Annotated in this window: 103 protein-coding genes, 10 pseudogenes and 1 riboswitch (1 of these 114 only partly in view); of the genes and pseudogenes, 53 read left to right on the top strand and 60 right to left on the bottom strand. The window is 70.5% G+C overall.

Going from position 1 to position 111,582, the window contains the following annotated elements; translation table 11 throughout:
- Nucleotides 1–445: 445 nt before the first annotated feature.
- The 5 genes and pseudogenes from ABZV38_RS04020 to ABZV38_RS04040 all read right to left on the bottom strand — a co-directional run.
- Nucleotides 446–838: pseudogene (locus ABZV38_RS04020) on the bottom strand (DNA-3-methyladenine glycosylase); the annotation flags it as partial.
- Nucleotides 839–927: 89 nt separating this feature from the next.
- On the bottom strand, nt 928–1,290 hold the full coding sequence (locus tag ABZV38_RS04025) for a hypothetical protein (protein ID WP_356324291.1): 363 nt from the start codon (nt 1,288–1,290) through the stop codon (nt 928–930).
- 263 nt (nt 1,291–1,553) lie between these two features.
- Nucleotides 1,554–1,754: a hypothetical protein gene (locus tag ABZV38_RS04030; RefSeq protein WP_356324293.1), complete on the bottom strand. Its 201-nt coding sequence runs from the start codon at nt 1,752–1,754 to the stop codon at nt 1,554–1,556.
- Nucleotides 1,755–1,914: 160 nt separating this feature from the next.
- Nucleotides 1,915–2,526, bottom strand: a complete 612-nt coding sequence (locus tag ABZV38_RS04035) for a DNA-3-methyladenine glycosylase (protein ID WP_356324296.1) — start codon at nt 2,524–2,526, stop codon at nt 1,915–1,917.
- A gap of 17 nt (nt 2,527–2,543) precedes the next feature.
- Nucleotides 2,544–2,798 (bottom strand): annotated as a pseudogene (locus ABZV38_RS04040) (DNA-3-methyladenine glycosylase); the annotation flags it as partial.
- A gap of 73 nt (nt 2,799–2,871) precedes the next feature.
- Here ABZV38_RS04040 and ABZV38_RS04045 point away from each other — a divergent pair.
- The 3 genes from ABZV38_RS04045 (at nt 2,872) to ABZV38_RS04055 (ending at nt 4,891) form a co-directional block, all read left to right on the top strand.
- Entirely contained in the window at nt 2,872–3,654 is a 783-nt protein-coding gene (locus ABZV38_RS04045) for a sporulation protein (protein WP_356324298.1), read from the top strand.
- Nucleotides 3,655–3,697: 43 nt separating this feature from the next.
- Entirely contained in the window at nt 3,698–4,228 is a 531-nt protein-coding gene (locus ABZV38_RS04050) for a YbhB/YbcL family Raf kinase inhibitor-like protein (protein WP_356324300.1), read from the top strand.
- A gap of 156 nt (nt 4,229–4,384) precedes the next feature.
- Nucleotides 4,385–4,891 carry an HNH endonuclease gene (locus tag ABZV38_RS04055; RefSeq protein ID WP_356324301.1) on the top strand — a complete coding sequence of 169 codons (507 nt, stop codon included), beginning with the start codon at nt 4,385–4,387 and terminating at the stop codon, nt 4,889–4,891.
- Nucleotides 4,892–5,058: 167 nt separating this feature from the next.
- On the opposite strand, the gene ABZV38_RS04060 is transcribed toward ABZV38_RS04055, so the two are convergent.
- From ABZV38_RS04060 to ABZV38_RS04070, 3 genes are all read right to left on the bottom strand, one after another.
- Complete coding sequence (locus ABZV38_RS04060) at nt 5,059–5,997, bottom strand: SPFH domain-containing protein (RefSeq protein WP_356324304.1); 939 nt, start codon at nt 5,995–5,997, stop codon at nt 5,059–5,061.
- Nucleotides 5,998–6,123: 126 nt separating this feature from the next.
- The gene (locus tag ABZV38_RS04065; protein ID WP_030974434.1) at nt 6,124–6,552 is read right to left on the bottom strand and encodes an NfeD family protein; all 429 of its coding nucleotides are present in this window, start codon (nt 6,550–6,552) and stop codon (nt 6,124–6,126) included.
- Nucleotides 6,553–6,606: 54 nt separating this feature from the next.
- A complete protein-coding gene (locus ABZV38_RS04070) occupies nt 6,607–7,404 on the bottom strand; it encodes an ABC transporter ATP-binding protein (protein ID WP_356324306.1) in 798 nt (265 codons plus the stop codon).
- Nucleotides 7,405–7,527: 123 nt separating this feature from the next.
- On the opposite strand from ABZV38_RS04070, the gene ABZV38_RS04075 reads away from it, so the two are divergent.
- Entirely contained in the window at nt 7,528–8,310 is a 783-nt protein-coding gene (locus tag ABZV38_RS04075) for a hypothetical protein (protein ID WP_356324308.1), read from the top strand.
- Nucleotides 8,311–8,484: 174 nt separating this feature from the next.
- Here ABZV38_RS04075 and ABZV38_RS04080 read toward each other — a convergent pair whose 3' ends face one another.
- The 3 genes from ABZV38_RS04080 to ABZV38_RS04090 all read right to left on the bottom strand — a co-directional run bounded on the left by ABZV38_RS04080 (nt 8,485) and on the right by ABZV38_RS04090 (nt 10,669).
- On the bottom strand, nt 8,485–8,739 hold the full coding sequence (locus ABZV38_RS04080; RefSeq protein WP_356324310.1) for a chaplin family protein: 255 nt from the start codon (nt 8,737–8,739) through the stop codon (nt 8,485–8,487).
- 147 nt (nt 8,740–8,886) lie between these two features.
- A complete protein-coding gene (locus ABZV38_RS04085; protein ID WP_356324312.1) occupies nt 8,887–9,531 on the bottom strand; it encodes a response regulator transcription factor in 645 nt (214 codons plus the stop codon).
- Nucleotides 9,524–10,669, bottom strand: coding sequence for a GAF domain-containing sensor histidine kinase (locus tag ABZV38_RS04090; protein ID WP_356324315.1), 1,146 nt, complete (start codon nt 10,667–10,669; stop codon nt 9,524–9,526). The genes ABZV38_RS04085 and ABZV38_RS04090 overlap by 8 nt, the downstream gene beginning before the upstream one ends.
- Nucleotides 10,670–10,873: 204 nt before the next feature.
- On the opposite strand from ABZV38_RS04090, the pseudogene ABZV38_RS04095 reads away from it, so the two are divergent.
- The 3 genes and pseudogenes from ABZV38_RS04095 (at nt 10,874) to ABZV38_RS04105 (ending at nt 13,719) form a co-directional block, all read left to right on the top strand.
- Nucleotides 10,874–11,586, top strand: a pseudogene (locus ABZV38_RS04095) (SDR family NAD(P)-dependent oxidoreductase).
- Nucleotides 11,583–12,683, top strand: coding sequence for an S-adenosylmethionine:tRNA ribosyltransferase-isomerase (locus tag ABZV38_RS04100; protein ID WP_356324317.1), 1,101 nt, complete (start codon nt 11,583–11,585; stop codon nt 12,681–12,683). The pseudogene ABZV38_RS04095 and the gene ABZV38_RS04100 overlap by 4 nt, the downstream one beginning before the upstream one ends.
- 286 nt (nt 12,684–12,969) lie before the next feature.
- Nucleotides 12,970–13,719, top strand: a complete 750-nt coding sequence (locus tag ABZV38_RS04105) for a transglycosylase SLT domain-containing protein (protein ID WP_356324319.1) — start codon at nt 12,970–12,972, stop codon at nt 13,717–13,719.
- 96 nt (nt 13,720–13,815) lie between these two features.
- Here the strand turns inward: ABZV38_RS04105 and ABZV38_RS04110 are convergent, their stop codons facing one another.
- Entirely contained in the window at nt 13,816–16,389 is a 2,574-nt protein-coding gene (locus tag ABZV38_RS04110; RefSeq protein ID WP_356324321.1) for an FHA domain-containing protein, read from the bottom strand.
- Nucleotides 16,390–16,633: 244 nt separating this feature from the next.
- On the opposite strand from ABZV38_RS04110, the gene ABZV38_RS04115 reads away from it, so the two are divergent.
- Nucleotides 16,634–18,283 carry a streptophobe family protein gene (locus tag ABZV38_RS04115; RefSeq protein ID WP_356324323.1) on the top strand — a complete coding sequence of 550 codons (1,650 nt, stop codon included), beginning with the start codon at nt 16,634–16,636 and terminating at the stop codon, nt 18,281–18,283.
- Between the two features lie 165 nt (nt 18,284–18,448).
- Complete coding sequence (serB, locus tag ABZV38_RS04120) at nt 18,449–19,726, top strand: phosphoserine phosphatase SerB (protein WP_356324325.1); 1,278 nt, start codon at nt 18,449–18,451, stop codon at nt 19,724–19,726.
- A gap of 92 nt (nt 19,727–19,818) precedes the next feature.
- Here serB and ABZV38_RS04125 read toward each other — a convergent pair whose 3' ends face one another.
- The 4 genes from ABZV38_RS04125 to ABZV38_RS04140 form a co-directional block, all read right to left on the bottom strand.
- Nucleotides 19,819–20,337 carry a histidine phosphatase family protein gene (locus ABZV38_RS04125; RefSeq protein ID WP_356324326.1) on the bottom strand — a complete coding sequence of 173 codons (519 nt, stop codon included), beginning with the start codon at nt 20,335–20,337 and terminating at the stop codon, nt 19,819–19,821.
- Between the two features lie 75 nt (nt 20,338–20,412).
- Nucleotides 20,413–20,619 carry a hypothetical protein gene (locus tag ABZV38_RS04130; protein WP_356324328.1) on the bottom strand — a complete coding sequence of 69 codons (207 nt, stop codon included), beginning with the start codon at nt 20,617–20,619 and terminating at the stop codon, nt 20,413–20,415.
- 205 nt (nt 20,620–20,824) lie between these two features.
- The gene (locus ABZV38_RS04135) at nt 20,825–20,941 is read right to left on the bottom strand and encodes an SGM_5486 family transporter-associated protein (protein ID WP_356324330.1); all 117 of its coding nucleotides are present in this window, start codon (nt 20,939–20,941) and stop codon (nt 20,825–20,827) included.
- A 17-nt stretch (nt 20,942–20,958) separates the two neighbouring features.
- Nucleotides 20,959–22,260, bottom strand: coding sequence for an MFS transporter (locus ABZV38_RS04140; protein WP_356324332.1), 1,302 nt, complete (start codon nt 22,258–22,260; stop codon nt 20,959–20,961).
- Nucleotides 22,261–22,381: 121 nt separating this feature from the next.
- On the opposite strand from ABZV38_RS04140, the gene ABZV38_RS04145 reads away from it, so the two are divergent.
- Nucleotides 22,382–23,056 (top strand): FCD domain-containing protein, encoded by a 675-nt coding sequence (locus ABZV38_RS04145; RefSeq protein ID WP_356324334.1) that lies wholly within the window; start codon nt 22,382–22,384, stop codon nt 23,054–23,056.
- 53 nt (nt 23,057–23,109) lie between these two features.
- Here the strand turns inward: ABZV38_RS04145 and ABZV38_RS04150 are convergent, their stop codons facing one another.
- From ABZV38_RS04150 to ABZV38_RS04190, 9 genes are all read right to left on the bottom strand, one after another.
- On the bottom strand, nt 23,110–23,472 hold the full coding sequence (locus ABZV38_RS04150) for a hypothetical protein (protein WP_356324337.1): 363 nt from the start codon (nt 23,470–23,472) through the stop codon (nt 23,110–23,112).
- Nucleotides 23,473–23,642: 170 nt separating this feature from the next.
- Complete coding sequence (gene fabI, locus ABZV38_RS04155; RefSeq protein WP_352264687.1) at nt 23,643–24,410, bottom strand: enoyl-ACP reductase FabI; 768 nt, start codon at nt 24,408–24,410, stop codon at nt 23,643–23,645.
- Between the two features lie 5 nt (nt 24,411–24,415).
- A complete protein-coding gene (fabG, locus tag ABZV38_RS04160; protein WP_356324339.1) occupies nt 24,416–25,135 on the bottom strand; it encodes a 3-oxoacyl-[acyl-carrier-protein] reductase in 720 nt (239 codons plus the stop codon).
- Nucleotides 25,136–25,267: 132 nt separating this feature from the next.
- Nucleotides 25,268–25,654, bottom strand: coding sequence for a type II toxin-antitoxin system VapC family toxin (locus ABZV38_RS04165; protein WP_356324643.1), 387 nt, complete (start codon nt 25,652–25,654; stop codon nt 25,268–25,270).
- Between the two features lie 5 nt (nt 25,655–25,659).
- Entirely contained in the window at nt 25,660–25,947 is a 288-nt protein-coding gene (locus ABZV38_RS04170) for a hypothetical protein (RefSeq protein WP_356324341.1), read from the bottom strand.
- Nucleotides 25,948–26,025: 78 nt separating this feature from the next.
- Complete coding sequence (locus tag ABZV38_RS04175) at nt 26,026–27,237, bottom strand: restriction endonuclease (protein ID WP_356324343.1); 1,212 nt, start codon at nt 27,235–27,237, stop codon at nt 26,026–26,028.
- Nucleotides 27,234–29,423, bottom strand: coding sequence for an AAA family ATPase (locus ABZV38_RS04180; RefSeq protein WP_356324346.1), 2,190 nt, complete (start codon nt 29,421–29,423; stop codon nt 27,234–27,236). The genes ABZV38_RS04175 and ABZV38_RS04180 overlap by 4 nt, the downstream gene beginning before the upstream one ends.
- A 44-nt stretch (nt 29,424–29,467) precedes the next feature.
- Nucleotides 29,468–30,361, bottom strand: a complete 894-nt coding sequence (locus ABZV38_RS04185) for a hypothetical protein (protein ID WP_356324348.1) — start codon at nt 30,359–30,361, stop codon at nt 29,468–29,470.
- A gap of 500 nt (nt 30,362–30,861) precedes the next feature.
- On the bottom strand, nt 30,862–31,239 hold the full coding sequence (locus ABZV38_RS04190) for an ATP-binding protein (RefSeq protein ID WP_356324350.1): 378 nt from the start codon (nt 31,237–31,239) through the stop codon (nt 30,862–30,864).
- A gap of 379 nt (nt 31,240–31,618) precedes the next feature.
- Between ABZV38_RS04190 and ABZV38_RS04195 the strand changes: the two genes are divergently transcribed.
- The 3 genes from ABZV38_RS04195 to tyrS are packed head-to-tail and all read left to right on the top strand — an operon-like array spanning nt 31,619 to nt 35,853.
- Nucleotides 31,619–33,142 carry a TldD/PmbA family protein gene (locus ABZV38_RS04195; RefSeq protein WP_356324352.1) on the top strand — a complete coding sequence of 508 codons (1,524 nt, stop codon included), beginning with the start codon at nt 31,619–31,621 and terminating at the stop codon, nt 33,140–33,142.
- Nucleotides 33,139–34,533 carry a metallopeptidase TldD-related protein gene (locus ABZV38_RS04200; RefSeq protein WP_356324355.1) on the top strand — a complete coding sequence of 465 codons (1,395 nt, stop codon included), beginning with the start codon at nt 33,139–33,141 and terminating at the stop codon, nt 34,531–34,533. The genes ABZV38_RS04195 and ABZV38_RS04200 overlap by 4 nt, the downstream gene beginning before the upstream one ends.
- Nucleotides 34,534–34,584: 51 nt before the next feature.
- Nucleotides 34,585–35,853, top strand: a complete 1,269-nt coding sequence (gene tyrS, locus ABZV38_RS04205; RefSeq protein ID WP_356324357.1) for a tyrosine--tRNA ligase — start codon at nt 34,585–34,587, stop codon at nt 35,851–35,853.
- An 87-nt stretch (nt 35,854–35,940) separates the two neighbouring features.
- Here tyrS and ABZV38_RS04210 read toward each other — a convergent pair whose 3' ends face one another.
- On the bottom strand, nt 35,941–36,219 hold the full coding sequence (locus ABZV38_RS04210) for a GlsB/YeaQ/YmgE family stress response membrane protein (RefSeq protein WP_356324359.1): 279 nt from the start codon (nt 36,217–36,219) through the stop codon (nt 35,941–35,943).
- A 202-nt stretch (nt 36,220–36,421) separates the two neighbouring features.
- Here ABZV38_RS04210 and ABZV38_RS04215 point away from each other — a divergent pair, with 202 nt between their 5' ends.
- On the top strand, nt 36,422–36,784 hold the full coding sequence (locus ABZV38_RS04215; protein ID WP_356324362.1) for a DUF3099 domain-containing protein: 363 nt from the start codon (nt 36,422–36,424) through the stop codon (nt 36,782–36,784).
- Between the two features lie 286 nt (nt 36,785–37,070).
- On the top strand, nt 37,071–37,274 hold the full coding sequence (locus ABZV38_RS04220) for a hypothetical protein (protein ID WP_356324645.1): 204 nt from the start codon (nt 37,071–37,073) through the stop codon (nt 37,272–37,274).
- Between the two features lie 24 nt (nt 37,275–37,298).
- On the opposite strand, the gene moaA is transcribed toward ABZV38_RS04220, so the two are convergent.
- From moaA to ABZV38_RS04235, 3 genes are all read right to left on the bottom strand, one after another.
- A complete protein-coding gene (gene moaA, locus ABZV38_RS04225; RefSeq protein WP_356324364.1) occupies nt 37,299–38,288 on the bottom strand; it encodes a GTP 3',8-cyclase MoaA in 990 nt (329 codons plus the stop codon).
- A 182-nt stretch (nt 38,289–38,470) separates the two neighbouring features.
- Nucleotides 38,471–40,111, bottom strand: a complete 1,641-nt coding sequence (locus tag ABZV38_RS04230) for a cation acetate symporter (protein ID WP_356324366.1) — start codon at nt 40,109–40,111, stop codon at nt 38,471–38,473.
- Nucleotides 40,108–40,473: a DUF485 domain-containing protein gene (locus ABZV38_RS04235; RefSeq protein ID WP_356324368.1), complete on the bottom strand. Its 366-nt coding sequence runs from the start codon at nt 40,471–40,473 to the stop codon at nt 40,108–40,110. The genes ABZV38_RS04230 and ABZV38_RS04235 overlap by 4 nt, the downstream gene beginning before the upstream one ends.
- 287 nt (nt 40,474–40,760) lie before the next feature.
- Here ABZV38_RS04235 and ABZV38_RS04240 point away from each other — a divergent pair, with 287 nt between their 5' ends.
- Together ABZV38_RS04240 and ABZV38_RS04245 are read left to right on the top strand one after the other, a co-directional pair.
- Nucleotides 40,761–42,296 (top strand): S8 family serine peptidase, encoded by a 1,536-nt coding sequence (locus ABZV38_RS04240; RefSeq protein ID WP_356324371.1) that lies wholly within the window; start codon nt 40,761–40,763, stop codon nt 42,294–42,296.
- An 87-nt stretch (nt 42,297–42,383) separates the two neighbouring features.
- A complete protein-coding gene (locus ABZV38_RS04245) occupies nt 42,384–43,835 on the top strand; it encodes a CoA transferase (protein WP_356324373.1) in 1,452 nt (483 codons plus the stop codon).
- Here ABZV38_RS04245 and ABZV38_RS04250 read toward each other — a convergent pair.
- The 3 genes from ABZV38_RS04250 to ABZV38_RS04260 are packed head-to-tail and all read right to left on the bottom strand — an operon-like array spanning nt 43,825 to nt 46,478.
- Complete coding sequence (locus ABZV38_RS04250; RefSeq protein ID WP_356324375.1) at nt 43,825–44,868, bottom strand: zinc-dependent alcohol dehydrogenase family protein; 1,044 nt, start codon at nt 44,866–44,868, stop codon at nt 43,825–43,827. The genes ABZV38_RS04245 and ABZV38_RS04250 overlap by 11 nt on opposite strands.
- 21 nt (nt 44,869–44,889) lie before the next feature.
- Complete coding sequence (locus ABZV38_RS04255) at nt 44,890–45,579, bottom strand: lysoplasmalogenase (RefSeq protein ID WP_356324377.1); 690 nt, start codon at nt 45,577–45,579, stop codon at nt 44,890–44,892.
- Nucleotides 45,576–46,478 (bottom strand): sterol desaturase family protein, encoded by a 903-nt coding sequence (locus tag ABZV38_RS04260; protein WP_356324379.1) that lies wholly within the window; start codon nt 46,476–46,478, stop codon nt 45,576–45,578. The genes ABZV38_RS04255 and ABZV38_RS04260 overlap by 4 nt, the downstream gene beginning before the upstream one ends.
- A 311-nt stretch (nt 46,479–46,789) precedes the next feature.
- Between ABZV38_RS04260 and ABZV38_RS04265 the strand changes: the two are divergent.
- Nucleotides 46,790–47,206 (top strand): annotated as a pseudogene (locus ABZV38_RS04265) (NACHT domain-containing protein); the annotation flags it as partial.
- Here the strand turns inward: ABZV38_RS04265 and ABZV38_RS04270 are convergent.
- Together ABZV38_RS04270 and ABZV38_RS04275 are read right to left on the bottom strand one after the other, a co-directional pair.
- Nucleotides 47,205–47,937: pseudogene (locus ABZV38_RS04270) on the bottom strand (IS200/IS605 family accessory protein TnpB-related protein); the annotation flags it as partial. The pseudogenes ABZV38_RS04265 and ABZV38_RS04270 sit on opposite strands and share 2 nt — an antisense overlap.
- A 101-nt stretch (nt 47,938–48,038) precedes the next feature.
- A complete protein-coding gene (locus tag ABZV38_RS04275) occupies nt 48,039–48,749 on the bottom strand; it encodes a VIT family protein (protein ID WP_356324647.1) in 711 nt (236 codons plus the stop codon).
- A gap of 230 nt (nt 48,750–48,979) precedes the next feature.
- Between ABZV38_RS04275 and ABZV38_RS04280 the strand changes: the two are divergent.
- From ABZV38_RS04280 to ABZV38_RS04305, 6 genes and pseudogenes are all read left to right on the top strand, one after another.
- Nucleotides 48,980–49,246 (top strand): annotated as a pseudogene (locus ABZV38_RS04280) (TetR/AcrR family transcriptional regulator); the annotation flags it as partial.
- A gap of 72 nt (nt 49,247–49,318) precedes the next feature.
- A complete protein-coding gene (locus ABZV38_RS04285) occupies nt 49,319–50,344 on the top strand; it encodes a DEDDh family exonuclease (RefSeq protein ID WP_356324380.1) in 1,026 nt (341 codons plus the stop codon).
- 64 nt (nt 50,345–50,408) lie between these two features.
- Nucleotides 50,409–50,642, top strand: coding sequence for a hypothetical protein (locus ABZV38_RS04290; RefSeq protein ID WP_078852816.1), 234 nt, complete (start codon nt 50,409–50,411; stop codon nt 50,640–50,642).
- A gap of 71 nt (nt 50,643–50,713) precedes the next feature.
- Nucleotides 50,714–51,508 carry an SURF1 family protein gene (locus ABZV38_RS04295; RefSeq protein ID WP_356324649.1) on the top strand — a complete coding sequence of 265 codons (795 nt, stop codon included), beginning with the start codon at nt 50,714–50,716 and terminating at the stop codon, nt 51,506–51,508.
- Nucleotides 51,509–51,627: 119 nt separating this feature from the next.
- Nucleotides 51,628–53,427, top strand: coding sequence for a glycoside hydrolase family 15 protein (locus ABZV38_RS04300; RefSeq protein WP_356324382.1), 1,800 nt, complete (start codon nt 51,628–51,630; stop codon nt 53,425–53,427).
- A 5-nt stretch (nt 53,428–53,432) separates the two neighbouring features.
- A complete protein-coding gene (locus tag ABZV38_RS04305; RefSeq protein ID WP_319739336.1) occupies nt 53,433–54,188 on the top strand; it encodes an SDR family oxidoreductase in 756 nt (251 codons plus the stop codon).
- Nucleotides 54,189–54,303: 115 nt separating this feature from the next.
- Here ABZV38_RS04305 and amaP read toward each other — a convergent pair whose 3' ends face one another.
- From amaP to ABZV38_RS04330, 5 genes are read right to left on the bottom strand one after another with little or no spacing between them, the layout of a single operon-like run.
- Nucleotides 54,304–54,891: an alkaline shock response membrane anchor protein AmaP gene (amaP, locus tag ABZV38_RS04310; RefSeq protein ID WP_356324384.1), complete on the bottom strand. Its 588-nt coding sequence runs from the start codon at nt 54,889–54,891 to the stop codon at nt 54,304–54,306.
- Complete coding sequence (locus ABZV38_RS04315) at nt 54,888–55,574, bottom strand: DUF6286 domain-containing protein (protein WP_356324386.1); 687 nt, start codon at nt 55,572–55,574, stop codon at nt 54,888–54,890. Before ABZV38_RS04315 ends, amaP begins: the two co-directional genes overlap by 4 nt.
- Nucleotides 55,571–55,924, bottom strand: coding sequence for a hypothetical protein (locus tag ABZV38_RS04320; RefSeq protein WP_356324651.1), 354 nt, complete (start codon nt 55,922–55,924; stop codon nt 55,571–55,573). The genes ABZV38_RS04315 and ABZV38_RS04320 overlap by 4 nt, the downstream gene beginning before the upstream one ends.
- 5 nt (nt 55,925–55,929) lie before the next feature.
- Nucleotides 55,930–56,121 (bottom strand): hypothetical protein, encoded by a 192-nt coding sequence (locus ABZV38_RS04325; RefSeq protein ID WP_030920082.1) that lies wholly within the window; start codon nt 56,119–56,121, stop codon nt 55,930–55,932.
- A 32-nt stretch (nt 56,122–56,153) separates the two neighbouring features.
- On the bottom strand, nt 56,154–56,642 hold the full coding sequence (locus ABZV38_RS04330) for an Asp23/Gls24 family envelope stress response protein (RefSeq protein WP_356324388.1): 489 nt from the start codon (nt 56,640–56,642) through the stop codon (nt 56,154–56,156).
- Between the two features lie 93 nt (nt 56,643–56,735).
- Here ABZV38_RS04330 and ABZV38_RS04335 point away from each other — a divergent pair, with 93 nt between their 5' ends.
- Nucleotides 56,736–57,437, top strand: a complete 702-nt coding sequence (locus ABZV38_RS04335) for a hypothetical protein (protein WP_356324389.1) — start codon at nt 56,736–56,738, stop codon at nt 57,435–57,437.
- Between the two features lie 43 nt (nt 57,438–57,480).
- On the opposite strand, the gene ABZV38_RS04340 is transcribed toward ABZV38_RS04335, so the two are convergent.
- From ABZV38_RS04340 to ABZV38_RS04350, 3 genes are all read right to left on the bottom strand, one after another.
- Nucleotides 57,481–58,272 carry an enoyl-CoA hydratase/isomerase family protein gene (locus ABZV38_RS04340; RefSeq protein WP_356324391.1) on the bottom strand — a complete coding sequence of 264 codons (792 nt, stop codon included), beginning with the start codon at nt 58,270–58,272 and terminating at the stop codon, nt 57,481–57,483.
- A 158-nt stretch (nt 58,273–58,430) separates the two neighbouring features.
- Complete coding sequence (locus tag ABZV38_RS04345; RefSeq protein WP_356324394.1) at nt 58,431–58,652, bottom strand: helix-turn-helix domain-containing protein; 222 nt, start codon at nt 58,650–58,652, stop codon at nt 58,431–58,433.
- Between the two features lie 320 nt (nt 58,653–58,972).
- Nucleotides 58,973–60,571 carry an ABC-F family ATP-binding cassette domain-containing protein gene (locus ABZV38_RS04350; protein ID WP_356324396.1) on the bottom strand — a complete coding sequence of 533 codons (1,599 nt, stop codon included), beginning with the start codon at nt 60,569–60,571 and terminating at the stop codon, nt 58,973–58,975.
- 286 nt (nt 60,572–60,857) lie between these two features.
- On the opposite strand from ABZV38_RS04350, the pseudogene ABZV38_RS04355 reads away from it, so the two are divergent.
- Together ABZV38_RS04355 and ABZV38_RS04360 are read left to right on the top strand one after the other, a co-directional pair.
- A pseudogene (locus tag ABZV38_RS04355) lies at nt 60,858–61,747 on the top strand (neutral zinc metallopeptidase).
- A gap of 89 nt (nt 61,748–61,836) precedes the next feature.
- Nucleotides 61,837–62,250 (top strand): VOC family protein, encoded by a 414-nt coding sequence (locus tag ABZV38_RS04360; protein WP_356324398.1) that lies wholly within the window; start codon nt 61,837–61,839, stop codon nt 62,248–62,250.
- A 90-nt stretch (nt 62,251–62,340) separates the two neighbouring features.
- Here the strand turns inward: ABZV38_RS04360 and ABZV38_RS04365 are convergent, their stop codons facing one another.
- The 3 genes from ABZV38_RS04365 to ABZV38_RS04375 form a co-directional block, all read right to left on the bottom strand.
- On the bottom strand, nt 62,341–63,651 hold the full coding sequence (locus ABZV38_RS04365) for a hypothetical protein (RefSeq protein WP_356324653.1): 1,311 nt from the start codon (nt 63,649–63,651) through the stop codon (nt 62,341–62,343).
- 182 nt (nt 63,652–63,833) lie between these two features.
- Nucleotides 63,834–64,961, bottom strand: coding sequence for a hypothetical protein (locus ABZV38_RS04370; RefSeq protein WP_356324400.1), 1,128 nt, complete (start codon nt 64,959–64,961; stop codon nt 63,834–63,836).
- Between the two features lie 79 nt (nt 64,962–65,040).
- Nucleotides 65,041–65,763: a class II aldolase/adducin family protein gene (locus tag ABZV38_RS04375; RefSeq protein ID WP_356324402.1), complete on the bottom strand. Its 723-nt coding sequence runs from the start codon at nt 65,761–65,763 to the stop codon at nt 65,041–65,043.
- Nucleotides 65,764–66,056: 293 nt separating this feature from the next.
- On the opposite strand from ABZV38_RS04375, the gene ABZV38_RS04380 reads away from it, so the two are divergent.
- From ABZV38_RS04380 to ABZV38_RS04410, 7 genes are all read left to right on the top strand, one after another.
- Nucleotides 66,057–67,358, top strand: coding sequence for an inorganic phosphate transporter (locus tag ABZV38_RS04380; protein ID WP_356324404.1), 1,302 nt, complete (start codon nt 66,057–66,059; stop codon nt 67,356–67,358).
- A gap of 12 nt (nt 67,359–67,370) precedes the next feature.
- The gene (locus ABZV38_RS04385; RefSeq protein ID WP_356324406.1) at nt 67,371–67,604 is read left to right on the top strand and encodes a hypothetical protein; all 234 of its coding nucleotides are present in this window, start codon (nt 67,371–67,373) and stop codon (nt 67,602–67,604) included.
- A gap of 162 nt (nt 67,605–67,766) precedes the next feature.
- Nucleotides 67,767–67,898: riboswitch (cobalamin riboswitch) on the top strand.
- 150 nt (nt 67,899–68,048) lie between these two features.
- Nucleotides 68,049–69,029: a cobalamin biosynthesis protein gene (locus tag ABZV38_RS04390; RefSeq protein WP_356324407.1), complete on the top strand. Its 981-nt coding sequence runs from the start codon at nt 68,049–68,051 to the stop codon at nt 69,027–69,029.
- Nucleotides 69,026–70,585, top strand: a complete 1,560-nt coding sequence (locus ABZV38_RS04395; RefSeq protein WP_356324409.1) for a cobyric acid synthase — start codon at nt 69,026–69,028, stop codon at nt 70,583–70,585. Before ABZV38_RS04390 ends, ABZV38_RS04395 begins: the two co-directional genes overlap by 4 nt.
- Before the next feature lie 178 nt (nt 70,586–70,763).
- Nucleotides 70,764–72,788 (top strand): putative cobaltochelatase, encoded by a 2,025-nt coding sequence (locus ABZV38_RS04400; protein ID WP_356324411.1) that lies wholly within the window; start codon nt 70,764–70,766, stop codon nt 72,786–72,788.
- Entirely contained in the window at nt 72,788–73,396 is a 609-nt protein-coding gene (gene cobO / locus ABZV38_RS04405) for a cob(I)yrinic acid a,c-diamide adenosyltransferase (protein WP_356324413.1), read from the top strand. The genes ABZV38_RS04400 and cobO overlap by 1 nt, the downstream gene beginning before the upstream one ends.
- The gene (locus tag ABZV38_RS04410; protein ID WP_356324415.1) at nt 73,390–74,871 is read left to right on the top strand and encodes a cobyrinate a,c-diamide synthase; all 1,482 of its coding nucleotides are present in this window, start codon (nt 73,390–73,392) and stop codon (nt 74,869–74,871) included. The genes cobO and ABZV38_RS04410 overlap by 7 nt, the downstream gene beginning before the upstream one ends.
- Before the next feature lie 5 nt (nt 74,872–74,876).
- Here ABZV38_RS04410 and ABZV38_RS04415 read toward each other — a convergent pair whose 3' ends face one another.
- Nucleotides 74,877–75,599, bottom strand: a complete 723-nt coding sequence (locus tag ABZV38_RS04415) for a ZIP family metal transporter (protein ID WP_356324417.1) — start codon at nt 75,597–75,599, stop codon at nt 74,877–74,879.
- Nucleotides 75,600–75,679: 80 nt separating this feature from the next.
- On the opposite strand from ABZV38_RS04415, the pseudogene cobC reads away from it, so the two are divergent.
- Nucleotides 75,680–77,257: pseudogene (cobC, locus tag ABZV38_RS04420) on the top strand (Rv2231c family pyridoxal phosphate-dependent protein CobC).
- A 144-nt stretch (nt 77,258–77,401) separates the two neighbouring features.
- Here cobC and ABZV38_RS04425 read toward each other — a convergent pair.
- Nucleotides 77,402–78,370, bottom strand: coding sequence for an SCO1860 family LAETG-anchored protein (locus ABZV38_RS04425; protein ID WP_356324419.1), 969 nt, complete (start codon nt 78,368–78,370; stop codon nt 77,402–77,404).
- A 339-nt stretch (nt 78,371–78,709) separates the two neighbouring features.
- A complete protein-coding gene (locus tag ABZV38_RS04430; RefSeq protein ID WP_356324420.1) occupies nt 78,710–79,810 on the bottom strand; it encodes an amidohydrolase family protein in 1,101 nt (366 codons plus the stop codon).
- Nucleotides 79,811–79,914: 104 nt separating this feature from the next.
- Between ABZV38_RS04430 and ABZV38_RS04435 the strand changes: the two genes are divergently transcribed.
- The 6 genes from ABZV38_RS04435 (at nt 79,915) to ABZV38_RS04460 (ending at nt 85,757) form a co-directional block, all read left to right on the top strand.
- Nucleotides 79,915–81,021, top strand: a complete 1,107-nt coding sequence (locus ABZV38_RS04435; RefSeq protein ID WP_356324423.1) for an aminotransferase class V-fold PLP-dependent enzyme — start codon at nt 79,915–79,917, stop codon at nt 81,019–81,021.
- A 336-nt stretch (nt 81,022–81,357) separates the two neighbouring features.
- Nucleotides 81,358–81,888, top strand: a complete 531-nt coding sequence (gene ectA / locus ABZV38_RS04440) for a diaminobutyrate acetyltransferase (protein WP_356324425.1) — start codon at nt 81,358–81,360, stop codon at nt 81,886–81,888.
- Between the two features lie 136 nt (nt 81,889–82,024).
- Nucleotides 82,025–83,293: a diaminobutyrate--2-oxoglutarate transaminase gene (gene ectB / locus ABZV38_RS04445; RefSeq protein WP_356324427.1), complete on the top strand. Its 1,269-nt coding sequence runs from the start codon at nt 82,025–82,027 to the stop codon at nt 83,291–83,293.
- 56 nt (nt 83,294–83,349) lie between these two features.
- Complete coding sequence (locus tag ABZV38_RS04450) at nt 83,350–83,748, top strand: ectoine synthase (protein ID WP_356324429.1); 399 nt, start codon at nt 83,350–83,352, stop codon at nt 83,746–83,748.
- Nucleotides 83,749–83,751: 3 nt separating this feature from the next.
- Nucleotides 83,752–84,645 carry an ectoine hydroxylase gene (gene thpD / locus ABZV38_RS04455; protein WP_356324431.1) on the top strand — a complete coding sequence of 298 codons (894 nt, stop codon included), beginning with the start codon at nt 83,752–83,754 and terminating at the stop codon, nt 84,643–84,645.
- A 95-nt stretch (nt 84,646–84,740) separates the two neighbouring features.
- The gene (locus ABZV38_RS04460; protein WP_356324433.1) at nt 84,741–85,757 is read left to right on the top strand and encodes a VOC family protein; all 1,017 of its coding nucleotides are present in this window, start codon (nt 84,741–84,743) and stop codon (nt 85,755–85,757) included.
- A 238-nt stretch (nt 85,758–85,995) separates the two neighbouring features.
- On the opposite strand, the gene ABZV38_RS04465 is transcribed toward ABZV38_RS04460, so the two are convergent.
- Nucleotides 85,996–88,041, bottom strand: coding sequence for a beta-galactosidase (locus ABZV38_RS04465; protein ID WP_356324435.1), 2,046 nt, complete (start codon nt 88,039–88,041; stop codon nt 85,996–85,998).
- A 180-nt stretch (nt 88,042–88,221) separates the two neighbouring features.
- Here ABZV38_RS04465 and ABZV38_RS04470 point away from each other — a divergent pair, with 180 nt between their 5' ends.
- The 4 genes from ABZV38_RS04470 to ABZV38_RS04485 are packed head-to-tail and all read left to right on the top strand — an operon-like array spanning nt 88,222 to nt 92,422.
- Entirely contained in the window at nt 88,222–89,541 is a 1,320-nt protein-coding gene (locus ABZV38_RS04470) for an extracellular solute-binding protein (RefSeq protein ID WP_356324437.1), read from the top strand.
- Nucleotides 89,538–90,464, top strand: a complete 927-nt coding sequence (locus ABZV38_RS04475; protein ID WP_356324439.1) for a sugar ABC transporter permease — start codon at nt 89,538–89,540, stop codon at nt 90,462–90,464. Before ABZV38_RS04470 ends, ABZV38_RS04475 begins: the two co-directional genes overlap by 4 nt.
- Nucleotides 90,461–91,327, top strand: coding sequence for a carbohydrate ABC transporter permease (locus ABZV38_RS04480; protein ID WP_356324441.1), 867 nt, complete (start codon nt 90,461–90,463; stop codon nt 91,325–91,327). The genes ABZV38_RS04475 and ABZV38_RS04480 overlap by 4 nt, the downstream gene beginning before the upstream one ends.
- A gap of 42 nt (nt 91,328–91,369) precedes the next feature.
- On the top strand, nt 91,370–92,422 hold the full coding sequence (locus tag ABZV38_RS04485) for a LacI family DNA-binding transcriptional regulator (protein WP_356324443.1): 1,053 nt from the start codon (nt 91,370–91,372) through the stop codon (nt 92,420–92,422).
- Nucleotides 92,423–92,431: 9 nt separating this feature from the next.
- Here the strand turns inward: ABZV38_RS04485 and ABZV38_RS04490 are convergent, their stop codons facing one another.
- Nucleotides 92,432–93,502, bottom strand: a complete 1,071-nt coding sequence (locus tag ABZV38_RS04490) for an alkene reductase (protein WP_356324445.1) — start codon at nt 93,500–93,502, stop codon at nt 92,432–92,434.
- Between the two features lie 140 nt (nt 93,503–93,642).
- Between ABZV38_RS04490 and ABZV38_RS04495 the strand changes: the two genes are divergently transcribed.
- Nucleotides 93,643–94,137 (top strand): MarR family winged helix-turn-helix transcriptional regulator, encoded by a 495-nt coding sequence (locus ABZV38_RS04495; RefSeq protein ID WP_356324446.1) that lies wholly within the window; start codon nt 93,643–93,645, stop codon nt 94,135–94,137.
- Nucleotides 94,138–94,141: 4 nt separating this feature from the next.
- Here the strand turns inward: ABZV38_RS04495 and ABZV38_RS04500 are convergent, their stop codons facing one another.
- The 8 genes from ABZV38_RS04500 to ABZV38_RS04535 form a co-directional block, all read right to left on the bottom strand.
- Nucleotides 94,142–95,203: an aminotransferase class V-fold PLP-dependent enzyme gene (locus tag ABZV38_RS04500; protein WP_356324448.1), complete on the bottom strand. Its 1,062-nt coding sequence runs from the start codon at nt 95,201–95,203 to the stop codon at nt 94,142–94,144.
- A gap of 100 nt (nt 95,204–95,303) precedes the next feature.
- Nucleotides 95,304–96,023: a DsbA family oxidoreductase gene (locus tag ABZV38_RS04505; protein ID WP_356324450.1), complete on the bottom strand. Its 720-nt coding sequence runs from the start codon at nt 96,021–96,023 to the stop codon at nt 95,304–95,306.
- Nucleotides 96,024–96,174: 151 nt separating this feature from the next.
- Complete coding sequence (locus tag ABZV38_RS04510; protein ID WP_356324452.1) at nt 96,175–96,702, bottom strand: hypothetical protein; 528 nt, start codon at nt 96,700–96,702, stop codon at nt 96,175–96,177.
- Nucleotides 96,699–97,397, bottom strand: a complete 699-nt coding sequence (locus ABZV38_RS04515) for an Imm52 family immunity protein (protein WP_356324454.1) — start codon at nt 97,395–97,397, stop codon at nt 96,699–96,701. Before ABZV38_RS04515 ends, ABZV38_RS04510 begins: the two co-directional genes overlap by 4 nt.
- Nucleotides 97,398–97,477: 80 nt before the next feature.
- Complete coding sequence (locus ABZV38_RS04520) at nt 97,478–99,961, bottom strand: Tox-REase-5 domain-containing protein (RefSeq protein ID WP_356324456.1); 2,484 nt, start codon at nt 99,959–99,961, stop codon at nt 97,478–97,480.
- A 144-nt stretch (nt 99,962–100,105) separates the two neighbouring features.
- Entirely contained in the window at nt 100,106–100,804 is a 699-nt protein-coding gene (locus ABZV38_RS04525) for a GNAT family N-acetyltransferase (RefSeq protein ID WP_356324458.1), read from the bottom strand.
- 107 nt (nt 100,805–100,911) lie between these two features.
- On the bottom strand, nt 100,912–101,523 hold the full coding sequence (locus ABZV38_RS04530) for a DUF1349 domain-containing protein (RefSeq protein ID WP_356324460.1): 612 nt from the start codon (nt 101,521–101,523) through the stop codon (nt 100,912–100,914).
- Nucleotides 101,520–103,040 carry an aldehyde dehydrogenase (NADP(+)) gene (locus ABZV38_RS04535; protein WP_356324462.1) on the bottom strand — a complete coding sequence of 507 codons (1,521 nt, stop codon included), beginning with the start codon at nt 103,038–103,040 and terminating at the stop codon, nt 101,520–101,522. The genes ABZV38_RS04530 and ABZV38_RS04535 overlap by 4 nt, the downstream gene beginning before the upstream one ends.
- 155 nt (nt 103,041–103,195) lie before the next feature.
- Here ABZV38_RS04535 and ABZV38_RS04540 point away from each other — a divergent pair, with 155 nt between their 5' ends.
- From ABZV38_RS04540 to ABZV38_RS04555, 4 genes are all read left to right on the top strand, one after another.
- Nucleotides 103,196–103,966, top strand: a complete 771-nt coding sequence (locus tag ABZV38_RS04540; protein ID WP_030919961.1) for an IclR family transcriptional regulator — start codon at nt 103,196–103,198, stop codon at nt 103,964–103,966.
- A 3-nt stretch (nt 103,967–103,969) separates the two neighbouring features.
- On the top strand, nt 103,970–104,494 hold the full coding sequence (locus ABZV38_RS04545; protein ID WP_356324464.1) for a GNAT family N-acetyltransferase: 525 nt from the start codon (nt 103,970–103,972) through the stop codon (nt 104,492–104,494).
- Between the two features lie 105 nt (nt 104,495–104,599).
- Nucleotides 104,600–106,051, top strand: a complete 1,452-nt coding sequence (locus ABZV38_RS04550; protein ID WP_356324466.1) for a penicillin-binding protein 2 — start codon at nt 104,600–104,602, stop codon at nt 106,049–106,051.
- Nucleotides 106,052–106,097: 46 nt separating this feature from the next.
- Nucleotides 106,098–108,089 (top strand): hypothetical protein, encoded by a 1,992-nt coding sequence (locus ABZV38_RS04555; protein WP_356324469.1) that lies wholly within the window; start codon nt 106,098–106,100, stop codon nt 108,087–108,089.
- 27 nt (nt 108,090–108,116) lie between these two features.
- Here ABZV38_RS04555 and ABZV38_RS04560 read toward each other — a convergent pair whose 3' ends face one another.
- A complete protein-coding gene (locus ABZV38_RS04560) occupies nt 108,117–109,541 on the bottom strand; it encodes an NCS2 family permease (RefSeq protein ID WP_356324471.1) in 1,425 nt (474 codons plus the stop codon).
- A 233-nt stretch (nt 109,542–109,774) separates the two neighbouring features.
- On the opposite strand from ABZV38_RS04560, the pseudogene ABZV38_RS04565 reads away from it, so the two are divergent.
- The 3 genes and pseudogenes from ABZV38_RS04565 to ABZV38_RS04575 all read left to right on the top strand — a co-directional run.
- Nucleotides 109,775–110,345: pseudogene (locus tag ABZV38_RS04565) on the top strand (SigE family RNA polymerase sigma factor).
- On the top strand, nt 110,345–111,055 hold the full coding sequence (locus ABZV38_RS04570; protein ID WP_356324473.1) for a hypothetical protein: 711 nt from the start codon (nt 110,345–110,347) through the stop codon (nt 111,053–111,055). Before ABZV38_RS04565 ends, ABZV38_RS04570 begins: the two are co-directional and overlap by 1 nt.
- Before the next feature lie 97 nt (nt 111,056–111,152).
- Nucleotides 111,153–111,242: pseudogene (locus ABZV38_RS04575) on the top strand (pectate lyase); the annotation flags it as partial.
- Nucleotides 111,243–111,276: 34 nt separating this feature from the next.
- Here ABZV38_RS04575 and ABZV38_RS04580 read toward each other — a convergent pair.
- On the bottom strand, nt 111,277–111,582 hold the 3' portion of the coding sequence (locus ABZV38_RS04580; protein WP_356324475.1) for a S28 family serine protease. Its footprint extends 1,035 nt past the window's final position; 306 of the gene's 1,341 nt are visible here — the last part of the coding sequence; its start codon lies off the right edge, out of view; it ends in the stop codon at nt 111,277–111,279.

Raw genomic sequence — 111,582 nt, forward strand, 5'->3', positions numbered from 1 at the left:
ACGGACGCTTCCTTTGTACTCACCCTCTCGGGCTTTCCTCCGGGCTTTCCCTTCGGTCTTGCGTTTCCGACTCTATCAGACTCTTTCGTGTCCGATTCCCGGTCGAAGCGGGTTGCTTTTCAGTTCTTCGCTTTCGCGTTTCCCTGTTCCGGCGGTTCCAACCTTACCAGACTCATTTCGTTCCGTTTCCGGTTCGAATTTGATTCCGGCGGCCGCTGGAGTGGCCTTTGCCTTTCGGCGTGTTCACCACTTTAGTCGATTTCCTTGGCGGCTCATAATCGAGCCGATAGGGACAAATTTCGGCACGCCGAAATCGCACCCGCCAGGGTGGATCGAAGGTAGTGGTTGGCCGCTTCCGAGTGCTCAGACTTGGTCCGATGGACCGTGTCGACAGCAGTACCCGTTCAAGCGGCTCGGACTACATTAGGCGGCCCGCAGGGGCGAGTCAAGTTGCGCGGCGGCGTGGCGCGTGGGGCCGGTAGGGGCTCACGGTGGGGTCGTCGTCGATCCAGAAGCGCCAGGGATGCAAGGCACCGTCGCCGCCCACGCCGGTGCGAGGCCCGTTGCGTACCTGGTCGAAGGGTGGCGGGGTGCCGTGCAGTACGGACAACGAAGCACCCGGGTGGGCGATGGCGTCGGTGCCGTTCAGGGCTTTGTCGACGTCCAGGGCGGTGGCCAGGCGGGCCGGACCTTTGGCCAGTTCTCTGTCATTGCGGGCTGAGAATCGCCGTTTGCGGCTGAGTTCGGCACCCACACGGATCTCGCCGGCTCGGAGCAGTACACCGCTCGCCATGCCCTCGGGGCCGCACACCAGATTGAGGCAGTGCCACATGCCGTAGATTAGTCACTGAGCATGTATGTCGCCCGGAGGGAGCGAACATTTCCGCAGGTCGGACTCCATGCCCGCACACGCCAGGTGTGCTCTGACTACACGCACGGCGTGCGGTCTTGGTGAACACGGCAGGGCACGGGAGCACCCTTGGCCTTCTGGAACAGATGTCGCGGGAGCACCAGGCAGGCCGCCCCGGAACGGGGCGAGACGAGGTGAAGATCCTTGGCCCGCGCTACCGCGTTGCGGGTGCTCTGATCGGAGAGCCGCTTGCCGTCCTTGCCCAGCACTGCCGCGAGTCGTCCCGGGTCGAAGGCCGCGTGGCCCTGCCTGTCGGCCCAACCGATGGCGGCGAAGTGGACGCGGTAGGCAAGCGGGTGTCCAGGGTCCTGCGCCATGCGCCGGTACTCGTGCTGGCTGACCCCGCCCCACGGGCGGTTGAGACCGAAGCTGATAGCCACTGGTAGGCGGCTCCCCTCCTGTGAGGCGCACACGAGTGCGCCTGTGAACCCCGCCGGACGGGCGGGACATGTGCCTCCCTTTCGTCGCGGGGGTGGACCGGCCATGGCTGGCACGGTCTCTTCACAGGTGACGCCCAAGGCTTTGCGCTTGGACTCGGTCTCGTGCGGTCGGGAGCGACGGCGGCGACCTGGCCAAGGGACCTTACACGAAGGAGGGAGGACCCCCGTTAGGGAGAGACCTCCCGTGTGGTGCTGCTCTGTTCTCACCGGTCGCTGTGGATAGCGGTCATCTTGCGGATGAGATCGGTGAAGTCGCGGGGGAAGACCATCACGGCCCGCCCGAGCGGGACGATGACCCGTCCCTCATCGAGGGTCGTAAGCGGCCGTCCATCGATGTACACCGTTGGCTGCTCGTCGTTGTGCACAGCGACGGTGATCCTGGCGGTGCGGAAAGAACGCACCAAGGGGGTCATCCCCCAACCCTCCGGCCCGAGTCGGCGCACGTCGACAGTCACCCGACCGGCCGGGAACGCGTCACATGCCACGCTCGTGAGCGATCACGCATCCTCGGGCCCAACTTCCACGCCGACTCACCGGCGAGCCGCGAGCGAGGCGCACAGCGGCTCAGGCTCCAGAGGACGGCTTGGCTCTCGGGCTCAGTCGGTACGCCGAGACTGTTGGATCACCGGCGAGGTAGAAGCGGTGCTGCCAGTCGTGGGCTCTGCTCACGCCTACCCGAGGACCAACCCGGATGAGTGCGGCGGGTACTGGCTCACCCTCGGACAGCGTGACCGAGGCGCCTGTCAGCAGGTCTGTGCCATCGTGCTCTGCCGTGATGCCGAGCGCTTGGCAGAAGTTCCCCGGACCCCGCGCGAGACGTGGACTCTCGACCTTGCCCCCTCGCCGCTTGCGTGCCAGGTCTTCCCCTTCGATGACCCTGCCTGCCCGGATGAGGACAGCTGAGGCGATGCCGTCTGTCCCGGTGACGATGTTCGCGCACCAGTGGAGACCGTGAGACCGATAGACGTACAGGTGTCCTGCGGGCCCGAACATGACGGCGTTGCGGGGTGTCCTGCCTCGGTAGGCGTGGGAGGCTGGGTCGGCCGCACCGGAGTACGCCTCGGTCTCCGTGATGGTGATGCTCACGGTTCCCTCGGGGGTCTCGTGGGTGAGGATGGAACCGAGCAGCGTGGGGGCGACTTCTTCAGCGGGGCGAGCGAGATTCACAGCGTTCATGCTGATCGACTTGACGTGCCGTAGGTGAAGTAGACGTACGCATGGCCGGGCGGTCCGTACATCACGCTGTTGCGGCGGGTACGGCCGCGGAAGGCGTGGGAACCGGGGTCGATCTCGCCCGCGTACGCCTCCACCTCGGTGAGGCGGAGCTCGATGGATCCGTCGGTCGAGTTCCGTACCAGCGTCCGGCCCAGCAGGTCGGGTGCCACGTCCAGCACGGGGCGGTCGAAGAAGTCGCGCGTCAGCGGCGTACGGTCCAAGCCCTCGATCATGGCGATCGAGGTTACCGGGAACCGACTACGGTCGTGGCGCGTATCTAGGGGTCAGGACCAAGGAGGAGTAAATATGGGCTTCAAGCGGCTGCTCGCGAGCATGGGTGCCGGTGGTGCTTCGGTGGAGACGGAGCTGACCGAGCTCAACGTCGTACCGGGTGGAGTCGTCCAGGGCGAGGTGCGGATCCAGGGCGGTTCCGTGGCGCAGCAGATCGAAGGGCTGTCGGTCGGCCTGCAGGCGCGCGTCGAGGTCGAGGGCAACGACCAGGAGATGAAGCAGGACATCGAGTTCGCCAAGCTGCGGCTCGGTGGTGCGTTCGAGGTGCAGGCCGGTGCGGTGCACGTCGTGCCGTTCGGGCTCGAGATTCCGTGGGAGACGCCAGTCACGATGCTCGCCGGTCAGCACCTGCCCGGCATGAACATCGGTGTGACGACCGAGCTGGAGATCGCGCGGGCGCTGGACTCGGGCGACCTCGACCCGATCAATGTGCACCCGCTGCCGGCGCAGCAGGCGATCCTGGACGCCTTCGGGCAGTTGGGCTTCGGCATCCGCAGCGCGGACATGGAGCGCGGTCACATTCGCGGTACGCGTCAGCGGCTGCCGTTCTACCAGGAGATCGAGTTCTTCCCGCCGCAGCAGTACCGGGGGCTGAACCAGGTCGAGCTGACATTCGTCGCGGACGACCGCGAGATGGATGTCGTGCTGGAGATGGACAAGAAGCCGGGCCTCTTCAGTGAGGGCAGCGACTCGTACCGGGCGTTCAAGGTCGGCCTGCACGACTTCCAGGGGACCGACTGGGCGGCATACCTCAACCAGTGGCTCGCCCAGGTCGGCGGTCAGCGCAACTGGCTCTAGGGTCGGTGGCGAGATACCGGAGCCGATCAGGAAAGGTGTTGACGTGACCGAGCCGAAGAGGCCGCCGCTTCCGCATGACTTCCATCCCGACGTGCCGTCGTTCACGGTGGTGAGCGAGGATCTCGCTCCGGGAGCCGTACTGGCCGATGCCCAGGTGTTCGCGGCCGGCAACACCTCGCCGCAGCTGCGATGGGAAGGGTTTCCGGCGGAGACCAAGAGCTTCGCCGTGACCTGCTTCGATCCAGATGCTCCGACGGGCAGCGGGTTCTGGCACTGGGTCGTCTTCGACATCCCGGCGTCGGCCACGGAACTGCCGGCCGGTGCGGGCAGCGGGAAGTTCGCCGGGCTGCCCGAGGGTGCCGTTCAGGTCCGTAACGACTACGGGTCGACGGAGTTCGGCGGTGCCGCGCCGCCGCCCGGGGAGAACCACCGCTATGTCTTCACCGTGTACGCGGTGGATGCCGAGAAGCTGGGGGCCGACAGCGATGTGTCGCCCGCGGTCGTCGGCTTCAATCTGCGGTTCCACACGCTGGGACGTGCTCAGCTGATCGGTGAGTACCCCGGACCCGCGTAGTACGCGATGAGCTGAGAGTTCCCCCGCTGTTTGCCCTGCCCTGGTCTTGGAGAGATCAGGGCAGGGCATTTTTTATTGCGTTGTCCATCACGGCCTGCCCAGCCAGAGTTGATCCGGGCCTGCCGGGGGGTGGGCGGCACACGGGAGGTGGGCGAAATGCGGGACACGCTGGTTCTCAACGCGAGCTTCGAGCCGCTGTCGACAGTAACGCTGAACCGTGCGGTGGTACTGATCCTGCAGGACAAGGCTGTCGTCGAGCAGTCGCACCCCGATCTCCGTATGCGTGGCGCCGCCGTGGACATTCCGGTGCCCCGGGTGATCAGGCTCTGCCGGTACGTACGGGTGCCGTTCCGAAGACAGGCGCCGTGGTCCAGAAGGGGTGTGCTGATACGGGACCAGCACCGGTGCGCGTACTGCGGGCGGCGGGCGACAACCGTCGACCATGTGGTCCCGCGGGCCCAGGGCGGTCAGGACACCTGGCTCAATACGGTGGCGTCCTGTGCCGAGGACAACCACCGCAAGGCGGCCCGGACGCCGGAGCAGGCGGGGATGCCGTTGCTGCGGGAGCCTTTCGTCCCGTCGCCTGCGGAGGCGATGCTGCTGGCGCTGGGGGCCGGTGAGCGGTCGGCACTGCCGGAGTGGCTGGACCGGACCGCGGCCTAGGAGGCGTACGTACATCGTCGTACCGAAAGCCCGTCTTCGTACGTAAGAAGGCGGGCTTCCGTGTGTCTGCGGATCAGCTGTGCTGAGGCGAGGTTGCAGGATGGTCGTCCCGCACCCCTGTGATGATCGGCGTGCGGCGCACTGATCATGCACAGGTGGTGTACGCGTCAGTCGACCGGGGGTTCCTCGCGGCGCTCCTTGCGCTCCTTGCCGGTGTTGAAGCCCGGGACACCCGTGCCGAGGTTACCGAAGGCACCGCTGAGGCCCTTGAGGGCGTCGCCGATCTCGCTGGGCACGATCCAGAGCTTGTTGGCGTCGCCCTCGGCGATCTTCGGGAGCATCTGGAGGTACTGATACGAGAGGAGCTTCTGGTCCGGGTCGCCGGCGTGGATGGACTCGAAGACCGTACGGATGGCCTGGGCCTCGCCCTCGGCGCGCAGGGCCGCGGCCTTGGCCTCACCCTCGGCGCGCAGGATCGCGGACTGCTTCTCGCCCTCCGCGGTGAGGATCGCGGACTGCCGCGTTCCTTCGGCCTGGAGGATCGCTGCGCGCTTGTCACGGTCGGCACGCATCTGCTTCTCCATCGAGTCCTGGATGGAGGTGGGCGGTTCGATCGCCTTGAGCTCGACGCGGTTGACGCGGATGCCCCACTTGCCGGTGGCCTCGTCGAGGACTCCGCGGAGCGCGGCGTTGATCTCCTCGCGGGAGGTCAGGGTCCGCTCCAGGTCCATGCCGCCGATGATGTTGCGGAGGGTGGTGACGGTGAGCTGCTCGATCGCCTGGATGTAGCTGGCGACTTCGTAGGTCGCGGCCCGCGCGTCCGTCACCTGGTAGTAGATGACGGTGTCGATGTTGACGACCAGGTTGTCCTGGGTGATCACCGGCTGGGGCGGGAACGGGACGACCTGTTCACGGAGGTCGATCCGGTTGCGGATGGTGTCGATGAATGGAACGACGATGTTCAGGCCGGCGTTGAGCGTGCGGGTGTAGCGGCCGAAACGCTCCACAATGGCTGCGCTGGCCTGCGGAATGACCTGGATCGTCTTGATCAGGGCGATGAAGACGAGCACCACCAGAATGATCAGGACGATGATGATCGGTTGCATCGTGTTCCTCGTGCCCTTCGGTTGCCGACGGATCGCGATGATCGGGGTCGGATCTCATGAGGTCCGGATCTCATGATGATCGACATCGAGTCTGGCAGACCGCGGTCCGCCGTGTATGCGGTTCGGTCACATGACGACGGCCGTAGCCCCGTCGATGTCCACGACGTCCACGTGCCGGCCGGGTTCGAAGCTCTGCTCCCCGTCGTATGCGCGGGCGGACCAGATCTCACCGGCGAGCTTGATGCGGCCCCCGTTGCCGTCGACCCGTTCCAGGACGACGGCCTGACGGCCCTTCAGCGCGTCTATGCCGGTGGCGAGCCGGGGCCGGTCCGCGCGGTGTCTGGCGGCGATCGGGCGGACCACCGCGATGAGTGCGACGGAGACCACGACGAAGACCAGGACCTGGGCCACGATGCCGCCGCCGAGAGCCGCGACGACTGCCGCGGCGACCGCTCCGACAGCGAACATCCCGAACTCGGGCATCGCGGTCAGCACGAGCGGAATGCCCAGCCCGACCGCGCCGATCAGCCACCACACCCACGCGTCGATGTCCACGTGGTCATGGTAGGACCGCGGGTCCCTTCGCCGACAGGGTTGCGATCAGGACATTCAGGACAGCGGAAGGCCGTGCGCGGTGTATCGCTCGCTGGCGTGCTCGACGATGAGCGGCAGACCGAAGCAGAGGGAGAGGTTGCGGGAGGTGAGCTCGGTCTCCATGGGGCCCGCGGCGAGGACCTTGCCCTGACGGATCATGAGGACGTGGGTGAAGCCCGGGGCGATCTCCTCGACATGGTGGGTGACCATGATCATGGAGGGGGCGAACGGGTCACGGGCGAGCCGGCCGAGGCGGCGGACCAGGTCCTCCCGGCCACCGAGATCGAGACCGGCGGCGGGCTCGTCGAGAAGGAGCAGCTCGGGGTCGGTCATCATGGCGCGGGCGATCAGCGTGCGTTTGCGCTCACCCTCGGAGAGGGTGCCGAACTTGCGGTCGAGGTACTCGGTCATGCCGAGCCGGTCGAGGAAGGCGCGGGCGCGGTCCTCGTCGACGGCGTCGTAGTTCTCGTGCCAGGTGGCGGTCATGCCGTACGCGGCGGTGAGCACCGTCTGCAGGACCGTCTGGCGTCTGGGCAGCTTCTCGGCCATGGCGACACCCGCGATACCGATGCGGGGACGCAGGTCGAAGACGTCGGTGCCGACGCCGCCGAGCTGCTCGCCGAGGACCTTGGCGGTGCCCCTGGTCGGGAAGAGGTAGCTGGACGCGACGTTGAGGAGGGTGGTCTTGCCGGCGCCGTTCGGGCCGAGGATGACCCAGCGCTCCCCCTCCTTGACCGACCAGGAGACGTCGTCCACCAGAGCGCGTCCGTCGCGGACCACGGATACGTCCACCAGCTCCAGTACATCGCTCATGAGCGCGTTGTCTCCCCATACAGTCTCGAGATCGTCGCGTGCCTGTGGGCACAGCTCCCAGGGAAAACCTACGCCACCCCTGGAGTGCTCCTGCTCTTAGGTCCGGTTCCCTAGGCTGTTCCCATGCTTTCGGAACCACGCTCAGGGCTGCTGGCCGCATGGGGCAACGCGCTTCTCGCCGGGCTTGCGTCGCCGGACGACGCGGCGCTCGCGATTGTCGGAGAAGACGCGGTGCACCGCGTCGAGGGACTGCCGGGTGAGGCGGGGCCAGTCGGGCTCACGCTTGCGCTGGGGCGGCTGCGGGGACTGGGGGCGACCGGTTTCCGGGTCGCGCTGCCGGTGCCGGGGCATCCGCTGGGGCTCAGCGGGCCGCCGGAATTCAACGCACGGGCGCTGGAGGCGGAGGAGGCGGTGATTGCTTCCGGTGTGCCGTACGGGCTGGTGCCCGAGGTGCGGGAGGTGGGGCCGGCCGGGGATCTGCACGTCGAGGTGGTGTGGCGCTGTCTGCCGGTACGGGAGGCCCCGCCGGCGGATGTGCCGTCGCTGAGCGAGGCGGAGCGGGAGCTCGCGGAGGCCCTGCGGGATGCGACGGCGGTGCTGTCGCGGCTGGACGTGGCCGGCTCGGGGCCGGTGGCCGAGGCAGCGGTGGATGCGTACCGGGCGCGGACGGAGCGGGGGCGGGAGGTGCTCGCTCCGGGGTATCCGCCACGGGCGGTACGGGTGCTGGAGCTGGCTCAGCGGGTGGGGCTGCTGATCTCGGTAGCAGACGAGAACGGGCACGGCGGAGCGGTGAGCGCGTCGGAGATCGCAGCGCGGGCGGAGGCCTTGCGGCCGGTGGAGCGAGTGGCCCGGCGGGCTCAGGTGGCGGCGTACAACGCGTATGTGGAGGGCCTGGAGCGGGGGTAGTCGACGGGGGCGGAGTACGGGGGCCGTCCGGTGGCCCTCATTCACCGACCGCCGGACGGGCCTGTTCTGCCCGGGTTCGGGTTTGATGGTCCGCCAGTCGAGGTGTGGGGCTGCACGGTTGATGCCGGACGGGGCCCCGGTCGGGCCCGTCCGGCATCAACCGGCTTGGGGCGGTCAGCCGTTCAGGCCGAAGTTACCGAAGGCGGGGTTGAGCAGGCCGATGACGTTGACCGTGTTGCCGACCACATTCACCGGGACGTGGACCGGGACCTGGATGACGTTGCCGCTGATCACGCCCGGGGAGTGGGTCGCTGCGCCATGGGCGCCCGCGCCGTGACCGGTGGCGGAGGCCGCGCCCGCGCCCGCGCCCGCGGCGACGATGCCACCGGCGATCATGGTGACGGCAGCGGCCTTCTTCAGGTTCTTCACTTCAGGATCCTCCTAGCGTCGCTGCGGCCAGCCGCCGCAGCACGCCATGGAGAACGCTCCCGGGCCGGACAGGATGCGCCGTATGGGTGACATACACCCGACAGTATGAATCTCAGCCTGGAGGGAACCGGTCCGCTGCGGTCCCGATCAGCCTGCCACCCCATGTCGGACGGCCCAGAGGGCGGCCTGGGTGCGGTCCGACAGATCCAGCTTCATCAGAATGTTCGACACATGCGTCTTGACGGTCTTCTCGGAGAGGACCAGCGCCCTGGCGATCTCACGGTTGGATCGGCCGTCGGCGATCAGGCTCAGTACCTCCCGCTCCCGCTCGGTGAGGGTGTTCCCCCGCCCCGTACCGCTGCCCGCGTCCTCCTGGGCGAGCAGGGCTCCGGCGACCTCCGGCTGGAGCAGGACATGGCCCGCGTGCACCGAGCGGATGGCGCCCGCCAGTGCGTCCGGGTCGACGTCCTTGTATACGTAACCCGAGGCGCCCGCACGCAGGGCAGGGACCACTGTGCGCTGCTCGGTGAAGCTGGTGACGATCAGCACCTTGGCCGGGTTCTCCAGTTCCCGGAGCTTTCGGAGCGCCTCGATGCCGTCCGTGCCCGGCATCTTGATGTCCATCAGGACCACGTCGGGGCGCAGCTCCTCGGTCCTGGCCACGCCCTCCGCGCCGTCGGCCGCCTCGCCGACGACCTCTATGTCGTCCTGGATCTCCAGGAACGTACGCAGACCGCGGCGGACCACCTGGTGGTCGTCGACCAGCAGCACCCTGATGATCTTGTCAGCCACCGGGTACCTCCAGCTCGATCGTGGTGCCCTTGCCGGGCGCCGATTCAACGGTGAGCCTTCCGCCGACACCGCTCGCGCGGTCCCGCATCGACACCAGGCCCAGATGACGGCCGGCCTGCCGCGTTGCTGTGGGTTCGAATCCGCCGCCGTCGTCGGTGATCCGCATGACCGTGCCGGTGCCGCGCCGGACCAGCGTGACGTCGACCTGTTCGGCGCCCGAGTGACGCAGCGCGTTGTGCAGAGCTTCCTGGGAGACCCTGAGCAGCGCCTCCTCCTGGGCGGCGGGCATGGCCCGTACGCCGAGGCTCTCGAAGGTGACCCGGGCGGTGTGGGCGCGGTCCAGGACCTGGATCTGGGTACGGAGCGTCGCGACGAGGCCGTCCTCGTCGAGCGCGGCGGGGCGCAGTTCGACGACGGCGGCGCGCAGCTCGTCCGCCGCCTCGGCGGCCAGCGCGGCGACCTGCTGGAGCTCGCCCTTGGCGCGGGCCGGGTCGCGGTCGACCAGGGCGGCGGCGGCCTGGACCGTCAGCCGCAGGGAGAACAGCTTCTGACTGACCGCGTCGTGCAGCTCATGGGCGAGCCGGGACCGCTCCTCGGCGATGGTGAGCTCACGGCTTCGCTCGTACAGCCTGGCGTTGGTCAGGGCGATCGCCGCGTGCTGGGCGAGGATCGACAGCAGCTCCTCGTCCTGTGCGGTGAAACCGCAGCTGCCCTGGGGCTTGGGGCACCGCTTGTTGGCGAGGAAGAGCGCGCCGATGACTTCGTCGCCGTCCCTGATCGGCAGGCCGAGGAAATCGGACATGTCGGGGTGGGCATCGGGCCAGCCCTCGAAGCGGGGGTCCTTGCGGACGTCGGCAAGGCGCTCGGGCTTCGCCTCGTGGAGCATCGCGGCGAGAATGCCGTGCTGCCGGGGCAGCGGGCCGATGGCCTTCCACTGCTCGTCGCTGACACCGTCGACGACGAACTGGGCGAAGCCTCCGTGGTCGTCGGGGACGCCCAGGGCCGCGTACTCGGCGTCCAGCAGATCGCGGGCCGACACGACGATCGTCTTCAGGACGTCACGCATTTCGAGGTGCCGGCTCATGGCGAGCAGCGCGGCACTCACCGCTGCGAGGCCCGACGGTGGGCTGTGGCTCATGGCCTCACCGTACCGGCGGGGTGGCCATGCCGTATCGGCCTGTGGACGGCGGGCGCCTAGGGCGCTGGGCCTAGGCCGAAGTTCCTTGCAGGGGTGCGGCTCGCGGACGAGGCGCGGCGCGTGGGGGCGTTCCTACGTTGGGTGTGCCGAGGGTTCATCGGTGATTGCCGACGTAATGGCCGACGTAACAAGGGGACGGTTGTCATGCCTGTCGCGATGATCACGGGCGCTTCGAAGGGGCTGGGCCGCGCGCTGGCCGCGGCGCTCGCCCAGCGGGGCTGGGATCTGGTGCTGGATGCCAGGACCGCCGGGGCGCTGGAGGGGGCGGCGAAGGAGCTGGCGGAGCACGGGGCGCGGGTGGTCGCGGTGCCCGGGGATGTCACGGACGCCGGGCACCGCGGGGAGCTGGTGGCCGCCGCCGGAGAGCTCGGCGGACTCGATCTGCTGGTGAGCAATGCGAGTGCGCTGGGCGCCGAGCCGCTCGTGCGGCTCGATGCGCTGCCACTGGACGGGCTGCGGCAGGCGCTGGAGACCAATCTGGTGGCGGCGCTCGGTCTGGTGCAGGGGACGCTGCTGCGGGCTTCGGCGGCGGGCGCGGTCGTGGTGGTGAGTTCGGACGCGGCGGCGGAGCCGTACGAGACCTGGGGCGGTTACGGTGCGTCGAAGGCGGCGCTCGACCAGCTGGCCGCGGTGCTGGGGGTGGAGGAGCCGGGGCTGCGGGTGTGGGCGGTCGATCCGGGAGACATGCAGACCGCTCTCTACGCGCGGCGGCGGTACCGGACGACGACGATCCGCGACCGCTTCCGGAGAGTGCGGTGCCCGCGTTCCTGCGGCTGCTGGAGCAGCGGCCGGCGAGCGGGCGGTATGCGGCGTCGCCGGAGCCGGCCGGGTCGGCGTTGTCCGGGGAGGGCCTGTGACCGCGCTGGAGGCGTTGCGGGTGCCCCCGGAGCTCTCGGCGCGGGTACCGGCAGAGCAACGGGGTGCGGGGCGTGATGACGTACGGCTGCTGGTGTCACGGGGGCAGGAGGTCTCACACCATGCGTTCCGGGAGCTGCCGGGGCAGCTGCGGGCCGGGGACGTACTCGTCGTCAATACGTCTCCGACACTGCCCGCCGCGGTGAACGGCCGGGTGGGCGGTGCGCGCGTCGTCGTGCACTTCTCGACGCGGGGCGAGGACGGGCAGTGGGCGGTGGAGCTGCGCCGTCCGGACGGGACGGGAGCGACGGTGCCGCGCCGCGGTGGGCCGGCCGGGGCCGCCGCGCGTCTGCCGGGGGGCTCGCGGCTGGTGCTGGAGGAGCCGCTGGGCGGCGCGGGCGGGTACGGCACGGGACCGCTGGGTGCGGCGGGGGCCAGGCTGTGGTGGACGCGGGTGTCGACGGAGGTGCCGGGGCTGCTGCGGCAGTACGGGCGGCCGATCCGATACGGCTATACGGAGCGGGACCAGCCGCTGTCCGCGTATCAGACGGTCTTCGCCGTGGACTCCCCCGACGGGAGCGGTTCGGCGGAGATGCCGAGTGCCGCTCGGCCGTTCACCGCGCAGCTGGTGGTCGCGCTGGTGAGCCGCGGCGTGCAGTTCGCGCCGCTGACGCTGCATACGGGGGTGGCGTCGGCGGAGTCGCACGAGCCGCCGTACCCGGAGCGCTTCGCCGTGCCGCGCGCGACGGCCTGGCTGGTCAATGCGGCGCGGGCAGGCGGTGGGAAGGTCATCGCGGTCGGCACGACGGCGGTGCGGGCACTGGAGTCATCGGCGGGGGCGGACGGGGTGGTGCGCGCGGCCGCCGGCTGGACGGATCTGGTGGTGATGCCGCAGCGCGGCGTGCGGGCGGTGGACGGGCTGCTGACCGGGCTGCACGAGCCGGAGGCCTCCCATCTGCTGATGCTGGAGGCGATCGCCGGGCGGGCGGCGCTGCGGTGCGGATACGCGGAGGCACTGCGCCATCGGTACTTCTGGCACGAGTTCGGGGATCAACATCTGCTGCTCCCCGATCCGGAACGTAACACTCCGAATTGCTGAAGCAACTGATGGCGAGGTTGTTACACGGCCGATGTGAGGCCGCGCATAGGACGCATATCACTTACGAAGCCCGCTAGTGGATGCATAAGTGCCACGTCAGTCGGCATGAGCGCGGGCCGTCACCTACGAGGGGGTCCGTGATCCACTATCCGGGTTCGTACGTCACACGATTGCCACAGCATTTTGCGGCCGCTAAGAATTGCTCTCGTCCCCGACGGAGATGTGAACCCGTCGCATCCGTCTTCGTCCTCCGTGAGGACCCCGCAATTCGAAGAGGTACGACTGCATGTCCACGTCGAGCATCCACAGCCGTCTTCGTCGCCTGAGCAAGACCCAGAAGCTCTCCGCCGCGGGTGTCTCCGCCGCCTGCTGCGCCGCCCTCTCGCTCTCCCTCGTCCCGGCCCACGCCGAGACCCCTGCCGAGCCGCAGGCCGCCTCCGCCGCACCGGTGGTCATCGACGGCCTCCCGCAGGCCAAGACCATCCAGGCCAGCATCATCGAGCAGCACTCCACCGCCGAGAAGCTGGTGAAGGCCGCCGACGCCGTCAAGGCGAAGCAGGCCGCCGCCGCCAAGGCGAAGGCGAAGGCCGCCGCGAAGGCCAAGGCTGTCGCGAAGGCCAAGGCCAGGGCGAAGGCCGCCGCGAAGGCCAAGGCCGATGTCGCGAAGCGGTCCCCCCAGGCCGCCAGCCGCTCCGCCGCCCGCACTCCGGTCTACGCCAACAACCTGAACGGCTGGATCACCGAGGCGCTGGACATCATGAAGGCGCGCGGCATCCCGGGCTCGTACAACGGTCTGCACCGCAACATCATGCGGGAGTCCACCGGTAACCCGAACGCGGTCAACGGCTGGGACATCAACGCCCAGAACGGCACGCCGTCCTGCGGCCTGCTGCAGGTCATCCAGCCGACGTTCAACGCGTACCACGTCCCCGGTACCTCGACGAACATCTACGACCCGGTCGCCAACATCACCGCCGCGGCCAACTACGCCGCCGACCGGTACGGCTCGATCGACAACGTCAACAGCGCGTACTGATCAACCCAACACGATGCACGACGCCGAAGGGCGGCACCCCATTCCGGGTGCCGCCCTTCGGCGTTCCGTGCGTGCTGTGCACGCTGCGTCCCTGCCCTACTTGCGCATGACCTCCGGCTCGTGGCGGCGCAGCAGGCGCGCCACCGCGAAGCCGCAGATGATCCCGAGGAACAGCAGCACCGAGATGTTCATCCCCCACTGACCGGCCGTGTGCTCCCACAGCGGGTCGAGGTCGGTCGGGTTCTTCTGGTCCCACGGCGGCATCAGGTGCGCGAGGTCGAGCGTCGAACCCGCGGCCGCGATGGCCCAGCGGGACGGCATCAGCCAGGCGAACTGCTCCAGGCCGGGCGATCCGTACACCTGGAAGAGGATGCCGGTGAAGACGACCTGGACGATCGCGAACATGACCAGCAGCGGCATGGTCTTCTCGGCGGTCTTCACCAGCGAGGAGATCACCAGGCCGAACATCATCGAGGTGAAGCCAAGCGCGATGACCGTGACGCAGAGCTCGACGGCCGGGGGCATGATCAGGCCCTCTTCGGGCAGGTCGCGGGTGGCGAAGCCGATGCCGCAGATGATGACGCCCTGGATGGCCGTGATCGCGCCGAGGACGATCACCTTGGACATCAGATAGGCGGAGCGGGAAAGGCCGGTGGCCCGTTCCCGTTCGTAGATGACGCGTTCCTTGATCAGCTCTCGTACGGAGTTGGCCGCACCGGAGAAGCACATGCCGACCGCGAGGATCAGCATGATCGTTCCGGCGTCTCCGTTGAACTTCGACGGCGGCTTCGGCGGGGCCAGGCCGAAGTCGGCCGGGATGACCACGCTGACGATGCCGAGGACCGCGGGCAGGATCACCATCAGACCCATGAAGCCCTTGTCGGACGCGATCACCGACACATATCGGCGGATCAGCGTCCACAGCTGCGTCATCCAGCCCTGCGGCTTCGGCGGACGCATCTGCTGCGGCGGCGGCATGTGTACGGACTGTGCGGCAACGGCGTCGATGTCCGCGGCGTACATCTGGTAGTGCTGCGAGCCGCGCCAGCGGCCCGCCCAGTCGTAGTCACGGTAGTTCTCGAATGCGGAGAAGACGTCGGCCCAGGTGGTGTAGCCGAAGAAGTTGAGCGCTTCCTCCGGCGGACCGAAGTAGGCGACGGAGCCGCCCGGCGCCATGACGAGCAGCTTGTCGCAGATCGCCAGCTCGGCGACCGAGTGCGTGACGACGAGGACCGTACGGCCGTCGTCGGCGAGGCCGCGCAGCAGCTGCATGACATCGCGGTCCATGCCCGGGTCGAGGCCGGAGGTCGGCTCGTCCAGGAAGATCAGCGACGGCTTGGTGAGCAGCTCGAGGGCGACGGAGACACGCTTGCGCTGGCCACCGGAGAGCGAGGTGACCTTCTTGTCCTTGTGGATGTCGAGCTTGAGCTCGGCGAGGACCTCATGGATCCGGGCCTGGCGCTCGGCCTCGGTGGTGTCCGCGGGGAAGCGGAGCTTGGCCGCGTACTTGAGGGCCTTGGTGACCGTGAGTTCCTTGTGCAGGATGTCGTCCTGCGGAACCAGGCCTATGCGCTGGCGCAGCTCGGCGAACTGCTTGTACAGATTCCGGTTGTCGTAGAGGACGTCGCCCTGGTTGGCGGGCCGGTAGCCGGTGAGCGCCTTGAGCAGGGTGGACTTGCCGGAACCGGACGGGCCGATGACCGCGATGAGCGACTTCTCCGGGACGCCGAACGAGACGTCCTTGAGGATCTGCTTCCCGCCGTCGACCGTCACCGTGAGGTGGCGGGCGGAGAAGGAGACCTCACCGGTGTCGACGAACTCCTCGAGGCGGTCGCCGACCAGGCGGAACGTCGAGTGACCGACACCGACGATGTCGTTCGGACCGATCAGCGCGGAGCCGGACTTGTGGAGCGGCTGGCCGTTGACGTACGTGCCGTTGTGGGAACCGAGATCGCGGATCTCGAAGCGGCCGTCGGGGGTCGCGTGGAACTCGGCGTGATGGCGCGAGACCTGGAGGTCGGAGACGACGAGTTCGTTCTCCAGCGCACGGCCGATGCGCATCACACGGCCGAGATCCAGCTGGTGGAACGTGGTCGGGCTGCGGTCGCCGTAGACCGGCGGGGCCCCCGCGGCACCGCCGGAACCACCTGCGCCGGGTGTCTCTGCCATGCCCTGCTGGTGGGGCAGTTGAGGCTGCTGGTGCTGGGCGTTCTGTTGCGGCTGCCCCTGGGGTGTCTGCTGCCAACCCTGCTGCTGGGGCTGCTGCGACGCGGGGTCCGGCCAGTCGGCGCCACCCCGCTGGGGCTGCTGGGCAGGGGCCTGCTGCGCGCCCGCACCCTGACCGCTGTACACATCGGCGCCCGCGGCGGATCCGCTGAAACTCAGCCGCGGTCCGTCAGTCGCGTTGCCCAGGTACACGGCGGAGCCCGGCCCGATATCCATCTGGTGGATCCGCTGGCCGTGCACATAGGTGCCGTTGGTGGAGCCGTGGTCCTCGATGAACCAACTGCGGCCCCCCCAGCTGATCGTGGCATGCCGCCACGACACCCTGGCGTCGTCGATCGACAGGTCCCCCTGCGGATCTCGGCCGAGGGTGTACGGCCTGGACGGATCGAGCGTCCAGGTCCTTCCATTCAATTCCAGTACGAGTTCCGGCACTCCGCGCCCCACTAGTTGTCCCCCGGGTTACCCCCATCGCAGGGAGTCTAGGGATGCTGAACATCGTGGGGAACTATTCCAGGAGCAGTCCCTGATACGAAAGTCGGGCGGGGCCAGGACCGTCACGAGACCTGTGCGCACGCGCCGTTGACTCGGGAGAAACATGCTCGGAGAGTAGTAAGCGCCCATGAGTGCGTACGGATCATGAGCGAATAGATCAACTCAGGGCATCTCGGTGCGAATTGAGGGGGTCCTGATGGCGAGAGACGTGCCCGGGGGCGGCGGTACGAGGCACATCCCTTGGGGGGATGTGGTGTTGGCCGCCATCGCCTCGGTGAGCTGGGCGATGGTCGCGATGGCGGGGACGGCGGCCCTCGGACTGCATCTGCTCGGCGCCGACTCGGCCGGGGCGCTGGGGCCGATGACGGCCGCCGTGGTGGTGCTGGGGGCGGGCGGATCGGTCTCTCCGTCGGGCGATGTCTCGGCGTTCGGGCTCGACGGGGCCGAGGCGCACGCCGCCCTGTCCGTGACACCGCTGGGGGTGGGGCTGGCCGGCGCGCTGTTCCTCTCCTTCTTCTTCCTGCGATCGCTGCGTGGGGCGGGAGCGGTCCTGCCCGGTGCCGAACTCGCGGTCCGCGCAGGAGCGGTGGTGGTGATGTTCGTCGCCGTGCTCGGCGGGCTGGCCTGGGCGGGTCACGATGTCGTGACGATCGACGGTGCGTCGCTGGGTCTGGACGACGTACCGGGGACGGACGGCGATCTGCCCGGTGGGGCCGGGGGCATCGGAGACCTGCTGCCGGACGGGCTCGGCGATCTGGGCGACCTCGGCGGGCTGCTGCCGGACCGGCTGGCGGATCTCGCGCGGGCGCAGGCCCATGTCGGGTTCACGGTCGACGCGGCGAAGTCGCTGGTGGGCGGGGTCTGCTGGGTGCTCGGGGTGCTGGTGATCGCGGTACTGGCCTCGCGTCGTACGCCGTTGCCGTCCGGTCTGGCGTGGCTGCACCGGACCGTCCGTCCGGCGGTGTCCGCGCTGGTGTCGGTGCTGCTCGTGGCGGTGGTCGCCGGGTGCGCGGCCGCGGCGTACGCGGCGGTCGGCGACGACCACCCGAAGCGCATCGCGGGCGCCGCACTGCTCGGGGCGCCGAACGGGACGTGGCTCGGGGTGCCGCTCGGCCTCTTCGTACCGTGGGACGGACAGGCGACCGGCGAGCTGGCCAAGCTGCTTCCCGACCCGCTGGACGGGCTGCTGCGGATGTCCGCCGACGAACCGGTGACGGTCGGGCGGCTGGCCGAACTGGACCACCGGGTCTGGCTGCTGGCGGTCGCCGCCGCGGTGATGATGCTGTACGCGGGGGCGCTGGCCGCGACCCGTACCGACCGGGGAGAGGCGACTGCCGCCGGGTTCGCGGGGCGCTGTGCGCTGCGGCTCGGAGGCGTGACGGCGGCGGCCCTGCCGCTGCTGGTGTGGCTGACGCAGGTGTCCGCGGATGGATCGCTTTCGGTGCTGGGCTTCGATGCGTTCGGGGCCGGGATCGAGCTGCACGGGCATCTGGGGATGGCTGCGGTGCTGGGTGCGGTGTGGGGTGCGGGTGCGGGTGGGGTGGGAGCGCTGGTGGCGTGCGGGACGGGAGCGGTTCCTGCGATTCCGGCGGGATCGTCGGGCCGCGGCGACGGCGCCGGCGGTGGTCCGGTGCCTGGGCCGTATACGCCGTCGCAGCCGTACCGGCCGTCGCACGCGGAGACCAACCCATATCTGCGCCCGCATCCGACGGACGCGATCCATGGGGCGCCGACAGTGGTGGGACCGATCGGCCCGCCCACCCCGCCGAAGGTGCCGCCCCCGGGGCCCGGGCCGGCGCAGCGGGACAGGGAAGCGCCGCCGGATCGGCCTCCCGCGCGGGGGTGAACGTGTCTCCTCGGCCGTGGGGCGGGTGCGAGAACGCCGGGTGAAAGCTCCGTTCCCGAGCGCCGGACCGGCTTGGAAACGCGCCGGTCGGGAATCCCTTCCCGGTGTCCGGTCCGCGGGACGGGGCTTCGGGCGTGTGAGGCGGACCGATACGGTGGAGGCACCATGAGCGCATCTCAGCCCCCTCAGTCTTCCCCGTCTCCTGAGCACCCTGAGGCCCCTGCGTCCCGTCAGGGCACCGACACCCCCACCCTTCTCGTCAAGATCTTCGGGAAGGACCGTCCCGGCATCACCGCCGGGCTCTTCGACACGCTCGCCGCCTACGCGGTGGATGTCGTCGACATCGAGCAGGTCGTCACCCGTGGCCGTATCGTCCTGTGCGCGCTGGTCACCGCTCCCACCGGTGGTATCGCCGCGGCCGGCACCACCGAGGGCGATCTGCGGGCGACCGTGCACAGCTGGGCCGACTCGCTGAAGCTGCAGGCCGAGATCATCTCCGGAACCGGTGACAACCGGCCGCGTGGTTACGGGCGCTCCCATGTGACCGTCCTCGGACACCCGCTGACCGCCGAGTCGACCGCTGCCATAGCGGCCACGATCACATCGACGGGCGGCAACATCGACCGAATCTTCCGGCTGGCGAAGTATCCGGTCACGGCCGTCGAGTTCGCCGTGTCCGGCACCGGGACCGCGGAGCTGCGGACCGCGCTGGCCACCGAGGCCGCCGGAATCGGGGTCGATGTCGCCGTCGTGTCGGCCGGACTGAGCCGCCGTGCGCAGCGGCTGGTCGTCATGGACGTCGACTCGACGCTCATCCAGGACGAGGTCATCGAGCTGTTCGCGGCCCACGCCGGCTGTGAGGACAAGGTCGCCGAGGTAACCGCGCAGGCAATGCGCGGTGAGCTCGATTTCGAGCAGTCGCTGCACGCGCGGGTGGCGCTCCTGGCAGGGCTCGACGCGTCGGTGGTGGACAAGGTGCGCGCCGAGGTGCGGCTGACGCCCGGCGCCCGCACGCTGATCCGTACGCTGAAGCGGCTCGGCTACCAAGTGGGCGTCGTCTCCGGCGGGTTCACCCAGGTCACCGACGATCTCAAGGAACGGCTCGGGCTCGACTTCGCCTCTGCCAACACTCTGGAAGTGGTCGACGGCAAGCTCACCGGCCGGGTCGTCGGCGACATCGTGGACCGGGCCGGCAAGGCCAGGCTGCTGCGCAGCTTCGCCGAGCAGGCCGGGGTGCCGCTGGCGCAGACCGTCGCGATCGGCGACGGCGCGAATGACCTGGACATGCTGAACGCGGCCGGTCTCGGAGTCGCCTTCAACGCCAAGCCGGTCGTCCGCGAGGCCGCGCACACCGCGGTGAACGTGCCGTTCCTGGACACCGTGCTGTATCTGCTCGGGATCACCCGTGAGGAGGTCGAGGCCGCCGACGGTCTCGTCGACTGACCGACCGGCCTCGTATCTCGCGTACGGGACAGGCCCCGGCACTCGTGACCATGCGTCCCCGTGCCGGGGCCTTTCCGCGTACCGCGGCGGGATCAGTCGTTCGGCGTCCAGTACTCGACGAGCTTGCCCACCCCGTGCTCCACGCCCTTCCAGGAGCCGGAGAACTCGATCACGGCGAACGCGGCGGTCGGGAAGCCGCCGCGGGTCATCCGGGCCATGGTCTCGCCCTCCGCCGAACCCGCCAGGGCGTCCGCGAGGGCGTGCATGCCGGGGTTGTGGCCGATGAGCAGCAGGTTCCGTACGTCGTCGGGGGTCTCGTTCAGCAGGGCGATCAGCTCGCCGAGGGAGGCCTCGTACAGCCGCTCCGGGTACACGGTCCTGGGCCGGTGAGGCATCTCGTGCACCGCCAGCTTCCAGGTCTCGCGCGTCCTGACGGCGGTCGAGCACAGGGCCAGATCGATGACGATGCCGGAGTCGACGAGTTTGCGGCCTGCCACGGGGGCATCCTTGCGGCCACGCTCCGCGAGCGGCCGCTCATGGTCGGAGTCCTGCGACCATTCCGCCTTTGCATGCCTGAGTAGGACGATCCTGCGAGGTGTATCGACGCTCATACACCTCAGCTTCGCACGAAATGAGACGCCCGGCGCAGGGTGTTGGGGGGCTCCCCCCGCTGCGGGTGAACGGGGTCAGAGGGCCAGCAGGTCCACGATTCGCTCAAGCAACTGACCGATCGCCGAATCGCCCGTTGCGGCGTGCGCCTCGCCGGATCCGGAGATCAGCAGCAGCAGTGCGGCGAACGCGACTGCGGGCAGCGCGACGGCCCACCACGGCAGCCTGACCTCGACACCGGCAGAGGTCGGGCGGGGGGATCGGGTGTACGTACGGGCCGCCATGTCCGCCTCCGTGGGGCGTCGGTTCTGATACCCAGAACTTACGGATGCGGGGGTGCCGGTCCCATCCGGTGACCCACCCACTTCACCCTGACCCTGGCCCCCTAGGGGATGGTGGTGCTAGCCCCACCATCGGCCCGCAGGCCGCGGAACGCGCGAGAAGTGCAGGAGGGAGGCGGCGGCGCAGCCGAGGCGTCGGAGAGAGGCGTCAGGGGGAGGCGATCGAGGCGATCACTCCGATGATCACCGTGATCACGAGCATCGCCCCGAGTACGAGGAGAAGCTTCTTCTGACCGTTCTGGGGATTCGGATCGAGCACTGGCATGAGGCCAGTCTCGCATCTCAGCATTCGTCCTCGATCGTCCGGTCCCGCCCGGCCAGGATTCCCGCCACCATCTGCGGCACCATCAAGCCTGCCATCAGCGCGATCGGCAGTCCCCAGCCGCCGCTGTGCTGGTACAGCACGCCGACGAGCAGCGGACCGGGGATCGAGATCAGATAGCCGGTGGACTGGGCGAACGCGGACAGCCGGACCACTCCGGCGCCGCTGCGGGACCGCATGCCGATCATGGTGAGGGCGAGCGGGAAGGCGCAGTTGGCGATGCCGAGGAGCAGCGCCCAGGCCCAGGCGCCGCCGGCCGGTGCGAGGTACAGGCCCGCGTAGCCGATGAGGCCACAGACGCAGAGGAAGACGACGATCGGGCCCTGGTTCTTCATCCGGGCGGCGACCCGCGGGATGACGAAGGCGAGCGGCACACCCATGGCCATGGTCACGGCGAGCAGGACGCCCGCCGTGCCCGCCGAGACCCCGGCGTCGCGGAAGATCTGCGGCATCCATCCCATGGCGATGTACGCGGCGGTGGCCTGCAGGCCGAAGAAGCAGGCGAGGCCCCAGGCGGTGCGGCTGCGGGTGATCCGCAGGGCAGGGGCGTCCCCGTGCTGCGGGGCGGTGGACTGTCCGTGGGCACCGCGGCGGTCCCGCGTCAGCGGGATCCAGGGCAGGACCGCGGCAGCGGCGAGCACGGCCCAGATTCCGAGGCCTGCATTCCAACTGCCGCCGAGCGCGTCCGTCATGGGCACGGTGACGGCTGCGGCGAGCGCGGTGCCGAGGGCGAGCGCCATCGAGTAGAGACCGGTCATGGAGCCGACTCGGTCCGGGAACCAGCGCTTGACGATCACCGGCATCAGAATGTTGCTGACGGCTATGCCCATGAGGGCGAGCGCGCTGGCGGCGAGAAAGCCGGCCGTGGAGCCGACGAACGGCCGGATCACCAGACCGGCCGCGATGGCGACCATGCCGGCGCAGACGACCGCGGCGGGCCCGAATCTGCGGGCGAGGCGCGGCGCCATGATGCCGAAGACCGCGAAACAGAGCGGCGGCACGGAGGTGAGGACGCCGGCGACGCTGCCGCTCATGTGCAGCCCGTCCCGTACCTCTTCGAGGAGGGCGCCGAGGCTGGTGATGGCGGGGCGGAGGTTGAGCGCGGTGAGGACGAGACCGACGGCGATCAGACGGAACGCCCAGGGGCCGGGTCCGGCGGTGGGCTGCGAGGTCTGCGGTGCCGGGGAGTCCACGGCGGCGGTCGCCGTGGCGGTGTGCCGGCTCGGGGGCGAGGTCTGGAGCTGGGTCTCGTCGTCGGGCATGGGGTCCATCATAGAATGATGGGATGATTGATTGTCCACTCGACCGAGAGTCTTCGGAAACCTCCGAGAAGTCCGGGAACCGGAAAATGCGGAAGCCCCGAGGGCCGGAGCAAGGAGCATCATGGCTTTGACGTCCCCGCGGCGGTCGGCTCTCGCCGACCAGGTGATCGCCCAGCTGCGGAATCAGATCACCTCGGGCGAGTGGCCCGTCGGTTCGCGGATTCCGACCGAACCCGAACTGGTGGAGCAGCTGGGGGTGGCCCGCAACACCGTCCGCGAGGCGGTGCGCGCGCTCGCGCACAACGGGCTGCTGGACATCCGGCAGGGATCGGGCACGTATGTCGTCGCCACCAGTGAGCTGGCCGGGGTGATGCACCGCCGGTTCGCGTCCGCCGACCCGCGTCATGTCGCCGAGCTGCGGTCGACGCTGGAGTCGTCAGCGGCCCGGCTGGCGGCCGCCCGGCGCACCGAGCGGGATCTGAAGCAGCTGGACGCGCTCATGGCGCGTCGCGAGGAGACCTGGGCCGCGGGTGACGCGGAGGCGTTCGTGGCCGCGGATGCGACGCTGCATCTGGCCGTGGTCGCCGCCTCGCACAATGAGGTGCTGACGGGCCTCTATGCCGACCTGGGCGATCTGCTGCGTGACTATCTCCGGGTCGATGTCGGGCACGAGCTGCGGCCGGAGAACCATATGGACCATGCGCGGCTGGTCGAGGCGATCCGGGCCGGTGACGCGGAGACGGCGGCCGCCGAGGCCGCGAGTCATGCGCTCAGCTGCCTGGTGGACCGGGTCTGATTCCCGCGTTCCGGAAGATCCGGAAGAGCGGGAAGAGCGGGAAGAGCGGGCTTCTATATCCGCTGGTGGGTGACCCAGACGGAGGCGACTTCCTTCCAGCAGCGGTCGTCGAGCCGTACCGTCTGTCCGGGAGCGACGTCGACGGGTATCCCGTCCGCGTCTATGTCCCACCAACGGTCGCATTCGGTGTGCAGCTGTACCCGGTCGCTGGTGGGGTACGGGTTGTGGCAGTAGGCGACCACCCAGGAGCCCTGGACCGACGTACGGCAGTCGGCGCCGTGCGGGTCCGGGGTGGGGGCGGTCGGCGCGGACGCCCCGGGCCACCCCAGCCCGGATATGCCCAGGGGGACGACAAGCGCGGCGACGGCGACCGAGGCCGCCAGCAGGGCCCAGGTTCGGCGACGTGTGGGGCGCACAGCGATCTCCTCCCCGCAGCCTGACCAAAAGTCCGGTTCCACCACATTCTGCGGTGCATCGACCATCTTTTCGACTTGAGCGGGCGAACGGCCGGGCGGGGACGCACGACGGCCGCGTACCACCTGCTCGGACGGTGGTACGCGGCCGTTTCGTACAGGGTTCTACGAGGTCAGGCGCCCATCATGTGCACGCCACCGTCGACGTGGATGATCTCGCCCGTGGTCTTCGGGAAGAAGTCCGAGAGCAGTGCGACGACACCGCGGCCGGCTGGCTCCGGGTCAGCCATGTTCCAGGAGAGCGGGGAGCGGGTGTTCCAGACGTCAGCGAGCTCCGAGAAGCCCGGGATGGACTTGGCGGCCATCGAGCCGATCGGGCCCGCCGAGATCAGGTTGCAGCGGATGCCGTCCTTGCCCAGGTCGCGGGCGAGGTAACGGGAGGTGGCCTCCAGCGCGGCCTTGGCCGGGCCCATCCAGTCGTACTGCGGCCAGGCGAACTGTGCGTCGAAGGTGAGGCCGACGATCGAGCCGCCCTCGCTCATCAGCGGCTTGCAGGCCATGGCGAGCGACTTCAGCGAGAACGCCGAGACGTGCATCGCGGTGGCGACGGACTCGAACGGGGTGTTGAGGAAGTTGCCGCCGAGCGCGTCCTGCGGTGCGAAGCCGATGGAGTGGACGACGCCGTCCAGGGAACCGAGCTCCTCACGGACCAGGCCTTCGAGCCGGTCCAGGTGCTCGGTGTTGGTCACGTCCAGCTCGATGACCTTGGCGGGCTTGGGCAGCTTCTTGGCGATGCGCTCCGTCAGCGTGGGCCGGGGGAAGGCGGTCAGGATGACTTCGGCCCCCTGCTCCTGGGCCACCTTGGCGGTGTGGAAGGCGATGGACGACTCCATCAGCACACCGGTGATGAGGATGCGCTTGCCGTCGAGAATTCCGATCATGGCGGTCAGTGACCCATGCCCAATCCGCCGTCAACGGGGATGACGGCTCCAGTGATGTACGACGCGTCGTCGGAGGCGAGGAAGCGCACCGCGGCGGCGATCTCCTCGGGCTGCGCGTAGCGGGCGAGCGGCACCTGGGCGACGATGCCCTTGCGCTGCTCCTCGGTGAGCACCTGGGTCATGTCGGTGTCGACAAAACCGGGCGCGACGACGTTGAAAGTGATGTTCCGCGAGCCGAGCTCGCGCGCCAGAGACCGGGCGAAGCCGACCAGACCGGCCTTGGAGGCGGCGTAGTTGGCCTGCCCCGCCGAGCCGAGGAGACCGACGACGGAGGAGATGAGGACGACGCGGCCCTTCTTGGCGCGCAGCATGCCGCGGTTGGCGCGCTTGACGACCCGGAAGGTGCCGGTGAGGTTGGTGTCGAGTACGGACGTGAAGTCCTCCTCGGACATCCGCATCAGCAACTGGTCCTTGGTGATACCGGCATTGGAGACCAGCACCTCGACCGGACCGTGCTTCTCCTCGATCTCCTTGTAGGCCTGCTCCACCTGCTCGCTGTCGGTGATGTCGCACCGGACGGCCAGAACGCCTGCCTCGGTGAGAGCCTGGGGCGGCTCGCCCGAGCGGTACGTGATCGCGACCTTGTCGCCGTTGTCGGCGAAAGCGCGGGCGATGGCGAGGCCGATGCCCCGGCTTCCTCCGGTGACGAGAACCGAGCGGCTCAACGGATCACCCTTTCGATAGCGGTCTGGTACCTCGAAAACCTATCGGTACCAGGCGCTCCACGAGGAATCGGCCCCTGACAGTGGCTTCCGCGAGGCGCTGTGGGGTTCCTACAGTTGGCACCCGGCCCGGCCTCATTCCACCATTCCGGGCGCATGCGCGGAGAGGCCCTCTTCCCTCGCTGAGTCGAGCATGCGCTTGTCGTACGTGATCAGAGAGTCAAGAGCTCCGCCGATGACGAGCGCGCTCGCGACGTGAATGGCATCAAGGGATCTCAGGGCCCCCGAGACCCTGGTGGCCAGATCCCGGACCTCTTCCGTCAGCAGGATCTCGGTGACCATCCCGTCCAGATCCGACAGTGCGTTGGGGAATGATCCGGCCTTGTCGAGCTGCCGGACGGTCTCGACGATGCCGATGGTGCTGGTAGCCAAGGGCAGCCCGGGCCGATCGGACAGGAATGTCCTGAGCTCGGCGGCACCCGGCCTGCCTGTGAGCAGAGTGATGAGCGCCGAGGAATCCATATAGATCAACGGTCGTCCTCCTCGCGTTCGGCCAGGAGAAGCTCCAGCGGATCGAGAGAGCCTGAGGGGAGGTCGTATCGCGGGAAGTGGTCGAGGTCCGAGGTGGTCGCGGCCTTGAGCCGGATCTTCCCCTGAGCCACCAGGTCCGCATACCGGGATGTCGCCCCGGAGCCGGGCAGCAGTATGGCGATCACCTTGCCATGCCGGGTGACCTGGACCGCCTCCCCCTTCTCCACGCGGGCGAAGACGGCGCTCGGGTTGTACGAGAACTCTCGGACGGAGATTGCGCTCATCGGGGGCGGGGCTCCCTTCAGCATGCAGCCAAGAAAGTACCTACACTCCAAGATTGTACCTACAACGCCGGTCCGTGCTTACGGCAGTGACCGCGCGAGCGTTTCCGCGAGCTCGTCGATGCGGCTGCTCAGCTCCGCCTGCGGCAGGCTCAGGTCCAGGACGTGTCTGTGCAGCCTGATCTCCTTGCCCGACACCGGTACGCGTACGACGCCCGGTCTGCCGCCTGCGTACACGAGGTGACCGTCGTCGAGTCCGAGACGTACGCAGTAGGCGAGCATCTGGTACAGGTCCTCGCGGCGGAAGCCACGCTTGTACTTGGCGTCCACCACGATCGCGGGCACGGGTACGCCTGTGGCCCTCGGGAGGTAATGGATCAGGTCGGGTTTCAGGACGTGGCGCCTCCCGACGGCGAGGTGGTGATTGCGGTCCGCGGGCTCCGCCCGGCCACCCACGGCTTTCACCAGCGCTTCACCCAGTGCCCGGCCCAGGAAGTCCTCGTAGACCTGCCACATCCGGAACACCAGGCCGTCGACGGACACGTTGCGTCCATCCTCGAACTCGTAGGAGGCGCCGCCCAGGATCAGTGCCGCCAGCGCGAGTACCGGCTGGTAGCGCTGATTGAGGCGGCTCGGCTGCCAGGCGGGTACGGGTGCCCCGGGGACGAGTGAATTCACCCCGTCCAGTTGTGCGGCGAATCCCTGCAGTTCGGCGCGCAGGCGTGACTCCAGGCCCGGAACCCGTAACAACCTGCGGACCGCGCCGAGCAGCAGCCGGTTCTCCGCGATGTCGACGCTGTGCTCGTCGTACGTCACTTCCAGTGGCACCACGAGCCCCGGGCGCCTGCTCAGCTGGGCGGAGGCCCGTAGCCGGCCACGCAGCACCGGCAGAGTGTCATCAGTCTCCCGGTAACCGAACAGCGGCCCCGCTCGCAGAGCCCGCCGAGCGGCGCGGTTGAACGCGTGCGCGACGGCGGGCAAGAGGTCGGCGCGGGCCACCGCGTCGACCTGCTGGTCCTGCCAGAGGAGCCGGCTCGGCGCATATCCGAGGAGGTACATGAGCCGGTCGACGGGAATCTTGGGCTCGATGAACAGCCGTACCCGGCCGGGACCGCGCCCGAGCCGGACAGCCCCCACCCGGTCCCTGGCACGCAAGCGGTACGTGCCCGCACGGCCCGTGGCCCGTATCTCGATGAGTTCGGACCGGTCCAGCTCCCACACCTGCTCCGGGGTCAGAGTCCGCTCGGACCACGCATCCCCTTCGCGGAGCCGTACGGGCTCCTCGCTCGTCATGCGCCGCCGCCGGGCTGCAGCCCGAGGTGTTCCCTGATGCCGGCCAGGCCGTACGTCTCCTCGATGTCGGTCCCGTCGCCCCAGTGGTATTCGGTAAGCAGCGGTATGACCTGGCTGCGCCAGATGAGGTCCATGGACTGCGGACTGCTGTGGGCCATGGACTGCATGAGATACGAGTGCCCGACGCGGAAGTCCCGGTCGTTCGCCGGGCCTTCGGCGATGCGGCGGTTGAGTTCGTCAAGCAGCAGCGCGGCATCCAGCGGGTGGTTGTTCGCGGTGAGCCAGCGGCTGAGGAGGCCGGTGAGGGGCGGGACGTCCGGGTGCAGCTCCACGAAGGAGAACCGGCGGCGCATCGCCGCGTCCATCAGCGCCACGGTCCTGTCCACCGTGTTCATGGTGCCGATGATGTAGAGGTTGGGCGGCAGCCGGAAGCCGCGGCCCTCGTCGGAGCCGTAGAGGAGGTGCACGAACTCCTTGCGGTACTCCAGCAGGAAGTACATCTCGCCGAAGACCTTGGCGAGGTTGCCGCGGTTGATCTCATCGATGACCAGGACGAAAACCTCGGCAGGGCGTTCCTCGGCCGCGTCCGCGAGCCTGCGCAGCGGGCCCTGGACGAGATCGAATACAAGGCCGGTCGAGGTGTCGGCGTCCCGCTCGCGCTTCTCGGCAGGGCCGTCGGACGCCTTCTTCTTCGGCAGCCGTGGGCGGAACCCTTCGAAGAAGTCCTCGTAGGTGTAAGCGGGGTGGAACTGCACCAGTCGCACATTGTTGGGGCTGCCGCCTGTCAGATGGCGGGCGAGGGCGAGGGCGGTGTAGGTCTTTCCCGTACCCGGAGGGCCATGGAAGATCAGCTGCGGTTTGCCCCGGAGAAGCTCGACGCTTTCCTGCAGCCAGTAGGCGTTGTCCAGGAAGAGGCCGCCAGCCAACTCCTCGGTGGCATCGGGAATCTCCGCCGTGATGTCCGGCGGGGGTGTGGCGCGCTCCGGCTCGGGCCCGACGAGCGGCTCGAGCCGGGAGGCGAATTCGCTGATGTCAACGATCCGCGCGTCCGCGTCGGCGACCCGGCCAGTCAGCTCGGCAGGAAGATCGCGCACGAAGTCGAGAGGCGCGTCGAGGTTCCGCCAGGCGACCGATCGGGCGAAGTGGGCCGCGTCCTCGAGCGGGTCCGTATAGACGGCGGGGCCCCGCACCACGCCCAGATATGCCTTGGGGCCGTCGGTGCACACCACGATGTCCCCCTCCTGTATCCGGGAGAGAAAGGTGTGGAGCTCTTCCGCGCGGCGGTCTCGCTGGGCAGCAGTGGCCCCGGAGTCCGCGTCGTCGACAGCCTTGCGGACCCGCTGCGGGCCGGCGCCTTGAGCGAGGGCCGGCAACCGGTCGGCCGACAGGGTCACCACGCCCTCGTCACGCCAGTGGCTGCGGATCAGGCTGGCGCCACCGGCGTCCGTACCTCGGATGATCCACACCCTGCGCGGCCGCTGGGGGATGCTGTCCTGCCCGGGCTCCTCCCCGAGCACGAGCGCGGTGATCTCCTCGGCGGTGAGCCGCTTGCCGGGCAGTGCCCGTACGGTGTCGATGCCGGAGGCGGCTTCGTCGTAGAGCTCGTCGCGCTCCAGCAGGGTGCGCCAAGCCCCGATCTCGGTCGGTAGCAGCGTGGTGCCGAAACCTGCCTCACCATCGGGGGAGAGCGCGAGATGCCAGCCCTCGGGCCTGGTGCCCTGGAGGCAGGCGGCGAGGGCCTCGGGGTCGATCTCGTACTCGGCCGCGAGGTCCTCGATACTCACCCACCGGTCGTCGGGCAGTTCGGAGAGCAGTTTGGCGGCAGCATCGAAGTAAAGGCGCCCGGCCCTCCAGTGGGCGTACCGAGTGCCGGCCTCGGAGAAGAACGTCCCCGGATCCGGGTAGGCGTGCAGGGCCTCGACGCCGAGGCCGGTCAGCCGCCAGGTGCGGTTCGCCCGTGTCAGCCAGCCAGCCTTGGTCAGAGTGGTGGCCGTGAAGCTGAGGTTGCGGTCGATATCGGTGGTCACCGCGGCGCCGAGAGCGTGCCAGTCCTGTGCAAGCGTCGGGTCAGCAGCGTGGATCAGCGGCCGGAGCTCGCGGAACGGCAGGCCGTCCTGGAGGTGGTCGGCGAGGACGGTCGCGGCCTGGCGTACGGCGCGGGCGCTGATCTCGAAGGCGGTGGGCACGGCTTCCTTTCCAAGGGGCGCCCGCGAGGGCCTTTGTGCGGCGTTCAGCCGAGGGCGACTGGGGTGGTCGGCTCCACCGCGCCGTTGGCGACGACCAGCAGCAGATCGCCGACGGTCGCGTCGTCCCCGAGGCCGAGTTCCGACACGGGCCGCGCCCCTGGGACGTCTCGCGCGGCGACCGGCATCAGATGCAGTTCGTTCTTCTCTCCCTGGAAGGCGAGCATCACCCAGGTCTCGTCCTCGCGTATCCGCGCGACGACCGCGCTCAGTCGGTCCGGCAGCACGGCACAGACCACGGTCAGCCGCTGGCGTTCGGCCCGGGGGAAGGCAGAGATCATGTCGAGCAGTCCGGGTGCGGAGAGTGTGCCTTCCAGCAGCCGCGCCACGCCGGCGCGGTCCTCCGAGCGTTCGTCCTGCTGGCTGTGCACGAAGCGCACAATCGGCAGGCCGTCGGCCAGCGCCTGTTGCCAGCGGGGCAGCATGAAGTCGATGTGCAGAGCATCCTCCCGGGTCGCTCCGGCATCACCGACCTGCTCGCCGATGCCCGCCAGCCAGGTGTTGATCTCTGCCCAGCGCCAGACCAATGAGCGCCCGACCGTGCCCTCCGGCTCCGGGAACGTACCGGCCCCCGTGTGCCGCTCGCCGTTCACCCATTGCAGAACGTTCTGCCGGCTGCGGCCCGTCCGCTCGGCAATGTCCGACACACCGACCAGATCCGGGTCCAGCCGCAGCAGCCTCAGCTGCGGCAGCTCTTTCCGTAGCCGGACGACGAGGCGGTGAGCAGCGTCGATGGCACCGTCCCCGCACTCGGCCAGATCGAGTAGATGTTTGTCCCGGTGGCGGGTGAGCAGCCCGTCGAACTCGTCGAAGATGACACCGACCGCCAGATCGTCGTCCACGCTGACTCCGTCCACGACAAAGAGAAACTCATACTCCATTTCGCCCTTAACCCCCTTCGAGCGTGCCCTCACCAGCCTCCGCGCCAGGGTGCGCCACCCCTGCAAGGGCAGACTTACCCACCTCTTGCGCGTTGTCAAACGACAACACCTCCACCAAGGGCACGGCGCGGGTCACCTTCGGGGAGCGGGCAGAGTTTCGCGCGCCGCTCGATGTTGCGTGCCGTGCGCCCTGGGTTCCTCGCCGTGCCGGGTATCGGAATGGCGAGACAGCCCCCTCCGGCGCAGGGACAGTACAGCCGCCCCCAGTGCCCTTCCTTGCGCAACGCCCAGCCGGCGGCAACGAGCCGCTTGAGAACTGCACGGATTTCCTTGTCCTGGTGATCCGCCGGTGACACTTCGCGCCCGACCATCCACCATCTCCCCAACCCTCGGCGCCGTACCGGAAGTTGACCGTCAACCTGGCGTGATCGGGAGACTACCCCGAGGGACTGACAATCGTCGAAATCGCACGCCAATACGGCAATTGATGACGTGTATGGTCAGCCGCGACCATGCCGGAGCAGGCAGCAAATCTGCTTGCCGACGGGCGTCAGCGTGATGTCCCAGCCAGGCGCGAGGAAGTCCATGAGCGGCAGCCCCCGACCGGATTCGATTTCGGGGTCGTCAAGTTGAACCCCCGCCCGATGCGGGAAGCGGCGCCGGTCCGGGTCATGGAGCCGAACCCAGACACCGGCCGCTGTCAACTCGACCTCAGCCACCAGGGGGACGTAGTCGCCGCAGACGTGGACGGCGTTGCCGTAGAGCTCGGAGAGAACGAGCTGGGCGGAGTCGACGAGTTCGGGGTCGACACCCGCGCCGAGGAGCGTCGCCTCGGTGAGGCCACGAGCCGCCCGGAGATTGCGCGGGGAAGCAGACATCGAGTTCGGCGACAGTGCCCCCGCTGCGGAAATTCGGATTGAGCGAGATTCGGGGATCCGGCCAGCGGGCCTTGCGTTCCCGCTCCTCGTCGAGGTGCCGCTGGATTTCGCGGTCCCTCACACCGACCAGTGAGCTAGTGAAGGCGTCGTAGTCACTGATCAGCCTCTGGTGAACCCCGAAAACATCCATTGTCGCGCCCGCTCCCCACTGCCTGCTGTACTGCGTCGGCCCTGCCCGTACCGCTTGTTGGCCCCCCAGCCATCCGCAGCGATCAGCCTACTGCCGTGCAGCACGCTCGCGGCCCGCAAACCAGTAGCCGCTCGCCGACGGACTCCTCCATGATTCACTGCCAAGACCGTCAAATGAGGGGAGCCCTTCGTGGCCCACGAGGTAGATCAGTCATTCCTGGCCCTGCCGCTACGGGCCCTCGCCGACGCGGCGCTGGCCCGGGCCCGCGCGCTGGGCGCCGTCCATGCGGACTTCCGCTTCGAGCGGGTGCGCAGTGCGTCCTGGCGGTTGCGGGACGCCCGGCCCGCCGGGACTTCGGACACCACCGATCTCGGGTACGCGGTGCGTGTGGTGCACGGCGGGGCGTGGGGGTTCGCGTCCGGCGTGGATCTGACCATGGACGCGGCGGCGAAGGTCGCGTCCCAGGCGGTCGCCATGGCGAAGCTGTCGGCCAAGGTGATCGCGGCGGCCGGGTCCGACGAGCGGGTGGAGCTGGCGGACGAGCCGGTGCACGGCGAGCGGACCTGGGTGTCGGCGTACGACGTCGACCCGTTCTCCGTGCCGGACGAGGAGAAGGCGGGGCTGCTGGCCGAGTGGAGCAGCCGGCTCCTCGGCGCGGAGGGTGTCGCGCATGTGGACGCCTCGCTCATGACCGTCCACGAGAACAAGTTCTACGCGGACACGGCGGGCACCGTCACCACCCAGCAGCGGGTGCGGCTGCATCCGCAGTTCACCGCCGTCGCCGTGGACGGCACGACCGGTGAGTTCGACTCGATGCGGACCGTCGCGCCGCCGGTGGGCCGCGGCTGGGAGTACCTCACGGGCACCGCCTGGGACTGGGACTCCGAGCTGGAGCAGATTCCGGGGCTGCTCGCCGAGAAGATGCGCGCGCCGAGCGTCGAGGCGGGGACGTACGACCTGGTCGTCGATCCGTCGAATCTCTGGCTGACGATCCATGAGTCGATCGGCCATGCCACCGAACTGGACCGGGCGCTGGGCTACGAGGCGGCGTACGCCGGGACCTCGTTCGCCACCTTCGACCAGCTGGGCAAGCTGGCGTACGGCTCGCCGGTGATGAACGTGACGGGCGACCGCACCGCCGAGCACGGGCTCGCGACCATCGGGTACGACGACGAGGGCGTCGAGGGCCAGTCCTGGGACCTGATCAAGGACGGGACGCTGGTCGGCTACCAGCTCGACCGGAGGATCGCGAAGCTGACAGGCCTCGGCCGTTCCAACGGGTGTGCGTACGCCGACTCGCCGGGCCACGTCCCCGTACAGCGGATGGCGAACGTGTCCCTGCAGCCGGATCCCGGCGGGCTGTCCACGGAGGATCTGATCGGCGGGGTGGAGCGCGGCATCTATGTGGTCGGCGACCGGTCCTGGTCGATCGACATGCAGCGCTACAACTTCCAGTTCACCGGGCAGCGCTTCTTCCGCATCGAAAACGGCAAGCTGGCCGGTCAGCTGCGCGATGTCGCCTACCAGGCGACGACGACGGACTTCTGGGGCTCGATGGAGAAGGTCGGCGGCCCGCAGACGTACGTCCTGGGCGGCGCCTTCAACTGCGGCAAGGCCCAGCCGGGCCAGGTCGCGGCCGTCTCGCACGGCTGCCCCTCCGCCCTCTTCCGAGGCGTGAACATCCTCAATACGACGCAGGAGGCGGGCCGATGAGCCGCGTCAGCAAGCCGTACGAGATCGTCGAGCGCGCGCTCGAGCTGTCCACCGCCGACGGCTGTGTGGTCATCGCCGACGAGGACTCCTCCGCCAATCTGCGCTGGGCGGGCAACGCGCTCACCACGAACGGGGTGACCCGGGGGCGGACCCTGACGGTCATCGCGACGGTGGACGGCGCCGAGGGCGCGGCGTCCGGTGTGGTCTCCCGTTCCGCGGTCACCGCCGACGACCTGGAGCCGCTGGTGCGGGCCGCCGAGGCCGCCGCGCGCGGGGCCGGGCCCGCCGAGGACGCGCAGCCGCTGGTCACCGGCGTGCCCTCGTCCCCCGATTTCACGGATGCCCCGGCCGAGACGAGTTCCGAGGTGTTCGCGGAGTTCGCCCCGGCGCTCGGTGACGCCTTCGCCCGCGCCCGGGCCGGCGGCCGCGAGCTGTACGGCTTCGCGTACCACCAGCTGACGTCGACGTATCTGGGCACGTCGACGGGGCTGCGGCTGCGCCACGACCAGCCGAACGGGACGCTGGAGCTGAACGCCAAGTCCCCCGACCGGTCGCGTTCCGCCTGGGCGGGCCGGGCTACCAGGGACTTCAAGGATGTCGACCCGGCCGAGCTGGACGCGGAGCTGGCGCAGCGGCTGGGCTGGGCGGAGCGCCGTATCGAGCTGCCCGCCGGGCGGTACGAGACGCTGCTGCCGCCCACCGCCGTGGCCGATCTGCTGATCTACCAGCTGTGGTCGTCGACGGCCCGGGACGCCGCCGAGGGCCGGACGGTCTTCTCGAAGCCGGGGGGTGGCACCCGGCTCGGCGAGACGCTGTCCGAGCTGCCGCTGACCCTGCGCAGCAACCCGAACGCGCCCGGGCTCGAGTCCGCACCGTTCGTGATCGCCCACTCCTCCGGGGACGGCGCCTCCGTCTTCGACAACGGGCTGCCGCTGTCGTCGACCGACTGGATCCGGGACGGCCGGCTGGACCGTCTGACGACCACCCGGCACACGGCCGGACTGACCGGGCTGCCGGTGGCTCCGGCGATCGACAACCTGGTGCTCGACGGCGGTGGAGAGCGGTCGCTGGACGAGATGGTGGCGGCGACGACCGGCCCGGCCCTCCTGCTGACCTGCCTCTGGTACATCCGGGAGGTCGATCCGGCGACGCTGCTGCTGACCGGGCTCACCCGGGACGGGGTGTATCTGGTGGAGGACGGCGAGGTGGTCGGCGAGGTGAACAACTTCCGGTTCAACGAGTCGCCGGTCGATCTTCTGTCGCGGGCCGTCGAGGCGGGCCGTACCGAGAAGACGCTGCCGCGCGAGTGGGGCGACTGGTTCACCCGGGCCGCGATGCCGGCGCTGCGGATCCCGGACTTCAATATGAGTTCGGTCAGCCTCGGCGTGTGACCCTAGACTGACCGTGGCAGATCAGCACACGTAACAGGGAGACACAGAACAGTGACGGAGATCGTCGACGAGCTGAAGTGGCGCGGGCTGTTCGCCCAGTCCACTGACGAGGACGCACTGCGCAAGGCTCTCGCGGACGGTCCCGTCACGTTCTATTGCGGCTTCGACCCGACCGCGGCGAGCCTGCACGTGGGCCACCTGGTACAGGTGCTCACCGTGCGCCGGCTGCAGCAGGCCGGGCACCGGCCGCTCGCCCTGGTCGGCGGGGCCACCGGCCAGATCGGTGACCCGCGGCCGACGGCCGAGCGGACGCTGAACGACCCGGAGACGGTCGCGAACTGGGTGACGCGGCTGCGTTCCCAGATCGAGCCGTACCTCTCCTTCGAGGGCGCGAACGCCGCAGTCATGGTGAACAACCTGGACTGGACCGCGGGCATGTCCGCGATCGAGTTCCTGCGGGACATCGGCAAGCACTTCCGGGTCAACAAGATGCTGACCAAGGACTCGGTCGCCCGCCGGCTGGAGTCCCAGGAGGGCATCAGCTACACGGAGTTCAGCTACCAGCTGCTGCAGGGCATGGACTTCCTGGAGCTGTACCGGCGGTACGGCTGCGCCCTCCAGCAGGGCGGCAGCGACCAGTGGGGCAACCTCACCGCGGGCATCGACCTGATCCACCGCCTGGAGCCGGGCGCCGAGGTGCATGCACTGGCCACACCGCTGATGGTGAAGGCGGACGGCACCAAGTTCGGCAAGTCCGAGAGCGGGGCCGTGTGGCTCGACCCGGAGATGACGACGCCGTACGCGTTCTACCAGTTCTGGCTGAACGTGGACGACCGGGACATCTCCTCGTACATGCGCATCCTCAGCTTCAGGAGCCGCGCCGAGCTGGAGGAGCTGGAGAAGCTCACCGAGGAGCGTCCGCAGGCCCGGACGGCGCAGCGGGCGCTGGCGGAGGAGCTGACGACGCTGGTGCACGGCGCCGATCAGTGCGCGGCGGTCATCGCGGCGTCGAAGGCGCTGTTCGGCCAGGGTGAGCTGGGCGATCTGGACGAGGCGACGCTGAGCGCGGCGCTCTCCGAGGTGCCGCACGCCGAGGTCACCGAACTGGGCCCGCTGGTGGACCTCCTGGTGGAGGTGGGCCTCGCGCCGAGCAAGTCGGGGGCCCGCCGCACGGTCAAGGAGGGCGGCGCCTACGTGAACAACGTCAAGGTCGTGGACGGCGAGACCGCGCCGGCCCGCGAGGAGCTGCTGCACGGCCGCTGGCTGGTGCTGCGCCGCGGCAAGAAGAACCTCGCGGCCATCGAGGTCACGGCCGGCTGACCGGCAGCGGACAGCACACGACGGCCGGGCACGCGACATGCGTGCCCGGCCGTCGCCGCGTCGGACGCGTTGCGGCCGCGCCTGCGCTCAGGCCTTCTGTTTTCTGGTACCGCGCATCGATGTCCAGAGCATGTCGCCGACACCGACGATGACCACGGCGCCGATCAGTTGGAGCAGATGGCGCGTCCAGTCGATGCCCCTGGTGTCGCTGACGCCGATCCACGCCGCGACGGCATTGCCGAGGATGCTGCCGATGATGCCGAAAATGGTCGTCAGCCAGAGTGGGATCTGCTGCTTGCCCGGCAGAATCGCCTTCGCGATCAGGCCGAGGACCAGACCCACGATGATTGCCCACAGCCAACTCATGTCGCCTCCTCGTGCGGCGCGGTTTCGCGCATGTGCGCCAGTCTTGGCTCATTGGCCGTACGCCGCATGTCGGACAGGTCCATACGTGCCACGAGTGTGCTGATGTGCACGAATACCGCGTGCCCCGGTCTCGATCCCGTCGGAGGCCGGGCGTACCGTGGAAATGCTCGTGAAGAGCCAGGGGAAGGGTGTCGGGAACGTGATGCGGAAGCAGAGTGGTACGGAGGTCTTCCGGATCACGGGAGCCCGGCAGAGCCTCGCGGACGATGTCCGCGGCAGGCAGCGACGCTATGTGATCTCGATGTCCGTACGGACGGTTGCGGTGATCCTGGCCGCAGTGCTGTGGAACATCGAGAGGCCTGTGGCCGTCGTGGCGCTCGCCCTGGGTGTGCTGCTCCCGTACGTCGCCGTGGTCATCGCCAACGCGGGCCGGGAGAACACCCCTTCACTGCCCTCGGCCTTCGTCCCGCCACCCGTCAGGCCGGTGCTCGAGGCCGCCCCGGTGGCCGGTCCGGCGGACTCCGACCGGGCCCGCAGCACCCAGGATCCGCAGGAGCACAGCTGACCGCCCGGCACGCCGAATGCTCAAGAAGAGCTCAGATCAATCACGAAGTTCAGGTGCACCGCACCCTGGTCCGCGTGACATACTTCCTACGCGCTCCGCATCCCCCGTCGGAGCGACGGACCGACGCCGGGCAGCTCCCCCCGTGGCTGCTCGGCGTCGCCTTTCTCCGGCAGGGGATGCGTCAGTAGGACGACCCGGGGACTGGCCTAGGGTTGAGTCCGTGAACTTCCCGAACTTTCCGGACTCCCCCGGCAATGCCGCCGAGAGCGCTGCTTCCGCCGCACCGATCTGTTCCGCCAAGGGCTGCCGTGCGGCCGCCGTATGGGTGCTGGCCTGGAACAACCCGAAGCTGCACACCCCGGAGCGCCGTAAGACCTGGCTGGCCTGCGAGGAGCACCGGGAACATCTCTCCTCGTTCCTGGGGGTGCGCGGTTTCCTCAAGGATGTCGTGACGCTGGCGGAGTGGGAGTCCTCGGCCGAGGGGCGCTGAGGTCCGTTCGCCGCTGCAGCGGCCTTAGCCGCCGATCGCCGACATCGGGCGGTCGGGCTGCAGGAAAGACGGGTCGTCCAGACCGGATCCGGCCTTCTTTCCCCACATCGCGAGCCGCCAGATCCGGGCGATCTCCTCGTCCGGCGCCTCGGAGCGCAGCGCGCCGCGCAGATCGGTCTCCTCGCGGGCGAACAGACAGGTCCGCACCTGACCGTCGGCGGTGAGCCGGGTGCGGTCGCAGGCCCGGCAGAACGGGCGGGTGACGGAGGCGATGACACCGACCCGGTGGGGTCCGCCGTCGACGAGCCAGCGCTCGGCGGGAGCGGAGCCGCGCTCGCCGTCGCCCTCGGCGGTGAGCGTGAAGCGGGTGCGCAGGGAGGCGAGGATGTCACCTGCCGTGATCATGCCGTCGCGCTTCCAGCCGTGCTGGGCGTCGAGCGGCATCTGCTCGATGAAGCGGAGCTCGTAGCCGTGGTCCACGGCCCAGGCGAGCAGGTCGGGGGCTTCGTCGTCGTTGAGCCCCGGCATCAGGACGGTGTTGACCTTGACCGGGGTGAGGCCGGCGTCGCGGGCGGCTTCGAGGCCTGCCAGCACGTCGTGGTGGCGGTCGCGGCGGGTGAGGGTCTTGAAGGCGTCGGGGCGCAGGGTGTCCAGCGAGACGTTGACCCGGTCGAGGCCGGCGGCCTTGAGGGCGGCCGCCGTGCGCTTCAGCCCGATGCCGTTGGTGGTGAGTGACATCTTCGGCCGGGGGGTCAGGGCCGCGCACTGTTCGACGATGGAGACGAGACCCGGGCGCAGCAGCGGCTCACCGCCGGTGAAGCGGACTTCGTTGATTCCGAGCCGGGTGACGGCGATACGGACGAGCCGGACGATCTCGTCGTCGCTGAGCAGGTCCGGCTTGGCCAGCCACTGCAGGCCTTCTTCGGGCATGCAGTACGTGCACCGCAGGTTGCAGCGGTCGGTCAGCGAGACGCGCAGGTCGGTGGCGACCCGATCGTAGGTGTCGATGAGCATGGTGGCCCCCTCCCCCGGTGATCCCGGTTGCGGATCTGACTCTGTCGAGACTACGCGACACCTGTGACAGGGGGGTGGCCCGTTTGACACGAGGAGCGGCGCGGTCGCGTCGTAGGACTCTACGACGCGACCGCAGGAACCGCTCGGTGCGTGCCGCGAACTCTTCGGTCGGTTCCTTCCCGTCAGTGGGCGCCGACGCCGGTGAGGGACTTGACCTCCAGCTCGGCGTACTTGCCCTTGTCCGGCTCCTCCTTCGAGAGCAGGGAGCCGAGCCAGCCGAGCAGGAAGCCCAGCGGAATGGAGATCAGGCCCGGGTTCTCCAGCGGGAACCAGGCGAAGTCGACGTCGGGGAACATCGAGGTGGGCTTGGAGGAGACGACCGGGGAGAACAGCACCAGCAGGACGGACGAGGCCAGGCCGCCGTAGATCGACCAGAGGGCGCCCTGGGTGGTGAACCGCTTCCAGAACAGGCTGTACAGGATGGTCGGCAGGTTCGCCGAGGCGGCGACCGCGAAGGCGAGGGCGACCAGTCCGGCCACGTTCAGGTCGCGGGCGAGGGCGCCGAGGCCGATGGAGACGATGCCGATGGCGACGGTCGCCCACTTGGCCGCGCGGACCTCTTCCTTCTCGGTGGCCCTGCCCTTGCGGATGACGTTGGCGTAGATGTCGTGCGCGAACGACGACGAGGACGCCAGGGTCAGGCCGGCGACGACGGCGAGGATGGTGGCGAAGGCGACCGCGGAGATGACGGCGAGCAGGATGGCACCGCCGGTGGAGCCGGAGCCGCCGCCGATCTCCAGGGCGGCCAGCGGGGCCGCCGTGTTGCCCGCCTTGTTCGAGGCGATGATGTCGCCGGGCTTGAGGATCGCCGCGGCGCCGAAGCCGAGCACGATCGTCATCAGGTAGAAGGCGCCGATGATGCCGATCGCCCAGTTCACCGACTTACGGGCGGCCTTGGCGGTCGGCACGGTGTAGAAGCGGATCAGGATGTGTGGGAGCCCGGCGGTGCCGAGGACCAGGGCGATACCGAGCGAGATGAAGTCCAGCTTCGAGATGCTGGTGGCGCCGTACTTGAGACCGGGCTCCAGGAACGCCTTGCCCTTGCCGCTGTTCTCCGCCGCGCTGCCGAGCAGGTCGGAGATGTTGAAGTGGAACTTCAGCAGGATCAGGAAGGTGATGAGCACGGTGCCCGCGATGAGCAGGACGGCCTTGACCATCTGCACCCAGGTGGTGCCCTTCATGCCGCCGATGGTCACGTACACGATCATCAGCAGGCCGACCAGGCCGACGATGGCGATCTTGCCGCCGTCGCTGGTGATGCCGAGCAGCAGCGAGACGAGCACACCGGCGCCCGCCATCTGCGCGAGCAGATAGAAGATCGAGACGACGATGGTGGAGGCGCCTGCCGCGGTGCGGACGGGGCGCTGGCGCATGCGGTACGCGAGGACGTCGCCCATCGTGTAGCGGCCGGAGTTCCGCAACGGTTCCGCAACCAGCAGCAGGGCGACGAGCCAGGCGACGAGGAAGCCGATGGAGTACAGGAAGCCGTCGTAGCCGAAGAGCGCGATGGCGCCCGCGATGCCGAGGAACGATGCGGCGGACATGTAGTCGCCGGAGACCGCGAGGCCGTTCTGGAAGCCGGTGAACTGGCGGCCACCCGCGTAGAAGTCGGCGGCGTCCTTGGTCTGCCGGCCTGCCCACACGGTGATGAACAGGGTCGCGACGACGAAGCACGCGAAGAGCGTGATGATCAGCGGCCGGTGCTCGCTGGCGCCTTCGGCGGCGAGCTGGACGGTGGGGTACGCGGCGTGGGCGGCGCTCATGCGTCGGCCTCCATACGGGACTTGATCACGGCGGCCTTCGGGTCGAGCTTCGTGGCGGCGTGGCGGGAGTAGAACCAGGCGATGAGGAACGTGGTGAGGAACTGGGCGAGACCGAAGACGAGCGCCACGTTGACATTGCCGAACAACTTGGTGCCCATGAAGCCGCCCGCGTAGTTCGACAGGAGCACGTAGAGCAGGTACCAGAGGACGAAGGCAACGGTCAGGGGGAAGGCGAACGAGCGGTGCGCGTGGCGCAGTTCGGCGAACTCCGCGCTCGCCTGGACCTCGACGAACTCCTCGGTCGTGGGCTGGGCAGGGCCGGTGTCAGGACTGGCCTTGGGCGGCGATGCATCGGTAGCCACGGAATCTCCTCGCGACGCGGGTGCGGTGGTGGGGACGGTGGATTTCACAGGAAGACCTCGGTGTCGGGGGGTCGGTGGTGCGCCTCCCCTGACAACGGCACGGAGCGAACGGCGAAGTGGTTCACCGTGGTTTGCCTATTCTTGAACTCGTCCTTTCGGCCCACCTTCGAACGGAATTCCGTCAACTCATTGATGAGCCGGGATGATCAGCGATAGCTTCGCTCTTCATGTACACGGCCGAACACACCCCGTGTCCGGTCGACTGGCACGGATGATGTGGAGACCCCATGGCTCATCTGGGATCCAGACGGACGCGCGCACTGACGCTGCCCGTCGGACTGGCCCTCACGGCCTCGCTCGGCTTCCTGCCGACGAGTGCCGCATCCGCCGCCCCGTCGGACGGACTGCCCACAGCGGCGGTCTCGACGGACGGCCCGAAGCTGTCTTACGTCGTCAACACCCGTGGTGGTCACGGCACCGTCAAGCAGGTGAAGAAGGCGATAGCCCGGGCCGGTGGCACGGTGGTGATCGCCTACGACCAGATCGGTGTCATCGTCGTCCACTCGCAGAACCCGGACTTCGCGCAGTCGATCCGTCGGGTCAGGGGAGTCGAGTCGGCGGGGGCCACCCGCACCAACCCCATCGTTCCGCAGGCCACCAAGGACATCGGGGTCGAGCAGCCGCTCTCCGCCGAGCAGGCGCGGTCCGCGGCCGCGGAGGCGACGGCGGACCAGGATCCGATGGAGCCGCTCCAGTGGGATCTGCCCGCCATCAAGGCGGACCAGGCGCACCAGGTGTCGCTGGGCAGCAGGAAGGTCACGGTCGCGGTCATCGACACGGGTGTCGACGACACCCATCCGGACCTGGCACCGAACTTCGACCGCGGGGCGTCGGCGAACTGCGTGAGCGGCGCGCCGGACACGACGGACGGCGCCTGGCGTCCGCAGACCGGTGAGAGCGACCACGGCACGCATGTCGCGGGCACCATCGCCGCCGCGAAGAACGGCATCGGCGTGACCGGCGTCGCGCCGGGCGTGAAGGTGGCCGGCATCAAGGTGGCGACCTCGAGTGGGTTCTTCTACACCGAGGCCGTCGTCTGCGGCTTCGTCTGGGCCGCCGAGCACGGCGTCGATGTCACGAACAACAGCTATTACACCGACCCTTGGTTGTACAACTGCAAGAACGACCCCGACCAGGGCGCCCTGGTGGAAGCGGTCACCCGCGCCAGCCAGTACGCGGAGCACAAGGGCACGGTCAACGTCGCCGCGGCCGGCAACAGCAGGGAGGACCTTGCCGCCGACACGCTGGGGGACTCGACCAGCCCGAATGACACCACGCCGGTGACCCGGACCATCGACCCGCGGGAGTGCCTCGACATCCCGACGATGCTGCCGGGGGTCGTCACGGTCTCCGCGACCGGTGCCAAGGGCCTGAAGGCCTCGTACTCCAACTACGGTGCCGGGGTCATCGATGTGGCTGCGCCGGGCGGTGACTCGACGGTGTACCAGACGCCCGCACCGCCGGCCACGAGTGGTCTGATCCTGTCGACGCTGCCGGGCGGCAAGTACGGCTACAAGGCCGGTACGTCGATGGCCTCCCCGCATGTCGCGGGTGTGGTGGCCCTGATCAAGTCGTCGCACCCGCATGCCTCGGCGGCCGCGGTGAAGGCGCTGCTGGTGAGCGAGGCTGACGCCACCGCGTGCGGCGACCCGTACGACATCAACGGCGACGGCAAGATCGACGCCGTCTGCGAGGGCCCGAGGAACCGCAACGGCTTCTACGGCGCCGGTGTGGTGGACGCGCTGGACGCGGTCCGCAGGTAGTCACCACGCGTATCGGGGAAGGGCCGGGGGCGACTGTCCTCGGCCCTTCCCTCGCACTGCGGTGGCACTCAGTGCCATAGTGCGGTCATGGCAGATGTGATCGACACGCAGAACTCCGGTACGGAGCAGGCATGGTCCGCCCTCGGCGGCGATCCCGCACTTCTGGGCCGTATCGACGGCGGCGGACCGGCCGGGCTGCTGCCCGCGCGGCTGCCCGTCATGGAGCTGGCCCGATCCACCGTCGCGGTCTGTGCGCTGGCCGCCACCGAACTGGCCGTGCGCCGTGCGGGGAGAACCGCCCGACCGGTGGCGCGGGTCCGGGTCGACGACGGTGCGGTGGCCACCGCGTTCCTCAGCGAGCGGCATCTGCGGGTCGACGGGCGCGCGCCGACTGCATTCGCCCCGCTGTCCCGGTTCTGGCGGACGGCCGACGGCTGGGTCCGCACCCACGCCAACTACCCGCACCACCGGGCCCGGCTGCTCAGCGCGCTCGGCCTGCCCGCCGATGCCGGAGTGGACACGGTGGCCGCGGTGCTCGCCGAGCGGCGGGCGGTGGAGACCGAGGAGACGGTGTACGCCGCAGGCGGTCTGGCCATCGCACTGCGTACCCCCGAGGAGTGGGCGGCGCACGAGCAGGGCGCCGCGATCGCCACCCGGCCGCTGCTGACGCTCGACCGGACCGAGGGGCCGGGCCAGGCGGGTCCGCGCCGCCTTCCCGCCGTGTCGGGTTCGCCGCTGCTGCCCGCCGCCGGGCTCCGGGTCCTCGATCTGACCCGTGTCCTGGCCGGTCCGGTGGCTACCCGCACGCTGGCGCTGCTGGGCGCGGACGTCCTGCGGATCGACGCACCGCAGCTGCCGGAAAGTCAGGAAGCCCACAACGACACGGGGTTCGGCAAGCGGTCGGTCTCCCTGGATCTGGGCGACCGGGCGGACCGGGCGACGTTCGACGAGCTGCTCACCGCCGCCGATGTGCTGGTCACCGGGTACCGGCCGGGCGCGCTGGAGGCGTACGGCCTGACTCCGGAGGCGCTCGCCGTACGCCGTCCCGGGCTGGTCCTCGCGCAGGTGTCCGCGTGGGGGCGGTACGGGCCGTGGCACGAGCGGCGCGGCTTCGACAGTCTGGTGCAGGTGGCCACCGGGATCGCGGCCGTGGAGGGGGACGACGGGACGCCGGGCGCGCTGCCCGCGCAGGCCCTCGACCACGGCACCGGCTATCTGCTGGCGGCTGGCGTGCTGCGGGCGCTGACCGAGCAGCACGACGACGGCGGTTCGCGGCTGCTGCGGCTGGCGCTCGGGCAGACGGCGCACTGGCTGTGCGGCGGGCTCGCGCGCACTCAGGACTTGTCCGGCCCGTCAGAGGCGTACGACCCCCCGGAGACGTACGACCCCGAGAAGTACCTCGGCTCCACGGACAGCGCGCCGGGCCGGCTGCGGTACGCCCTGCCGCCGGTCTCCTTCGCGGGCGGCCCGGCGGACTGGTCGCGTCCGCCGGGCCGGTTGGGCGCGGATGCACCGAAGTGGCTTACCACTACGGCTTGATGAGGACCTTCAGCGCCGTGCGCTCGTCCATCGCCTTATAGCCGGCGGGGACCTCGTCGAGGCCGATGGTGAGGTCGAAGACGGGCGACGGGTCGATCGTGCCGGCCAGGACGTCGGGGAGCAGTTCCGGAATGTACGCACGCACGGGCGCGACGCCGCCGCGCAGGGCGATGTTCCGGTCGAACATGACGCCGAGGTCCAGGCCGGTGCCGCTGCCGTGCGGCACGCCGACGTAGCCGATCGAGCCGCCGTCGCGGGTGATCCCGACCGCCGTGCGCATCGACTGTTCGGTGCCGACGGCCTCGATCACGGCGTGGGCGCCCGCGCCGCCGGTCAGTTCCCGCACGGCGGCGACGGCTGCTTCGCCGCGCTCGGCGACGACGTCCGTGGCTCCGAAGGTGCGGGCAATGTCCGTGCGCACCTGGTGGCGGCCGAGCGCGATGATCCGCTCGGCGCCGAGCCGCTTGGCGGCCATGACGCCGCACAGGCCGACCGCCCCGTCACCGACGACCGCGACCGTGATGCCGGGCTTCACACCCGCGCCGATGGCGGCGTGGTGTCCTGTGCCGAGCACGTCGGACAGGGCCAGGAGCGCCGTGAGCAGGCGGTCGTCGGACGCGGCGGCGGCCGGGAGCTTGACCAGCGTGCCGTCGGCGAACGGGACGCGCACGGCCTCGCCCTGCCCGCCGTCGGAGCCGACCGAGCCCCAGAAGCCGCCCTGCGGGCAGGACGTCATCAGGCCCTCGGCGCAGTACGCGCAGGTGCCGTCGGACCAGACGAAGGGGGCGACGACGAGGTCACCGGCCGCGAAGCCGCTGACCTCCGGTCCCGCCTCCTCGACGATCCCGATGAACTCGTGGCCGATGCGCTGGCCGGGCTGGCGGGCGGCCTCGCCGCGGTACGCCCACAGGTCGCTGCCGCAGATGCAGGCCCGCAGGACCCGCAGCACCACATCGGTGGGCTGCTGGATCGTCGGGTCCGGCACCTCCTGGACACGAATGTCGTGGGGGGCATGGATGACAGTGGCGCGCATGCGTGAGGGTCCTTGCTGATCTCAGATTCTGATACTCCGCTCACCGTACGCCCCAGGGGCGGCAACGGTCCGTTCCGGGCCTGTCGTGAGCACCCCGACGGTCAGCAGGAACTGCGCCACGATGTACGTGAGCATGACCCAGAAGTCCGGGGCGGGCAGCTGCGGCCAGTCGGCGATGCCGCTGGCGATGAGCGCGTCGGACAGCAGGAAGAGCGCCCCGCCGAGCGCGGCGTACCGGCCGCGGGTGCTGGACCGGTAGGCCATCGCGGTGAGCAGCAGGCTGTAGCCGGCCATCGGGATCCGCAGGTCCGCGGGGAGCCCGCCCCAGACGAGGGCGACGAAGGCGGCGAGGACCGCGGCGTACCCCGCACCGAGCAGCAGGGAGCTGCGGGCACGCCCGAAGAGCCACAGATAGCAGACATGGCCTGCGGCGAAGGAACCCATGCCGATGAGGAACGCGGCATCTGCGTCGGGCAGCAGGAGTGTGTCGCCTCCCCAGCCGAAGAGCAGTGCGGCGATGAGCAGCCGAGGTCCACGGCGGGCGGCGGCGTACCCGGCGAGCAGCGGCATCAGCAGCGGCTTGGCGACGAGATGGGCGAGACGCACATCCGCGAGGACACCGACGAGATCGACGGCGGAGGCGACGACAAACGCGATGAGCAGGGGGCGTACGAACCGTGCCCGCGCGTCCGTGACGGCGCCGGCGCTCATCCGGTGCTCTCCCGGACGGCAACGGCGGTGGGGGCAGCGCCGGAGGCGGCGGTCGGGGCGGCCGTCGGCGCCGGCTGCCAGCCCGGCCCGCGGAAGATCCGCCCGGCCCGCTCGCCCCAGCTGTCCGCCGCCCGCACGTCCCGGGCGATCGCGGCGTACTCATGGGTCGCGACGCGCAGCGGGTTGTGGGTGGCGATGTTCTTGGTGAGCCCGTAGACGGGCCGCTCGGTCTCGGCGGTGAAGGAGCCGAAGAGCCGGTCCCACAGGATCAGGATGCCGCCGAAGTTCCGGTCGAGATAGCCGCCCTGGGAGGCGTGGTGCACCCGGTGGTGGGAGGGCGTGTTCAGGACGTACTCGAAGGGCCGGGGGAGTTTGTCGATCCGTTCGGTGTGCACCCAGAACTGGTAGACGAGATTGGCCGAGGAGCAGAAGGCCAGCGCCGCCGGATGGACCCCGCAGGCGATGAGCGGAACGTAGAACGGCCAGACGGTCAGCGAGGTCCAGGGCTGGCGCAGTGCGGTGGTGAGGTTGAACTTCCGGCTGGAGTGGTGGACCACATGGCAGGCCCAGAGGATCCGGATGACGTGGTGGCCCCGGTGGGACCAGTAGTAGAAGAAGTCCTGCGCGAGCAGCATCAGCAGGATCGTCCACCACAGGACGGGGACGCGCAGCGGGGTCAGCTCGTAGACCGCGGTGTAGATGGCCACGATGGGCACTTTCCACAGCAGGTCGAAGACGAGACTGCCGAGCCCCATGGTGACGCTGGTGACAGCGTCCTTGGTCTCGTACCCGGCGGCGTCCTCGTCGGGGTGAATGCGAGCGCTGACCATTTCGACAACGGTGAGCAGGACGAAGGCCGGTATGGACCACAGCACGACATCGGGCAGGTTCGGCTCCATGCGAGCACCGTAGAGCGGGTGGCCGGTCGGGGACTAGACGTTGTTACCAACAAGTATGCGAGACGCGATGTCAGCAACCTTTGGCGGCTTCTGCCAAGAGAGCCGTCGTAGGATTTCCGGTACGCGAGTCGGCGATGGGGAGGAACTTACGTGCCCAGTACGGAAGTTGCATTGATTCGGCTGGCCACCACGGTCATTGGCGCGGTAACCAAGTCGCTGCTGGCTCCCAAGCCAGGCGCAGGTCTGGTACCGGATCCGGTCCGTCCGCTCCCCCGCCCCGCGAAGTCGGCCTGGAACATCCGGGCCACGTGACGATCAGGATCGAGCAGGCGCTGGGCGAGACAGACCGGCTGCTGTTGCGTGGTCCGGCCGGTTCGGGCAAGAGCACACTGGTGCAATGGCTGGCCCTGAACGCGGCCGGTCGTACGTTCGACAGCGAGCTGGCGGACTGGAACCGCTGTGTGCCGTTCGTACTGCGGCTGCGCGCCTTCACTTCGCACGAGGCGCTGCCCACTCCGGACGACTTCCTGCGCGCCGCCGGTGCCCCCATGGACGGCTCGGCACCGGCCGGATGGGCGGACAGCCTGCTGACGAGCGGTCGGGCGCTGGTCCTGGTGGACGGCGTGGACGAGGTGCCGATGCAGCTGCGCAACCGTACGGAGCGGTGGCTCAAGGACCTCGTCGCGGCCTACCCACGAGCCCGGTACGTGGTGACGACCCGGCCGTCGCGAACGCGATACGGCCGGTGAGGATGTACCGGCCGTGCCTGGCATTGGCCAGGTGCGCGAGCGGGGCAGGCAGTCTGATGCTGACCTCGCCGTCCGGGGTGACGCGGATCGTCTCGTTCCCGAACCGCTTCCCCGACTCACCATCGGCAGCGAGAAACCAGCGTTCCGCCTCCCACCGTTCCCGCCACTGCTCCTCGGTGAGCTCGGCCTCGGTGAGGTGGTGGCGGGTGTTGAGGAGACGCTTGCCGCCCCGTACCACCCGCACCCGTCCGGCCCGCCAGTCGGCTACAGCAGCGGCATGCCGCGCCTCCAGCATCGCGAGGCGGCGGGACTTGTGGAACCACTCGCCCTTGGAGCGGTAGCCGCCCGCGGCCCGCTTCGTTCCGCGTTCCCGGGCGGGACAGGCGGTGCCGCAACGTCTTGATCCCGGCCTCCAGGCTCTGGACATGCGCCGCCTGGCAGCGGCGTGCGAGCGCCCACTGATCATGCGTGGCCTTGGTGATCGCACCCGCGATCCGCGACGACGACAGCGCGGTCAGCTCCCGCTTACGCGCCGCCCAGGTCTGCGCACCGTGCTCCAGACCATCCGCACAGCGGGCCTTGAGATCACCGGAAGCCAGCGCACCCTGATGCTCACCGACCGCACGCAGCACCAACTCGTCCTGGGCGGTCAGGTGTTTGAGGCGGTCCCGGATCGCCACCCCGCAAGGCCCGGGCGCCACCAAGGTCACCCATTCGGCCCCAGAACCCCCGTTCCCACCCCTACAAACCCACCCACAGGACTCACTCCCGCTCACCATCACTCACTTCAATGCAGCAATCCGACAGCAGCTCACACCCCCACGGCCCCCAGCAACGCCCCCGCCCCATAGGTAACCGCCATCGCCAGCGCTCCCCCACCCATGTTCCGCAGCATCGCGCGCGCCACCGCCGCATCACCCAGCCGCGCGCTCCACCACCCCGTGAGCGCCAGCGCCGCCAGTACCGCCAGTACCGTGATGATCAGCCGCACCGAGGACGGCGGCAGCACGATCGCCAGCAGCGGCAGCAGCGCGCCCGCCGTGAAGGCCAGGAAGCTTGCACCCGCCGCGTGCCACGGGTTCGTCAGGTCGTCGGGATCGATGCCCAGTTCCACCTCCGCGTGGGCGCGCAGCGCGTCGCGTGCAGTGAGCTGGACGGCGGCCTCGCGGGCGACTTCCCGGCTCAGACCCTTGCCCTCCAACAGGCCGGTCAGCTCGGCGAGTTCCGCCTCTGGGGTCTCCTGGAGCTCCCGCTTCTCCATCGCCAGCGCGGCCTGCTCCGAATCACGCTGGGTGGACACCGATACGTACTCGCCCGCCGCCATCGACATGGAGCCGGCCAACAGCCCGGCCAGGCCCGCCGTCAGCAGGGCGCCGCGGTCACCGGTGGCCCCTGCGACGCCGACGACAAGGCCTGCGGTGGAGACCACGCCGTCGTTGGCGCCGAGGACCGCGGCGCGCAGCCAGTTCAGCCGCGCGCCGAGGCCGTCGCTATGGGCTTCATCGTGGGCTTGTGTCTCCATCACCCGGGGAGGGTCTCATCCGTGCCCTCACCAGACGTGTACCGACCCACCCGGGGCGAAGGGCCGGGCTCGCAGCACTGGCGAGCGGCTCCTATCGGCGAGACCGGCCAGTCGATGTCGCAGCAAATCAAAAAGAACGGCGAAACGGTCTTCCGTTCAACCCATTACGTCGAGCTTCTCCGCCGGTTCGGGCAGCGGCAGCTGCTCGCCGACCACGCCGCGTACCTCGGGTGCACGCCGCGGGGCTGCGCGGGGCACGGGCCGCCGACGCGGTGCGGGCGGTCCAGTTCCAGACCGTCGGCTTCCTGCTCGTCGAACGCAACCGGGAACGCTCCCCGGTCCAGTCCCCCGGCGAGGGTGATCTCTGGGGCGCGGCCACGGCCGAGCACGACCCGGCGCTGGCCCGCGCGCTCGCCCTCCCCGCCGACCAGGAACGACTGTTCACGGCGTCGATGCGGGCGCTGGTGAACGGACTGCTCGCCACCGGTAGGAGCTAGCCGGCCCCTCGCCGGGCGGCTCGAACAGAAGGCGCCCGGATGGGGGGCTGTCAGTCCCGGCCCGTATTCTCTGTGACCATGCTCGACGACCGCCAGACCGCAGCACCATGGCCGACCGCCTACCCACAGGGGTACGCGGTCGTCGACGTGGAGACCACCGGACTCGCCCGGGACGACCGGATAGTGTCCGCTGCCGTCTACCGGCTGGACGCGCAGGGCAATGTCGAGGACCACTGGTACACCCTCGTCAACCCGGAGCGGGACCCCGGCCCCGTCTGGATCCACGGCCTGACCAGCGATGTCCTGGAGGGCGCCCCGCTCTTCCCCGAGGTCACCGCCGAGCTGTCCGAGCGGCTCGCGGGCCGCGTGCTCGTCGCACACAACGCCGCCTTCGACTGGTCGATGCTGGCCCGGGAGTACGCACGCGCCGCGGTCGTCGCCCCCGTCGAGCACCGGCTCTGCACCATCGCGCTCTCCAAGGAGCTCCGGCTGCCGCTGCCCAACCACAAGCTGGAGTCGCTGGCCGCGCACTTCGGAGTCGTACAGCAGCGTGCGCACCACGCGCTGGACGATGCCCGGGTGCTGGCCGAGGCGTTCCGGCCGAGTCTGCACGCGGCGGCGCGCGACGGCGTGCGGCTGCCGCTGCTGGAGTGCCGCCCGCTGACCGAGTGGTCGGACTCCCCGGTCACCCCGCGGGTCGGCTACCAGCCGTCGTACGGCAGCCAGAGCAGCTGGCGCCCTTCGCGCAAGCGGCCGGCCTGCCCGTATCCGAACCCGGGGCGGTACGACAAGGACAAACCTCTCATGCAGGGCATGCGGGTGGCGTTCTCCGGGGACACCTCCATCGACCGTGAGCTACTGGAGGACCGGGCGATCGAGGCCGGGCTGCATGTGGCGACCAGCGTCTCCCGGCTGACCAGCCTGCTGGTCACCAACGACCCCGGCGCGGCGACGTCGAAGACCGTGAAGGCAAAGGCGTTCGGCACGCCGATCGTGGACGAGAGCGCCTTCACCCACCTGCTGCGTGATGTGGCACAGGTGTCGACGACGACCGGGGCGCCAGTGGCTCCTGCCCTGCCGACGCCGTCATCGGAGTGAACCGGGGGCGACTCGCCCGTCCGCCGCTCGCCGCCCGGCGCCCCCGCGTCCCACCCTGTGGCGCATGGCACGTTGTGAAGTTTGCGGAAACGACTACGGCATGTCGTTCGAGGTGCACGCGCAGGGCGCGGTGCACGTCTTCGACTGCTTCTCCTGTGCGATTCACCGGATGGCGCCCATCTGTGAGCACTGCCGGGTTCAGGTCATCGGCCAGGGTGTCGAGGTGGACGGGCACTGGTTCTGCGGCGGTCACTGCGCCCGGGCCGAGGGGAAGGTGGGCATCATCGACAAAGTCTGACCACCGGCCGCGCGGCCCGTTCCGCCACCCCCTCCGCGATGCACCCCATGACGCAGTTGTACCGTCGTGGGGTGTACCGCTTCCTGTTGACCCGGCAGTGGCTGATCCTCGCCCTCCTCACCCTCGTCCTCATTCCCACGATGGTCGAGCTGGGCTTCTGGCAGCTGCACCGGCATGAGCACCGGGTGGCGCAGAACTCTCTGATCTCGCACAACCTCAAGGCGAAGCCGGTTCCGGTCGCCACGCTCACCTCCCCGGGTCACACGGTCCCGCGCTCCGACTACTGGCGTGCGGTGACGGCCACGGGGACGTACGACACGGAGCACGAGGTCGTCGTGCGCCGCCGGACCTCCACCGACGGCAGCATCGGCTTCCACGTACTGATCCCGCTCGACCTCAAGGGCGGCGGTACGGTCCTGATCAACCGCGGCTGGGTCACCGCCGCCGACGACCAGCGCGCCTTCCCGGACATCCCGGCCGTGCCCAGGGGCGAGGTGACCGTCACGGGGCGGCTCAAGGCCGACGAGACGACGGGCACCAGCGGCATCAAGGACCTGCCGGACCTGCCGGACCGCCAGGTGATGCTGATCAACAGCGCTCAGCAGGCCAAGGCGCTCTCCCGGCCGGTCCTCGGCGGCTACATCGAGCAGGCCGGGCCCGAACCGTCCGGCGACGTCCCCGAGCTGATCGAGGCCCCCGACGACAGCTCCATCGGTCCGCACATGGCTTATGCGGTCCAGTGGTGGCTGTTCGCCGCGGGCGTCCCCGTCGGATATGTGGTGCTGGCCCGGCGCGAGAAGCGCGACCGGGTGGAGGCGGCGGCCGAGGCCGAGGCAGCCGGAGAGCCGGAGCCCGCAACGGTCTGACACGGTGCCCGCGACAGCTTGACCGGAGGCCGCTCGGCGAGTGGCCTCGACAGGTGTCTGCGGCCGCCCGTGGGACACCGGCTGCTTAGCGGAGCCCCGGTTCGGGAACACGGCAGAACGTGACCCCACGCATCGAGGACTACGCCCTCATCGGCGATCTGCAGACAGCCGCCCTGGTCGGCAGGAACGGTTCTGTGGACTGGCTCTGTCTGCCCCGCTTCGACTCGGGCGCCTGTTTCGCCGCCCTGCTCGGCGACGACGACAACGGCCACTGGCACATCGCCCCGAAGGGCGCGGACACCTGCACCCGGCGCGGCTATGTGGGTGACTCGCTCGTCCTGGAGACGTTCTGGGAGACCCGCACCGGTACCGTCAAGGTCATCGACTTCATGCCGCAGCGTGACCAGGAACCCGATGTCATGCGGATCGTCGAGGGGATCAGCGGCACCGTCGACATGACATCGGTGATCCGGCTGCGCTTCGACTTCGGCTCCATCGTGCCGTGGATGCGCCGCTCGCAGGGCCACCGGGTGGCGGTCGCCGGACCCGACTCGGTCTGGCTGCGCAGCGAGCCGCCGGTCAAGACGTGGGGCCAGGAGTTCTCCACCTGCTCGTCGTTCACCGTCTCCGCGGGCGAGCAGGTGGCGTTCGTACTGACCTGGCACCCCTCGCACTCGCCGCGCCCCGATCTCGTCGATCCGCACGAGGCGCTGAAGAACACCCTTTCCGACTGGGCCGAGTGGTCGGCCCGCTGCAAGTACCGGGGCCCGTACCGGGAATCCGTGATCCGCTCGCTGATCACCCTCAAGGCGCTCACCTTCGCCCCGACCGGCGGCATCGTGGCGGCCCCCACCACGTCACTGCCGGAGGAGATCGGCGGTGTACGGAACTGGGACTACCGCTTCTGCTGGCTGCGGGACTCCACCCTGGCACTCAACGCGCTGCTCTCGGCCGGCTATGTGGGAGAGGCCGCAGCCTGGCGGGACTGGCTGCTGCGCGCCGTCGCCGGGGACCCCGCAGACCTGCAGATCATGTATGGACTGTCGGGCGAACGGCGGCTGCCGGAGGCGGAGCTGCCATGGCTGAGCGGATACGAGAACTCCAGCCCGGTCCGGATCGGCAACGCGGCGGTCCGGCAGCGCCAGCTCGATGTGTACGGAGAGGTCATCGACTCGCTCCGGCTCGCGCGCGAGGCGGGCCTGGCCGACCAACCGCACGCCTGGAGCCTGCAGCTCAGCCTGCTCGGGTTCCTGGAGTCCACCTGGCGCGAGCCGGACGAGGGTCTCTGGGAGATCCGCGGCCAGCGCCGCCACTTCGTGCACTCGAAGGTGATGGCCTGGGTCGCCGCCGACCGCGCGGTGCGCACCCTGGAGGCGAACCCGTCGCTGGCCGGGGACGCCGAGCGGTGGCGGGTGATGCGGGACGCCGTGCACCGAGAGGTGTGCGAGAAGGGGTACGACCCGGTTCGGAACACATTCACGCAGTCGTACGGCTCCCGGGACCTGGACGCCGCGACGCTGCTGATCGCCCGGACCGGATTCCTGCCGCCGGACGATCCGCGGCTCGTCGGCACGGTCGACGCGGTCCGGGCCGAGCTGGGCAGCGACGGTCTGGTCCGCCGCTACAGCACGGAGGGCGTCTCGATCGACGGGCTGCCGGGCGGCGAAGGGGCGTTCCTGGCGTGCTCGTTCTGGCTGGCGGACGCGCTGCGTCTGACCGGGCGCACCGAGGAGGCCACCGAACTCTTCGAGCGGCTCCTCGCGCTCCGCAACGATGTCGGGCTGCTCTCCGAGGAGTACGACACCGTGGCGCGGCGGCAGTTGGGCAATTTCCCGCAGGCATTCAGCCATATCGGACTGGTGGGCACCGCCGTCGCACTGACCGGGGAGGACATGCAGGAGGCCGAGGCGGCAGGATAGGGGCCATGGATCTTGAATTGAAGGACCGTGTGTACATCGTCACCGGCGCGACCCGGGGGCTGGGCAACGCCACGGCGCGGGAACTGGTGGCGGACGGCGCGAAGGTGATCATCACCGGCCGTGACGAGAAGCGGGTCGAGGCGGCCGCCGCCGAACTGGGGCCGGATGCCGTGGGTCTCGCCGCCGACAATGCGGAGCCCGCCGCAGCGCAGCGGCTGGTGGACGCCGCCCATGAGCGGTTCGGGCGGCTCGACGGCATACTGATCAGTGTCGGCGGGCCCGCCCCCGGCTTCGTCGCGGACAACACGGACGAGCAGTGGCAGTCGGCATTCGATTCGGTGTTCCTGGGCGCGGTACGTCTGGCCCGTACGGCGGCCGCGGCTCTCGGCGAGGGCGGGGTGATCGGCTTCGTGCTCTCCGGCTCGGTCCATGAGCCGATCGCCGGACTGACCATTTCGAACGGCCTGCGACCGGGCCTGGCGGGATTCGCCAAGTCCCTGGCCGACGAGCTCGGCCCGCGGGGCATCCGCGTGGTGGGCGTGCTGCCGGCCCGGATCGACACGGACCGCGTGCGTGAGCTGGACGCGCTGTCCGGCGACGCGGAGGCGTCGCGTGCGGCGGCCGAGGCGCGCATTCCGTTGCGCCGGTACGGTACGCCGCAGGAGTTCGGCCGGACGGCAGCGTTCCTGCTGTCGCCCGCGGCGTCGTATCTGACGGGGATCATGGTTCCGGTGGACGGCGGTGTGCGGCACGGGTTCTGAGCCGGTGCGGGGCAGCGGGGCCGTCCGGTGGCCTCAAGTCCCCGACCTCCCCATGGCCTCAAGGGCATGGGGGACCCGGTGGACGCGACGGTGAAGCTGCCGGACGTCCTCGCCGTCAACTCACGCGTTCTGCACGGTGTTTGACCGCTCGCAGCCGGACCTCGGCCGGCAGCTGCGCCAGCCCCGCCGAGTCCCGCGCATGGGCCAGTGCCTCGTCCGTGAGGCGGCCCAGTGCCTCGTCCGGTGCCGCATGCGGTTCCATCAGCAGCCTGATCCGGGCCTGCGGCGAACTGCGCCGGCCGACCAGCATCACCTGGGCACGGGCCACCCCGTCCAGCGTCCCCGCCTCCCCGGCGAGCACGCCTTCCAGGGCCCGGCCGCGCAGCAGCGCCCCCTCGCCGTCGCCGCTGTCGACCAGCACCTCGGCGAGGCGGGCGCGGCGGAGCTGGGCGAGGAACCACCACAGCGCGAGGACGACCAGCACGGCAAGAACCGCGATCACGGTCGGCCACCACCAGCCGTCGGCGCGCCAGCGGTCCCGGTCGGCCTCGGAGAGCAGCACATCGGTCCTGCCGTCCCACGGCCACCAGGACGGTACGGAGAGACCCAGTCCAGCGGCGAATACCGCGCCGCTGCCGCAGATCAGCACCAGCCCGGCGAGGCCGAGCAGTACCCGGTTGACGGTACTGAGCACCGCGGTCACCCCTTCTTGGCCGGACGGCGGACATGCACCGACAGGCTCGGCGGCTTCGCCAGGCCCAGTTCGTCGATGCCCTGTGCCAGTACGGTGTCCAGGTCGGCCCGTACGTCGTCGAGTTCACGGAAGTGCGACACGGCGCGCACCGCGGCCTTGCCACGCCCCATCCGGACCCGCACCGACTGCACGCCGGACACCTCCACCGCCCGGTCACGCAGGACCAGAGCGGCGGCAGTCCGGTCGATCCCGGCCCGTACACCGGGACGGTCGCGGCGCATCGGCAACAGGTCGCGCAGGCCGGGCGTGGCGGCGAGGACGATCAGCCACAGGCCGATCACCATGGCGACCCCCGCTCCGGCCAGCACCCATACGTTGTTCAGCGGCCGCTGCGCCAGCTCGTCGGCGAGCGAGCGGCGCCACTGCATCGCCGGATGGTCGGCCCGCACCGCCGCCACGTCGTACAGCAGCAGGCCGGAGCCGCCGAGGACCACCAGCGCGACAAGACCGGCGGGGATGCGGCGCGCGGACCAGAAACGGCCGGCGCTGCTGCCGCCGCCTTCCTTCGTCGGCGCCGGGTCGTACGAGGCGGCGGAGGCCGACTGGTCCAGGGCCACTTGGCCGCCGTGTTCCGCGGGGTCGACGGTGGGCAGGTGCCTCGTGCTGTTCCCCGGGTCCTGGGGTTCGGTCATCGGATCCTCCCCTGTGCCGCGGCACTCGCTCCCGCGGGGTGCAGACGCTCGACCTGTACGGCCACTTCGGGCACTTCCATCCCCGCCAACGCCTTTACCCGTTCGGTGACCTGCCGACGCACGGCACCGCACTGGCGGCCGATGTCGGTGGGGTATCCGAGTTCCAGACTGACCCGCACCCGTGCGGTGTCGCGGTGCACCGTGACGGTGGCGCGTGGAGATGCCCCCTCCTTCGGCGGCTCGTCGATCGCCTCCTTCGCTGCCTGTGCGGCGATCTTCGCGACCACCCTGTCGGCGATCCGGGTCTCCCCACGTTCCGCGGCGGGGATCCCGCCGAGCACCCCCGACAACGCCGTCACCGCCGTCGGTCGCCGCGCTCGCGACTCCGGAAGAAGTCGCCGGGTTCCAGGTCGCCGTCGAGGAAGCGACCGGCGATGAAGCCGACCGCTCCCAACGCTGCGACCAGCAGAAAGGCCCCGAATCCGCCGAAGTACCCAGCGAATCCGAGCGCCATGCCGGCCACTAGGCCGACCACAGCCATGCTCATCGTGCGCTCCTCAACTGCGTCGGGTGGGAGGCCTACTGGAGACGTGGCTCGGACTGGTCCTCGTCCTCCTCGTCGGGCAGCTTCACATCGCTGACCGCGATATTGACCTCGACGACCTCGAGGCTCGTCATCCGTTCGACCGCCGCAATGACGTTCTCCCGCACATCACGGGCGACGTCGGAGATCGACACGCCGTAGTCGACGACGATCTCCAGGTCGAGGGCGGTCTGCGACTCGCCGACCTCCGCCTTGACGCCGCGGGTCACGGACTTGCCGCCGCCGGGGACCCGGTCGCGCACCGCTCCAAAGGTGCGGGAGAGACCGCTTCCCATCGCATGGACACCGACCACGTCGCGCGCCGCCATACCGGCGATCTTCTCGACCACACCGTCGGCGATGGTCGTGCGGCCACGGGTGGCGGGATCTCCCCCACCGCGCTTGGTCAGCGTGCTCCTTCTGCTGTCGTCCCCCGTCGCGTTGTCGGGGTGCTCGGGCCGGTTCCGCTGTGGGGTGTCGGTCATCGCCACTCTTCCCTTCGGGGCAGGGTCGAACTTCGTTGCCCACATTAAGTGCGCTTGCCCCGTCTCGCGCCGTGGATGCGGCAGGCTGGAGCAATGACGACGGCTGACAGCCCGCACAGGGCCGACGGATGGACAGCTGCGGTACGGCAAAGGCTCGGCCTGGGCCGATTGCTTCCTCTGGGCGGTCCGGCGGACGGCGCGTGGATCTCGGAGCGGGCCGCCGTCGCGGTGCTGCGCCGGACGGCCGGCGCGCCCGGCTCCGGCCCGGTGCTCGGTGACGTACGGATCGCGGTGGCGGATCCGGACTCCGCCCCGAGCCCGGCACTGCCTGCCCCGCCCAGTGCGCTGCCGCCCGGGCCGCTGCGAATCGAGGCGACGATGTCCGCAACGGCCGACCGGCCGCTGCCCGCCGCCGCCGCCGCACTGCGCTCGGCGCTGCTGACGGCCGCCGCACAGCGGCTGGGCCTGGTGGTGGGCGAGGTGGATCTGCGGGTGACGGAGCTGCTGGACACGGCCCCCGAACGGCCGGCTCCGGAGCCGTCCCCGGTGCGTGGAACGGAGCCGGAGGGCGTGGCGGGGACCGCGGCCGCCGGGGTCCCCGGTGTCGCGGCACTGACCCGGGTACTGGGCAGCGCGGTGCACACGGCGCCGGACCATGTGCGGGTCGAGCTGGCGACGTCCGGGGACCACCGGGCACTCGACGTGGCGCTGGCGGTGCGCATGGCGGTGTCGGACGCCGTGACGGGGCATCCGCCGGTCACCGTGCTGGTCACCGCGGTGGTGGAGGAGGGCTGAGAGGGACGGCCGGGCGGCCCTTCGCCCGGCTGGTGCCGTGCGCTCAGTCGGTGACGCCCGCAAGGTCGCGCAGTCGGCGGCCCTGCGCCGCGCGCTCGGCGGTGCGCTGGTCCTCGTACGTACGCGAGACGGCACCGCTCAGCAGCGCCTTGGTCTCGATGACGGCGTCGCGCGGGGCCGCCAGCAGTGCGGCGGACAGGTCGCGGGCCGCCTCGTCGAGCTGGTCGGCGGGGACGACGAGGTTGGCGAGGCCGGTGCGCTCGGCCTCCTCCGCGTACACAAAGCGGCCGGTGGCACAGATTTCGAGCGCGCGGGCGTATCCCACCAGGTTCACCAGGGGGTGCGTGCCGGTGAGGTCCGGGACCAGACCCAGGCTGGTCTCGCGCATGGCGAACTGCACGTCCTCGGCGACGATCCGCAGATCGCAGGCGAGGGCGAGCTGGAAGCCGGCACCGATGGCATGTCCCTGGACGGCCGCGATCGACACGATGTCGTTACGGCGCCACCAGGTGAACGCCTCCTGGTACTCGGCGATGGTCGCGTCGAGATCGGACTCCGAACCGCGCGCCAGGTCCAGGAAGGACGGCTCACCGTCGAACCCCTCAGGGGTGAACGCCTGCCGATCGAGACCGGCGGAGAAGGACTTGCCCTCGCCGCGCAGCACGACGACCCGCACGCTGCCGGGCAGTGCCCGTCCGGCCGCCGTCAACGCCCGCCACAGAGCGGGGGACTGAGCGTTGCGCCTGGCCGGATTGGTGAGGGTCACCGTGGCAACCGCGTCATCGACGGTGAGTCGTACGCCGTCCTGGTCGAGCACAGAGTCGAGCGAGGTCATGGGGCGCCTCCGGGATCGGGTGCAGTCAGCAGGTCGAGCTAAGTGACTGAACAGTAACCACCCGGTCGATCGCACGATCTACCGGGTGGCCACCGCCGAAACCGGTGAGCCCTCGGGACGCGTCCGTCCTGCGACGTGCCCCGATCCGCCGACGGCCGTCAGGCCACGGCGACCTTCTTGCCTCGTGTCGCTCCGCCACGCCCTCGCAGCGTGACTCCGGACTCGCTGAGCATCCGGTGGACGAATCCGTAGGAGCGGCCGGTCTCTTCGGCCAACGCCCGGATGCTCGCACCGGAGTCGTACTTCTTCTTCAGGTCTGCCGCGAGCTTGTCGCGCGCGGCGCCGGTAACCCGGCTGCCCTTCTTCAGAGTCTCGGCCACCCGTGCCTCCTCATGGGAAGTGCGCTCTGGACTCTCATGATCACCCCTCAAGGGCTTCCTGGCCACCCATTCGGCAAGGTCGGTACAACCGGTTTGGCACCCCGGGAATACGCCTTCACAACCGGAATCCAGCATTCCGTAGGGCGAGGGGGATGGGTGGCAGCGGATCCGAGATGAACGGGCAGGTCAGGGCCGTACGGGGGGCTGCAGCGCCACATGGGTGCGCCCGGCAGGTATCTGCCGGGCGCCGCGCCGCGGTATGAGAGGTCCTCACACAGATGATGGATCACCTCTGGGCCGAATGATCCAGTCGAAGTGGATCAGGCCAGTGCGACCAGGTCCCGGTAGTCCGCGCCCCACAGGTCCTCGACGCCGTCCGGCAGCAGGATGATCCGCTCGGGCTGGAGCGCCTCGACCGCACCCTCGTCGTGCGTGACGAGAACGACCGCGCCCTTGTACGTGCGCAGCGCGCCGAGGATCTCCTCGCGGCTGGCCGGGTCGAGGTTGTTCGTCGGCTCGTCGAGGAGCAGCACATTGGCGGAGGAGACCACCAGGGTCGCGAGCGCGAGACGGGTCTTCTCACCGCCGGAGAGCACCCCGGCCGGCTTGTCGACGTCGTCACCGGAGAAGAGGAACGAGCCCAGCGTCTTGCGGACCTCGACGAGGTCGAGGTCCGGGGCGGCGGAGCGCATGTTCTCCAGGACGGTGCGCTCCGGGTCGAGGGTCTCGTGCTCCTGCGCGTAGTAACCGAGCCTGAGACCGTGTCCCTCGATGACCTCGCCGGTGTCCGGCTTCTCGGCGCCGCCGAGGAGCCGGAGCAGGGTGGTCTTGCCCGCACCGTTGAGGCCGAGGATGACAACGCGGGAGCCCTTGTCGATGGCAAGGTCCACATCGGTGAAGATTTCGAGCGAACCATAGGACTTGGACAGCCCCTCCGCCATCAGGGGGGTCTTGCCGCACGGCGAGGGCTCGGGGAAACGCAGCTTGGCGACCTTGTCGGAGACCCGGACGGCCTCCAGGCCGGAGAGCAGCCGCTCGGCGCGCTTGGCCATGTTCTGCGCGGCCACGGTCTTGGTGGCCTTGGCGCGCATCTTGTCGGCCTGCGAGTTGAGGGCCGCGGCCTTCTTCTCGGCGTTCTGACGCTCACGCTTGCGGCGCTTCTCGTCGGCCTCGCGCTGCTGCTGGTAGAGCTTCCAGCCCATGTTGTAGATGTCGATCTGCGAGCGGTTGGCGTCGAGGTAGAAGACCTTGTTGACGACTGTCTCGACGAGGTCGACATCGTGGGAGATCACGATGAAGCCGCCGCGGTAGCTCTTCAGATAGTCGCGCAGCCAGACGATCGAGTCGGCGTCGAGGTGGTTCGTCGGCTCGTCGAGGAGCAGGGTGTCGGCGTCCGAGAAGAGGATGCGGGCGAGCTCGACGCGGCGGCGCTGACCGCCGGAGAGCGTGTGGAGCGGCTGTCCGAGCACCCGGTCGGGCAGGCTGAGCGCGGCGGCGATGGTGGCGGCCTCGGCCTCGGCGGCGTAACCGCCCTTGGTGAGGAACTCCGTCTCCAGCCGCTCGTACTTCTTCATGGCCTTTTCGCGGGTGGCGCCCTTGCCGTTCGCCATCCGCTCCTCGTTCTCACGCATCTTGCGCAGGATCTCGTCGAGACCGCGGGCGGAGAGGATGCGGTCGCGGGCGAGGATGTCGAGGTCGCCGGTGCGCGGGTCCTGCGGGAGGTATCCGACCTCGCCGGAGCGGGTGATGGCGCCGCCGGCGGGCACGCCTTCACCTGCGAGGCACTTGGTGAGGGTGGTCTTGCCCGCTCCGTTGCGGCCGACGAGACCGATGCGATCGCCCTTGGCGATACGGAAGGAGGCGGACTCGATGAGGATGCGAGCGCCGGCGCGCAGCTCGATGCCGGAAGCGGTGATCACGGGTAAAACTCCAGGGCGGTATGGACGGCGGGCGGGATGACGGGCGGAGTTATCTCGACGCCGTCTAGTGCACAAGGAGAATTGCCATAGGGGTCATTCTACTGGCGGTGTGCAACTCCATTTCCGCGTGCTGCCGCCACTGCCCCCACCTGGCCCGCCGGGTGCTCGCCCAGCGCCGCCGGTTCACTGCACCCTGTTACCAAAAACGGGCACATGCGGATGAACCGCCCGATACTCGGCGCAGGGCGGTGAGGCAGCCGCGGCCGGAGCAGAGAGTGGTGCCCCCATGCAGTTCGACGACGACGCCGATCTGGACACATCCGAGGTCCAGGATGTGCGCGGCAGCCGGATCCCGGGCGGCAAGGCCACAGTGGGCGGCGGCATCGTCGGTCTCATCGCGCTGATCCTGGGGCTGTTCTTCGGCGTCGGCCCCGACCAGCTGGGCCTGTCGTCGGGCGACTCGGGCACGACGGCGACCGCGTCCTCGGCGGCGCAGGTCGAGCAGAGTTGCCGGACCGGCCAGGACGCGAACACCAGGGACGACTGCCGGACCGTCGCGGTGGTCAACAGCGTGCAGGACTTCTGGCGCCAGGAGTTCGCCCGGCGGGGCGCGCGGTACACGGACGCGAAGACGGTTCTGTTCACCGACCGGATCGGCACCGCCTGTGGTGCCGCAACCTCGCGGTCGGGCCGTTCTACTGCCCGGGCGACCGGCAGGTCTATCTGGACCTGGGATTCTTCGACGAGCTGCGGACGAAGTTCGGATCGAGCGGTGGCCCGTTCGCCGAGGCATACGTCGTCGCGCACGAGTACGGCCACCATGTGCAGAACCAGATGGGAACGCTGAGCCGGTCGCAGGACGGCCTGACGGGCTCGAACAGCAACGCGGTGAAGGTGGAGCTGCAGGCCGACTGCTACGCCGGGGTCTGGGCCCACCACGCGACGACCACGCCCGACGAGTCGACCGGGCGGCCGCTGATCACCTCGCTGACGCCGGCGGATATCCGGGACGGGCTCGACGCGGCCGCGGCGGTGGGCGACGACCGGATCCAGGAGAGGTTCCAGGGCCGGGTCACCCCCGAGTCCTGGACGCACGGCTCGGCCGCGCAGCGCCAGCAGTGGTTCACCACCGGCTTCCGCAGCGGCGACATGGCCGACTGCAACACCTTCCGCTGAGCCGGACCGGGCATTGTCAGTGGCCGGTGGAAGACTGAGACGCAGATCACAGCAGAAGGTCAAGCGGAGTGCGAAAAGGGGTGAGCGTCATGGCAGGCGCGCAGGCCGGGGTTCCGACGATCTGTCCGACGATTCTGTACGACGACGCGAAGGCCGCGATCAAGACGCTCACGGAGGGCCTCGGGTTCACCGAGGAGGCGGTGTACCAGGACGAGAACGGCACGGTGCTGCACGCGGAGCTGTCCTGCGGCAACGGCAGGGTGATGCTGGGCTCCAAGGGCCGGGAGGGGGTCTTCGCCAAGGCGATGGCGGGCGCAGGGCCGAGCGGTGTGTACGTCGTGGTGGACGAGGTCGATGCCCACCATGCCCGGGCCGTGGAGCACGGGGTGGAGATCCTGATGCCGCCCACGGACCAGGACTACGGCTCGCGCGACTACCTGGCGCGGGACGCGGAGGGCAATGTGTGGAGCTTCGGGACGTACGCCCCGGGGGCCGCGGACTGAGCGCCTGCCCTCGGGCCCGGGGCCCGGCCCGGGGCCGAGGGCAGGCGCTGACGCGCCCGCCGATCCCCGGGGCGGATGGCTGCGGGTCGGTCAGGCGCCGCCGGTGTGCACCTGGAACGCCGCCCGGCGGACGGCTTTGGCCAGGGCCGGATCCGGGTGGGCGGCGGCCAGCGCCACCAGCACCTGGACGGTGCGCGGGTGGCCCACGGCCCGTACCTCTTCGAGCAGGGCCGGGACAGTGCCCTGGACGGCCGAGTCGAGATGGCGGACCAGCAGCGCGGTCTCGCCGTGGTCGGCGACGGCCGCCGCCGTGTCGACCCACAGCCAGGTGGATTCCTCGCGGCTGAGGACCTCCTGGGCGTCCTCGGGGTCGGCTCCGTCGTACTCGGCCAGCCAGATCAGTGCGTACGGGCGCAGCGACGCGTCGGTGACGACGGAGCGCACCACGGGCTCGGCAGGGGCGCCGACGACCCGGAGCGCTTCGAAGGCGAGTCCGCGCAGCAGCGCGTCCTCACCGCGGGCGACCGCGAGCAGTTCGGCGACGGCGCTGCCGACGGGGCGGGCGGCGAGCCAGGCGCGGTACTCGGCACGGGCCGGTCCCGGGGTGAGCCGGGCGCAGCCGAGCAGCATGTCGGCGGCGGACTGCTCGATGTTCCCGGCCGGGCTCTGGGCGGCGACGCAGATCTGTTCCAGCTTGACCCAGACCGCCCAGTTGCCGAGCGGAGTGAGGGTGGCGTGGCCGACGCCGAGCGTGAGTGCGCCGACCGCGGCCAGCCCCTCCAGGGCCCAGTCGAGGAGGCGCGCCACCAGGGCGGCGGGGTGTCCGGTGGGGGCGGCTTCCGCCGGTTCGGGCAGCGCCTGCGGCCCGTACGGCACCTCGCAGCGCTCCTCGTGGAGTTCCGCGACGCGCTGGCCGAGGAGATCGAGGAGGGCGGGCACGGTGACCGGGCCCGCCGAGAGCTGAAGGAGCGAGAGCACCTGGGGCACGGCCTCGACGGCTTCGGCGACCGCGGTGGCCTCGATGTCCTCGGGCGCCGGGTGGACGAGCGACCAGGCGTCGAAGAGCGCCACCCAGCCGCGGAGCACGGCGGAGTCGTCGCGGTCCCACGCGCGCAGCCGCCAGCCCGGGCGTGCGGTCTCGCCGTGCAGCTCCACGAGGCCGGCCAGGCGGGCCCGGTCCCAGCCCGAGCGCACCTGCGCCGGGGACAATTCCAGTGCGGCCGCGGCTCGTTCGAGGGCGTGGGCGGCGAGCGGGGCCGTGCCGGGGCTCGCGCCGTCGGCGGCCCAGCGGGCGATCCGTACGGCGTCGGCGAGCGCGGCCCTGGCCTGGCGGGCCAGTTCCGCACGCGGCGGGGTGCCCTCGGGTGGGCGGGGGGCCGGCCTGGTACGCCGGGTGGTCACGGCCTTGCGGGCGGTCGCAAGGGGTCGCGGGCGGACAAGTCGCAGCCTGGAGTCGCGCGGGGTACGGGACGTCACGGGAGCAGTCTTGCCTCTGACGGCCCGAAAGCCCAAACGGAACCCGAATTCGCGGGGGAAGGGGCGGCGGACCCGGCCGGACCAACCGGCTGATCCGTCGCATCAGGTCACATCAGGGGCGTGAGGAAGCGCCGCATGGCCTCTTCGTAGCGGGCCGGACCGGCATTCCACATGGCCGCATGCGGAGCCTGCGGTACGGGGTGCAGGGCGACCAGGTCGGGGCGGCGCGCGGCAAGATCGCGGGACGGCTGCCAGGGGGCCAGGGTGTCGTCGGGGCCGTGGAAGATCAGCGTCGGGACGTGCAGAGCCTGCGGGAGGGAGGTGTCGAGGAGCCTGGCGCCGTGCAGTCCGGTCTGTCCCTGGGCGGCGCGGACGGCGAGCGGCATCAGTGCGGACGGGACGCCACGGGCGGTGGTCAGGGCGCGCAGGGTGGTGGCCCAGTCGAGCACCGGGGAGTCCAGGACGAGGCCGCAGATCCGGTCGCGCAGTGCCGAGTTGACGGCCGCGTGCAGGGCCATCGCGGCGCCGGTGGACCAGCCGTGCAGGACGACCTTCTCGGCGCCGTACCGCACGGCGAAGCGGATCGCCGCGTCCAGGTCGCGCCATTCCGACTCGCCGAGGTGGGCGAGGCCGTCCGGGGAGCGTGGGGCTCCGGGGTCGCCCCGGTAGGCCGGGTCGAGCACCGGAAGCCGCAGCCCGTGCAGGAGTTCCATGACGTTCATGGGGTGTTCGCGGGTGGTACCGAGGCCGTGCACGGTGATGACCCAGGTGTCCCGGGGGCCGGGCAGGAACCAGGCGGGAAGGGAGCCGAGTTCGCCGGGGATCTCGACGTCCTGGTGGTCGAGGCCGAGGGCGGTGCCGGGGTCGCCGCTGTACAGCGCGGGGGTGATCCGGACCTGGGTGCCGGGTTCCAGACTGCCGCTGTTGACGCGTTCCAGTCTGCGCACGACGGCGTCGGCGGCGTGCGGCGCCTGTTCGATCACCGGGCCGATCACGGCGTGGACGCCGTCGCCCACCAGACCGTACGTACCGGGCCGGAGCGCGGCGAAGGAGCGGGTGAGCGTGACCTGTCCGGCCGCCGTGGCGTGCACAGTGAGCTTGCGGTCGGCGGGGAGGGGACGTCCGGACGGCACCCCGAGGGCGGCGTCGCTCGCGTAGCGGCCGGCCGCGACCACTGCCGCGCCGACGCCGAGGATGGTGAGGGCAGCTGCTGCCGTCGCTGTAGCCGGGCGCACCGCTTCAGTCTGCGGGGGTGTGCCGCACCCTGCCAGTGGGCGGGGGCCGTCCGGTGGCCGGGCGGCGTGCTCCTCCCGGTCAGCCGGGCTGTCCGTATCCCTTCAGGGCGTCCTGCACCTCGTCCAGCTGGGCCCGGGTGAGCAGGGAGGGGGAGTGGCCGGGGACGGAGCTGGCGGTGAGCCAGAGCCTGCACATCCATTCGAGCTGGGCGGTGCGGTCGTAGGCCTCGTCGAGGGTGGATCCGTAGGTGACGGTCCCATGGTTCCTGAGGAGGCAGCCTGTGCGGTCGCGCAGGGCGCCCAGCATGTTGTCGGCCAGCTCCTGCGTTCCGTACCGCGCGTAGGCCGCGGTGCGGACGGGGCCGCCGAGCATGGCGGCGGCGTAGTGCACGAGCGGGACCTCGGGGACGAGGGTGGAGACGGCCGTGGCGTGAACGGCGTGGGTGTGCACGACGGCGACCGCGTCGCTGTTGCGGTAGACCGCCAGATGGAGCGGGAGTTCGCTGGTCGGGGCCAGTTCACCGAGGACCTGGCGGCCCTTCAGGTCGACGGCGACGGTGTCGCCGGGGCCGAGCCGGTCGTAGGGCACACCGCTCGGTGTGACCAGGACCAGGTCGCCGACCCGCGCCGACACATTGCCCGAGGTGCCGACGACCAGGCCCTCCGCCGCGGTCCTGCGGGCGGTGGCGACGACGCCGTGCCAGGCCTGCTCGACGGCGTCCTGCGCGTCGTGTGCGGCGTGTGCATTCTGTGCGTCCTGCGCGTCGTTCGCGCCGCTGCCGTCCTCATGCTGATCGCTCATGGGGGAATCCTGTCAGCGGGGCGGGCCCGACAGGAGACCGTCGGTTGACCTACATCTCTTTGTCGGCTTTTCCGTCGGATTCACCCTCGGAACCGGCGGCCCACGGGACGGGGCGGGAGCGTCGCATACCGGCCACCGCAGGCCCCGTGCCGGGCTCCGGCTGTCATGCAGCGGACAAAACGATCAACGTCACCCCACTTGAAGTCACCACAAAGCCCCGTCCAGTTCATCTTCCGTTCACCCAGGTTACCTACGGTCCACGAGCCAATGACGTCGAACGATTGCCTGGGTAAATGGAACACATCACGCTGCTCCTCGCGATTGTGATCGTGACAGCTCTAGTGTTCGATTTCACGAACGGTTTCCATGACACCGCCAACGCGATGGCGACCACCATCTCGACCGGCGCTCTCAAACCCAAGACAGCGGTGGCCATGTCCGCCGCTCTCAACCTGGTCGGCGCGTTCCTGTCGGTCGAGGTCGCCAAAACGATCTCCGGCGGGATCATCAACGAGAACGGGCTGCGGACAGAGGTCATCTTCGCGGCCCTCGTCGGCGCCATTCTGTGGAATCTGCTGACCTGGCTGGTCGGCCTGCCGTCCAGTTCCTCCCACGCTCTCTTCGGCGGCCTGATCGGCGCCGCGGTGATGTCGGCGGGCTGGTCCTCGGTCAACGGCGGCACCGTCGTCACCAAGGTGCTGCTCCCCGCGGTCGCCGCCCCGCTCGTCGCCGGTCTCGCCGCACTGCTGGCGACCAGGCTGACGTACCGGATCGGTGGCAAGATCCGTAACGACGCCCAGGCGAAGGCCACCGCCAAGGGCTACCGCGCCGGTCAGATCGCCTCGGCCGGACTGGTCTCGCTCGCCCACGGCACCAACGACGCACAGAAGACCATGGGCATCATCACCCTGGCCCTGGTCACCGGCGGCGTCCTCTCCCCCGGCTCCAACCCGCCGGTCTGGGTCATCGTCTCCGCCGGTCTGGCCATCGCGCTCGGCACCTACCTCGGCGGCTGGCGCATCATCCGCACCATGGGCAGTGGCCTCACCGAACTCAAGCCGCCGCAGGGCTTCGCCGCCCAGACCAGTGCGGCCACGGTCATCCTGGCCTCCTCGCACCTCGGCTTCTCCCTCTCCACCACCCAGTCGTGCTCCGGCGCCGTGATGGGTGCGGGACTGGGCCGCCGGGGCGGTGTCGTCCGCTGGTCCACCGCCACCCGGATGTTCGTCGCCTGGGGTCTGACCCTGCCGGCTGCCGGTCTGGTCGGTGCGGGCGCGGAGTTGCTCACCAAGCAGGGCACCTGGGGAGTCGTCGTCGTCGCCATCCTGCTGATCGGAGGGTCCGCCGCCATCTGGCAGCTGTCCCGCCGCAAGCCGGTCGGTCACGGCGATGTCGCCCCCGCCGGCCACGACGCCGAACCGGCGGGTGTCATCACCACCGCCATCGCGGCCGTCACCCCGCCGCCCACCGGGACCGCTGCTGCAGCCACCACGGCGGACGCGACCGCAGCCGCGGACACGGACACGGACCTCAAGACCACCATCCCGGCCCCGGCCGGAACCGTCGCCGATCCGGCGCGGCCCGCCACGGTGTAAGGACAGATCAGCATGAACATCGACTGGGCAGCTCTCGGTTCCGTCTTCGGCGTCTCCCTCGTCGTCACTGTGGCGCTGGTGGGCCTCTTCACCCTGGGCATCGTCGGCCTCTCCAAGCAGCCGGAACCGGCGGCGCAGGGCGGCTCCACCGGAGGCTCCCTGGTACTCGCCCGCACGGGCGCGTACCTCTGCTTCGGGCTCTGTGCGGCCGCGGTCGCGTACGGGATCTATCTCATCGTCGCCTGAGCCCCTTCCCGCACCCCGTCGTCGCGTCCCATCGGGCCGGACACACCTCGCGTGTGTCCGGCCCGATGTGCGTCTGCGCACACTGCGCCGCCGCAGGTCAACGCCAGGTTGACGGGCGTTCGCGGAGCGTGGTGGACTGCAGGAGCCATTTACGGCGACAGCAGAGGAAGCCGGTGCGAATCCGGCGCGGTCCCGCCACTGTCACCGGGGAGCAGTCCCCCACACCGGAAGTCACGGCTCGCGCAGGCGGGCTGGAAGGCCGGGGGAACTGCGGATCCGGGAGCCAGGAGACTCTCGCCGCCGGTCACGTCGAACCAGGGCGCGGACCCTGAGTGAGGACATATCGCCATGCCCGGCTGCCGTGCGCCGTCGTCCGTTTCTGAGCCGCTCCCACCGGGAGCCGGCTGTACGAAGGTCCTTCGAGGCAGGGCGGCCGGCTGAGCCGTGCGAGCCGACCGCATCTTCGCGTACGGCGCCACGGCCGGTCTGATCGGCGATCTGCTGCTCGGTGATCCCCGCCGGGGTCATCCCGTCGCCGCGTTCGGGCGGGCCGCCGCGGGCGTCGAGCGCCGACTGTGGCGCGACCACCGCGGGTGGGGCGCACTGCACACCCTGGTCTGCGCCGGAGGCGCCGCGGCGGGATCCGCGCTGGCCGCCCGTGCCGTACGCCGTCATCCCGCCGCATCCGTCACCCTGACCGCGGCAGCCACCTGGTCCGTCGTCGGCGGCACCTCGCTGGGACGCGAGGCCCGCGCCATCGGCGGCGCGCTGGCCGCCGGTGACATCGCACTGGCCCGTGAGCGGCTGCCCCATCTGTGCGGCCGCGACCCTCACTCCCTCGACGGGCCGCAGATCGCCCGCGCCGTGGTGGAGTCCGTCGCCGAGAACACCTCCGACGCGGTGGTCGGCGCGCTGGTGTGGGGCGCGCTGGGCGGCGTGCCCGGACTCGTCGCCTTCCGGGCCGTCAACACCCTCGACGCCATGGTCGGTCACAGGTCGCCCCGGCATCTGCGCTACGGCTGGGCCTCGGCCCGGCTGGACGACGTCGTGGGCTGGCCCGGCGCCCGGCTCACAGCCGCGCTCGCCGTGGTTGCCGGGGGGCAGCCACGGCGGGCGGTACGGGCCTGGCGGGCCGACGCCGGCAAGCACCCGAGCCCCAACGCGGGGCCGGTGGAGGCCTCGTTCGCGGGCGCGCTCGGCGTACGGCTCGGCGGGACCCTCGCGTACGGCGGCCGTGTCGAACACCGGCCGGTGCTGAACGGCGCGGCCGGCCGTGCGGTGGAGACCGAGGACATCGAGCGCGCGGTGCGGCTGTCGCGCCGGGTGGGGGTGCTGGCCCTCGGCGTGTGCGCGGCGGGCCGGCTGATCGCGGGACGGCGGTCGCCCACGGGGCGGCGCCCGGCCGCGGGACGGAGCGGAACATGAGCGGCGGACTGCTGGTCGCCGGAACCACGTCGGACGCGGGCAAGAGCGTCGTCACGGCAGGCATCTGCCGCTGGCTGGTGCGCCAGGGGGTGAAGGTCGCGCCGTTCAAGGCGCAGAACATGTCGCTGAACTCGTTCGTCACCCGCGAGGGCGCGGAGATCGGACGCGCGCAGGCGATGCAGGCCCAGGCCGCCAGGGTGGAGCCGACCGTGCTGATGAACCCGGTACTGCTCAAGCCCGGCAGCGACCGCTCCAGCCAGGTCGTCCTGATGGGCAGGCCGGTGGGCGAGATGAGTGCACGCGGCTACCACGGGGGGCGGCAGGAGTCGCTGCTCTCCACGGTCGTGGACTGTCTGGAGCAGCTTCGGGGCACGTATGACGCCGTGATCTGCGAGGGGGCGGGCAGCCCGGCCGAGATCAATCTGCGCCGCACCGACATTGTGAACATGGGGATCGCGCGGGCCGCGCGGTTCCCCGTGGTCGTCGTCGGCGACATCGACCGCGGCGGCGTGTTCGCCTCCTTCTTCGGTACGACGGCGCTGCTCGGCGCCGAGGACCAGGCGCTGATCGCGGGCTATCTGGTCAACAAGTTCCGCGGCGACGTGTCGCTGCTGGAGCCGGGGCTCGACATGCTGTACGGGCTGACCGGGCGGCCGACGTACGGAGTGCTGCCGTTCGCCCACGGCCTGGGCATCGACGAGGAGGACGGACTGCGGGTCTCGCTGCGCGGGGCCGTACGCGAGTCGGTCGTCGCGCCGCCGCACGGCGAGGACGTGCTGCGGGTCGCGGTGTGCGCGGTGCCCCTGATGTCGAACTTCACCGATGTGGACGCGCTGGCCGCCGAACCGGGTGTGGTGGTGCGGTTCGTGGACCGGGCGGAGGAGCTGGCCGACGCGGACCTGGTGATCGTGCCCGGCACGCGCGGCACGGTGAAGGCGCTGGCCTGGCTGCGCGAACGGGGGCTGGCCGACGCGCTGCTGCGGCGGGCGGCGCAGGGGCGTCCCGTGCTCGGCATCTGTGGCGGGTTCCAGGTGCTCGCGGAGCAGATCGAGGACGAGGTGGAGTCGCGGGCCGGGCAGGTCGACGGGCTCGGGCTGCTTCCGGTACGGATCCGGTTCGACCGGGAGAAGACCCTGGCCCGGCCGGTCGGTTCGGCGCTCGGGGAGCCGGTGGAGGGGTACGAGATCCATCACGGGGTCGCCGATGTGCGGGGCGGCGACCCGTTCCTGGACGGGTGCCGGGTGGGGTCGGTGTGGGGGACGCACTGGCACGGGTCGCTGGAGAGCGATGCGTTCCGGCGGCGGTTCCTGGTGGAGGTCGCGGAAGCAGCGGGGCGGCGGTTCGTGCCGGCGCCGGACACGAGTTTCGGGGAGCTGCGGGAAGAGCAGCTGGACCGCCTGGGGGACTTGATCGAGGAGCATGCGGATACGGGGGCGTTGATGCGGTTGATCGAGGCGGGGGTGCCGGAGGGATTGCCGTTTGTGGGCCCTGGGGCACCGGAGGTGCCGGCGGCCCGAGGGGGGCGTGGGGCTGGGGTGGCTGGGCGGCTGGAGTGAGGGGGACGCCGCCTGCGGCGGGCTTTGTTCCCCGACCCTCGGCTTCCCGTGACCCGGGGTCCGCCGCGGACCCCGGTCCGCAAGCGCCGGACGGGCTGAGCAGTCGCCCGGACGGACTGGAAGGCGGACCGGAACGGGTCACCGGTTCATGGATGGATGACGTCGTCAAGGAGGCTTTGTGAGTACCCCGTACCCCTTCACCGCCATCGTCGGGCAGGACGACCTGCGGCTCGGGTTGTTGCTGAACGCCGTATCGCCCACCGTCGGTGGTGTGCTCGTGCGGGGGGAGAAGGGGACCGCCAAGTCCACCGCCGTGCGGGCGCTCGCCGCGCTCGTGCCGCAGATCGATGTCGTCTCCGGGTGCCGGTTCTCGTGCGACCCGGTGTCGCCCGACCCGGCGTGTCCCGATGGGCCCCACGAAGCCGGGGGCGGCGTTTCGCGGGCGGCGCGGACCGTCGAACTGCCGGTGGGAGCCTCCGAGGACCGGCTCGTCGGGGCGCTCGACATCGAGCGGGCGCTCGCCGACGGGGTGAAGGCCTTCGAGCCCGGGCTCCTCGCCGATGCGCATCGCGGGATTCTCTATGTCGACGAGGTCAATCTGCTCCACGACCACCTGGTGGACCTGCTGCTGGACGCGGCCGCCATGGGCGCCTCGTACGTGGAGCGCGAAGGCGTCTCCGTACGGCATGCCGCGCGGTTCCTTCTCGTCGGGACGATGAACCCCGAAGAGGGCGAGCTGCGGCCGCAGTTGCTCGACCGCTTCGGGCTGACCGTCGAGGTCGCCGCGTCGCGCGAGACGGATCAGCGGGTCGAGGTCGTACGGCGACGGCTCGCGTACGACGACGATCCGGCCGGGTTCGCCGCCCGGTGGGCCGAGGAGGAAGGTGCGTTGCGGGAGCGGATCGTTGCCGCGCGGGCGCTGCTTCCTCAGGTGACGCTCGGGGACCGTGCCCTGCGGCAGATCGCCGCCACCTGTGCGGCCTTCGAGGTCGACGGGATGCGAGCCGACATCGTGATGGCCCGCACCGCGACCGCGCTGGCCGCGTGGGCGGAACGTACCGACGTGCTCGCCGAGGACGTCCGGCAGGCCGCCCTGCTCGCGCTCCCCCACCGGCGCCGCCGCAATCCGTTCGACGCGCCCGGTCTCGACGAGGACAAGCTCGACGACACGCTGGAGCAGAACAGCGGTGAAGGGGACGGGGGCGGGGACGATCCCGGTCCGGACGGGCCGGGTGGGGGCGGGCAGCCTCCGCAGGGGGACGGGCCCGACACGCCGCCGCAGGCCGAGGCGGGGGACGGCGACACGCCCGGACTCCCCTCGCAGGGCCGCCCGGCCGGGGGCGGAGAGCAGCAGCCCGTACGAGCTGCCGAGCCGTTCCGGACGAAGATGCTCAGCGTGCCGGGGATCGGCGAGGGTGCGGCGGGGCGGCGGTCCCGGGCGCGTACCGAGCACGGTCGCACGACCGGCGCGCGGCGGCCCGATGGGCTGCTGACCAAGCTGCATCTGACGGCGACCGTTCAGGCCGCCGCCCCGCACCAGCACGCGCGCGGACGCTCCGGGCGCGGTCTCGTGATGCGGCGGGACGATCTGCGGCAGGCCACCAGGGAGGGGCGTGAAGGGAACCTGGTGCTCTTCGTCGTGGACGGATCCGGGTCGATGGCCGCCCGGCAGCGCATGGGCGCCGTGAAGGGCGCGGTTCTGTCGCTGCTGCTGGACGCGTACCAGCGGCGGGACAAGGTCGGTCTGATCACCTTCCGGGGCACGGGCGCCGAAGTGGCGCTGCCGCCGACATCGTCCGTGGACGCGGCCGCCGCACGGCTGGAGACGCTGCCGACCGGTGGGCGTACTCCGCTTGCGGCCGGGCTGCTGAAGGCCCATGACGTACTGCGGGTGGAGCGGCTGCGCGATCCGTCGCGGCGGCCGCTGCTGGTCGTGGTGACGGACGGGCGGGCGACCGGCGGCCCGGACCCGGTGGCGCTGGCGGCGCGGGCCGCGCGGCTGCACGAGGCAGAGGGCACGGCGTCCGTCGTCGTGGACTGCGAATCGGGGGTCGTGCGGCTCGGGCTGGCCGGCCGGTTGGCGCGCGATCTCGGCGGCACCGCCGTCACGCTGGACGACCTGCGGGCCGACTCGATCGCCTGGCTCGTCAGGGACGTTCAGGGAACCCAGGGAATCAACGGATCCAACAGGAGGGCCGCTTAATGCCGCAGGGACAGCCGACCACCGTGCCGGACGACGGGCTGACGACTCGCCAGCGCCGCAACCGTCCGCTGCTCTTCGTCCACACCGGTATCGGCAAGGGCAAGTCGACGGCCGCGTTCGGGCTCGCGCTGCGCGCCTGGAACCAGGGCTGGCCGATCGGGGTGTTCCAGTTCGTCAAGTCGGCGAAGTGGAAGGTCGGCGAGGAGAACGCGCTGAAGGTGCTCGGCGCGAGCGGTGAGGGCGGCACGGTCGCCTGGCACAAGATGGGCGAGGGCTGGTCGTGGGTGCAGCGCGGCCTGCACGGCGACAACGCGGACAACGAGGCGAAGGCCCGGGAGGGCTGGGAGCAGGTCAAGCGTGACCTGGCCGCCGAGACGTACAAGCTGTATGTCCTCGACGAGTTCGCGTACCCGATGCACTGGGGCTGGATCGACACCGATGAGGTGGTCGAGGTGATGCGCAACCGTCCCGGCACGCAGCATGTGGTGATCACCGGGCGCAATGCCCCGGAGAAGCTCGTCGAGGCCGCTGATCTGGTGACCGACATGTCGAAGGTGAAGCACCCGATGGACACCGGGCAGAAGGGCCAGAGGGGCATCGAGTGGTGACGATTCCGCGACTGGTGATTGCCGCGCCGGCCTCCGGCAGCGGCAAGACCACCGTGGCGACGGGCCTGATGGCGGCCTTCGCGCAGCGCGGTCTCGCCGTGTCGCCGCACAAGGTCGGACCCGATTACATCGACCCCGGCTATCACTCGCTGGCCACCGGGCGGGCGGGACGCAACCTCGACGCGTACATGTGCGGGCCGGAGCTGGTCGCTCCGCTGTTCGCGCACGGGGCGCGTGGGTGCGACCTGGCGATCGTCGAGGGGGTGATGGGGCTCTACGACGGGGCGTCCGGGCAGGGCGAGTTGGCATCGACCGCGCATGTCGCGAAGCTGCTGCAGGCGCCGGTGGTGCTGGTCGTGGACGCGTCGTCGCAGTCGCGGTCGGTCGCCGCGCTGGTGCACGGCTTCGCCTCGTGGGATCCGGAGGTACGGATCAGCGGGGTGATCCTCAACAAGGTCGGCTCGGACCGGCACGAGATGCTGCTCCGGGAGGCGCTGGACGAGTCCGGCGTGCCGGTGATGGGGGTGCTGCGGCAGGCCGAGCAGATGGCCACGCCCTCGCGGCATCTGGGGCTGGTGCCGGTGGCCGAGCGGCGGGGCGATGCGGTGGCCGCTGTCGCGGCGATGGGGGCGCAGGTGGGGGGCGGGTGCGATCTGGATGCGTTGATGGCGTTGGCACGGTCGGCACCGGGGACGCCTGCCGCGTCGGGGGCGTGGGATCCGGTGGGGGCCGTGCGGGGTGCGGTGGGGGGCGGGAGCTCCTGCGACGCGGCTGTTCCCCTGCCCGCCCCTTCCCGGAACCGGGGCTCCGTCCCGGACCCCGGTTCTCGGACGCCGCACGGACTGGAATCCCGCCCGGGCGGGCCGGGTCGTGGCCGGCCCGTCATTGCCGTGGCCGGGGGGCCCGCGTTCACCTTCTCCTACGCCGAGCACAGCGAGCTCCTCGCCGCCGCCGGGGCCGAGGTGGTGACGTTCGATCCGTTGCGGGACGAGGCCCTGCCCGAGGGCACCCATGGGCTCGTCATCGGTGGGGGGTTCCCGGAGATGTACGCCCCCGAGCTGTCCGCCAACGAGCCGCTCCGCAAGGCCGTTGCCGGTCTCGCGGCCGCCGGGGCACCCGTCGCCGCCGAGTGCGCCGGGCTGCTCTATCTGTCGCGTGCGCTCGACGGGCTGCCGATGTGCGGGGTGCTGGACGCCAAGGCCCGGATGTCGAAGTCACTGACGCTCGGTTACCGGGAGGCCGTCGCCATCACCGACAGTGCGCTGGCCGCGGTCGGCACACGGCTGCGCGGGCACGAGTTCCACCGGACGGTGCTCGAGCCGGGCGCTGGTTCCGCTCCCGCGTGGGGCATGCATCTGCCGGAGCGGCGTGTGGAGGGCTTCGTCCAGCAAGGCGTCCATGCCAGCTATCTGCATACGCACTGGGCGTCGGCGCCGGGCATCGCCCGGCGGTTCGTCGAGCGGGCCGCGAGGTGACGCCGTCAGTCCGCGATGCCCACCACCAGCCAGATGAAGCAGACTCCCGCCACGGTGCACAGCAGCGTGGAGCGGGCCGGGTGTTCGTGGTGCGCCTCGGGGAGGATCTCGGCGGCGGCGAGGTACAGCAGTGCGCCGCCGAAGAATCCGAGATAGCAGCCGAGGAGTTCCGCCGGAAGGGTGAACAGCACGGTCGTCGCGGCTCCCACGACCGGTGCCAGGGCGTCGGCGAACAGCATCGTCAGGGACCTGCGGCGGGCGTTCCCGTACAGGCTGGTGATCGTGTACGTATTGAAGCCGTCCGCGAAGTCGTGGGTGATGACGGCGAGCGCGACGGCGGCGCCCATGCCGCCGCCGACCTGGAAGGCCGCGCCGAGCGCCACCCCGTCCATCAGGCTGTGCCCGACCATGGCCGCCGCTGCCGTCAGTCCGACCTGCGGCACACGCTGTTCGCCGGCGCCATGTGCCGCCTGGCGTACGGCGAGAAGACGCTCCACCAGATGGGCGAGGAGAAAGCCGCCCACGAACAGCAGCAGCGCCGCCGGGACGCCGAAGACCATTCCCCCCGCGGCGTCGATCGCCTCGGGCAGCAGATCGAGGCCGACGACGCCGAGCATCAGCCCGCCGGCGAAGCCCAGCACCAGGTGGCGGCGGTCGGTGACGCGCTGGGCGACCCAGCCGCCCGCCAGGGTCATCAGGAACGCGCCGAGCGCGACGAACACCGCCATGGGCTCTTGCTAGCCGATCGCCCCGGGTGCCCGCATCTCGGACCCGCCCCGTCCCTCCACTTCGCGAAAGGATTTCTCCTGTGGCTCTGCTGGTCGTCGGGGTCGGGGCGAGCCGCGGCGTGACGGTCGACGAAGTCCTGGGGCTCGTCCTTTCCGTGCTGCGCGAGGCCGGGCTCTCGCCCCGCAGCGTCGTGGAGTTGGCGACCGTCGAGGCCAAGGCGGACGAGCCCGGGATCGTCGGCGCCGCGGCGCGGCTGGGCGTACCGGTGCGTGCATACCGCGCGGACGAGCTGGCCGCGGTCGTCGTACCGAATCCGTCGGGAGCGTCGCTCGCCGCGGTAGGCACGCCGTCGGTCGCGGAGGCGGCGGCTCTCGTCGGCGCGGACGAACTGCTCGTGCCGAAGCGGAAGTCGAGCCCCCGGGGGCGGGTGGGGAAGGTGACGTGTGCGGTGGCCCGGCGGGCGTCGCCCGCACATCCGGATGGACCGTTGCGTGGAGCCCGGTGCCGGGCACATAGTCGTCCTGCTGTCGCTCCACCCCCACGGCCATGAACTCGCCCCCCACACCCCCTGGAAGTCATGCACACTCCCACTGAGAGAACCGACGTGAGCAGCGCAGAGGCGCACGATCTGCGGCATCACGGCGACGCGGAGGTACGCGGCCGGGATCTGACCGATCTCGCCGTCAACGTACGCACGGATACACCCCCGGCCTGGCTGAAGGAACGAATAGCCGCCTCTCTCGCCACGCTCGCCGCCTACCCGGACGGGGGCCCGGCACGGGCCGCGGTCGCGCAGCGGCATGGGCTTCCGGTGGAACAGGTGCTGCTGACGGCGGGCGCGGCGGAGGCGTTCGTGCTGATCGCGCGGGCGCTGCCGGCCCGGCGGCCGGTCGTCGTCCATCCGCAGTTCACCGAGCCCGAGGCGGCGCTGCGCGCGGCCGGGCACGAGGTGGGGCGGGTACTGCTGCGCGCCGAGGACAGCTTCCGGCTGGATCCGGCAGCCGTGCCCGATGAGGCGGATCTGGTGGTGGTCGGCAATCCGACCAACCCGACGTCGGTCCTGCATCCGGCGGCCGCGCTGGAGAAACTGGCGCGCCCCGGGCGGACGTTGGTGGTCGACGAGGCGTTCATGGACGCGGTCCCGGGCGAGCGCGAAGCGCTGTGCGGGCGCACCGACATCCCCGGCCTCGTCGTGCTGCGCAGCCTCACCAAGACGTGGGGGCTGGCGGGGCTGCGGATCGGTTACGTACTGGCCGGCCCGGAGACCATCGGCGTGCTGCAGGAGGCGCAGCCGCTGTGGCCGGTGTCCTCCCCGGCGCTGGCGGCGGCCGAGGCGTGCATGGAGCCGCGGGCGCTGGCGGAGGCGGCCGCCGCGGCGGACCGGATCGCGGTGGACCGGGCCCATTTGGTCGCGGGGCTCATGGAGTTCGCCGAGGTGCGGGTGGCGGAGCCGGCCGACGGACCGTTCGTGCTGGTCCGGCTGGAGCGGGGCGCGCAGGTGCGGGAACGACTGCGGACGCTGGGGTTCGCGGCGCGGCGCGGCGACACTTTTCCGGGGCTCGGGCCCGAGTGGCTGCGGCTGGCCGTACGCGACCGCGCGACGACCAACCGCTTTCTGCAGGCGCTCGATCAGGCGCTGGTGCTCGTCGGCCGGTGACGGCCGGGCCCCTGCGGCTGATCTCACGCACGGGCGGGGAGCAGTGTGCGCGTGACCTCACGCAAACACCGCTCCCGCCTCCCTCTTACTTCCTTTGTCCCCCTTTACAACCCCCCTCGGCCCACCCCCTCGGGCCGGGCCGCGTCAGTCCTGGGCGCCGCGCCTGCGGGCCACGACCATGGCACCCGCACCCAGCGCCAGCAGCAGGGCCGCGCCGCCCGCGATGTATGGCGTCGTGGAGCTGCCGCCGGTCTCCGCGAGACTTGTGTCGACCGCCGCCGGGGCGTGCCCGGTCCCGGTCTGGGGCTTCACCTCGGTGCCCCCGTCGCCGTTGTCGCCACCGGTGGTTCCGCCGTCGTCCGAGCCGCCGTCGCTCCCGCCTGCCGGCTTCGTGGGCTCGGCCCGCTTCGGCGTCTCGCAGGTCGCCTCGGCGAGCGTGACCTCGCCCTGGACGTCGGCGACGTTCAGCTTGAGCGGGTTGACCGACACCTTCAGCTGGAGCGCGGTGGCCGCTGCGGTACGCGACGTGGTCTGCGTCTTCGACAGGTCGAGCGTCACCTCGCCCACACCCGGCACGTCGACCTGCGTGGTGCCGCCCGAGGTGAGCGTGACCCGCTTGCCGAGCACCGACACATGGCCCAGCACATTCGATTCGGCGACGGGCTTGCGGCCCACCTCGCAGACCGCCTTCGAGGTGACCTTCTCGACCTCGATGAGTGAGAGCAGCGGCAGTCCCGGCAGATGCACGCGGGCCTTGGCCAGGTTGCTGTAACCCTCCGCCCGGTGCTTGCCGACGTTCGCCTTCGCCGTGGCCACGTCGGCCCGCAGCACGCTGAACGGGCGCCCGTGATTCACGCCGTCGAGCCGCACGCGGAGCGCGGTCTGCTCGGCGCTCGCCGGTGCATGCACCTCGTTCAGCGTGGCCTTGAGCGGCACATCGACGGTCTTGCTCAAGAGCGATACATCAAGTGCGGTACGGAGCACGACCGCGCTCGCCTTCCCGCCACCGGTGGTCGTGGTGGCTCCGGTGGCGTGCGCCGGGGAGGCGACCAGCAGAGCTACGGGAGCGGCGGCGACCGCCAGGGCGGCCAGGCGGAAGGTGTTGCTGTTCAAAATGGTGGAACCCCCACAAGAGACATGGAGCCGCCGGCACCGCCCAATGGGGGACATCGCGGGCGCCGGTGGCCTCGACTCCGTGAATCTTTACGCACAGAGAGTGAACTGGCAGACAGCTGTGGCGAGTTCACTCCAATGGGGGGTTTCCGCGCCTGTATTCGAATATCTCGGTACGCGTGTTCCTTCCATGTCCCCGAAGTCACCCGATCCGCTGAGCGCATATGGGGCGTGGGGCCGGCCCCACCGGAGTGCGCACAGAGGTGTTTCAACGAGCGCGAGGCCGGTTCGGTCACCGGCTGTCAACGTCCCGCCTGCCACCGTGTCGCCACGGTGATGTCAGCCGATCACACGCCCGTTCAGCACCACCTGGCGCGGCGCCGCCAGCACCCGTACGTCCGCCCGCGGGTCCTCGTCGTACACCACCAGGTCCGCCGGGGCGCCCTCCTCCAGCCCCGGCCGCCCGAGCCATGCGCGGGCACCCCAGGCGGTCGCGGAGAGCGCCTCGCGCGCCGGGATGCCGGCCCTGACCAGTTCGGCGACCTCCGCCGCCACGAGTCCATGGGCCAGCGAGCCTCCCGCGTCGGTGCCGACGTAGACCGGCACCCCGGCGTCGTAGGCCGCGCGCACGGTGTCGTAACGACGCTCGTACAGCTGCCGCATATGCGCCGACCAGCGAGGGAACCTGGCCTCGCCGCCCGCCGCGAGGTCAGGGAACGTGGCGATGTTGACCAGGGTGGGGACGATGGCGACACCGCGCTCGGCAAAGAGCGGAATGGTGTCCTCGGTCAGGCCCGTCGCATGCTCGATGCAGTCGATCCCGGCCTCGACGAGATCGGCCAGAGCGGCCTCGGCGAAGCAGTGCGCGGTGACCCGGGCGCCGAGCCGGTGCGCCTCGGCAATGGCCGCCTCGACCTCGCCGCGCGGCCAGCAGGCGGTCAGGTCACCGGCGTCCCGGTCGATCCAGTCGCCGACCAGCTTGACCCAGCCGTCGCCGCGCCGCGCCTCCTGCGCGACGTACGCGACGAGGTCGCCGGGCTCGATCTCATGGGCGTAGTTCCGGATGTACCTGCGGGTCCTGGCGATATGGCGGCCCGCCCGGACGATCTTGGGAAGGTCCTCGCGGTCGTCGATCCACCGGGTGTCGGAGGGCGATCCGGCATCCCGGATGAGCAGCGTGCCGGCCTCCCGGTCGGTGAGCGCCTGCTTCTCGCTCGTGGCGGCGTCGACCGGGCCGTGGTGATCGAGCCCCACATGGCAGTGGGCGTCGACGAGACCCGGCAGCACCCAGCCGGTGACGGTCTCCGCCGCGTCCGCGCCGGGCGGCCGTTCGTACGAGATCCGCCCGCCGACTGCCCACAGCTCGTCCCTGACGTCGTCGGGACCGACGAGCACCCGCCCCTTCACGTGCAGCACCGGCTGCGCCTTGTGATCACTCATGGCAGCACTGTACGAGGCGGTGTCCGGGGCCCTGGGTACTCTCGACGGAAGCGCTGTTCGCACGCCCGAACCGCAGGCCGACCCGATCCGAAGAGAGCACCACCGTGACGCACCCCTTCCTCGACCTCGCCCCGCTCACCGCCGCGCACTTCGCCGCCATCGAGCAGCGGGTGGCCGGCCTCCTCGCCACCGAGCAGGACGTCGTCATCATGCAGGGCGAGGCGCTGCTTCCTCTCGAAGGCTGCATCCGGGGCGGCGCCCGGCCCGGTTCGACCGCGCTGAACGTGGTCACGGGGCCGTACGGACAGACGTTCGGGAACTGGCTGCGGGACTGCGGTGCCAATGTGATCGATCTGGCGGTGCCGTTCCACACGGCGGTCACCGCCGACCAGGTGGCGCAGGCGCTGGCCGCGCACCCGGAGATCGATTTCGTCTCGCTGGTCCACGCGGAGGCCGCGACCGGCAACACCAACCCCGTCGCCGAGATCGGTGAGGTCGTCCGGGCCCACGGCGCACTGTTCATGCTGGACGCCGTCGCCTCGGTGGGCGCCGAGCCGCTGCTGCCGGACGTGTGGGGTGTCGACCTGTGCGTGATCGGCGCGCAGAAGGCGATGGGCGGCCCGGCCGGGGTGTCGGCGGTGTCGGTGAGCGAGCGCGCCTGGGAGCGGATCGCCGCCAACCCCGAAGCCCCGCGCCACTCCTACCTCTCCCTCCTGGACTGGAAGGAGCGCTGGATCGACGGCGGCCGCAAGGCGCTCCTGCACGCCCCCGCGCAGCTGGAGATGCTGGCGCTCGAGGCCTGCCTTGAGCGGATCGAGGCGGAGGGCCTGGAGACGCTGACGGCCCGGCACGCGGCGGCCGCAGCGGCCACGCGGGCGGGCGCGGTGGCGCTCGGCGGCGGCCTGGCGCCGTATGTGCACGAGGCGAAGGACGCGGCGCCGGTCGCCACGACGCTGCGCGCCCCGGCGGGAGTCGACGCCGCCGGGCTGGTCGCCAAGGCGCTCGCGACCGACCCCTCGCTGCCGCTGATCGCGGGCGGCGGGGCGCTGTCCAAGGAGATGATCCGGGTCAATCACTACGGTGTGGACGCGACGCGGGGCGCGGTGCAGTCCTCGATCGCGGCTCTGGGGTCGGCGCTGGCCGACGAGGGCCGGCAGGTCGACTTCGAAGCCGCCCGCAAGGCCGTATCGGATACCTGGCCGAGCGAATGAATTATCCGGCCCGGGGATAGGCCGTCAAGAATTCATTAATGCGGGGAGCCGCCCTGTCGAGGGCAGCTCCCCGCATTCTTCTGCCCGCTTCCCCTGACCCTAAACGCTAGAGTTTCGACAACGCCTATCCACGCAATTCGGTTGCGTCTCCCAGGGGTTACAACTCTGTGACGGACTATACATCGCGCCTGATTTGCCCGATAAAAGAGTGGCAAATCGACTGAAATCTCAGCCAATTCGAGCCGGGCACGCGCCCGCGTGATAACACAAAGATCCGTTCCGCCCAACCCTCTACGTCGATGCAATTTCAGAATTTGCTGGGTAAATTCAATTCGCATGACCGCCGCACCAGCAGAATTTGCCCGTGCCCGAAGCGAATTTCTCACCATCGACACCCCACGAGTGGAGGACGGAGCCGCGATCTGGCGCATCGCCCGCGACTCCGAGGTCCTGGACCTCAACTCCTCGTACAGCTATCTGCTGTGGTGCCGTGACTTCGCGGCGACCTCCGTGGTCGCCCGCGACGAGACCGGCGAGCCGGTCGCCTTCGTGACGGGATACATCCGGCCCGACCGCCCCGAGACGCTCGTCGTCTGGCAGGTGGCTGTCGACCACGGCCATCGCGGGACCGGACTGGCCGCCAAGCTGCTCGACTCGCTGACCGCGCGGGTCGCCTCGGTGCAGGGCCTGGCCTCGGTCGAGACCACCGTGACCCCGGACAACACCGCGTCCGACCGGCTGTTCACCTCCTACGCGCTCCGCCACGACGTGCCCCTGGAGCGCGAAGTGCTGTTCGACGGCGGGTTGTTCCCCGAACAAACACACCTGCCGGAAGTGCTGTACCGCATCGGTCCGTTCCACACCTGAGTCCGGCACGCTCGTTCCCCGCCCGGCCTCGCCGCCCGCGTTCCACACCGGCCCGACGACGGCCGCACGATCCCGACGATGACCGGTGCGCCCGCTCCACCGCCGCCCCTCACCCCCCTCAAGCAGGAGATCCCCTGTGACCATCACCCCGCCCGCCCTCAGCGTCTTCGAGACCCTGGAGTCGGAGGTACGGAGCTACTGCCGCAGCTGGCCCGCAGTGTTCGACCGCGCGCAGGGCTCCCGGCTGACCGACGAGGACGGCCACACGTACCTCGACTTCTTCGCCGGCGCAGGATCACTCAACTACGGCCACAACAACCCGGTACTGAAACGCGCGCTGATCGACTACATCGAGCGCGATGGCATCACCCACGGTCTCGACATGGCCACCACGGCGAAGCGTGCCTTCCTGGAAACCTTCCAGAACGTGGTGCTGCGCCCCCGCAACCTCCCGTACAAGGTGATGTTTCCCGGCCCGACCGGCACCAACGCCGTCGAGGCCGCGCTGAAGCTGGCCCGCAAGGTGAAGAGGCGTGAGTCGGTCGTCTCGTTCACCAACGCCTTCCACGGCATGTCGCTCGGCTCGCTCGCCGTCACCGGCAACGCCTTCAAGCGGGCCGGGGCCGGCATCCCGCTGGTGCACGGCACGCCCATGCCGTTCGACAACTACCTCGACGGCCGGGTCCCGGACTTCCTCTGGTTCGAACGGCTCCTCGAGGACCAGGGCTCGGGTCTCAACCAGCCCGCCGCGGTGATCGTCGAGACGGTGCAGGGCGAGGGCGGCATCAATGTGGCGCGTCCCGAGTGGCTGCGCGCGCTGGCCGATCTCTGCCGCCGCCGCGACATGCTGCTCATCGTCGACGACATCCAGATGGGCTGCGGCCGTACCGGTGGGTTCTTCTCGTTCGAGGAGGCCGGCATCACCCCGGACATCGTCACTCTTTCGAAGTCCATCAGCGGCTACGGACTGCCCATGTCACTCTGTCTGTTCCGCCCGGAGCTGGACATCTGGGGCCCGGGCGAGCACAACGGCACCTTCCGCGGCAACAACCCGGCGTTCGTCACTGCCACCGCCGCGCTCGACGCCTACTGGGCGGACGGGCAGATGGAGAAGCAGACCCTGGCCCGCGGCGAACAGGTCGAGCGGGCGCTGCTGGCGATCTGCGACGAACACGCCCGGCTCGGCGCGCAGTTCCGCGGCCGCGGCCTGGTCTGGGGACTGGAGTTCACCGACGCCTCGCGCGCCGCCGCTGTCTGTGCGCGCGCATTCGAACTGGGGCTGCTGGTGGAGACCTCCGGCCCGCGCAGCGAGGTCGTGAAGCTGCTGCCGTCACTGACCATCACCCCGGACGAACTGGACGAGGGTCTTCGCACGCTGGCCCGTAGCGTCCGCGAGTCCGCCTGACGCGTCCGGCACACAGAGACAAAGAAGAGAAAAGAAGAGAAGGGCACCGACTCACCGTGATCGTCCGATCGTTCAGTGACATCGAGAACACCGACCGGCATGTGAAGGCCGCTTCCGGCACCTGGGAGAGCAAGCGCATCGTGCTTGCCAAGGAGAGGGTGGGCTTCTCGCTCCACGAGACCGTGCTCTACGCGGGTACGGAGACCTCCATGTGGTACGCCAACCACATAGAGGCCGTGCTGTGCACCGAGGGAGAGGCCGAGCTCACCGACGACGAGACCCGCGAGAAGTACTGGATCTCCCCCGGCACGATGTACCTGCTGGACGGGCACGAGCGCCACACGCTCCGGCCCAGGACCGACTTCCGCTGCGTCTGCGTCTTCAACCCACCCGTCACCGGACGGGAGGACCACGACGAGAACGGTGTCTATCCCCTGCTGACCGAGGAGGCCTGAACCATGACTGCCCACGTACGCACCGACCTGTACCCCACCCGGGGCGCGGCCGAGCTGATCGCACCCCGTCAGGACCCGGTCATCTGGTCGGCGCCCGGCGCCTCGGGACCCGTCGCCGTCAGAGATCTGCAGGGCTTCGAGCGGGACGGATTCCTCACCGTCGACCAGTTGATCACCCCCGACGAGGTCGCTGTCCACCGGGCGGAACTCGACCGGCTGATCGCCGATCCGGCGGTCCGGGCGGACGAGCGGGCGATCATCGAGCCGAAGTCGCAGGACGTCCGCTCGGTCTTCGAGGTCCACCGGATCAGCGACGTCTTCGCGCAGCTGGTGAACGACGAGCGGCTGGTGGGCCGGGCCCGCCAGATCCTCGGTTCGGATGTGTACGTCCACCAGTCACGGATCAACGTCAAGCCGGGTTTCGGTGCTTCGGGCTTCTACTGGCACTCGGACTTCGAGACCTGGCACGCGGAGGACGGTCTGCCGCACATGCGGGCCGTATCCGTGTCGATCGCGCTGACCGAGAACTACGACACCAACGGCGGACTGATGATCATGCCCGGCTCGCACAAGTCGTTCCTCGGGTGCACGGGCGAGACGCCGAAGGACAACTACAAGCGGTCGCTGAAGATGCAGGACGCGGGCACCCCGTCCGACGGGGCGCTGACCAGGATGGCCGACCGGCACGGGATCAGGCTCTTCACGGGCCGGGCCGGTTCCGCGACCTGGTTCGACTGCAACTGCATGCACGGCTCGGGGGACAACATCACCCCGTACCCGCGCAGCAATGTCTTCATCGTCTTCAACAGCGTGGAGAACGCGGCCGAGGAGCCGTTCGCGGCGCCGGCCAGGCGCCCGGAGTTCATCGGGGCGCGTGACTTCTCACCGGTGGGGTGAGGCGGTAGCGCGCTGGGCGGGGACGGCTCGGACCGTCCCCGCCCACCGCCGTAAACCGGCTGGACCCCGTGTCCGTCAACGGCGACAGTGAGGCCATGACTTCACTCGTACGCCATGTGACCATCGACTGCGCCGACGCCTACGCACTCGGCAGTTTCTGGGCCGAGGTGCTCGGTGCCCGGCTGTCCGACGACGACAGGCCCGGTGATCCCGAGGCGCTCGTCGAGACCCCCGGCGCCGCGCTGCTGTTCGTTTCGGTGCCCGAGCCCAAGAGCGGCAAGAACCGCGTCCACCTGGACATCCAGCCGCAGGACCGCACCCGGGACGAGGAGGTCGAGCGGCTGCTCGCCCTCGGCGCCACGCTCGTCGGCGACCGCCGCAGGCCCGACGGCCGGGGCTGGGCGACGCTCGCCGACCCCGAGGGCAATGAGTTCTGTGTGGAGTGCAGCGCCGTCGAGCGGGCCACGCTGACCGCGACCCGGCTGCCGGTCACCGCGGACGACGTGAGCACCGCTGTCCATCTCGCGCTCGCCGCGCTCCGCAAGGTTCCGGAGGACCACTGGCGGGCGCCCGCCGGGACGCTGGAGTGGGACTCCTGGGAGACCGTGGAACATCTGAACGACGATCTCTTCGCGTACGCCGCCCAGTTGGGCCCGAAGAAGCCGCCGCTGGACCGTGAGGTCCCGTACCGCTGGGGAGCCGACCGCAAGGGCGGACCGGCCAACGCGATCTTCGCCAACCCGGACGCGGGTCCGGTCGGCCTGCTCCAGACTCTGGAGGCGAGCGGCGCACTGCTCACGGCGATGGTGCGGACGACCTCGGCGGACGTCCAGTCGTACCACGCGTACGGAGTCTCGGATCCGGAGGGCTTCGCCGCGATGGGGATCGTGGAGGCCCTGGTCCATACCCACGATGTGGTCCGGGACCTGGGGAACTCCTGGGCGCCGCCCGCCGATCTGTGCGACCGCGCGCTGGCCCGGCTGTTTCCGGACGCCCCGGACGACGCCGACCGGTGGACCGTCCTGCTCTGGGCCACCGGCCGCGCCGAACTGCCCGGCCATGAGCGCGTCACGTCGTGGAAGTGGCGCAGCGCGTCGCTGGACACCCCCTGATTCCTGCCGGTGGGAGAACCAGCCTGCTGCCGGGAGCAGCGTCGCGTGTTAGTCGAACAGCGCCTGGTTCTCCCAGGCGTTGCCGGACGCCGGATCCGCCGGGTCCCATCCGCTGCCGCTGACGGCGGTCCAGGCGGGATCCCCGTACACGGCGCCCGGACCGCGTCCGTTCGGGACGGGTTCCGTACATCGTCGATGTCCCTTCGACCCTTGTGCGGGAACTACGGGGCTGGGCACCTCAGCCGTCGAGGCGTACGACCCGGACCGCGCCCGCCGGAACGGCGAGGTGGCCCACGGTGTGGTCGCCGGTGAGGAGTTCGGTGCCGGGGGCGTCGAGCGGCACCTTCGTGTCGCCCCCGGTGTGGTTGATCACGAAGAGGTACGTGCCGCTCTCGCCGGTGCGACGTACGGCCTCGACGTCGTGCGGGAGTCCGGTGCGCGGCGCGATCCGGGCGTCGTCGCAGGCCCGGTCGAGGACGGCGTCGAGGTGGGGTCCGGACAGCCGGGTGGAGATGTACCAGGCGGTGCCCCTGCCCAGGCGGTGGCGGGTGACTGCGGGGCGGTCCGCGAGAATGCCGTCGGCGTACGACCAGACGGTCTCGGCGCCGCGCGGGATCACCACGTCCGACCACAGGTCGCCGGTCAGCTCCGGGCCCTCGGTGGCGCCCTCGGGCGTGATCAGACGGACCGTCCCGCCCTCACTGAGCGGTGAGAACTCCTCGATCGTCAGGCCGAGTACGTCCCGCAGGGCGCCCGGGTACGGACCGGGGTGCACGGCGTCATGAGTGTCGACGATGCCGGAGAAGTACGAGACGACGAGCGTGCCGCCGTTCTCGACGTAGCTCCGGAGGTTCCGGCCGGTCTGCTCGGTGGCGAGGTAGAGGGCCGGGACGACGACCAGCGGGTACCCGGACAGGTCGGCGTCCGGGTGGGCGAAGTCGACGGTGAGATGGCGGTCGTACATCGAGGCGTAGAAGGTGTCGGCGCGCTCGCGGGCGTCGTGGTCCTCGCTCGGGCGCCACTCCAGGCTCTGCGCCCACCAGGACTGCCAGTCCCAGAGCATGGCCGCGTCCGCGACGGTCCGGGTGCCGCGGACGCCGCTCAGCAGGCCGAGGTCGGCGCCGAGCGTGGAGACCTCGCGCCACACCCGGGAGTCCGTACCGGCGTGCGGCACCATCGCCGAGTGGAACTTCTCCGCGCCGCTGCGGGACTGCCGCCACTGGAAGAACATGGCCCCGTCGGACCCGCGCGCGACATGCGCGAGGCTGTTGCGGGCCATCTCGCCCGGGCGCTTGGCAGGGTTGCGGGGCTGCCAGCTGACGCCGCTGGTGGAGTGCTCCAGGAGCAGCCAGGGTGCGCCCCCCGCGACGGAGCGGGTGAGGTCGGCGGCCATCGCAAGGTTGACATGGGTGCGGCGGCCGTCGGTGATCAGATAGTGGTCGTTGGTGACGAGGTCGGTCTCGCGGCCCCAGGCCCAGTAGTCGACGGAGTCGCACTGGCTGAGGGCGGTCATGAAGTTGGTGGTGACCGGGATACCGGGAGCGAGGCGGTGCAGGATGTCCCGTTCGCTGCAGAAGTTCTCGCGCATGGTGGCGTCGGCGAAGCGGGCGTAGTCCAGGCGCTGGGCCGGGTTGGCGACGGTCGGGGTGGCGCGGGGCGGGTCGATCTCGTCGAGGCTGCGGTAGCGCTGGCCCCAGAAGGCGGTGCCCCAGGCCGCGTTGACGGCGTCGACGCTGCCGTGGCGGGCGGCGAGCCAGCGGCGGAAGTGGGCGGCGCAGTTGTCGCAGTAGCAGGCGCTGACCGGAACGCCGTACTCGTTGTGGACGTGCCACATCGCGAGCGTCGGATGGTTTGCGTACCGGCGGGCGAGCTGTTCGGTGATGTTCGCCGCGGCCGACCGGTAGGCGGGGTTGCTGTGGCAGATCGCGCCGCGTGACCCGAAGGCGTACCGGACACCCTCCCGGCTGACCGGGAGGACCTCGGGGTGGGCGCGGTAGAACCAGGCGGGCGGGGCGACGGTGGGGGTACCGAGGTCGACCCGGATGCCGGCCCCGTGCAGCAGATCGAGGACCCGGTCGAGCCAGCCGAAGTCGTAGCAGCCGGGCTCGGGTTCGAGGAGCGCCCAGGAGAAGATCCCGACGCTGACCATGGTCACGCCGGCCTCCCGCATCAGGGCCACGTCCTCGTGCCAGACCTCTTCCGGCCACTGCTCGGGGTTGTAGTCGCCGCCGAAGGCGAGCCTGCGCAGACCGTGCGGGGCAGGCTCGGGCGCGGTGTGCGGCATGGGTGTCTCCTGGGCTCTTTGGTACAACTTCTGGGAACGTGCACACACACTCTCAGTGGCGCGGAGCCAACATAACCGCACAGCATCAACCATTGACAAGTGTCGGATTCGTTTCTCTACTGTGAACGCTCACAGCGCAGTTCGGCGCTGCACCCTCGCTTCTCGTCAGGGGAGAAACCCATGAAGTACCGCATCGTCGCGGTGTCCACGGCCGCTGCACTCGCCGCCACCGGCCTGCTCTCGGGCTGCGGCTCGTCGGACGACGACGGCGGGGACGGCCCGGCCGCATCCGGCCCCGTCTCGCTCACCTACTGGGCCTGGGCGCCCGGCCTGGACAAGGTCGCGGACATCTGGAACGCGGGCGAGGGCAAGAAGTCCGGCATCAAGGTCACGGTGAAGAAGCAGGCGTCGGGCGACGACCTGGTCACCAAGATCATCACGGCGGCCAAGGCCCACAAGGCCCCCGACCTGGTGCAGGCGGAGTACCAGGCGCTCCCCACCCTGGTCTCCAACGATGTGCTCGCCGACATATCCAAGGAGGCGGGCGACGCGAAGGGCAAGTTCGCCGATGGCGTCTGGCAGCAGACGACCCTCGGATCGGATGCCCTGTACGCCGTGCCGCAGGACTCCGGCCCGCTGATGTTCTACTACCGCCAGGACCTGTTCAAGCAGTACGGCCTGTCCGTCCCCACCACCTGGGACGAGTTCGCAGAGACGGCCCGCGCGCTGAAGAAGAAGGCGCCGGACAAGGACCTCACCACGTTCTCCTCGAACGACTCCGGCCTCTTCGCGGGCCTCGCCCAGCAGGCCGGGGCGAAGTGGTGGACCACCGGCGGCGACAAGTGGAAGGTCGCCATCGACGACGCCGCCACACAGAAGGTCGCAGACTTCTGGGGCGGTCTGGTCAAGGAGGGCGCCGTCGACAACCAGCCGATGTACACCCCGGCCTGGAACAAGGCGCTCAACACCGGCAAGCAGATCGCCTGGGTCAGCGCGGTCTGGGCGCCCGGCACCCTCACCACGGCGGCGCCCGACACCAAGGGCAAGTGGGCCATGGCCCCGCTCCCCCAGTGGACGGCCGGCCAGAACGTCACCGGCAGCTGGGGCGGTTCCTCCACCGCCGTCACCAATGACTCCAAGAACAAGGCCGCCGCCGCGGCCTTCGCGAAGTGGCTGAACACGGACTCCGAGGCGCTGGCCGCGCTGGTCAAGGAGAGCGGCATCTACCCCGCCGCCACGGCCGCCCAGACCGGCGGCGCGCTCGCCCAGGCCCCGGACTACTTCTCCAACCAGCCCGACTTCTACACCAAGGCCGCCGAGATCGCGCGGGGCACCGCCCCCGCCGCCTGGGGCCCGAACGTGAACGTCGCGTACACCGCCTTCAAGGACAACTTCGCCGAGGCCGCCAAGAGCAAGGCGGACTTCGGGACCGCCCTGACCGCGATGCAGGACGCCACCGTCGCCGACCTCAAGAAGCAGGGCTTCGGGGTCTCCGAGTGACACGCGCACGCCGCAGGAGTGCGTACGGGGTCAGGAGCGCCCCGTACGCCTTCCTGGCCCCCGCCACCGTGCTCTTCCTGCTCTTCTTCGCCCTTCCCATCGGGTACGCGCTCTACCTCAGCTTCCGCAGGACCGAGGTCAAGGGGCTCGGCCTGGGCAAGGGCGCCCGCGAGGAGATCTGGGCCGACTTCGCCAACTACACGTCCGCGCTCTCCGACTCGGAGCTGCTGCACGGCGCCCTGCGCATCCTCGGGTACGGCGCGATCGTCGTCCCCGTCATGCTCGGCCTCGCCCTGCTGTTCGCGCTGCTCCTCGACACCGACCGGCTCCGGCTGCGGAGCTTCTCCCGGCTCGCGATCTTCCTGCCGTACGCGATCCCGGGCGTCGTCGCCGCGCTGATGTGGGGTTTCCTCTATCTCCCTGACGTCAGCCCGTTCTCCTACCTGCTCGACAAGGCCGGTCTGCCGCAGCCCGATCTGCTCGACGGCGGGCCGCTGTATCTAGCCCTCGCCAACATCGCGGTCTGGGGCGGCACCGGCTTCAACATGATCGTGATCTACACCTCGCTGCGGGCGATCCCGGCCGAGGTGTTCGAGGCGGCCCGGCTCGACGGCTGCTCGCAGCTGCAGATCGCGCTCCGGATCAAGATCCCGATGGTGGCTCCGTCACTGGTCCTGACGTTCTTCTTCTCGATCATCGCGACGCTCCAGGTGTTCAGCGAGCCGACGACGCTGAAGCCGCTCACCAATTCGCTGTCCACCACCTGGAGTCCGCTGATGAAGGTCTACCAGGACGCCTTCGTCAACAACGACATCTACGCGGCGGCCGCTCAGGCGGTCATCATCGCCGTCGCCACCCTCGCCCTGTCCTTCGGCTTTCTCAAGGCAGCCAACTCCCGTACCAGGCAGGGAGATTCCCGATGAGCACGCCGCGCCTCCCGTCCACCCCGGCCGGTCCGCGCCGATTCGCGCTCGTGCCGACCGCCGCGCTGCTGCTCGGCGCGCTCTACTGTCTGCTGCCGGTCGCCTGGGTGCTGGTCGCCTCGACCAAGTCCGGCCGCGAGCTGTTCTCCACCTTCACCTTCCTGCCGGGCACCGGCTTCACCCAGAACGTCGCCGATCTGTCGGCGTACCGCGACGGCGTGTACTGGAAGTGGATGGCCAACTCGGCGTTCTACGCCGGAGCCGGCGCCCTGTTGTCCACGGCCGTCTCCGCGGTATCGGGGTACGCCCTGGCCGTCTACCGGTTCCGCGGGCAGGAGAGCATCTTCAACATCCTGCTGGCCGGGGTGCTGATGCCGCCGGTGATCCTCGCCGTGCCGCAGTATCTCCTGCTCGCGAAGGCCGACCTGACGGACTCGTACCTCTCGGTCCTGCTGCCGGTGATCCTCTCCCCGTACGGGGTCTATCTCGCACGGATCTACGCGACGGCCGCCGTACCGGGCGATGTCATCGAGGCCGGGCGGATGGACGGCGGCAGTGAGTGGCGGATCTTCCGCACCGTCGCGCTGCCGATGATGCTGCCGGGTCTGGTGACCGTCTTCCTGTTCCAGTTCGTCGCGATCTGGAACAACTTCCTGCTCCCGTACATCATGCTCGGCGACGACGAGAAGTTCCCGGTCACCCTGGGTCTCTACACCCTGCTCCAGCAGGGCTCCAACACCCCGGCCCTCTATACCCTGGTGATCACGGGGGCGCTGCTGGCGATCGTCCCGCTGATCGCGCTGTTCCTGGTCATCCAGCGCTTCTGGAGCCTCGACCTGCTCTCCGGCGCCGTAAAGTCCTGACCGGGCCCCGCCAGGGCTTCCCTTGATGAAAGATCACGCACCATGAGCCGCACAGAACAGCCCGGACAGCCCGGACCGTCCGGCACGGGACGCCGCAGGCCGCCGACCATTCACGACGTGGCACGGGAGGCCGGGGTCTCCCGAGGCACCGTCTCCCGGGTGCTCAACGGCGGCCACAATGTCAGCGCAGCCGCCCTCGACGCAGTCAACTCCGCGATCCGCAAGACCGGTTACACGGTGAACCGGCACGCCAGGTCGCTGATCACCGGCCGCTCGGACTCGGTGGCGTTCCTCCTCACCGAGCCGCAGGAGCGGTTCTTCGAGGACCCCAACTTCAATGTGCTGCTGCGGGGCTGCACCACCGCACTCGCCGCGCACGACATCCCGCTGCTGCTGATGATCGCGGGGACGGAGGCCGAGCGCCGCCGGAACATGCGGTACATCGCCGGTCATGTGGACGGGGTCCTGCTGGTCTCCAGCCACTCCGGCGACCCGGTCGCCGCCCAGCTGCACGAGGCCGGTGTCCCGCTCGTCGCCTGCGGCAAGCCGCTCGGGCAGGGCTCGAAGGTCAGCTATGTGGCGGCCGACGACCGGGACGGCGCCCGGGACATGGTGCGTTACCTGTACGAGTCGGGGCGTCGCCGGATCGGCACGGTCAGCGGCCCGCTGGACACCCCGGGCGGCGTCGAGCGGCTGGCGGGCTACCGCGAGATGCTCGCCGACTGCGGGCTGCCGGCCGACGACGCGCTGATCGTCCCGGGCGACTACAGCCGGGCCGGCGGCGAGGCGGCGGCCGCACTGCTGCTGGAGCGGGTCCCCGACCTCGACGCGGTGTTCGTCGCCTCCGACCTGATGGCGCAGGGCGTGCTCGCCGCGCTGGAGAAGGCTGGGCGGCGGGTGCCGGAGGATGTCGCGGTCGGTGGCTTCGACGACTCGCCCGCGGCGCTTGCGTCCCGGCCGGAGCTGACCACGATCCGGCAGCCGTGGGACCGGATCAGCGCCGAGATGGTACGGGTGCTGCTGGCCCAGATCGGCGGGGAGGACCCGGCTGCGGTGATCCTCCCCACCGAACTGGTGCGCCGTGATTCGGCGTGACCGCCGCGGCTACACCGTGTCCAGTGCCGGGTAGTCGACGTAGCCCTTCGCGTCCCCGCCGAAGAAGGTGGACGGGTCCGGGGTGTTGAACGGGCCGCCGTCCTTCAGCCGGGCAGGGAGGTCCGGGTTGGCGATGAACAGCGCACCGTACGAGATGATGTCGGCGATCCCGTCGTCGATCACCGAGTGGTGGTCCGGTCCGGTCGGCCCGTCCGTCAGCACATTGATGACGAAGGTGCCGGAGAACTGCTTGCGCAGCGCGAGGGTCAGCTCGCGGATCTCCACCGCCTCCAGGACGTGCAGATAGGCGAGGCCGAGCGGCTCGATCTCCTGCACCAGCGCGGTGTAGACGGCGTCCGGCGCGGGCTCGTCGATGTCGTTGTACGCATTTCCGGGCGAGATGCGCAGCCCGGTGCGCTCCGCGCCGATCTCGGCGGCGACGGCCTTGACCACCTCGACGGCGAACCGGATGCGGGCCTCGTCGGAGCCGCCCCACTCGTCGGTGCGCAGATTGGTGTTGGGCGCCAGGAACTGGTGGATGAGGTAGCCGTTGGCGCCGTGCAGCTCGACCCCGTCGAAGCCCGCATCCACGGCGTTGCGGGCGGCGGAGGCGAAGTCGGCCACGGTCTGCCGGATCTCGGCGTCGGTCAGCTCACGCGGCTCGATGAAGTCCTTCGGTCCCACGTGGGTGTAGACCTGGCCGGCGGCCTTGACCGGGGAGGCGCTGACCGGGGTCAGCCCGTCCGGCAGCAGAACCGGGTGGCCGATGCGGCCCACGTGCATGAGCTGGGCGAAGATCCGGCCGCCCGCGGCGTGCACCGCGTCGGTGACCCTGCGCCAGGACGCGACCTGCTCCGCGCTGTGCAGCCCCGGGGTGAAGGGGTAGCCCTGGCCGACGGCGGACGGCTGGATGCCCTCGGTGATGATGAGCCCGGCCGAGGCGCGCTGGGCGTAGTACTCGACGGTGAGGTCGGTGGCGGTACCGCCGTCACCGGCACGGCTGCGGGTCATCGGGGCCATGGCGATGCGGTTGGCAAGCTGGGTACCGGAGAGGTCGATCGGGTCGAATGCGGTGGTCATGAAGCCCCCAGGGCAAATTACATGGTCGGCCAAGTATTTCGGTCTGCGCCACTGTAACCGATTCATTGGCCGACCAAGGTAAAGTTCGCAGAAAGTGCCGGAACCGGCCCCGGACCGGAGCACCGCCCCGAGGAGTCCTCATGAAGGCCGAACCCACCGACCCCGCCTGTACCGAGCTGCCGAGCGCCGCCCGCGGCGGCCCGGTCAGCCATGCCGTCTCACGGGTCGCCCGGCTGCACCGGATCGCCGCCGGCAAGGTGCTCAGGTGCGCCGGGCTCTACCCCGGCCAGGAGTTCGTGATGATGTACCTGTGGGACGCGGGCGCGGTGCGCCAGTCGGAGCTGATCAAGGCGGTCGACCTCGATCCCTCGACCGTCACCAAGATGCTCCAGCGGCTCGACCAGGCCGGCCATGTCCGCCGCCGCCCCGACCCGGACGACCGGCGGGCCGTCCTGGTCGAGGCCAGCACGGACAGTTGCGCGCTGCACTCGGATGTCGAGCGGGCCTGGACGGATCTGGAGGAGCACACGCTCGCCGGCCTGGACGCGACGGAGCGCGCCGAGCTGGCCCGGCTGCTGGCCAAGGTCGAGGAGAACCTCTCCCGGGAGACCGGGAACTGTCCGGAAAGCCGCTGACCGGTCAGCCCGCGAGGGCCTCCAGCGCATGGTCCACGTCGGCCTGCGTGTTGTAGAGGTGGAAGGCCGCCCGCAGATTCCCGGCCCGGGCCGAGACCGCGATGCCGGCCCGGGCCAGCGCGGGCTCCCTGCTGCCGAGCCCCGGCACGGCGACCACCGCGGACCGGCCGGGCACCGGCTCGTGGCCGATCCCGGCCAGGGCGGTACGGAACCGGGCGGCGAGCGCGGTGTTGTGGGCGTACACGGTGCCGATGCCGATCTCGGCCAGCAGCGCCAGGGAGCGCTCGGCGCCGTGGTACGCGAGGAAGGCGGGCGCCTCGTCGAAGCGGCGCGCGGTGGCGGCGAGCCGGCCGATGGGCCCGTAGGTGCTGTTCCAGCGGTCCTCACCGGCCACCCAGCTCGCGTACAACGGCGACAGGGTCTCCTGCGCCTCCTCGGTGACGGTGAGGAACGACGTACCGCGCGGGCAGAGCAGGAACTTGAAGCCGCCCGTGACCGTGTAGTCGTACGCTCCGGCGTCCAGCGGCAGCCAGCCCGCGGACTGGGTGGCGTCGAGGAGGACCCGGGCGCCGTGCGCGGCGGCCGCCGCGCGGACCGCGTCGAGGTCGGCGATCCGGCCGTCGGCGGACTGTACGGACGAGAGGGCGACCAGCGCGGTCGTGGGCCGCACCGCCTCGGCCATGCCGTCCAGCGGGGCGTACCGCATCCGCAGATCCCCACGGACCGAGAGGGGGCCGACGACCGAGCTGAACTCTCCCTCGGGTACCAGCACTTCGGCGCCCGGCTGCAGCGAGGCTGCGATCAGACCGACATGGACGGCGACCGAGCTGCCGGTGGCGACCCGGTCGGGACCGACACCGACGAGCCCGGCGAACCGGGTCCGCGCGGCGTCCACGGCGTCGAAACTGCCCGCGCCCGCACCGGTGCCCGAGGCGTTCTCATCGGCGAGCGTCTTCACCGCCTCGACGGTGCGGCGGGGCAGCAGCCCGCAACTGGAGGTGTTGAGATACGTGCTCTTGGGCGCAAACTCGGCGCCTACCGCCTGGGTGAGCGAGGAGATCTCCATACGCCCACCCTGGAGCCCCCTCAACCCGTCGTCAATCACGCAGGATTGAGGGGGATCCCCAAGCAGTGCTTATGTCTGCAGCTGGGCGGGGCAGCGCGGGTCAGCCCTGACCGCCGGAGTGCGGAACCTCGCAGGCCCCGTCGGCGTCGCAGGCCGCACCGTCCGAGCCGATGGCGGTCAGCGGACGGTCCTTCCACGCCTGCTCCAGCGCCTGCGCGAAGACCTCGGCGGGCTGGCCGCCGGAGATCCCGTACCGCCGGTCGAGGACGAAGAACGGCACGGCGTTGGCGCCCAGCTCGGACGCCTCCTGCTCGTCGGCCCGCACCTCGGCCGCGTACGCCTCCGGGTCGGCGAGCACGGCGCGCGCCTCGTCCGCGTCGAGACCGGCCTCGACGGCGAGCTCGACCAGCACGCTGTCGTCGAAGACGGACCGCTCCTCGGCGAAGTTCGCCCGGTAGGCGAGCGTCAGCAGCTCGTCCTGGCGGCCGCGGGCCTTGGCGAGGTGGAGCAGCCGATGAATGTCGAAGGTGTTGCCGTGGTCGCGCCCCTCGGTCCGGTAACCGAGCCCTTCGGCCTGCGCGTTGGCCGCGACGTTGGCTTCCATGGACCGGGCTTCCTCACGCGTCCGCCCGTACTTCTGCGCCAGCATGTCGATCACCTGCGCGGTGTCGCCCTTGGCGCGTCCCGGGTCGAGCTCGAAGGAACGGTGCACGACCTCGACCTCGTCGCGATGGGCGAACCCCGCCAGGCCCTTCTCGAAACGGGCCTTGCCGATGTAGCACCAGGGGCAGGCGATGTCGCTCCAGATCTCGACGCGCATGACTCTTCTTCTCTCCAGGCTGTTGTGCAGACGGATCGTGCGGCTGCCCGGGCACGGTTGCACAGGGCAGCGCGGAGGCACCCTCCGCTCGTCTGATCAACACACGGCCGGACCCTGCCATTCCCCGACCGGGACGAAGAGCCGTCGGCTGCTAGTCCTCCAGCTCGATGATCGGGCGGTCGCTGACGAGGGCCACGATGATCATCGGGGCGTCGCCGTCGCACTGGTTGAGCGAGGCCGCGGCCCACACGTCCGCGGCGCCGGGACCGGCGGCCACCGGCCCCCACACCGACAGATCGCCGAGGCAGTCCTTGTCACAGAGAGTCTGGAACAGCGGTGGCATGGGCTCGTCCGCAATGTTCCGGAAGATCGGCACCCGCATGCCCACCTTCCGGTGAACACCCCACCGACGGTCCAATTCCGCCACGAGGTCGTCCAGATGCCCGCGGGCGGCTTCCTCCGCCTCATTCCACTCGGGCGCGTACACGCCGACGAGGCTGTCGCTCTCCCAGAGCGGAAGGATCCGGAAGCCCTCGCCCGAGGTCGCGACCCACTCCCCCGTGACCGGGTCGCCCTCGCTGTCCGTCGGACCGGCCGCCGGTACAGGCCCGGCGAGCAGCGCCTCGACGTCGCGGACCGCGCGGCCGAGCTCGAACGTCTCCCCGCTCCGGGCAGTCACAGGGTGGCCCGGTCCATCGGGCGCGGCAGCGGCTCCAGCGCGCCGGCGTCCCGCAGCTGCACATAGGCCCGGACCACGGCCCCGGCGTCACCGGGCTGCGCGATGTCGAGGAGGACCCCTCCGCCGGCGAGCTCCTTGCGGGCGGCGGTGAGGCCGTCCGGCAGCAGGGCCGCGCGTCCCGGGGAGAGATAGCCGACCCAGCCGACGCCGGGCTCTCCGACGCCGAACCCGTTGTCCTCCAAGGCGTCGAGCACATCGTCGTCGGTCACATCCCCGAAGTCCGGCCCCCACACCTCGGCGACCACCGTGAGGAGCTCGGCGTCGGGGACATCCGCGCCTTCCGGCGACTTGATGCCGATCACCATCGAGTTGAACAGGAACTCCGAGGAGCCACCCGCCAGGCCTCTGGCCTCGATCTCCCAGCCCCGCCCGTCCCTGGTGACGAGATACAGGCCGGCGCCGTCCGAGGCGTACCTGGCCTCCTCCTGCTGCACCTTCAGAGCAGCGAGCAGGGACGCCTCGTCCGCGCCGAGTTCAGTGGCGGGCCCGGACTTGCGGACCTGGTTCCACATCCCGCCCGCCCCGGAGACCGGCAGAAGTCCGGCGAGCCGGTCCAGCATCAGCTGCCAGCGTCCGGCCACCGCCTCGACCGACTCCTCCCGGGGACCCCAGAAGCCCCGCACCACATGCCGCATGTCCTGTCTCCGTCTTCTGTCGTTCGCCGGTACGGCCAGAGTCACCGCCCGAGCCAGGCTAGTGCCTGTCGTGCGGGGCATCAGTCGAACGCCTCGGGCTTCCTGGTGCTGTTGCTCGGGTGCTGCTTGGTGGGGACGACCGTGATCGGCAGGCCCTCCTCCCGGAACGCCTTGCCGGCGGCCTCGGCCACGTCCGGGTCGGAGAAGTGCCATTCGACGGCTTTGCCGCCGGCCGCCTCGACCTGAGCCCGGGCCTCGGTGACGAACTCGTTCTTGCCGGACGCGGTGAGGCTGCCCTTCTCGGTCTGCGAGAGGTACCCCTTGTAGCCGTTCTTCGCCTCCAGGAACGTCTGCCTGCTGGAGTCCCAGCCGTCGTACTCCACCGCCGGCTTGCCCTCCTTGGGGTGCGGCACGACGTACTCCCGGCCGCGCACGGTGCCGGTGACCTGCTCCTGGTAGCGGAGCCACGACTCATTTTTCCAGTTGGGCGGGGGGTTGCGGTCGCGGCTGGCCCAGTAGCCGGCGCCGTTGTCGGCAGAACCGTAGTCCGGCTTCTTGAGGTCCGCGGCCCAGTCCGGCGAGTTGTAGTTGCGCGGGTCGGACGTGTCGTTGCGCCTGGGCTCGGGCCACTGCTTCTTGGCCAGCTCCGCCTTGGCCGCGCGGTCGGGCTCCTCGGCCCGCTTCTGCTCCAGGTGGGCGGCCCGCTCCTGCTCCCGGGCCTCCTTCGCCTTGGCCTCGGCGTCCTTGTCGCAGCCGTCGTCGGCGAGGATCACACGGCCCGGCGGTCCCGCGGCGAGCACGACCGTCCCGGACCCTGTGGTCCCGCCCGTGCCGCCGTAGCGCACCCTGGGGCCGAAGGCGATGCTGCAACCGGTCCTGCGTGCCGCGTCCTCGGCTTCGTCCGCCGCCTCGTCGGCCTCCTTGGCCGCCTTGCGGACCCCGTCGAGGTCTCCGGCCTCGGCCGCCTTGCGGGCCCTGCGCGCGGCGTTGCCCGCGTTCTCGGCGGCCTCGGCCACCTTCTCGGCGAACTTGCCCAGCTTGCCGAGTTTGCTGGCCTTGCCGACGACCTTCGCGACGTCGTAGCCGGGAATGAAGAGCGATCCGACGTTCCAGACGACGTCGGTGACGGCCCGCGTCTTCTCGCCGTTGTTCCAGCGGTCCCGTACCTCGTCACCGACGAACATGTCGTCGCCGACCTTCACCACGGTGTTGACCGAGGCCTTGCCCCAGTCGCCGAGCGCACCGAAGTAGTCGCCCTTGTCCCACTTGCTCCCGGCGTCCTTGGAGTCCTGTGTCCACGTGCTGCCCAGCTGCTTGCCGTAATCGGCCAGGCCGGACCAGGTCTCGGGCTTGAACAGATCGATGATGCCGGTGACATCACCCCAGACACCGTCGACGGCGAGGCCCTTGACGACCTGGGTGGTGCGGTCCCACGCGCAGCCGAAGAAGCCCCAGCCGCCGCAGTCCTCCTCCTTGTCCCCGTCGTTCCCGGAGTCGCCGGAGTCGTCGGAGTCCGCGTCCGAGACGGGGGTGTCGTACGTGGCCTCGGGTTCGGTGCTGGTCTCGGGGTAGGTGTCGGTGCCCGGGCCATCGGGTCCGCCGGTGCCGCCCCCGGTGCCGCCGGTCGCGGTACCACCGTCGGCCCCGCCGCTCGCGGTCCCGCCGGTGCCGTTGGCTCCTCCGTCGGCCGTACCTCCATCGGCCGTACCGCCGTCGGCCGTACCGCCATCGGCGCCGCCCGCTGCGGTGCCGCCGTTCGCACCGCCCGCTCCGGTCGATCCCGCGTCCGAACCACCGGCGACCGCACTGCCGCCGTCTGCGCCGCCCGAGTCCGAACCTCCCGCGTCCGAACCGCCGGCGACCGCGCTGCCGCCCGCGGCCGAACCGCCCTTGTTGCCGCCGGCCCCGACCGTGTCGCTGCCGGCCGCCGGGCACGAGGTGCCGGTGAGGGAGCAGATCGCGGCCTGCAGGCGGTCGGTGATCTGTCCCCCGACGCCGCTCAGCACGAGCGCCCCGATGATCGCCACGACGATCAGGACGAGGCCCAGGTACTCCAGGGCCGTCTGCCCCCGGTCCCGCCGCCAGGTGATCATGTGGGCGAACGAGAAACCGGGCTTGTCCGCCCGGTCCCGCGCCGCGAGCCGGAACCAGTCGCGGCTCTCCCTGCGGGTCAGGAACACCAGGATCAGCGTGGGCACGAACAGCTGGGTGAAGCCGTGCACCGACCCGTTGGCGATGTTGCCGAGGCCGCCGAGGATCAGCCACACCTGTACGGCGATCAGGCCGCCCCATACGCCTCTGCCACCGGTCCGGACGCGTCGCGACAGCAGCCAGCCCACGACTCCGGGCAGCGCCGCGTACAGCGCGAGGCCGATGACCACGCCGCCCATCGCGTCGACGGCGAGCGCGGAGCCGAACAGGCCGAGACCGCCCAGCAGCGTTGCGCCGAACAGGACATGGAGCAGGATCCGCGCCGCGCCGAGTGCGCGTGGCAGCTCCCGTCGCCCCTCGCCCGGCGCCGGGGCGTCACCTCCGTACGCGGGTATGCCACCGATCGCCGACATGCCTTGTTTCCCCCAACCAGACCTGCCCACAAGCAGAGTGATGACCACTCAGGCTAGGGGGCACCGCGGCCGGGCGTCTTGGGCCCCAGGGCCCAACTCCGGTCCCAAGGAGCCGTGGTAAGGGGCCGGCCAGGACTGTCGCCGTCAGCTCACCATGAGGCGCAGGACCAGATGGGCGCCGGTGCGCGGGTGGCCGGGATCGGGGGCCCAGCCCCGGTCGGCGTAGAAGGACTGGGCGCGGGTGTTGTGCACGAAGACCTCCAGCCGGGCGCTGTCCACTCCGGCCTGCCGCCACGCGTCGACGCAGGCGCTGTGGAGTTCGGTGCCGATTCCCCTACGCCAGTGGGACGGGGAGACATGGAGCTGCGTGAGGTGCATGACGCCGTCGCGTACGGCGTAGGCCGCGATGCCGGCGAGGGCCCCGTCCCGTTCGGCGCAGAACACAGTGGTATCCGGGCGGTCTATCGCCCGGGACCAGCCGCCGCGGCTGCGGCCCACCTCGGCGGCGCCCGCGTACTCCTCCTCCGGGATGTGACCCCGGTAGTAGGTGGAGCGGGCCTCGGTGTGCAGTTGGACGATGGCGTCGAGATCGGCGGGCGTGGCGGTTCTGATCATGAGGTGAGGGACGCGACGCGTCGGCCCGTGGTTGCGACGCCGGTCCGCCACGGCCAAGGCGGCCCCGGTCGTGAGCGGATCGTGCACGGCCCGGCTGCCGGACCGGGCGCGGCCGCACGAGCGCTCTGGATCTTTCCGGCCCCGCTCCCCGGTCACCGGGGCGACGACGGACGAGGCTGGCTCGGCTGTGCAGGAGGATCCGGCCTGTTCCGCGTGGGTGGTGCTCATGCGGCCCCCCACCCTCCGGCCGGTGCCGGAGGGTGGGGGGCCGCCATGCGGTTCCGCCGGGTGTCCGCGCCCATCCGTCCGACGGATGGGCGCGTGCGTGAGGCGGCTCAGCTGCCGTCGCGCAGGTCGTCGAGCCCGGTCGGGCGGAACGTGATCCGGTCGAACGACACCTCGCAGCCCTCGCCGGTCGGCGACTGGACGAGGAAGCCGGTCGACGCCGCTGCCGCCCCGTCCGTGTCGCCGAGGGCGAAGACGCGGACGAAGGTCCACTTCTCGCCGTCGGCCGAGGCGTGGAAGGCGAACGCGCCGCCGTTGCGGCTGAGCCGCAGCCAGAAGCTGTCGCCGTCCACGACAAAGGCGTTGGCGTCGTCGGAGCGGCCGCGGGTGACGACCGTGCAGATGGTGGGATCGGCCGGCGAGAGCTCCAGGCAGAGCTTCGCCCAATCCCGTTCCCCGACGTGCAGATAGAGCACCCCGGCGTCGAAGGCCGCCGCGAAGCCCACGTGCACCCGGGCGATCAGCTGGAAGTCGCCGTCCGGTGCCACGCCGAGCAGGCGCGGTGCGTCGCTCGCCGGGTCGAGGGCGTCGCCGCCGGGCGGTACGAACCGGTCCTGCCGCGCACCCGCCCGTCCGGTCAGTACACCGTCCTCGTACGACCACTGCCCCTCCGGGCCGAACGACCGCAGAGCAAAGGGGAGTTCGGGAAGTCTCAGCGTCATGCGCGGCGTCCGTCGACGCGGCGTGGCAGCCCCAGCGGGTTGTCCTCGCGCAGTTCCGGCGGCAGCAGGGCCTCCGGTGTCGTCTGGTAGCTGACCGGGCGCAACCAGCGTTCGATCGCGGTGGCACCGACCGAGGTGGAGGTGGAGGTGGTGGCCGGGTAGGGGCCGCCGTGGTGCTGGGCGGGGGCGACCGCGACACCGGTCGGCCAGCCGTTGACAAGGACCCGGCCGGCCAGCGGGGTGAGGGCCGCGAGGAGTCCGGGGGCGTCGGCGTCGACGCCCTCCTCGGCGATCTGGAGAGTGGCGGTGAGGTTGCCGGGGAGCCGGGAGAGGATGGCGGTGATCTCGTCCTCGGAGGCGTACCGGGCCACGACGGTGACCGGGCCGAAGCACTCCTCCAGGAGCTCGTCGTGCGGGCCCTCGGCGGCCAGCAGGTGCGCCGGTACGGTCAGGAAGCCCGCGGAGACGGTGTGTTCGCCGCCCGCGCCGGGGGTGACGGGGGCGTCCACGTCCGGGAGTTCGGCCCGGGCCCGCACCCCTGCGACGAAGGCGTCCCGCATCCGGTGGTCGAGCATGACCGCGGCCTCGCTGTCGCTGACCGCCTCGGTCAGCGACTTCAGCAGCCGGTCGCCGGTCTCGCCCGTCGGCGCCAGGACGAAGCCGGGCTTGGTGCAGAACTGGCCCGCGCCCATGGTCATCGAGCCCGCCAGCCCGGCACCGATCTGCTCGCCGCGCTCGGCGGCGGCCGCCTCGGTGACGACGACGGGGTTGAGGGAGCCGAGCTCGCCGTGGAAGGGGATCGGGGTGGGCCGGGCGGCCGCAGCGTCGAACAGCGCCCTCCCGCCGCGGATCGAGCCGGTGAAGCCGGCGGCGGCCACGAGCGGGTGCTTGACCAGCTCGACGCCCGCCTCGAAGCCGTGCACCAGGATCAGTACGTCCTCGGGCAGACCGACCTTGACGGCGGCCCGGCGCAGCACGGAGGCGCACAGCTCGGAGGTGGCGGGGTGGTCGGGGTGCGCCTTGACGACGACCGGGCAGCCGGCCGCCAGGGCGCTGGCGGTGTCGCCGCCGGGTACGGAGAAGGCCAGCGGGAAGTTGCTGGCCGCGTAGACGGCGACGACGCCGAGCGGGATCTTGTAGCGGCGCAGGTCGGGCCAGGGCGGGGTCCGGGTGGCGTCCGCGTGGTCGATGTGGATGTCGAGGAAGGTGCCCACGTCGACGACCTCGGCGAAGGCCCGCAACTGGGCTGCGGTACGGGCGAGCTCACCGGTGAGCCGGGCCGGGCCGAGTGCCGTCTCCGCGTCGGCGGCCTCGATGACGTGCTCGCCGGCCTCGGCGAGCAGATCGGCCGCGGTACGCAGGAATGCGGCGCGTACAGTGCGGTCGGCGAGCGAGTTCCGTACGGCATGTGCGGCCCTGACGGCACGGTCGACCTCCTTCGCTGTAGCCTCCACCGCAACCTGCTCACGCGGGTTCCCGGTGCGGGGGTCGACGCTCCAGACTGGTGCTGCTGCCACCGTGTTTCCTTCCGCTCCACTGCCACACATCAGAAGTTGTTCGGTATTCTGAACAGAGTTCCTGATCGTGAATGTGTAGGGACTCTATTTCCGGGCGTTCCGTGTTGGCAAGAAGTCGCAGGGTTTCGTAAGTGGGCTGGAAGGGGCGTAGGGCGATGTCGGTTGCCGAGTCAGGTGGGGCACAGGTCAAGTCCGCGGTACGGACGGTGGAGCTGCTCGAGTACTTCGCCGGGCGGCCCGGTATGCATTCGCTGGCGGCCGTGCAGGAAGCCGTCGGCTACCCCAAGTCGAGCCTCTACATGCTGCTGCGCACCCTGGTCGAGCTGGGCTGGGTGGAGACCGACGCAACGGGGACGCGGTACGGCATCGGCGTGCGCGCCCTGCTGGTCGGCACCTCGTACATCGACGGCGACGAGGTCGTCGCGGCCGCCCGGCCGACGCTGGACCGGCTCTCCGACGACACCACGGAGACCATTCACCTGGCCCGCCTCGACGGGACGAACGTGGTCTACCTCGCCACCCGCCAGTCCCAGCACTATCTGCGCCCCTTCACCCGCGTCGGCCGCCGGCTGCCCGCCCACTCCACCTCGCTCGGCAAGGCGCTGCTGGCCACCCACAGCGACGAGCAGGTCCGCAAGATGCTGCCGGAGACGCTGCCCGCACTGACCGAGCACACCCTCACCGACCGCGAGAAGCTCATCGAGGAGCTGCACGTCATCCGCGAGCAGGGGTACGCGGTGGACCGCGAGGAGAACACCCTGGGGCTGCGCTGCTTCGGCATCGCGATCCCGTACCGGACCCCGGCGCGCGACGCGATCAGCTGCTCGGTGCCGGTCGCCCGGCTCACCCCCGCGCACGAGCAGATGGTCAAGGACGCGCTCTTCGACGCGCGGGACCGGCTGACGCTGGCCACCCGGAGGCTCTGACCGATGGGCGCGGCCGAGGTGACCCTGCGCGAGGTGCGCGCCAGCGATCTGCCGCTGTTCTACGCGTACATGTGCGATCCGGAGGCGGTCCGCACGGCCGCCTTCACCAGCGAGGACCCCACCGACCGGGCCGCGTTCGACGCCCACTGGACACGGCTCCTGGCCGACCGGACGATCGTGATGCGGACGGTCCTCGCCGACGGCGCGGTGGTCGGCAACGCCGGGGTGTACGGGCCCGGGGGCGACCGCCAGGTCACCTACTGGATCGACCGGGCGCACTGGGGTCGCGGGCTCGCGACCGCCGCGCTGCGGGCGCTGCTGGACGCGGTGCCGGAACGTCCGCTGCACGCCCGGGCGGCGGCCGACAACGCCGGTTCGCGCCGGGTGCTGGAGAAGTGCGGCTTCACCGTCACGGGCAAGGACCGGGGCTTCGCGCAGGCGCGCGGGGAGCTGACCGACGAGCTGCTCTTCACGCTGGCGTCCCCGGCCGGCCGAGCGCCGGACGAAGGCCGCTCCATGACCCGCTGAGGGGTCACCGCCGCGCGGCGGTGACCGGTCGGACAGTCTGAAAAATCGGTGAGAAGCGGCACAGACGGGAACGCGTCCGACGCCCCCGCTCGTCCCTCCAGCGGGATGAACAGAACCATCAGGCGCGCTTCGGTCTTCTGTCTGCTGCTGGTCCTCGCCCTGCTGGGGCGGGCGACCTGGGTGCAGGCATACCAGGCCCCAGCCCTCGCAGACGACGACCACAACCGGCGGAATACCATCGCGCAGTACGCACAGCCGCTCGGCGACATCATCGTGGCCGGATCACCGGTCACCGGATCGAAGAGGACCCAGGGCGGCGATCTCGCCCACAAGCGCACATACACCCAGGGCGAGCTCTATGCCGCCGTCACCGGGTACAGCTCGCAGGCGTACGGCGCCACCCAGCTCGAAGGGATCTACAGCCATGTGCTCGACGGCACCGACGACCGGCTGAAGAACCCGCTCGACGTGGTGACCGGCAAGCAGGCGGCGCCCGGCAGCGTGCTGACGACGATCGACCCGGATGTGCAGAAGGCGGCCTACGAGGCGCTCGGCGACGACAAGGGCGCGGCCGTCGCGATCGACCCGAGGACCGGTCGGATCCTGGGGATGGTCTCCACTCCCTCGTACGACCCGTCGAAGATCAGCGGGACATCGGACGGCGACACCTGGCAGGAGCTGCTCGCCGACCCGGACAAGCCGCTGGTCAACCGAGCGCTGCGGCAGCCGCTGGCGCCCGGTTCGACGTTCAAACTGGTGGTGGCGTCGGCGGCGCTGGAGAACGGCCTCTACAGCTCGGTGGACGAGCGCACGGACAGCCCCGACCCGTACACGCTGCCCGGCACCTCCACGGTCCTGAAGAACGAGAGCGCCTCCGCGCCGTGCGAGAACGCCACCCTGCGCACGGCGCTCCAGTACTCCTGCAACAACGTCTTCGCGAAGGTCGCCGCCGATCTCGGCGAGGACAAGGTGAGGGCGATGGCGGAGAAGTTCGGCTTCAACACGGAGAAGCTGGATGTGCCGGTACGCGCGTCGAAGAGCGTCTATCCGTCCGGCATGGACAAGTCGTCGACGGCGCTGACCGGCATCGGCCAGTTCGAGGTCACCGCGACCCCGATGCAGATGGCGATGGTCTCCGCGGCCCTCGCCAACGGCGGTGAGCTGGCGGCGCCGCACATGGTGTCCGAGGTGACGGACTCGGACGGCAACGCCCTGCAGAAGTTCGCGGACGGTGACACCAAGCGGGTCGTCTCCGCCTCGACCGCCGAGCAGCTGCGCAGCGCGATGGTCACCGTCGTCGAGCAGGGCACCGGCACCAACGCCCGGATCGACGGGGCGGAGGTCGGCGGCAAGACGGGCACCGCGCAGAACGGAGTGGGCAACAGCAACACCCCGTACGCCTGGTTCACCTCGTACGCGAAGGACAAGTCCACCGGCAAGGAGGTCGCGGTCGCCGTGGTCGTCGAGGACTCGGGTTCGGCGCGCTCCGAGGTCAGCGGCAACGGACTGGCGGCGCCGATCGCGCAGAAGATGATGAAGGCGGCGCTCCAGGGGTGAGAAAACCGGGCGCGGAGGGCCGGCCGCGGCTGTCAAAATCGGGATCATGACCTCCGCGCCTTCTGACCCCCGCACGCTCGACGGACTGGACCGGACCGACTGGGCCGCGCTGCAGCATGTGTACGGCTCCGCGGTCGAGGTGCCGGGCTGGGTGCGCGACGTGTACGCGCCGGAGCGTGCGGATGACGCGGTGGAGGAGATGCTCACCTCCGTCTACCACCAGGGCGGTCAGATCTGTTCGGCCGCGCCGCCGCTGCTGCCGTATCTGGTGGCGATGGCCGCCGACCCGGTGGTGACGGTCCGCGAGGAACTGCTGCAGCTCGTCGGCAGTCTGGCCCGGGTCGGCTGCTGGCAGGCGGAACGCCGGTTCGTCGACCCCGGCTGGTCCGCGGCGTGGACCGCGGCGCTGCCCGTGCTGCTCACGCTGCTGGACGACTCCGATCCGGGGGTGCGCCGGGCAGTTGCCCGGCCGCTGTCCCATGCCGCCGGGGAGGCGGAGGCGGTGAGCGAGGCGCTGTGGGCGCGGTCGGACGCGGAGCCGAACGGGGAGGTACGGTCGGAGCTCGTCGAGGCGGCCGGGAAGCTGCTGCTGCGGGCGCCCGGACTGACCTCCACCCGCGACCGGTTGCGGGACATCGCCGGTCAGGGTTCCCCGGCCGAGCGGCTCGCGGCGGTCACCGCGCTGCGACGGGCCCTCCCGGAACAGCGGGACCCGGAACATCTACAGACGGTCCTATCGGTCCTGCGGGATGCCCGGTTCGACGAACCGGGGCAGAACGAGTGGGGGTTCCGGAACGCGGCGGGGCTGGTGCCGTGGACGGCCGCGGCTTTCGGACCGGATCGCGAGGTCCGTACGGAACTGTCCCTGCGGCTCCTCGGCCACCCGCAGGCGGGGCATCGCACGGGAGCGCTGCGGACCGCCGCCGAGGTGATCAGCACCTGGCGCTCCCCCGTACCCGTGCTGCTGCCCGCCGTCGCAGGGCTGCTCACCGACACCGAACCGGAGAACCGGCAGTTCGCCGCGCGGGTACTCGGCATGTGCGGCGAGGCCGCCCGGCCGTGGGCCGACGGTCTGACAGCCCTGTGCACGGGCGACGAGGTGTACGCGGATGCGCAGGACACCGCGGTCTGGGCGCTCGCCCGGCTCGGCGACCGGCGCTGCCTGGGTCCCGTGATGGACCGGCTGTCCGGGGGCCGGCTCGGCTTCGCCCTGCATCAGTCGCACGCCGACGGCTGGTGGATGTACCGACTGGCGCTGCTGGACACCCTCGCGCCGCTGGCCGGGTGCGCCGACGAGCTGCTGGATCCGCTGCGGCGGCGGCTCGCGGCAGCGACGCTCAAGGACAAACGGCGGGCCCTGTGCCAGGTGTTGACGGCCTGGGGTCCAGCAGCCGCGCCCGCTGTCCCGGAGCTGCTGTCACTGCTGGACACCGATGCGGCGGTCTGGGCGCTCGACGCCCTCGCCGCGATCGGCCCGGCGGCGGCCGCCGCCGTCCCGCGCCCTCGTCTGCGGGCGCTGATCGACGCACCGGCGGAGGATTTCGCCGTACCGCGGCTGCGGGTGGCGTACTGGCGGCTGACCGGCGATCCGCAACCCGCGCTCGATGCGCTGCTGCCGGCGTTCGACGCCCCCTGGGGCCGCGAGGAGGTGGTGGGCTTCCTCGGCGAACTGGGCCCGTCCGCGGCGCCGTACACCGAGCGGATACGGGCCCTGCTTCCCGAGCACACGGAGGGCTGGCTTCCGCTGAGGTGCGGCTATGCCCTGTGGCAGATCACCGGTGAGAGCAGTGAGGCGGTACCCGCTCTGCTCGGGCTGCTGAGCCCGCTGCAGCAGGGCAGATACGCCTACCGGGCGACGATCACGGCCGTCCACCGGCTCGCCGAGATCGGCCCGCCCGCCGCCGCGGCGGCCCCGGCCCTGCGTGCCGTGCTGGCCGCCGATGAACGCCCGGTCCGGCACGGCGGCTGGGAATCCGTGCCGGAGGACGACGAGCTGTGCGGGGCGGCGCGGGCCGCGTTGCGCGCGTTCGGGACCTGACCGGCCCGGACCGCCCCGCCGACGCGGCTACTTCACGCCGAGCAGCTGCTCGATCGGGTCGATCGCGAAGTAGACCGCGAACAGTACCGAGGCGCCCCAGAGCAGCCAGTGCACCTCGCGCGCCTTGCCGAGGACGGTCTTGATGACCACGTACGCGAGGAAGCCCGCCCCGATGCCGTTGGTGATCGAGTACGTGAAGGGCATCACGGCGATCGTGAGGAAGGCCGGGATGGCGATCTCGTACCGCTCCCAGTCGATGTGCCGGACCTGAGCCATCAGCAGGAAGCCGACAGCGATCAGGGCGGGGGCGGCGGCCTGGGCGGGGACGACCGTGGCGAGCGGGGTGAGGAACAGGGCGACGGCGAACAGCGCACCGGTCACCAGCGAGGCGAAGCCGGTGCGGGCGCCCTCGCCGACGCCGGCCGCGGACTCGATGTACGACGTGTTGGAGGACGCCGAGGCCGCGCCGCCCGCCACGGCGGCGGCGCCGTCGATCAGCAGGACCCGGCCGAGGTTCGGGACCTTGCCCTGCTCGTCGAGGAGTCCGGCCTCGTTGGAGACACCGACGACCGTGCCCATCGTGTCGAAGAAGTCGCTGAGGATCAGGGTGAAGACCAGCAGGACGATGGTGACGACGCCGACCTGCTGGAACGCCCCGAAAAGGCTGAAGGCGCCGATGAGACCGAAGTCCGGGGCGGCCACGATGTCGTCGGGGACGGCCGGCACGGTCAGACCCCAGGCGGCCGGGGCGATGTCGGCGATCTCGTTGATGACGATCGCGACGGCCGTCATCACGACGATGCTGATGAGGATGGCGCCCTTCACCTTGCGGGCCAGCAGCGCGACGGTCAGCAGCACACCGAGGCAGAAGACCAGAACCGGCCAGCCGGAGAGCTGCCCGGTGGCGCCGAGCTGTACGGGGACGGAACCGGTGTCGCCGGGGATGCGGGTGGCGAAGCCGGCGTCGACGAAGCCGATGAACGCGATGAAGAGCCCGATGCCGACGCTGATCGCCTGCTTGAGGGCGGGCGGGATGGCCCGCATGACGGCCTCGCGCAGCCCGGTGACGACCAGGACGCAGATCAGCAACCCCTCGACGACGATCAGGCCCATCGCGTCGGGCCAGCTCATCAGTGGTGCGATCTGGAAGGCGACGACGGCGTTGAGTCCGAGTCCGGCGGCGATGGCGAGCGGCAGATTGCCGCCGAGCCCCATGATCGCGGTCATCACGGCGGCCACCAGGGCGGTGGCGGTGACGAGTTGGGGACCGGAGAGATGCGCGCCGAACTTGTCCTCGGCCGACCCGAGGATGATCGGGTTGAGGACCAGGATGTAGGCCATGGTGAAGAAGGTGGCGAAGCCGCCGCGTATCTCGCGTCCGAAGGTCGAGCCGCGATCGCTGATGGCGAAGTAGCGGTCGACGGCGTTGCGTTGCACGGTGCTTTCCGGCATGGGCGCTCCTGGGTGCGTGAAGGTCCCTCGGTGGGTAGCTGGATTGTTCCTTCGGACACAGGGTCTTCAGGTTTTCGCTGTGTTACGCCTTACTGGGGTCATGCACCCGAGTCGAAGCGCTTCCGGGGTGCGCTGGTACGCTCGCGCCCCGCCCGCGCCCCGCGGGCGGTACCGGGGAACGTACACAGCGGGACAACGCGCGTACAGGGAATCGAGTGCACAGAGAGGTACCCGTGGGCACAGTCGTCGACGATGCCGCTGCCGCCGAGTTCCATGAGTTCTTCGAGGCCCATTACGCCGAACTCGCCCGGCTCGCCCATCTGCTGACCGGTGAGGCCGATGCCGCGGACGATCTGGCGGCCGATGCGCTGCTGGCGCTCTGGCACCGCTGGGACCGGGTCAGGAAGGCCGACCATCCCGTCGCCTACGCGCGCGGCGTCGTCGCGAACCTCGCCCGGACCCGGATCCGCAGCGCCGTACGCGAGCGTCGCAGGATCGCCCTGTTCTGGGCGCCGCGCGGGAGCGGGGACGGGTACGCGGTCGACGATCCGGATGTGTCGACGGTCGTCGACGTCCAGGGGGCGCTGGGCAGGCTGCCGTTCCGCAAGCGGGCGTGCGTGGTGCTGCGGCACGCCTTCGACCTGTCGGAGCGGGACACCTCGCTGGTGCTGGGGATATCGGTGGGCACGGTGAAGAGCCAGACCTCGCGCGCCGTGGCGGAACTGCAGCGTGCTCGGTCCCGATACGCCCGCCGTGCAGGTACAGGTGGCTGTCGCGGCGCAGCGCGGCGGAGGAAGGCACTGATGGACGACAAGCTGCGTGAGCGGCTGCGCACGGCTGCGGAGGCGCACCGCCCCGACCGGGAGCGGATCCTGGCCCGGGTCGAACGCGGGATGGCGGAGGGTCCCTCCGCCCGTACTCCACACGCTCCGCGGGGTCCGCTGCCGTGGCTGCGGGTGGTCGGGGCGGCAGCGGCGGTCTGCGGTGTGCTGGCCGTCGGGGCGTACGCCGTCCTTTCGGCGGGCGGCGGGCAGACGCGGGGCGGGCAGGTGGCCGCTCCTTCGGTCCCGTCCGCCTCGGCCCCTGCGGTGCCGGGCCGCGTGCCCGAGCTGCGTACCGAGGACGGGCCGCTGTGGGCGGACGGCGCCGTCGACCCGCACAGCAACGCGTACTGGGCGCAGAGCAATGCGACGCTCAGGTCGACGCAGCCGCTCTCCTCGCTCACGGTCGAGCTGCGCATCGCTCAGACCGGCGGCGTCAACACCACCGGCTCCTGGCGCTCCCTGCCGGAGCAGGACTTCACCGCCTCGGCGCAGGAGAAGGGCGGCTTCCTCGTCTACCGGTGGACACTGAAGCCGGGGCGGACGGTGCCGGTCGGTACGCACACGTTCGCCGGCCAGTACAACCACGCGGAGGGCGACCGGAGCGCGGACGGCGACTACTTCACCGCGAACGCCGCCCGCACCACCGGTCAGCAGGTGTCCGTGGGCGACAACTTCGCGTCCGACCACTGACACGAAAAGAATCCCGGAACCTGGCAACCATTCCTCCGGCGGCGGCGACCGGAGAGCGCAATGCTCCCCCACCCCCGAGGAACGGGACATCGAGAGGCACAACACGGGTGACGAGCCGACCGAGACGGGCAGTGGCCCGGACGGCACGTACTGCCGCTACTCCGCCTCGGACATCAGCTACGACTGACCGGGCTGCCCGGCCGGTCGCGGTGGGCGGGCCGTCACTGGCCCGCCCACCGCTTCACGGCCGCTTCCGCCTTCGCCCGGTCGGCAGGCTGCAACTTGGAGATCAGGGCGCCGTGGTTGCTGTTGGGCGCCTCGAAGAGCATCGAGTCGTGCTTGCTCGGCTTGAATCGCTCGGCGCTCCAGGGGTCGTTCTGGCCGTAGACGAACATCATCCGCTCGCCACGGGTGGCGACCCAGCGGTCGATGCCCTTGATGGTGCGGCCGTCGTAGCCGACCCGCATGTCGGCGGGCAGCACCGAGTTGGGCTGGTAGATGTCCGGGTAGTGACGGACGTCCGCCAG

Origin of the sequence: Streptomyces sp. NPDC005181, from assembly GCF_040608395.1 — a bacterium.
Taxonomy (GTDB): Bacteria; Actinomycetota; Actinomycetes; order Streptomycetales; family Streptomycetaceae; genus Streptomyces.

What these genes read in the sequence shown, in the direction of transcription:
- ABZV38_RS04325 (WP_030920082.1), bottom strand. Translation starts at nt 56,121, where the DNA reads ATGAGCATGGCTGTGGTCGGCCTAGTGGCCGGCATGGCGCTCGGATTC.
- ABZV38_RS04245 (WP_356324373.1), top strand. Translation starts at nt 42,384, where the DNA reads ATGGCAGATGTGATCGACACGCAGAACTCCGGTACGGAGCAGGCATGG.
- fabI (WP_352264687.1), bottom strand. Translation starts at nt 24,410, where the DNA reads ATGATCGGAATTCTCGACGGCAAGCGCATCCTCATCACCGGTGTGCTG.
- cobO (WP_356324413.1), top strand. Translation starts at nt 72,788, where the DNA reads ATGCCGCAGGGACAGCCGACCACCGTGCCGGACGACGGGCTGACGACT.
- ABZV38_RS04460 (WP_356324433.1), top strand. Translation starts at nt 84,741, where the DNA reads ATGACTTCACTCGTACGCCATGTGACCATCGACTGCGCCGACGCCTAC.
- ABZV38_RS04490 (WP_356324445.1), bottom strand. Translation starts at nt 93,502, where the DNA reads ATGACCACCGCATTCGACCCGATCGACCTCTCCGGTACCCAGCTTGCC.
- moaA (WP_356324364.1), bottom strand. Translation starts at nt 38,288, where the DNA reads ATGCTCATCGACACCTACGATCGGGTCGCCACCGACCTGCGCGTCTCG.
- ABZV38_RS04240 (WP_356324371.1), top strand. Translation starts at nt 40,761, where the DNA reads ATGGCTCATCTGGGATCCAGACGGACGCGCGCACTGACGCTGCCCGTC.
- ABZV38_RS04145 (WP_356324334.1), top strand. Translation starts at nt 22,382, where the DNA reads ATGGCTTTGACGTCCCCGCGGCGGTCGGCTCTCGCCGACCAGGTGATC.
- ABZV38_RS04190 (WP_356324350.1), bottom strand. Translation starts at nt 31,239, where the DNA reads ATGTCTGCTTCCCCGCGCAATCTCCGGGCGGCTCGTGGCCTCACCGAG.
- ABZV38_RS04125 (WP_356324326.1), bottom strand. Translation starts at nt 20,337, where the DNA reads ATGAGCGTCGATACACCTCGCAGGATCGTCCTACTCAGGCATGCAAAG.
- ABZV38_RS04555 (WP_356324469.1), top strand. Translation starts at nt 106,098, where the DNA reads ATGACCTCCGCGCCTTCTGACCCCCGCACGCTCGACGGACTGGACCGG.
- ABZV38_RS04250 (WP_356324375.1), bottom strand. Translation starts at nt 44,868, where the DNA reads ATGCGCGCCACTGTCATCCATGCCCCCCACGACATTCGTGTCCAGGAG.
- ABZV38_RS04290 (WP_078852816.1), top strand. Translation starts at nt 50,409, where the DNA reads ATGGCACGTTGTGAAGTTTGCGGAAACGACTACGGCATGTCGTTCGAG.
- ABZV38_RS04485 (WP_356324443.1), top strand. Translation starts at nt 91,370, where the DNA reads ATGAGCCGCACAGAACAGCCCGGACAGCCCGGACCGTCCGGCACGGGA.
- ABZV38_RS04230 (WP_356324366.1), bottom strand. Translation starts at nt 40,111, where the DNA reads ATGAGCGCCGCCCACGCCGCGTACCCCACCGTCCAGCTCGCCGCCGAA.
- ABZV38_RS04550 (WP_356324466.1), top strand. Translation starts at nt 104,600, where the DNA reads ATGAACAGAACCATCAGGCGCGCTTCGGTCTTCTGTCTGCTGCTGGTC.
- ABZV38_RS04035 (WP_356324296.1), bottom strand. Translation starts at nt 2,526, where the DNA reads ATGAACGCTGTGAATCTCGCTCGCCCCGCTGAAGAAGTCGCCCCCACG.
- ABZV38_RS04175 (WP_356324343.1), bottom strand. Translation starts at nt 27,237, where the DNA reads ATGACGAGCGAGGAGCCCGTACGGCTCCGCGAAGGGGATGCGTGGTCC.
- ABZV38_RS04480 (WP_356324441.1), top strand. Translation starts at nt 90,461, where the DNA reads ATGAGCACGCCGCGCCTCCCGTCCACCCCGGCCGGTCCGCGCCGATTC.
- ABZV38_RS04165 (WP_356324643.1), bottom strand. Translation starts at nt 25,654, where the DNA reads ATGGATTCCTCGGCGCTCATCACTCTGCTCACAGGCAGGCCGGGTGCC.
- ABZV38_RS04360 (WP_356324398.1), top strand. Translation starts at nt 61,837, where the DNA reads ATGGCAGGCGCGCAGGCCGGGGTTCCGACGATCTGTCCGACGATTCTG.
- ABZV38_RS04330 (WP_356324388.1), bottom strand. Translation starts at nt 56,642, where the DNA reads ATGACCGACACCCCACAGCGGAACCGGCCCGAGCACCCCGACAACGCG.
- ABZV38_RS04525 (WP_356324458.1), bottom strand. Translation starts at nt 100,804, where the DNA reads ATGAGCACCACCCACGCGGAACAGGCCGGATCCTCCTGCACAGCCGAG.
- ABZV38_RS04570 (WP_356324473.1), top strand. Translation starts at nt 110,345, where the DNA reads ATGGACGACAAGCTGCGTGAGCGGCTGCGCACGGCTGCGGAGGCGCAC.
- ABZV38_RS04520 (WP_356324456.1), bottom strand. Translation starts at nt 99,961, where the DNA reads ATGTCGGCGATCGGTGGCATACCCGCGTACGGAGGTGACGCCCCGGCG.
- ABZV38_RS04255 (WP_356324377.1), bottom strand. Translation starts at nt 45,579, where the DNA reads ATGAGCGCCGGCGCCGTCACGGACGCGCGGGCACGGTTCGTACGCCCC.
- ABZV38_RS04060 (WP_356324304.1), bottom strand. Translation starts at nt 5,997, where the DNA reads ATGCAACCGATCATCATCGTCCTGATCATTCTGGTGGTGCTCGTCTTC.
- ABZV38_RS04375 (WP_356324402.1), bottom strand. Translation starts at nt 65,763, where the DNA reads ATGAGCGATCAGCATGAGGACGGCAGCGGCGCGAACGACGCGCAGGAC.
- ABZV38_RS04135 (WP_356324330.1), bottom strand. Translation starts at nt 20,941, where the DNA reads ATGCCAGTGCTCGATCCGAATCCCCAGAACGGTCAGAAGAAGCTTCTC.
- ABZV38_RS04130 (WP_356324328.1), bottom strand. Translation starts at nt 20,619, where the DNA reads ATGGCGGCCCGTACGTACACCCGATCCCCCCGCCCGACCTCTGCCGGT.
- ABZV38_RS04465 (WP_356324435.1), bottom strand. Translation starts at nt 88,041, where the DNA reads ATGCCGCACACCGCGCCCGAGCCTGCCCCGCACGGTCTGCGCAGGCTC.
- ABZV38_RS04200 (WP_356324355.1), top strand. Translation starts at nt 33,139, where the DNA reads ATGAGCCGCGTCAGCAAGCCGTACGAGATCGTCGAGCGCGCGCTCGAG.
- ABZV38_RS04415 (WP_356324417.1), bottom strand. Translation starts at nt 75,599, where the DNA reads ATGGCGGTGTTCGTCGCGCTCGGCGCGTTCCTGATGACCCTGGCGGGC.
- ABZV38_RS04090 (WP_356324315.1), bottom strand. Translation starts at nt 10,669, where the DNA reads ATGAGCCACAGCCCACCGTCGGGCCTCGCAGCGGTGAGTGCCGCGCTG.
- ABZV38_RS04055 (WP_356324301.1), top strand. Translation starts at nt 4,385, where the DNA reads ATGCGGGACACGCTGGTTCTCAACGCGAGCTTCGAGCCGCTGTCGACA.
- ABZV38_RS04530 (WP_356324460.1), bottom strand. Translation starts at nt 101,523, where the DNA reads ATGACGCTGAGACTTCCCGAACTCCCCTTTGCTCTGCGGTCGTTCGGC.
- ABZV38_RS04210 (WP_356324359.1), bottom strand. Translation starts at nt 36,219, where the DNA reads ATGAGTTGGCTGTGGGCAATCATCGTGGGTCTGGTCCTCGGCCTGATC.
- ABZV38_RS04430 (WP_356324420.1), bottom strand. Translation starts at nt 79,810, where the DNA reads ATGAGTGATCACAAGGCGCAGCCGGTGCTGCACGTGAAGGGGCGGGTG.
- ABZV38_RS04260 (WP_356324379.1), bottom strand. Translation starts at nt 46,478, where the DNA reads ATGGAGCCGAACCTGCCCGATGTCGTGCTGTGGTCCATACCGGCCTTC.
- ABZV38_RS04115 (WP_356324323.1), top strand. Translation starts at nt 16,634, where the DNA reads ATGGCGAGAGACGTGCCCGGGGGCGGCGGTACGAGGCACATCCCTTGG.
- ABZV38_RS04275 (WP_356324647.1), bottom strand. Translation starts at nt 48,749, where the DNA reads ATGGAGACACAAGCCCACGATGAAGCCCATAGCGACGGCCTCGGCGCG.
- ABZV38_RS04305 (WP_319739336.1), top strand. Translation starts at nt 53,433, where the DNA reads ATGGATCTTGAATTGAAGGACCGTGTGTACATCGTCACCGGCGCGACC.
- ABZV38_RS04070 (WP_356324306.1), bottom strand. Translation starts at nt 7,404, where the DNA reads ATGAGCGATGTACTGGAGCTGGTGGACGTATCCGTGGTCCGCGACGGA.
- ABZV38_RS04315 (WP_356324386.1), bottom strand. Translation starts at nt 55,574, where the DNA reads ATGACCGAACCCCAGGACCCGGGGAACAGCACGAGGCACCTGCCCACC.
- ABZV38_RS04495 (WP_356324446.1), top strand. Translation starts at nt 93,643, where the DNA reads ATGAAGGCCGAACCCACCGACCCCGCCTGTACCGAGCTGCCGAGCGCC.
- ABZV38_RS04560 (WP_356324471.1), bottom strand. Translation starts at nt 109,541, where the DNA reads ATGCCGGAAAGCACCGTGCAACGCAACGCCGTCGACCGCTACTTCGCC.
- ABZV38_RS04075 (WP_356324308.1), top strand. Translation starts at nt 7,528, where the DNA reads ATGCTTTCGGAACCACGCTCAGGGCTGCTGGCCGCATGGGGCAACGCG.
- ABZV38_RS04340 (WP_356324391.1), bottom strand. Translation starts at nt 58,272, where the DNA reads ATGACCTCGCTCGACTCTGTGCTCGACCAGGACGGCGTACGACTCACC.
- ABZV38_RS04380 (WP_356324404.1), top strand. Translation starts at nt 66,057, where the DNA reads ATGGAACACATCACGCTGCTCCTCGCGATTGTGATCGTGACAGCTCTA.
- thpD (WP_356324431.1), top strand. Translation starts at nt 83,752, where the DNA reads ATGACTGCCCACGTACGCACCGACCTGTACCCCACCCGGGGCGCGGCC.
- ABZV38_RS04540 (WP_030919961.1), top strand. Translation starts at nt 103,196, where the DNA reads ATGTCGGTTGCCGAGTCAGGTGGGGCACAGGTCAAGTCCGCGGTACGG.
- ABZV38_RS04505 (WP_356324450.1), bottom strand. Translation starts at nt 96,023, where the DNA reads ATGCGCGTCGAGATCTGGAGCGACATCGCCTGCCCCTGGTGCTACATC.
- ABZV38_RS04045 (WP_356324298.1), top strand. Translation starts at nt 2,872, where the DNA reads ATGGGCTTCAAGCGGCTGCTCGCGAGCATGGGTGCCGGTGGTGCTTCG.
- ABZV38_RS04170 (WP_356324341.1), bottom strand. Translation starts at nt 25,947, where the DNA reads ATGAGCGCAATCTCCGTCCGAGAGTTCTCGTACAACCCGAGCGCCGTC.
- ABZV38_RS04515 (WP_356324454.1), bottom strand. Translation starts at nt 97,397, where the DNA reads ATGCGGCATGTGGTGCGGGGCTTCTGGGGTCCCCGGGAGGAGTCGGTC.
- ABZV38_RS04470 (WP_356324437.1), top strand. Translation starts at nt 88,222, where the DNA reads ATGAAGTACCGCATCGTCGCGGTGTCCACGGCCGCTGCACTCGCCGCC.
- ABZV38_RS04500 (WP_356324448.1), bottom strand. Translation starts at nt 95,203, where the DNA reads ATGGAGATCTCCTCGCTCACCCAGGCGGTAGGCGCCGAGTTTGCGCCC.
- ABZV38_RS04215 (WP_356324362.1), top strand. Translation starts at nt 36,422, where the DNA reads ATGCGGAAGCAGAGTGGTACGGAGGTCTTCCGGATCACGGGAGCCCGG.
- ectA (WP_356324425.1), top strand. Translation starts at nt 81,358, where the DNA reads ATGACCGCCGCACCAGCAGAATTTGCCCGTGCCCGAAGCGAATTTCTC.
- ABZV38_RS04335 (WP_356324389.1), top strand. Translation starts at nt 56,736, where the DNA reads ATGACGACGGCTGACAGCCCGCACAGGGCCGACGGATGGACAGCTGCG.
- ABZV38_RS04395 (WP_356324409.1), top strand. Translation starts at nt 69,026, where the DNA reads ATGAGCGGCGGACTGCTGGTCGCCGGAACCACGTCGGACGCGGGCAAG.
- ABZV38_RS04140 (WP_356324332.1), bottom strand. Translation starts at nt 22,260, where the DNA reads ATGCCCGACGACGAGACCCAGCTCCAGACCTCGCCCCCGAGCCGGCAC.
- serB (WP_356324325.1), top strand. Translation starts at nt 18,449, where the DNA reads ATGAGCGCATCTCAGCCCCCTCAGTCTTCCCCGTCTCCTGAGCACCCT.
- ABZV38_RS04185 (WP_356324348.1), bottom strand. Translation starts at nt 30,361, where the DNA reads ATGGAGTATGAGTTTCTCTTTGTCGTGGACGGAGTCAGCGTGGACGAC.
- ABZV38_RS04385 (WP_356324406.1), top strand. Translation starts at nt 67,371, where the DNA reads ATGAACATCGACTGGGCAGCTCTCGGTTCCGTCTTCGGCGTCTCCCTC.
- ABZV38_RS04105 (WP_356324319.1), top strand. Translation starts at nt 12,970, where the DNA reads ATGTCCACGTCGAGCATCCACAGCCGTCTTCGTCGCCTGAGCAAGACC.
- ABZV38_RS04545 (WP_356324464.1), top strand. Translation starts at nt 103,970, where the DNA reads ATGGGCGCGGCCGAGGTGACCCTGCGCGAGGTGCGCGCCAGCGATCTG.